This is a genomic window from Burkholderia plantarii, from assembly GCF_001411805.1.
Lineage (GTDB): Bacteria > Pseudomonadota > Gammaproteobacteria > Burkholderiales > Burkholderiaceae > Burkholderia > Burkholderia plantarii.
The window spans coordinates 859,477-974,819 of record NZ_CP007213.1; the positions used below are offsets into that span (position 1 = coordinate 859,477).

The 115,343-nt window shown below is 67.7% G+C and carries 91 protein-coding genes and 4 pseudogenes (2 of these 95 only partly in view); 71 read left to right on the forward strand and 24 right to left on the reverse strand.

Annotation, left to right across the window (positions count from 1 at the left end):
• From bpln_RS21155 to bpln_RS35885, 3 genes are all read left to right on the forward strand, one after another.
• On the forward strand, positions 1-70 hold the final stretch of the coding sequence (locus bpln_RS21155; protein WP_055139897.1) for a porin. The gene continues 1,013 nt to the left of window position 1, outside the view; only the last 70 of its 1,083 coding nucleotides appear in the window; its start codon lies off the left edge, out of view; the stop codon is at positions 68-70.
• A gap of 7 nt (positions 71-77) precedes the next feature.
• The gene (locus tag bpln_RS21160; RefSeq protein WP_148654115.1) at positions 78-1,307 is read left to right on the forward strand and encodes a porin; all 1,230 of its coding nucleotides are present in this window, start codon (positions 78-80) and stop codon (positions 1,305-1,307) included.
• 353 nt (positions 1,308-1,660) lie between these two features.
• Positions 1,661-1,975 carry a hypothetical protein gene (locus tag bpln_RS35885; RefSeq protein ID WP_148654116.1) on the forward strand — a complete coding sequence of 105 codons (315 nt, stop codon included), beginning with the start codon at positions 1,661-1,663 and terminating at the stop codon, positions 1,973-1,975.
• Positions 1,976-2,217: 242 nt separating this feature from the next.
• Here the strand turns inward: bpln_RS35885 and bpln_RS35890 are convergent, their stop codons facing one another.
• Positions 2,218-2,472, reverse strand: coding sequence for a hypothetical protein (locus bpln_RS35890; RefSeq protein WP_148654117.1), 255 nt, complete (start codon positions 2,470-2,472; stop codon positions 2,218-2,220).
• A gap of 504 nt (positions 2,473-2,976) precedes the next feature.
• Here bpln_RS35890 and bpln_RS21165 point away from each other — a divergent pair.
• The 13 genes from bpln_RS21165 to bpln_RS21225 all read left to right on the forward strand — a co-directional run bounded on the left by bpln_RS21165 (position 2,977) and on the right by bpln_RS21225 (position 20,167).
• Positions 2,977-3,945 (forward strand): helix-turn-helix domain-containing protein, encoded by a 969-nt coding sequence (locus bpln_RS21165; protein WP_055141162.1) that lies wholly within the window; start codon positions 2,977-2,979, stop codon positions 3,943-3,945.
• 1,106 nt (positions 3,946-5,051) lie between these two features.
• The gene (locus bpln_RS21170; protein WP_055139899.1) at positions 5,052-6,572 is read left to right on the forward strand and encodes a mannose-1-phosphate guanylyltransferase/mannose-6-phosphate isomerase; all 1,521 of its coding nucleotides are present in this window, start codon (positions 5,052-5,054) and stop codon (positions 6,570-6,572) included.
• Positions 6,573-6,618: 46 nt separating this feature from the next.
• Positions 6,619-7,998: an undecaprenyl-phosphate glucose phosphotransferase gene (locus tag bpln_RS21175; RefSeq protein ID WP_055139900.1), complete on the forward strand. Its 1,380-nt coding sequence runs from the start codon at positions 6,619-6,621 to the stop codon at positions 7,996-7,998.
• A 68-nt stretch (positions 7,999-8,066) separates the two neighbouring features.
• Positions 8,067-8,633: a hypothetical protein gene (locus tag bpln_RS21180; protein ID WP_148654118.1), complete on the forward strand. Its 567-nt coding sequence runs from the start codon at positions 8,067-8,069 to the stop codon at positions 8,631-8,633.
• 18 nt (positions 8,634-8,651) lie between these two features.
• Entirely contained in the window at positions 8,652-9,770 is a 1,119-nt protein-coding gene (locus bpln_RS21185) for a polysaccharide biosynthesis/export family protein (protein WP_063891311.1), read from the forward strand.
• Positions 9,771-9,775: 5 nt separating this feature from the next.
• The gene (locus bpln_RS21190; protein WP_055139903.1) at positions 9,776-10,210 is read left to right on the forward strand and encodes a low molecular weight protein-tyrosine-phosphatase; all 435 of its coding nucleotides are present in this window, start codon (positions 9,776-9,778) and stop codon (positions 10,208-10,210) included.
• Complete coding sequence (locus bpln_RS21195) at positions 10,211-12,463, forward strand: polysaccharide biosynthesis tyrosine autokinase (protein WP_055139904.1); 2,253 nt, start codon at positions 10,211-10,213, stop codon at positions 12,461-12,463. It begins immediately after the preceding gene.
• Positions 12,464-12,560: 97 nt separating this feature from the next.
• A complete protein-coding gene (locus bpln_RS21200) occupies positions 12,561-13,715 on the forward strand; it encodes a glycosyltransferase (RefSeq protein ID WP_063891313.1) in 1,155 nt (384 codons plus the stop codon).
• Complete coding sequence (locus tag bpln_RS21205; protein WP_055139905.1) at positions 13,712-14,887, forward strand: glycoside hydrolase 5 family protein; 1,176 nt, start codon at positions 13,712-13,714, stop codon at positions 14,885-14,887. Before bpln_RS21200 ends, bpln_RS21205 begins: the two co-directional genes overlap by 4 nt.
• 21 nt (positions 14,888-14,908) lie before the next feature.
• Entirely contained in the window at positions 14,909-16,342 is a 1,434-nt protein-coding gene (locus bpln_RS21210; RefSeq protein WP_055139906.1) for a lipopolysaccharide biosynthesis protein, read from the forward strand.
• Complete coding sequence (locus bpln_RS35895; RefSeq protein WP_209444939.1) at positions 16,339-17,568, forward strand: glycosyltransferase family 4 protein; 1,230 nt, start codon at positions 16,339-16,341, stop codon at positions 17,566-17,568. Before bpln_RS21210 ends, bpln_RS35895 begins: the two co-directional genes overlap by 4 nt.
• A complete protein-coding gene (locus bpln_RS21220) occupies positions 17,565-18,938 on the forward strand; it encodes a DUF6418 domain-containing protein (RefSeq protein ID WP_055139908.1) in 1,374 nt (457 codons plus the stop codon). The genes bpln_RS35895 and bpln_RS21220 overlap by 4 nt, the downstream gene beginning before the upstream one ends.
• The gene (locus bpln_RS21225) at positions 18,935-20,167 is read left to right on the forward strand and encodes a glycosyltransferase family protein (protein WP_055139909.1); all 1,233 of its coding nucleotides are present in this window, start codon (positions 18,935-18,937) and stop codon (positions 20,165-20,167) included. The genes bpln_RS21220 and bpln_RS21225 overlap by 4 nt, the downstream gene beginning before the upstream one ends.
• Before the next feature lie 88 nt (positions 20,168-20,255).
• On the opposite strand, the gene bpln_RS21230 is transcribed toward bpln_RS21225, so the two are convergent.
• Together bpln_RS21230 and galU are read right to left on the reverse strand one after the other, a co-directional pair.
• Entirely contained in the window at positions 20,256-21,665 is a 1,410-nt protein-coding gene (locus bpln_RS21230; protein WP_055139910.1) for a UDP-glucose dehydrogenase family protein, read from the reverse strand.
• Between the two features lie 569 nt (positions 21,666-22,234).
• The gene (galU, locus tag bpln_RS21235) at positions 22,235-23,119 is read right to left on the reverse strand and encodes a UTP--glucose-1-phosphate uridylyltransferase GalU (RefSeq protein ID WP_055139911.1); all 885 of its coding nucleotides are present in this window, start codon (positions 23,117-23,119) and stop codon (positions 22,235-22,237) included.
• 364 nt (positions 23,120-23,483) lie between these two features.
• On the opposite strand from galU, the gene bpln_RS21240 reads away from it, so the two are divergent.
• Positions 23,484-23,717 carry a flagellar transcriptional regulator FlhD gene (locus bpln_RS21240; RefSeq protein ID WP_055139912.1) on the forward strand — a complete coding sequence of 78 codons (234 nt, stop codon included), beginning with the start codon at positions 23,484-23,486 and terminating at the stop codon, positions 23,715-23,717.
• Between the two features lie 486 nt (positions 23,718-24,203).
• Here the strand turns inward: bpln_RS21240 and bpln_RS21245 are convergent, their stop codons facing one another.
• Positions 24,204-24,947 carry an SDR family NAD(P)-dependent oxidoreductase gene (locus bpln_RS21245; RefSeq protein WP_055139913.1) on the reverse strand — a complete coding sequence of 248 codons (744 nt, stop codon included), beginning with the start codon at positions 24,945-24,947 and terminating at the stop codon, positions 24,204-24,206.
• 78 nt (positions 24,948-25,025) lie between these two features.
• On the opposite strand from bpln_RS21245, the gene bpln_RS21250 reads away from it, so the two are divergent.
• The 9 genes and pseudogenes from bpln_RS21250 (at position 25,026) to bpln_RS21285 (ending at position 34,613) form a co-directional block, all read left to right on the forward strand.
• Positions 25,026-25,703, forward strand: a complete 678-nt coding sequence (locus bpln_RS21250) for a TetR/AcrR family transcriptional regulator (RefSeq protein ID WP_055139914.1) — start codon at positions 25,026-25,028, stop codon at positions 25,701-25,703.
• A 128-nt stretch (positions 25,704-25,831) separates the two neighbouring features.
• A complete protein-coding gene (locus tag bpln_RS37890) occupies positions 25,832-25,957 on the forward strand; it encodes a helix-turn-helix domain-containing protein (RefSeq protein WP_244132008.1) in 126 nt (41 codons plus the stop codon).
• A 38-nt stretch (positions 25,958-25,995) separates the two neighbouring features.
• Positions 25,996-26,286: pseudogene (locus tag bpln_RS37895) on the forward strand (LysR substrate-binding domain-containing protein); the annotation flags it as partial.
• A 207-nt stretch (positions 26,287-26,493) separates the two neighbouring features.
• Positions 26,494-27,624, forward strand: coding sequence for an HlyD family secretion protein (locus bpln_RS21260; protein ID WP_055139916.1), 1,131 nt, complete (start codon positions 26,494-26,496; stop codon positions 27,622-27,624).
• On the forward strand, positions 27,621-29,192 hold the full coding sequence (locus tag bpln_RS21265) for a DHA2 family efflux MFS transporter permease subunit (RefSeq protein WP_042627303.1): 1,572 nt from the start codon (positions 27,621-27,623) through the stop codon (positions 29,190-29,192). Before bpln_RS21260 ends, bpln_RS21265 begins: the two co-directional genes overlap by 4 nt.
• 14 nt (positions 29,193-29,206) lie before the next feature.
• Positions 29,207-30,745, forward strand: a complete 1,539-nt coding sequence (locus bpln_RS21270; protein ID WP_080937350.1) for an efflux transporter outer membrane subunit — start codon at positions 29,207-29,209, stop codon at positions 30,743-30,745.
• 120 nt (positions 30,746-30,865) lie between these two features.
• The gene (locus tag bpln_RS21275; protein ID WP_055139917.1) at positions 30,866-31,465 is read left to right on the forward strand and encodes a TetR/AcrR family transcriptional regulator; all 600 of its coding nucleotides are present in this window, start codon (positions 30,866-30,868) and stop codon (positions 31,463-31,465) included.
• A gap of 229 nt (positions 31,466-31,694) precedes the next feature.
• Positions 31,695-33,452, forward strand: coding sequence for a gamma-glutamyltransferase (ggt, locus tag bpln_RS21280; protein ID WP_055139918.1), 1,758 nt, complete (start codon positions 31,695-31,697; stop codon positions 33,450-33,452).
• Between the two features lie 561 nt (positions 33,453-34,013).
• A complete protein-coding gene (locus bpln_RS21285) occupies positions 34,014-34,613 on the forward strand; it encodes a hypothetical protein (RefSeq protein ID WP_055139919.1) in 600 nt (199 codons plus the stop codon).
• 271 nt (positions 34,614-34,884) lie between these two features.
• Here bpln_RS21285 and bpln_RS21290 read toward each other — a convergent pair whose 3' ends face one another.
• Positions 34,885-35,592 carry a GntR family transcriptional regulator gene (locus bpln_RS21290; protein WP_042627307.1) on the reverse strand — a complete coding sequence of 236 codons (708 nt, stop codon included), beginning with the start codon at positions 35,590-35,592 and terminating at the stop codon, positions 34,885-34,887.
• Positions 35,593-35,794: 202 nt separating this feature from the next.
• On the opposite strand from bpln_RS21290, the gene bpln_RS21295 reads away from it, so the two are divergent.
• Both bpln_RS21295 and bpln_RS21300 read left to right on the forward strand, forming a co-directional pair.
• Positions 35,795-36,832, forward strand: coding sequence for a proline racemase family protein (locus bpln_RS21295; RefSeq protein ID WP_226993749.1), 1,038 nt, complete (start codon positions 35,795-35,797; stop codon positions 36,830-36,832).
• A 113-nt stretch (positions 36,833-36,945) separates the two neighbouring features.
• Positions 36,946-38,061: a branched-chain amino acid ABC transporter substrate-binding protein gene (locus tag bpln_RS21300; RefSeq protein WP_042627309.1), complete on the forward strand. Its 1,116-nt coding sequence runs from the start codon at positions 36,946-36,948 to the stop codon at positions 38,059-38,061.
• Positions 38,062-38,107: 46 nt separating this feature from the next.
• On the opposite strand, the gene bpln_RS21305 is transcribed toward bpln_RS21300, so the two are convergent.
• A complete protein-coding gene (locus tag bpln_RS21305) occupies positions 38,108-39,229 on the reverse strand; it encodes a GlxA family transcriptional regulator (RefSeq protein ID WP_055139920.1) in 1,122 nt (373 codons plus the stop codon).
• 255 nt (positions 39,230-39,484) lie between these two features.
• Between bpln_RS21305 and bpln_RS21310 the strand changes: the two genes are divergently transcribed.
• From bpln_RS21310 to bpln_RS21335, 6 genes are read left to right on the forward strand one after another with little or no spacing between them, the layout of a single operon-like run.
• Positions 39,485-40,870, forward strand: a complete 1,386-nt coding sequence (locus bpln_RS21310) for an L-serine ammonia-lyase (protein WP_055139921.1) — start codon at positions 39,485-39,487, stop codon at positions 40,868-40,870.
• A gap of 16 nt (positions 40,871-40,886) precedes the next feature.
• Positions 40,887-42,131, forward strand: a complete 1,245-nt coding sequence (locus bpln_RS21315) for a sarcosine oxidase subunit beta family protein (RefSeq protein WP_042627312.1) — start codon at positions 40,887-40,889, stop codon at positions 42,129-42,131.
• A 23-nt stretch (positions 42,132-42,154) separates the two neighbouring features.
• The gene (locus bpln_RS21320; protein WP_055139922.1) at positions 42,155-42,457 is read left to right on the forward strand and encodes a sarcosine oxidase subunit delta; all 303 of its coding nucleotides are present in this window, start codon (positions 42,155-42,157) and stop codon (positions 42,455-42,457) included.
• Positions 42,454-45,465, forward strand: a complete 3,012-nt coding sequence (locus bpln_RS21325; RefSeq protein ID WP_055139923.1) for a sarcosine oxidase subunit alpha family protein — start codon at positions 42,454-42,456, stop codon at positions 45,463-45,465. Before bpln_RS21320 ends, bpln_RS21325 begins: the two co-directional genes overlap by 4 nt.
• Positions 45,455-46,090 (forward strand): sarcosine oxidase subunit gamma, encoded by a 636-nt coding sequence (locus bpln_RS21330; RefSeq protein ID WP_055139924.1) that lies wholly within the window; start codon positions 45,455-45,457, stop codon positions 46,088-46,090. Before bpln_RS21325 ends, bpln_RS21330 begins: the two co-directional genes overlap by 11 nt.
• Positions 46,087-46,581 (forward strand): dihydroneopterin aldolase, encoded by a 495-nt coding sequence (locus tag bpln_RS21335; RefSeq protein ID WP_055139925.1) that lies wholly within the window; start codon positions 46,087-46,089, stop codon positions 46,579-46,581. Before bpln_RS21330 ends, bpln_RS21335 begins: the two co-directional genes overlap by 4 nt.
• Positions 46,582-46,657: 76 nt before the next feature.
• Here the strand turns inward: bpln_RS21335 and bpln_RS21340 are convergent, their stop codons facing one another.
• The 4 genes from bpln_RS21340 to bpln_RS21355 all read right to left on the reverse strand — a co-directional run bounded on the left by bpln_RS21340 (position 46,658) and on the right by bpln_RS21355 (position 49,408).
• Positions 46,658-46,876, reverse strand: coding sequence for a hypothetical protein (locus bpln_RS21340; RefSeq protein WP_042627317.1), 219 nt, complete (start codon positions 46,874-46,876; stop codon positions 46,658-46,660).
• A 118-nt stretch (positions 46,877-46,994) separates the two neighbouring features.
• Positions 46,995-47,165 (reverse strand): CsbD family protein, encoded by a 171-nt coding sequence (locus bpln_RS21345; protein WP_042627318.1) that lies wholly within the window; start codon positions 47,163-47,165, stop codon positions 46,995-46,997.
• 177 nt (positions 47,166-47,342) lie between these two features.
• Positions 47,343-47,918, reverse strand: coding sequence for a ferritin-like domain-containing protein (locus bpln_RS21350; protein ID WP_042627319.1), 576 nt, complete (start codon positions 47,916-47,918; stop codon positions 47,343-47,345).
• A gap of 464 nt (positions 47,919-48,382) precedes the next feature.
• Positions 48,383-49,408 carry a helix-turn-helix domain-containing protein gene (locus bpln_RS21355; RefSeq protein WP_055139926.1) on the reverse strand — a complete coding sequence of 342 codons (1,026 nt, stop codon included), beginning with the start codon at positions 49,406-49,408 and terminating at the stop codon, positions 48,383-48,385.
• Between the two features lie 99 nt (positions 49,409-49,507).
• On the opposite strand from bpln_RS21355, the gene bpln_RS21360 reads away from it, so the two are divergent.
• A complete protein-coding gene (locus bpln_RS21360) occupies positions 49,508-50,761 on the forward strand; it encodes a DUF1479 domain-containing protein (protein ID WP_055139927.1) in 1,254 nt (417 codons plus the stop codon).
• A 75-nt stretch (positions 50,762-50,836) separates the two neighbouring features.
• On the opposite strand, the gene bpln_RS21365 is transcribed toward bpln_RS21360, so the two are convergent.
• The 3 genes from bpln_RS21365 to bpln_RS21380 form a co-directional block, all read right to left on the reverse strand.
• A complete protein-coding gene (locus bpln_RS21365; protein WP_055139928.1) occupies positions 50,837-51,460 on the reverse strand; it encodes a glutathione S-transferase family protein in 624 nt (207 codons plus the stop codon).
• 143 nt (positions 51,461-51,603) lie between these two features.
• Entirely contained in the window at positions 51,604-52,797 is a 1,194-nt protein-coding gene (locus tag bpln_RS21370; RefSeq protein ID WP_055139929.1) for a porin, read from the reverse strand.
• A 583-nt stretch (positions 52,798-53,380) separates the two neighbouring features.
• Positions 53,381-54,448 (reverse strand): acyltransferase family protein, encoded by a 1,068-nt coding sequence (locus bpln_RS21380; RefSeq protein ID WP_055139931.1) that lies wholly within the window; start codon positions 54,446-54,448, stop codon positions 53,381-53,383.
• Positions 54,449-54,882: 434 nt separating this feature from the next.
• Between bpln_RS21380 and bpln_RS21385 the strand changes: the two genes are divergently transcribed.
• From bpln_RS21385 to bpln_RS21415, 7 genes are all read left to right on the forward strand, one after another.
• The gene (locus tag bpln_RS21385; protein ID WP_055139932.1) at positions 54,883-55,488 is read left to right on the forward strand and encodes a TetR/AcrR family transcriptional regulator; all 606 of its coding nucleotides are present in this window, start codon (positions 54,883-54,885) and stop codon (positions 55,486-55,488) included.
• Between the two features lie 142 nt (positions 55,489-55,630).
• The gene (locus bpln_RS21390) at positions 55,631-56,320 is read left to right on the forward strand and encodes a type 1 glutamine amidotransferase domain-containing protein (protein ID WP_042627326.1); all 690 of its coding nucleotides are present in this window, start codon (positions 55,631-55,633) and stop codon (positions 56,318-56,320) included.
• Positions 56,321-56,373: 53 nt separating this feature from the next.
• Entirely contained in the window at positions 56,374-57,546 is a 1,173-nt protein-coding gene (locus bpln_RS21395; RefSeq protein WP_208459471.1) for an alkene reductase, read from the forward strand.
• Positions 57,543-58,283, forward strand: coding sequence for an SDR family oxidoreductase (locus tag bpln_RS21400; protein ID WP_042627327.1), 741 nt, complete (start codon positions 57,543-57,545; stop codon positions 58,281-58,283). The genes bpln_RS21395 and bpln_RS21400 overlap by 4 nt, the downstream gene beginning before the upstream one ends.
• Before the next feature lie 95 nt (positions 58,284-58,378).
• Complete coding sequence (locus tag bpln_RS21405; RefSeq protein ID WP_055139933.1) at positions 58,379-59,806, forward strand: DEAD/DEAH box helicase; 1,428 nt, start codon at positions 58,379-58,381, stop codon at positions 59,804-59,806.
• Between the two features lie 255 nt (positions 59,807-60,061).
• The gene (locus bpln_RS21410; RefSeq protein ID WP_042627329.1) at positions 60,062-60,871 is read left to right on the forward strand and encodes a helix-turn-helix transcriptional regulator; all 810 of its coding nucleotides are present in this window, start codon (positions 60,062-60,064) and stop codon (positions 60,869-60,871) included.
• Positions 60,872-60,964: 93 nt separating this feature from the next.
• Positions 60,965-62,368 (forward strand): NAD-dependent succinate-semialdehyde dehydrogenase, encoded by a 1,404-nt coding sequence (locus tag bpln_RS21415; RefSeq protein ID WP_055139934.1) that lies wholly within the window; start codon positions 60,965-60,967, stop codon positions 62,366-62,368.
• A 16-nt stretch (positions 62,369-62,384) separates the two neighbouring features.
• Here bpln_RS21415 and bpln_RS21420 read toward each other — a convergent pair whose 3' ends face one another.
• Positions 62,385-63,350: an IS110 family RNA-guided transposase gene (locus bpln_RS21420; protein ID WP_042624403.1), complete on the reverse strand. Its 966-nt coding sequence runs from the start codon at positions 63,348-63,350 to the stop codon at positions 62,385-62,387.
• Between the two features lie 254 nt (positions 63,351-63,604).
• On the opposite strand from bpln_RS21420, the gene bpln_RS21425 reads away from it, so the two are divergent.
• Positions 63,605-64,702: an alkene reductase gene (locus tag bpln_RS21425; RefSeq protein ID WP_055139935.1), complete on the forward strand. Its 1,098-nt coding sequence runs from the start codon at positions 63,605-63,607 to the stop codon at positions 64,700-64,702.
• Between the two features lie 139 nt (positions 64,703-64,841).
• A complete protein-coding gene (locus bpln_RS21430; protein ID WP_042629294.1) occupies positions 64,842-65,144 on the forward strand; it encodes a hypothetical protein in 303 nt (100 codons plus the stop codon).
• A gap of 85 nt (positions 65,145-65,229) precedes the next feature.
• Here the strand turns inward: bpln_RS21430 and bpln_RS21435 are convergent, their stop codons facing one another.
• Positions 65,230-65,979, reverse strand: coding sequence for a FadR/GntR family transcriptional regulator (locus tag bpln_RS21435; RefSeq protein ID WP_042627332.1), 750 nt, complete (start codon positions 65,977-65,979; stop codon positions 65,230-65,232).
• Between the two features lie 289 nt (positions 65,980-66,268).
• Here bpln_RS21435 and uxuA point away from each other — a divergent pair, with 289 nt between their 5' ends.
• The 4 genes from uxuA to bpln_RS21455 all read left to right on the forward strand — a co-directional run bounded on the left by uxuA (position 66,269) and on the right by bpln_RS21455 (position 71,102).
• Entirely contained in the window at positions 66,269-67,309 is a 1,041-nt protein-coding gene (gene uxuA, locus bpln_RS21440; RefSeq protein WP_171907290.1) for a mannonate dehydratase, read from the forward strand.
• Positions 67,310-67,441: 132 nt separating this feature from the next.
• Positions 67,442-68,755: an MFS transporter gene (locus tag bpln_RS21445; RefSeq protein WP_055139936.1), complete on the forward strand. Its 1,314-nt coding sequence runs from the start codon at positions 67,442-67,444 to the stop codon at positions 68,753-68,755.
• Positions 68,756-69,171: 416 nt separating this feature from the next.
• A complete protein-coding gene (locus tag bpln_RS21450; protein ID WP_042627334.1) occupies positions 69,172-69,435 on the forward strand; it encodes a GntR family transcriptional regulator in 264 nt (87 codons plus the stop codon).
• Positions 69,436-69,563: 128 nt separating this feature from the next.
• Positions 69,564-71,102, forward strand: coding sequence for a hypothetical protein (locus tag bpln_RS21455; protein WP_055139937.1), 1,539 nt, complete (start codon positions 69,564-69,566; stop codon positions 71,100-71,102).
• A 105-nt stretch (positions 71,103-71,207) separates the two neighbouring features.
• On the opposite strand, the pseudogene bpln_RS21460 reads toward bpln_RS21455, so the two are convergent.
• A pseudogene (locus bpln_RS21460) lies at positions 71,208-71,453 on the reverse strand (integrase core domain-containing protein); the annotation flags it as partial.
• 289 nt (positions 71,454-71,742) lie between these two features.
• Here bpln_RS21460 and bpln_RS21465 point away from each other — a divergent pair.
• The 9 genes and pseudogenes from bpln_RS21465 to bpln_RS21495 all read left to right on the forward strand — a co-directional run bounded on the left by bpln_RS21465 (position 71,743) and on the right by bpln_RS21495 (position 89,836).
• Positions 71,743-76,374, forward strand: coding sequence for an RHS repeat-associated core domain-containing protein (locus tag bpln_RS21465; protein WP_158512059.1), 4,632 nt, complete (start codon positions 71,743-71,745; stop codon positions 76,372-76,374).
• A gap of 1 nt (position 76,375) precedes the next feature.
• Positions 76,376-76,753: an Imm10 family immunity protein gene (locus tag bpln_RS34325; protein WP_082465386.1), complete on the forward strand. Its 378-nt coding sequence runs from the start codon at positions 76,376-76,378 to the stop codon at positions 76,751-76,753.
• Positions 76,754-76,911: 158 nt separating this feature from the next.
• On the forward strand, positions 76,912-77,193 hold the full coding sequence (locus bpln_RS35905; protein ID WP_338026001.1) for an SMI1/KNR4 family protein: 282 nt from the start codon (positions 76,912-76,914) through the stop codon (positions 77,191-77,193).
• 68 nt (positions 77,194-77,261) lie between these two features.
• A pseudogene (locus bpln_RS34330) lies at positions 77,262-78,067 on the forward strand (IS5 family transposase).
• A 210-nt stretch (positions 78,068-78,277) separates the two neighbouring features.
• Positions 78,278-79,387: pseudogene (locus bpln_RS21475) on the forward strand (IS3 family transposase).
• 668 nt (positions 79,388-80,055) lie between these two features.
• Positions 80,056-84,645 (forward strand): beta strand repeat-containing protein, encoded by a 4,590-nt coding sequence (locus bpln_RS21480; RefSeq protein ID WP_148654122.1) that lies wholly within the window; start codon positions 80,056-80,058, stop codon positions 84,643-84,645.
• A gap of 187 nt (positions 84,646-84,832) precedes the next feature.
• Entirely contained in the window at positions 84,833-86,971 is a 2,139-nt protein-coding gene (locus tag bpln_RS21485; RefSeq protein ID WP_082465518.1) for a type I secretion system permease/ATPase, read from the forward strand.
• Between the two features lie 5 nt (positions 86,972-86,976).
• Positions 86,977-88,395 carry an HlyD family type I secretion periplasmic adaptor subunit gene (locus bpln_RS21490; protein ID WP_055139940.1) on the forward strand — a complete coding sequence of 473 codons (1,419 nt, stop codon included), beginning with the start codon at positions 86,977-86,979 and terminating at the stop codon, positions 88,393-88,395.
• Positions 88,385-89,836 carry a TolC family protein gene (locus bpln_RS21495; protein WP_055139941.1) on the forward strand — a complete coding sequence of 484 codons (1,452 nt, stop codon included), beginning with the start codon at positions 88,385-88,387 and terminating at the stop codon, positions 89,834-89,836. Before bpln_RS21490 ends, bpln_RS21495 begins: the two co-directional genes overlap by 11 nt.
• 88 nt (positions 89,837-89,924) lie before the next feature.
• On the opposite strand, the gene bpln_RS21500 is transcribed toward bpln_RS21495, so the two are convergent.
• From bpln_RS21500 to bpln_RS21515, 4 genes are all read right to left on the reverse strand, one after another.
• Entirely contained in the window at positions 89,925-91,949 is a 2,025-nt protein-coding gene (locus bpln_RS21500; protein ID WP_063891314.1) for a sensor histidine kinase, read from the reverse strand.
• Positions 91,950-92,003: 54 nt separating this feature from the next.
• Positions 92,004-92,693 (reverse strand): response regulator transcription factor, encoded by a 690-nt coding sequence (locus tag bpln_RS21505; protein WP_055139942.1) that lies wholly within the window; start codon positions 92,691-92,693, stop codon positions 92,004-92,006.
• A gap of 322 nt (positions 92,694-93,015) precedes the next feature.
• A complete protein-coding gene (locus bpln_RS21510; RefSeq protein WP_055139943.1) occupies positions 93,016-94,521 on the reverse strand; it encodes an alkaline phosphatase family protein in 1,506 nt (501 codons plus the stop codon).
• Between the two features lie 231 nt (positions 94,522-94,752).
• Positions 94,753-95,676 (reverse strand): AraC family transcriptional regulator, encoded by a 924-nt coding sequence (locus bpln_RS21515; protein WP_042627339.1) that lies wholly within the window; start codon positions 95,674-95,676, stop codon positions 94,753-94,755.
• A gap of 669 nt (positions 95,677-96,345) precedes the next feature.
• Between bpln_RS21515 and bpln_RS21520 the strand changes: the two genes are divergently transcribed.
• On the forward strand, positions 96,346-99,267 hold the full coding sequence (locus bpln_RS21520; protein ID WP_055139944.1) for an ATP-binding protein: 2,922 nt from the start codon (positions 96,346-96,348) through the stop codon (positions 99,265-99,267).
• 304 nt (positions 99,268-99,571) lie between these two features.
• Here the strand turns inward: bpln_RS21520 and bpln_RS21525 are convergent, their stop codons facing one another.
• The 3 genes from bpln_RS21525 to bpln_RS21530 form a co-directional block, all read right to left on the reverse strand.
• Positions 99,572-100,153, reverse strand: coding sequence for a cytochrome b (locus bpln_RS21525; protein ID WP_082465387.1), 582 nt, complete (start codon positions 100,151-100,153; stop codon positions 99,572-99,574).
• Between the two features lie 238 nt (positions 100,154-100,391).
• Positions 100,392-100,559, reverse strand: a complete 168-nt coding sequence (locus tag bpln_RS36795) for a hypothetical protein (protein WP_158512060.1) — start codon at positions 100,557-100,559, stop codon at positions 100,392-100,394.
• Positions 100,560-100,636: 77 nt separating this feature from the next.
• Positions 100,637-101,593, reverse strand: coding sequence for a chemotaxis protein (locus tag bpln_RS21530; RefSeq protein WP_042627342.1), 957 nt, complete (start codon positions 101,591-101,593; stop codon positions 100,637-100,639).
• A gap of 510 nt (positions 101,594-102,103) precedes the next feature.
• Between bpln_RS21530 and bpln_RS38200 the strand changes: the two genes are divergently transcribed.
• The 13 genes from bpln_RS38200 (at position 102,104) to bpln_RS21590 (ending at position 114,614) form a co-directional block, all read left to right on the forward strand.
• On the forward strand, positions 102,104-103,843 hold the full coding sequence (locus tag bpln_RS38200) for a methyl-accepting chemotaxis protein (protein WP_055139946.1): 1,740 nt from the start codon (positions 102,104-102,106) through the stop codon (positions 103,841-103,843).
• 50 nt (positions 103,844-103,893) lie between these two features.
• On the forward strand, positions 103,894-104,406 hold the full coding sequence (locus tag bpln_RS35910; protein ID WP_148654123.1) for a hypothetical protein: 513 nt from the start codon (positions 103,894-103,896) through the stop codon (positions 104,404-104,406).
• A gap of 521 nt (positions 104,407-104,927) precedes the next feature.
• Entirely contained in the window at positions 104,928-105,137 is a 210-nt protein-coding gene (locus bpln_RS21540) for a hypothetical protein (RefSeq protein WP_042627344.1), read from the forward strand.
• A 304-nt stretch (positions 105,138-105,441) separates the two neighbouring features.
• Positions 105,442-106,434, forward strand: coding sequence for an alpha/beta fold hydrolase (locus bpln_RS21545; protein ID WP_055139947.1), 993 nt, complete (start codon positions 105,442-105,444; stop codon positions 106,432-106,434).
• Between the two features lie 282 nt (positions 106,435-106,716).
• Positions 106,717-107,352: a hydrolase gene (locus bpln_RS21550; protein WP_042629298.1), complete on the forward strand. Its 636-nt coding sequence runs from the start codon at positions 106,717-106,719 to the stop codon at positions 107,350-107,352.
• 145 nt (positions 107,353-107,497) lie between these two features.
• A complete protein-coding gene (locus tag bpln_RS21555) occupies positions 107,498-109,375 on the forward strand; it encodes an amidohydrolase (RefSeq protein WP_055139948.1) in 1,878 nt (625 codons plus the stop codon).
• A 13-nt stretch (positions 109,376-109,388) separates the two neighbouring features.
• Positions 109,389-109,847 carry a DoxX family protein gene (locus bpln_RS21560; protein ID WP_420807377.1) on the forward strand — a complete coding sequence of 153 codons (459 nt, stop codon included), beginning with the start codon at positions 109,389-109,391 and terminating at the stop codon, positions 109,845-109,847.
• 56 nt (positions 109,848-109,903) lie between these two features.
• On the forward strand, positions 109,904-110,566 hold the full coding sequence (locus tag bpln_RS21565; RefSeq protein ID WP_055139949.1) for an HD domain-containing protein: 663 nt from the start codon (positions 109,904-109,906) through the stop codon (positions 110,564-110,566).
• Between the two features lie 90 nt (positions 110,567-110,656).
• Positions 110,657-110,935, forward strand: a complete 279-nt coding sequence (locus tag bpln_RS21570; protein ID WP_055139950.1) for a DUF1427 family protein — start codon at positions 110,657-110,659, stop codon at positions 110,933-110,935.
• The gene (locus bpln_RS21575) at positions 110,932-111,678 is read left to right on the forward strand and encodes a YoaK family protein (RefSeq protein ID WP_042627349.1); all 747 of its coding nucleotides are present in this window, start codon (positions 110,932-110,934) and stop codon (positions 111,676-111,678) included. The genes bpln_RS21570 and bpln_RS21575 overlap by 4 nt, the downstream gene beginning before the upstream one ends.
• Positions 111,679-111,769: 91 nt before the next feature.
• Positions 111,770-112,720: a VOC family protein gene (locus bpln_RS21580; protein WP_042627350.1), complete on the forward strand. Its 951-nt coding sequence runs from the start codon at positions 111,770-111,772 to the stop codon at positions 112,718-112,720.
• A 28-nt stretch (positions 112,721-112,748) separates the two neighbouring features.
• On the forward strand, positions 112,749-114,254 hold the full coding sequence (locus tag bpln_RS21585; protein ID WP_080937541.1) for an alginate export family protein: 1,506 nt from the start codon (positions 112,749-112,751) through the stop codon (positions 114,252-114,254).
• Positions 114,255-114,278: 24 nt separating this feature from the next.
• The gene (locus bpln_RS21590) at positions 114,279-114,614 is read left to right on the forward strand and encodes a hypothetical protein (protein ID WP_055139951.1); all 336 of its coding nucleotides are present in this window, start codon (positions 114,279-114,281) and stop codon (positions 114,612-114,614) included.
• 54 nt (positions 114,615-114,668) lie between these two features.
• On the opposite strand, the gene bpln_RS21595 is transcribed toward bpln_RS21590, so the two are convergent.
• On the reverse strand, positions 114,669-115,343 hold the 3' end of the coding sequence (locus bpln_RS21595; RefSeq protein ID WP_055139952.1) for an ATP-binding protein. 2,235 nt of this gene lie beyond the right edge of the window; the window shows 675 of its 2,910 coding nt (coding positions 2,236-2,910); its start codon lies off the right edge, out of view — the gene reads right to left on this strand; it ends in the stop codon at positions 114,669-114,671.

Sequence of the window (115,343 nt, forward strand, 5' to 3'; positions counted from 1 at the left end):
CTATCGCGCCGACTACCCGGGCCGCAGCAACCAGACGGGCCTCGCCATCGGCCTGCGCAACGTGTTCTGAGCGCGCCATGGATACCTCGCCCTGTTCCCGGAGCCGCGCGCTCATCCTTACCCTCATGCTCGCCGCCGTGGCCGCGGCGCTGCTGGCCGGCACGCGGCCGGCGGCGGCGCAGAGCAGCGTCACGCTGTACGGCTCGGTCGACGCTGGCGTGATCTATTCGACCAATCAGCAAAGCCCCGCCGGCGGCGGCCACGGCGTGGAGATCGGCGGCGGCTACCTGATGCCCTCGCGCTGGGGCCTGATGGGCAGCGAGCCGCTGGGCGGCAGCCTGAAGGCCGTGTTCGCGCTGGAAAACCAGTTCCTCACCGGCAACGGCGCGATGCTGCAGGCCGGCTCGCTGTTCGACCGACAGGCCTGGGTGGGCTTGAGCGACAGCCGCTGGGGCACGCTTGGTTTCGGCCGCCAGTACGACTCGTATTCGGACTTCCTCGGCGTCTACGCCTCGAGCAACAGCTGGTCGACGCCGTATGGCTCGCACTTCGGCGACATCGACAACCTGAACGAGGCGTTCAACATGAACAACGCCGTCAAGTTCACGAGCGCGTCGCTGGGCGGCTTCACGTTCGGCGGCACCTTCGCGTTCGGCGGCCGGGCCGGACAGTTCGCGGCGGCGCGCGGCTATGCGGTGGCGGCCGCGTACACGCATGGTCCGTTCTCGATCGGCGCCGGCTACATGACGCAGAATGCCCCGCGCAACACGGTGCTGGGCGGCGAGAACGGCTACTTCGGCGACCTGGCCTGCTCGAATGCCGGCGCGATGTTCTGCCGGCTGCAGGACGCGGCGACCATCAAGGCCGCCGGCATCGGCGCCTCGCTCGCGATGGGCAAGGCCAACGTGGCGCTGGTCTACACCCACACGAAGCTGGAGGACAGCGCGTATTTCGCCAGCGCCGCGCGGCCCGACGGCCGGTCGGTGGCGTTCGACAGCGCGGAGCTGAACGCCACCTATGCGCTGTCGAGCGACTGGAGCGTGGGCGCGGCCTACATCTTCAATCGCGCGCAGGTGTCGGACGGCGGCACCACGCTGATCCACCAGATGAATCTCGGCACCACCTACGCACTGTCGAAACGCACCGCGCTGTACGGCGTGGCGATCGGGCAGGTCTCGGGCGGCGCGGGGCTCGGCTACGACGGCGCGACCGGACGCAGCGTCAACTACGCGCAGATCCCGAACCTGCAGAACAGCGGCTCGCGCCGGCAGCTGGCCGTGATGGGCGGGATTCGCGTGGTGTTCTGAGCGCGCCGTCGGTGGCAATTGGCTTATCGAGTCTCTCTCGAACGGCTCAAGGAAATGAGTGTTTCCGGCGCCGCCTGGCCAGTTTCGGGAAAGCGTCGTGAATCGACGCCGGGCACTCGAAACCGATCAGCATGCCGCGGCTCGCCGGGATCGCCCGAAGCCGGCGGGGCGAGCAACCGGACAGCAGGCGCAGCGGGTGCCGCCGATCGACGGCAGGAGCCGGTTGCGCTCGGAGCTTGCCGAACCGGGGCGGCCAGGCGGTGCCCGCGTGTCATCGAAGTCCCCCGGCCCACCGCAAATGAGCGGATCCTGGCAAGGCACCCCGAGCCACTACTCAGTGGTCCGAGCTATCGATGACCGCAGGCTCCGGACCGCGCGAAACAACCCGCGACTGCCGGGGCAAGCAGCGCTTCCCGAGAAGGCGGGATCAGGATGCCGAGCTCCTGGACCGGCGCCGAATGGTAGGTGGGCTCGCCGCGTTCCGCAGCCGTCCTCCAGGCTGGAAACTGTCTGAAGAAACGATGCAGGCTGGAAGAAATGCAGGAACTCCTCGTGAACTGCATTGGGATCTCCGCCTGAAAGCGATTGCGCTGGTGCGGCATCCAAAAGCCCGATTCCGTTTCACCAAACGGATTGTCGAAAGGTTCAATGTGGTTTTTGAGCTTTGATGCCTCTGCTGCGAGCCGCCCTCGCTGAACCATACCGGCTCATCCGAGCGAATGGTGGCTTCGATTGCCTGAACCGGGGGCTGCACCTGTCAGTAGGCGTTTGCGATGCATGTCGGCGTCGACGATTGATATGGGTGAATCAACTGATTATTGAATCTGATCCCCGCTGCTAAAGCTGGCGACTTGCCAACGATCGAACGCCTTCGTATGCCGGCCCTCTCCTAGTCTGGCTCGGCGAATCCTTACATAATGCCGAACCATCCAATACGGGAAATAATCCGGACCCGCTGCACCTGAATCGATCCTGGCGAAATTGCATCGGCATACATTAGTTCGCCGCCGAAAAAGATCAAGGCACGGTGATGACAAACAGCCGATCCCGCGTCGCTGGAAAACAAAAATGCATAGCAGGATCGACCTTGCGACATACGAGAAAAATTCGCTATTGCACCGCTATAAAACCGAATCATTTCAGGACAATGGCGTACGGCGCTCATTCGTGCTCCCGACGCGCTCCGGGGCGTGCCGACGCGCGCGAAAAAGCAGCGTGCTCAAGCATTTTGCACCGTTGATGCACGGTGACCTGTCGATTCGTATCGAGCGAAAAACTTCGGCGAGCCCTTAACCTATCCAGTCGGCATGCATCGTGCTTGCCGTGCCAGTCGATCATGATGCGCCGAGGTAACCCGCCGTAAGGAAATCCGTGACGACGATCAATGCGCTCGGCCCGCCAATCCTCGGATCGCATGCAATCACGCCCCGAATCCCGTCAATTGGTACCCCGCTACGCCCTTGACTAATTCCGTCAACAGCAAGGTGAAATCAGACGCCGACAACTTGAAGTGCAATTTAGACGAATATGATGCGCCAAAGAAAATGTAACAAATTGTCAAAAGGCAGCGATGATGCACTCAATGTCGGACATATCGAAAACGGGGTTGAACGTGAGCCGTGGTCGGGGGATAGAGGTCCGCCGCGAGCGAGAGAGCGTCATCATGCTGCTGCTCGACGGATTTTCCGTTATGCAAATGGGTAAGCTGGCTGCGTTGTTCGAATACGCAAACCAGTTGAGCCGCGCCAAGTTCGCATTCGCCGATCGTTACGAACTGAGCCTGTATTCGGCGCGTGGTGGCCCGGTCCGGTCGTCGTCGGGCGTGCAGATCTGGACCGACGCGCCGCATATGCCGGATACAGGCGTGATTCGCGCGATGTTCGTGCTCGGTGGAGAGGACACGACACCCCCCCATGACAGCGGCTTGGTGGCGTGGCTCCATAACGCGTATCGATGCGCGAGCGTGGTCAAGGGCGCGAGCGGCGGCTGCAGATTACTGGCGAGCATCCGGTTGCATGAGAAGGGGCTGGGAGCGGCACCGTTGGCATCGTGCATGCTGCGTGCCTTGCCGGGTGCGAACGCGCGTTCCGTCACGACCGCCGTGGACGAAGGCGTGCTGTCCACCGCGCTGTCGATCGTCGCGCACGACATGGGATACGAGATCGCGCAGAAGATCGTCACCAACCGGATGCCCGGCGTGGCGGGACAACTGACGGGTGCCGCGTTCGGACCACGCGAAGCACGGGCGAGCGAACTGATTCGCGCGGCCACGCATCATCTGCGTGTCAACAGCGCGAACCGAATTTCGATTGCGGACGCCGCTCAGGCCGCGGCCATGAGCGAACGGAATTTTCTCCGGCGCTTCAAGAACGAAATCGGCGTGACGCCGACTGAATTCGTGCTGCGGGTCCGACTCGAGAAGGCGTGCTGCATGCTGGTCGAGACGGATCTTCCTGCCGACAAGGTCGCGCGGCGCACCGGCCTGGGCAGCGGCGACCGGCTCGCGAAGGTGTTCCGCCAGCACTTGTCGATGTCACCGACGGAGTATCGGGCGGCTGCCCGCAGGGGGATGTACACGCCGCCGGACGACGAGATGGTTGCGGGCGTGGCGAACTGGATGAACGGCTCGATCTCGTAGTGGAACTGCCGGCCCGGCTGGCGCGGCACGACGTCGTGGTCCATGAGCGTCACCCTTCGCAAGCCGCTCTCGCCGCCAAGCAGGTTGCGGACACAACGAAAAATCGATGCGGCTCCTGACAATGACCTCGGATTCGGCGAGCGGCGTGCCTGGGAGCGTCGCCTCGTCGTCGGCTCGTCGGCCGGTGCGGTGCGTTTGGCATCGCATCCGGGTGCCGTCCGCGTTCATGTTCCACGGCGACACGTGCCCCGGCCATGAGCGCGGCCGCGACCGCCACGCATGCGCGACGACGTCTCGCGCAGCGCCGATCTCCTGACTGGTCTTTCGAGGAGCTGTACCCCCGATCTCCTCGGAACCTTGCCTGCGCGCAGTCATGCGCGCAGGCCTTTTTATTTCGTCGGCGCCGGTCATGAACGACGCTCCGGCACGAAGGGCATCGCGTGTCCCGCAGGAACGCGGCATCGCATGCGGCTCCTTCCGCCCGAGCGGCGGTCGCGCCGGATCCGCGGCCTGCGGGAGGCGGCGCGAGCCCGCAGAGCGGGACGGATGGCGCAGTCTCGAACCGTGGTGGTGTCGCCGGTGATCGCGTCGTTCATCCCGGGTACTGCATTGTCGCAACGGTGCCGTGCATGCGTCGGTTACGTGGGCGCTCGCGGTATGCCGGTGCGTGTTCTTTTCCGGCATTCGCGCTGTCGCGCGATGACCCGGACCGCGCGAGCGAGCGCAGGAAGGAACGTCGACTCGGGAAATCCCGCAGGCAAATCGGACGACAGCTAGTTCGAATCAGCCAGCCATATTTCTGCACGCAGCCGGCTGAGTATGATGCGACGGAACAGGAAGGGGCGGTCGTGAGTGCCGCGACGGTGTCGTCGGGATCGATGGATTCTCGCCACTCGGAGCAGGGGCCGCGATGGCGGCATTCAAGGTCGCGAGCGATCTCCGTGCGCGCGCCGGCACGATCCGACGCGCCGGAACGCGACGCCGAATGGCGGATGCGGGCGAGAGCGAAGGACGCGGTAGAGGACGCGCAGCGGGGATTCGGTTCCGGGTCGATCAGGCATTGCCGTGCGAGCGGATTCAAGTCGCTCTGACAAATAGGAGTCCAAATGACAGGTGATTCGATCGAAACGCTGCCTCCGGGCAGCGAGCATGCCGAACGGCGGCCGGGCGACCTCGTCGAGTCGCGTGTTCGCGTCGCCCCTGTCGTGCTGGCAGGGGGGGCGGGGTCGCGCCTGTGGCCGATGTCGCGCGAGCAGCACCCGAAGCAGTTGATCGGCGTGCTCGGCGCCGATTCGCTACTGCAGGAGACCGTTCAGCGCATGAAGGGATTCACGTCGGGGATCCATCAGTTGGCCGCGCCGATCGTCGTGTGCGGCGACGAGCATCGGTTCGTGACCGCGGAGCAACTGCGTGCGAGCGGCATCGATGCACGCATCGTGGTGGAGCCGGTCCGGCGCGACACGGCGCCGGCACTGACGCTGGCCGTGGCCGCCGCGTGCGCCGAAGGCGAGGACGCAGTGGTCATCGCGATGCCGGCGGATCACGCGATTGCCGATACCCGCGCGCTCCATCATGCGCTGCGGGTTGCGATCGCACATGCGGAGCGCGGTGCCGTCGTGATGCTCGGCATATCGCCCACGCGGCCCGAGGCCGGATATGGCTACATCAGGCTGGGCGACGGGCTCGGCGGGGGCGCGCGCCGTATCGAGCACTTCGTCGAGAAGCCCGCGGCCGAACTGGCCGGGCAATACCTGGAGTCCGGCTCGTACTGGTGGAACAGCGGCATTTTCGTCTTGCGCGCGAGTGTCTGGCTCGACACGTTGCGTGCGTTGTGCCCCGACATGCATGCGGCCTGTGTGGCCGCATACCGGAACGGCGCACAAGACGGTCCGTTCTATCGGCCCTGCGCGCAGGCATTCCGCGCGTCGCCGTCGGACTCGATCGATTACGCGGTGATGGAGCGGCTGAATTCCCGCGGCGACCTTGCCGAGGGCGTGGTGATACCGCTGAACGCGGGTTGGTCCGATCTCGGCTCATGGGATGCCGTGTGGGAAGCACTCGACAAGGACCCCGACGGAAACGTCGGGCGCGGCAAGGTCGTATTCGAAGGCGCCACGTCGAGCTTCGCCCATTCGGAGGGAAGGCTGGTCGCCTGTGTGGGCGTGACCGACGTGATCGTTGTCGAAACCGCCGACGCGGTGCTGGTCGCGGACCGATCGCGCGTGCAGTGCGTGAAGGGGCTCGTCACCCGGATTCGTGCGCAGCAGGCGCAGGAGGCGGACAGGCATCGGAAGGTGCGACGTCCGTGGGGATATTACGACTCGATCGACCACGGCGATCGCTTCCAGGTCAAGCGCATCGTCGTTCAGCCGGGCGGGCGCCTGTCGTTGCAGCTGCATCACCACCGCGCCGAACACTGGATCGTCGTGAGCGGGACTGCGCTCGTGACCCGCGGCGACGAGCAATTCATGCTCGCCGAAAACCAGTCGACCTTCATTCCGCTCGGCATCGCGCACCGGCTCGAAAACCCCGGAAAGTTGCCGCTCGAGATCATCGAAGTGCAATCGGGCTCGTATTTCGGCGAAGACGACATCGTACGGTTCGATGACATCTACGGGCGTCACTGAAAAGTCGGGACTTCATGTGTCGCGGATCGAGGCGGAGGACGGAAAAATGATCGGGCTGCAAGGATTACTGGCGCGACTGCTCGACGTCGGGCTCATCATCGCGGGTTCGCTCGTGGCTTCGCAGTTCCGGTTCTACCGGGCAACGGACAGCCATTTCGACAGCGCGGTCGTCACGTTCGGCATCGCGTTCTCCCTCGTGCTGTTTCCGGCCTTCGGCGTATATGAGTCGTGGCGCGGTCGTTCGATGCCCAGGCTGATCGGGAGGACCTCGCTTGCGTGGCTCGTCGTGCAGGCATGCGGAATCACCCTGATGTTCCTGTTGCATCGCGCGGACGCCATTTCACGGCTCTGGTTCGTCTACTGGAGCGCGATCACGGGCGGAGCGCTGATCGCATCGCGCGTCGCCACCCACCTCGCGCTGCGTGGCGTGCGACGCGCCGGCCTGAACCTGCGCAGCGTGGCCGTGGTCGGCCATGGGCCGCATTGCCGTCACGTCGTGCGCCGGCTCGACGAATCTTCCGCAAGCGGCTTCCGGGCGGCTGCGGTATACGAACTGCGCCCGGCGATGGAATCCGTGCATTCGGGCGTGCCGACGTTCCGCGATTTCGACCGATTCGCCGCCCATGTGCGCGAAACCGGCGTCCAGGAGATCTGGCTCGCCTTGCCGCTCTCGGAAGAGGCGACGATGCTGCGCGTCGTCCGCGAATTCAGCGAGGAACTGGTGAACATCCGCTTCATTCCAGACGTGCGCGGCGTTGCACTGTTCGACGGCGCGATGACCGACCTGGTCGGGGTTCCCGCGATCAACCTCGTCGCTTCGCCGCTGCCGAGCCGCGCGATGCTTCAGAAGGAAATATTCGACCGCCTGTTTGCCGCCCTGGCGCTCCTGGCACTGCTGCCGTTGATGGTGGTGATCGCGATCGCGGTGAAGCTGTCGTCACCGGGGCCCGTGTTCTTCAAGCAGTTCCGCAAGGGGGCGGACGGGCGCGAATTCAGGATCCTGAAGTTCCGCACGATGCGGGTGCATGTGGAGGCGGCGGGCGTGGTCACGCAGGCCACCAAAACCGATGCCCGCATTACGCGCGTCGGACGCTTTCTCCGGCGCACGAGCCTCGACGAACTGCCGCAATTCCTGAACGTGTTGCGCGGCGACATGTCGGTCGTCGGGCCGCGGCCTCACGCGATCGAGCACGACCGTCTTTACCAGAAGGTGGTCGATGGCTACATCCATCGCTATCGCATCAAGCCCGGCATTACAGGGTGGGCGCAGGTGAACGGGTATCGCGGCGAAACGGATCGCCTCGAGAAGATGCAGAAGCGCGTCGAGTACGACCTTTATTACCTGCGGAACTGGTCGTTCGCGCTGGACATGCGGATCGTCGTCGCGACGATCGTGAACGGCTTCGGCGGCCGCAACGCGTATTGAGCCGGCGGTTTCAAGGGCCGGCGAGTGCCGGCCACGACACAACAACATGTCATCGGGGTGAAACAGGCATGAATGCAGTCAGGATCAGCGTCGCATTGCTGACGCTATCGGTCGCGCCAGGGGCGCATGCACAGTTCCTGTCAGGCGACGCGCTCGCAACCGGCGCGCCGATGCTCGACAACGCCGCCACCACGACGGTGCCGTCGGTGATCCGGCCGATCGTCGGTTCCGGCACCCACCGCGTGCGGTTGGGCGTGAAGGTGGCGCGCAGCTACGAAACACGCCAGGTGACCGATCTGGAGAAGGCGTGGGGCAGCGCGGGGCCGGGGACGCTCGCCGGCACCGTCACGACGCGCGATTCGGGCGGCACGCCGGGCAATCTCGACGGGATCGCGGCCGCTCTCCCGACCCTCGGCCTCGCGCCCGGCCGCGCGCCCGGTTCGGCCGGCGCCGTTGGCGTCGCGGGTATATCCGGCTTCTCCGGCGGGATGGAGGCGATGGGGACGATGGGCGCGATCGGCATGACGAGCGCGACGGGCACGCCTCGATCACTGGATCCGGGGGCGCGGCTGCTTCCGTCCGGCAGCTCGCTCGCGGCACCGCTGCGGTCGTCCGTGTCCGGCGACCTGAACTAGTCCGGTCGAGGCCCATCAATGAGTTCATTACGTGTCGTATCGGTGTTGTCCATCGCGTGGTGCCTGAGCGCCTGCACGATCGCACCTGGGATGTCGTTCAGCGACGAGCCGAATGCGCGAGCCCACGCGCAGCCGGGTGTCCCGGTCGTGCCGATCACGAGTGCGCTGATCGATACGCAGGGGCGCGAGCACGCGGCCGACACGCGCCGCCTCGCGCTCGAGCCGTTCGTCGGCCGGCCGGCCGAGTACCGGATCGGGCCGTCGGACGTGCTGTCGATCATCGTCTGGGACCATCCCGAACTCGTGCTGCCGAGCCTGAGCTATTCGCTCGTCAGCGCGAATGCCGGCGCGACGCCGTCGGGGCTGCCGCAACAGACCCTGCCGGGCTACGTCGTCGACGGCGACGGCGACATCCAGTTTCCGTACGTGGGGCGCTTCCGCGTCGTGGGCATGACGGTCGGCGACGCACAGAAGCGGTTGTCCGCGGCGCTGGTGCCGTACATCTCGCGCCCGCAACTCACGCTGCGCGTGGTCGATTTCCGCAGCAAGCGCGTCTACGTCGACGGCGAAGTGCGTGATGCGGGCGTGAAGCCGATCACGGACGTGCCGATGACGCTGGCGGAGGCGCTCAGCCAGGCGGGCGGCATCGCGCCGTCCGGCGACGCGAGCAACGTCTTGCTGAACCGCGGCGGCGTGCAGTATCGGCTGGGCATTCCCCAGTTGCTCGCGGCCGGGCTGAATCCGTCGCAGGTCCTGCTGCGCGACGGCGACGCCGTCAGAGTCGTGTCGCGCGACGAATCGAAGGTGTTCGTCGTCGGCGAGGTGACGAAGCCGGTGTCGCTGACGATGCACGACTCCCGGTTGAGCCTGAACGAGGCGCTCGGCGAGGCGGGCGGTGTCAGCGTCGCGACGAGCGACGCGAAATCGGTTTTCGTGATCCGGGCGGGCCGCGACGGCGCGACCCCGTCGGTATTCCAGCTCGACGCCCGCTCCCCGGTGGCGCTGGCGCTGGCCGAGCAGTTCCAGCTCGAGCCGAAGGACGTGGTGTTCGTCGACGCGACCGGTTTCGCGCGCTTGAATCGGGTCGTCAGCCAGATCCTGACGGGTTCGGGCGTCGTCTACAACCTGACGCGCTGATTGTCATGATCCATTCGATTCTGGTCGTCTGCGCGGGCAATATCTGCCGCAGCCCGATGGCCGAGGGCATCCTGCGCGCACGGCGTCCGGACAAGACCGTCGCCTCCGCCGGCCTGTGCGCGGTCATCGGCCACGAGGCCGACACGCATGCGGTCGGCCTGCTGGGGTCGCGAGGCATCGACATCAGCGCGCACCGCTCGCGCCAGCTGGTGTGGCGGCAATGCCTTCACGCCGACCTGATCCTGACGATGGATCGCGAGCAGAAGGCCGCGATTCAGGGGCGGCTTCCGCATCTGCGGGGCAAGGTGTTTCGCGTGGGCGAATTGATCGACATCGACATCGACGATCCGTATCGCAAGGGCAGTCAAGCATTTGAACACGCACTCGAACGAATCGACATCGGCCTGAACGCCTGGCTCTCGAAACTGGAAACCCTCTAAATGAAATTCGACGCTGTGAACCGCGCACCGCAACGACCCGGCGGTGACTCGCCGCCGGAAGACGGGGCCGAGCTGGGCGCGCTGGTCGACATCCTCCTCGATAACCGCAGGATGATCGCGATCGTGACGGCGGTTTGCCTTGCCCTCGGTGGCCTGTACGCGCTGCTGCGGCCGCGGGTGTATGAGGGAAACCTGCTGATCCAGGTGGAAAACAGCATCGATTCCGCGGCGAACAGCCTGCTTGGCAGCGTGTCGTCGCTATTCGACGTCAAGTCGACGGCCGACGCGGAAATCGAGTTGATCCGCTCGCGCCTGGTCGTCACGCGCGCGGTGGACAGCACGCGGCTGTTCATCTATGCGAAGCCGCATTACGTGCCGCTGATCGGCCGTCGCATCGCGTCGTTCGGCAAGGGGCTGTCCGAGCCGGGCCTGTTCGGCTGGGGCGGATTCTGCTGGGGCACCGAGTCGATCCAGATCGACACGTTCGATGTGCCGGCCGACGACGAGGCCGACAAGTTCCGGATTACACGGCTCGACCGCGACCGCTACCGGCTGTCCGGTGAGGATCTCGCGCAGCCCGTGATCGGCCGGATCGGCGAATTGCTGTCGTTTTCGACGGTCGACGGCCCCGCCCGGCTGCAGGTTCGCGGGATCGATGCCCGGCCAGGCGCCGCATTCGACGTGATTCGCTACTCGCGACTGCAGACCATCGACGATCTGCAGGAGCGGATGAAGATCACCGAGCTCGGCAAGCAGTCGGGCGTGATCAGCGTGGTCTGGCAGAACAAGGATCCGGTGTTGGTCTCCGAGGTGATGAACGCGGTCGGACGGGAGTACGTTCGGCAAAACATCGGTCGCAAGTCGGAGGAGGCGGAGCGTTCCATCGCATTCCTGAACAGTCAGCTGCCGGTCATGAAGCACGACCTGGAGCAGGCCGAGGATCGCTTCAACGCGATGCGCACCAGACTCGGGACCGTCAACCTGGGCGACGAGGCAGGGTTGATGCTGCAGCAGTCGGTCGACATCGATACGCAGCTGATCGGGTTGAAGCAGCGTCGCGAGGAACTGATGTCGAGGTTCGGGCCGTCGCATCCGGCGATGGTCGCGCTGAACGACCAGATTCAGTCGCTGAACAGCCAGCTCGGCGTGCTGGACGCGAAGATCCGCAGCCGACCGATGGTCGAACAGGGCATCCTGCGCCTGACGCGCGACGTGCAGGTGAGTCAGGGGCTCTATGTCGCGATGCTCGACAACATCCAGCAACTCAAGCTGTTGAAGGCGGGCAAGGTCGGCACCGTGCGGCTCGTCGATACGGCGGTCGTGCCCGACGAGCCGGTCAAGCCGAAGGCGTGGATCGACCTGGCGGTATCGCTGGTGCTGGGGCTGTCGCTCGGCTGCGGCGGCGCTTGGCTGCGCTCGACGATGTTCGGCGGCGTCACCAATCCGGACGAGCTCGAGCAGCGGAGCGGGCTGAGCGTGTATTCCGTGGTGCCGTACAGCGCGCGACAGACGGCGCTGGTACGCAGGCCGCCCACCCGGGGGGCGGAAGCGCTGGTGCTGTCGAACGTCGAGCCGCGCGATCCGGCGGTCGAAAGTCTGCGCAGTCTGCGGACCGCGATGCAGTTCGCGATGCTCGACGCCGCGTCGAACGTGGTTGTCATCTCCGGGCCGACACCCGGCGTCGGCAAGTCGTTCGTGTCGTCGAACCTCGCGGCGGTGCTGGCGAACGCCGGGAGCCGGGTGTTGTTGATCGACTCGGACATGCGCAGGGGCCATCTTCACCGCTGCTTCGGCGTCGATCGCGGGCCGGGTTTCTCGGAACTGCTGGCCGGCCAGCGGCAGATCGGCGACGTCCGGCATTCGCAGGTGCTGCCGAATCTCGACTTCGTCGCGACCGGCACGCTGCCACCCAATCCGAACGAACTGTTGCTGACGACGCGCCTGCCGGCGCTGCTCGCCGAGTTCAGCCGCGACTACGACATGGTGGTGATCGACACCACGCCGGTGCTCGCGACGGCCGATACCGGGGTGCTCGCGCAACATGCCGGCGCGGTGTTTCTCGTCGCCAAGGCGGGCATGACGAACATCGCGGAGATTCGCGAATCGTCGAAGCGGCTCACGCAGGCGGGAGCCGTTCCGACGGGGATTGTGTTCAACGGCCTGAAGGCGCATCTCGGGAAGTACGGCTACGGCGCGAAGTACGGCGTATATCGCTACTCGGCCTACGAGTACGCGGATTCGGAGGCGGCATGATGCCCTGCACGGCACCACCACGGCGGCGGGAACCGGAAGTTGCCGGCCACCTCGTCCGCGCGGGTCACGATCCACGACGTTCCGGGGCGGAGGCGCCATGACGAGCAAGATCGTTCACGTCACGGAAGCGTTCGGCGGCGGCGTGCTGTCGTTTCTCGTCGACCTGTGCAACCGGAGCGTCGCTGCGGGATACGAGGTCGTCGTCGTCTATTCCGAACGGGACGAAACGCCGGAGAATGTCCGCGCGCTGTTCGACCCGGCGGTGCAGCTGGTCCGGATCCGGATGCACCGCGCGGTGCGGCCGCTGCACGACCTGGTCGGCGTGATCCGCCTCGCGCGGCGGCTGCGCGCGGAGCGGCCCGACGTCGTGCATCTGCACTCGTCGAAGGCCGGTGTGCTCGGACGCGTGGCGGCGCGGCTCACGGCGGGAGAGGCACGGGTGATCTACTCCCCCCACGGCCTGTCGTTCCTGCGCAGCGACGTACCGCGCTGGCAGCAGCGTCTGTACCTGACGTTCGAGAGGCTCGCGGACAGCCTCGGCGGCACCGTCGTCGCCTGCTCGCCCGGCGAACTCGACGAGCTGAGGCGACGCGTGCGCGCACGACATGCGCGGCTGATCGAGAACGGCGTGGACACCGCCCGGGTTCCCCGGCGCGAGAGGCGGGATGACGGACGCACCATCGTGGGCATGATGGGCCGCGCGTCGTACCAGAAGAATCACGAGTGGTTTCTTGCGATTGCCGCCCGGCTGGCGCGGCCGGGGCTCGAGTTCGTCTGGATCGGCGGCGAAGCCGGTGCGGCCGGCCGGGGCGCCGCGGTGCGCTGCACGGGCTGGCTGCCGCGCAGCGAGGCGCTGACGACGATGGCGGGCCTGGACCTGTACGTCCAGACGTCGCGCTGGGAGGGCATGCCGCTCGCGGTGATCGAGGCACAGGTTGCCGGTATTGCCGCCGTCGTCACGGATGTGATCGGCAATCGCGACATCGTCGTGCATGCAACGACCGGCTTCGTCGCGTCGTCGCTCGACGAGATGGCCGAATGCGTGGACCGCCTGAGTCGCGATCACGCGTTGCGCGAGACGATGGCCGATGCCGCGACGCGCATCGCGACCGCGCGATTCCGGGCCGAGTCGAAATTTCGGCAATGGACGTCGCTGTATGACGACTCGGTTTCCTACGCAACGGTATCCGAAAGCGCCGGGGCGGTGCATCTGGACCTGGCGATGCTGCCCGGCAAAGGCGAGGCGCCATGAACCTGCACGCGTGGGTGCTCGGGGCCGGGCGGGCCGTCGCGCTGGCGTGCTGCATGACGGTCCTGAACCCGCACGCGGCTGCGGCGGGCGATGACGGCATGTGGGGTGCCAACGTCGATATCGCGCAGCTGCTGCCGGGCGATCCGCTGCACCTGTCGACCGATCGCGGCGATGTGTTCGGGCTCGCGCGGCTCGCCGGATTCAACACGTTGCGCGTGACCTCGTTCGCGGAATGGGCGCCAGGCTCGCGTGGTACGTCCTACGGATCGTCGGATTGGCGGCAGGTGGGCGAGCAGGCGAGGCGCAGCGGCTTCACGATCATTCCGGTCGTCGGTCTGAGCCGCGCCGAGTCCGGACAGGTCAACGCGATACCGGACTCGCAGGCGCGCGCGCGTGCGCGCACGCTTGCCTATCGCGACAAGGTCGGACGGATCCTGGACGGCCTCGTGCCGACGGGCTGCAAGGTCGTGATCGATCTCGACAACGAGCGCGAGCTCGACGCGGACCGGCTCGCCCAGTTCCGGACGCTGGCGTCGTTCGTCCACCTCCGGTATCCCGGCGTGCCGGTCACGGTCGGCGGCTGGAAGCGCCGACGCGAGGCCCCCGACGCATCGCAGGCCGGCTACGTCGCGAACTATCCGGACGACGGGGCGCCGCTGGCGGACATCGTCGACATCGTATCGGTACACCTGTACGACGAGGCGCTGGCCGACCATCGAACCTATGGACTCTACGCGCGTTCCGCCGACCGCGTGCCGCCCGCGGTGGTCGCGTATTTGCGGCGCGTGCAGCGCTGGGCGCACGGAAAGCCGATCCTGATCGGCGAGTTCGGCGCGCCGAACGGCGTGCTGCCGACCCGCTATCGGCGCGATCTCGGTCAGATCGATCCGGCCGTGCAGGACGATACGGTCGAAGGCGTGCTGCAGGGTGTCGCGCAGGCGCGCGACCAGCAGGTACACGTCGTGGGCGCGCTCGCGTGGATCATGGTGCCGCGCGGTGGCCCGACTGCCATGCACGACGAGTCGAACGAATGGTCGCTCAGCCTGGACGATCCGGGCACCGGCATGCTGGAGATATTCCCCGCGATGTGGGCGTTCTGCCGGACGCATGCGGTGCCGTCGTCGTCCTGCTCGCAGGATTTCCCGTCCGAGGTGCGATTGCGCGCCCGCTGATTTCCGAGGATCCCCATACTGATGGCCACCTTGAGCCAAACGCAAAAGAGCCCGGGCCTGTCCGGGCACGTCTTCTGGTACCTGCTCGCGCGCGGCGGCCCGGCGCTCGTCAGTTTTGCGTCCGTGATCGTGTTCGCGCGCATGCTCGGGCCGCGGGAGTACGGAATGTACTCGCTGCTGATCGTCGCCATGACGACCGGCAACATCGTGCTGTTCCAGTGGCTGCGTCTGTCGCTGCTGCGCTTCTATCCGGCCTGTCGGGAAGCGCCCGAAACCGTCATCCGCTCGGTGCTGCGTTGTTTCGGGTGGTTGTCGGCGGGCGTGATCGTGGTCGCCGCCATCGCACTGCACGTATCGGGCGACGCATTCCACCGGATCGACTACCTGCTCGCGGTCCCGGCGACCGTGCTGATCGCCTGGATCGAGCTGTCGCTGGAACTGAAGCGCGCGAATCTCGAACCGAAGGTCTATGGCGCCGTCATGCTGTTGCGCGCGGGGCTGATCTTCGGGCTGGGTGTCGCGATGCTCGCCTGGCGGCGCTCGAGCGACGCGCTGCTCGAATCGACGTGTGTCGCGCTGCTCGCGACCGCCGCCGTCTGCGCGGGGTTCTGGCGACGGTTCGACCTGAGCAAGCCGACCCGGGACATCTGCCGTGAGCTGATTCGCTACGGGTTGCCGCTGACGCCGGCGTTCGCCTTCAATTTCTTCCTGAGCGGCTTCGACCGATTCTTTCTGGGCAAGGTGGCCGATGCTGGGGCGGTCGGACGGTATGCGGCCGGCGCGGACATCGCGATGCAGTCGCTCGGCGTGGTGCTGATGTCAATCAACCTGGCGTCGTATCCGCTGATCGTGCGCGCGCACGAGAGCGAGGATCGCAGCTCGGTGCGCCGCGGGCTCGAGCGCAACCTGCTGTTCTATTGCCTGCTCGCCACGCCGCTCCTGGTGGTGTTGCTGTGCCAGTCGGCGTCGATCATCCACGTCCTGTTCGGCGCGCGTTATTCCGGCACGACGGCGAACGTGCTATCGCTTGCCGCCCTGTCGGCGATCGTCTTCGGCCTCAAGAACGGGCACTTCGACATCGCGTTCAGTCTCGCACGCCGGACCGGGCTCAGCCTGTTTCCCAACGCACTCGGCGCGGCGGCGTGCGTGGCTGCGCATTTGATGCTGACGCGGCATTACGGTGCCATCGGCGCATCGTTGTCGTCGCTGACGGGCTACACGGTGGCGTTGATTGCATCGGCGGCGAGCGGGCGGCGGTTCATCGACATTCCGGTCGTGACGGTCGACTGCGTGCGCGTGCTGTCCTGTGCGATTCCGATGGCGGCCCTGCTGTTGTGGATCGGTCCCGTGGGGACGCCGGTCGCGCTGGCACTCGCGGCCGGTGCGGCCACGCTGCTGTTCTATGGCGCGTGCTACCTCACGCTCAGGACGACTCGCGTTTCGGAGGCGACGTGAGGGTGCTGATCGTCAACACGCTCTACTACCCGGACCGGACCGGCGGCGCCGAAGTGTCGGTGCAACTGCTCGCCGAAAGCCTGGTGGCACTGGGGCACGAGATATCGGTCGTCTGCATCGCGCGCAAGGGCGCGCCGTGCGTCGAGACGATCAACGGCGTGAATGTATACCGGGTCGGGCTGTTCAACGTCTACTGGCCCTTCGACGGCCGTGACAAGGGCGTCGCGGCGCGCATCGCATGGCACGGGCTGGAGATGTTCAATCCGGTGATGATCGCACGCCTGTCGGCGATCGTACGGGACGTGGCGCCGGACGTCGTCCATACCAACAACGTCCATGGCTTTTCGACGGCGATCTGGGCATGGCTCGGCCGCCGCGAGCTGCCGATCGTTCACACCATTCGCGACTACGCGCTGCTGTGTAGCCGTGGCTCGTTGTATCGAGCCGGGCGGCGCTGTGAAAGCCGCTGCGCGGACTGCCGCGTGCTGTGCATGAGGAAGCGCGTCGACTCGCGCCACGTTTCGACGGTCGTCGGAATCAGCAAACACGTGCTGGCCGAGCACCTGCTGCACGACTGGTTTGCCGAGCGCCGCGACAGCGCCGTCGTCTACAACAGCGTGCCGGCGGTGCCGCCCGAAGCGAAAACACACGCCCGCGAGGCGGGAGCGCCGATCGTGTTCGGTTACATCGGCCGGCTCGTTCCGGAAAAGGGCGCGCGCGAGTTGCTGCGCGCGTTCAACCTGCTGCGCGCGCGGCATCACGACGTGCGGCTGCTGATCGCCGGGAGCGGTCCCGATGGCTTCGTCGCCGAACTGGCCCGGCACGCGGGTCCGGATGTGAGCTTGCTGGGCCACGTGGATGCCGCGCGGCTGTACCGGGACGCCGATGTCGTCGTCGTGCCGTCGCGATGGGACGAACCGTTCGGCCGGACCGTCGCCGAGGCGCTGGTATTCGGGCGGACCGTGGTCTGCTCGAATCGCGGTGGGCTGCCGGAACTCGTCGCGGGCCGGTCGCGCTGCCGCGTGTTCGACGCGGGCCGCGAAGCCGCATTGCTCGACGCGCTCGAACAGGTCGCGGCCGAGCACCGCGTGAAGGCGTCCCGCGACGACGACGGAGACGACGAATCGATCGAGCGCCTGTTCGACCCCCATGCGATCGCCACGCGGTACGTCGAACTGTATTGGCGGGCGATCGAAATGAATGCGTCGCCGGCGGAGCGGGCATGAGCCGAAACACCATGGTGCTCGGCGGCATCGTCGTCGCGTCCTCGATCCTGCTGCTGTTGCTCGCGGACGCGGGGCTGGGACGCGAGTCGGCATGGCTCGCGGTCGGGGTGTACGCGTTGCTCCTGATCGTGTTCCTCCGCGCGAGCAGCCGCGCGGCGCTGCTGCTCGTGCCGTACGCGGTGCTGAAGCTGAGCGAGTTGTTGTCGGTGGTGATGATCGAGTTCGGCGCGACGATGTCCGAAATCGGCATGCTCGGTCGCGATATCGGTGCATCGTCGGGATTGTTGCTGCACGACGTCGCGTTCTTCGCGGGCGCGACCTGGATACTGAGAGCGCGGCGCGCCGGCCCGGGCGCCGGCCGTATCGTGCTGACGCGGCTGCAGGCGCGGCTCGCGTTTGCCATCGGCTGCGCGATCTGCGCGACGGGCATCGTGGCGGGGCTCGCGTACGGCTTTTCGCTGTTCAGCGGGATGGACCGCTTTTCGTTTCGGGCCAATTCCGGCAACGCCCCGTTGTCGTTCTTCCTCGCCAACCGGCTGATCGCCGTGTTCCTGTTCGGCGTGTTGGCCGGGGGGCCGCGCCGGTTCGGACGGCGCATCGCGTTGCTGGGCATGGTGCTGGTCATGCTGGTCAACGTGCTGCATGGCGAGCAGCTCATGTCGACGGTCTCGCTGGTCGTGTCGTTTTTCGGCGTCCGGACGATCGCGCAAGGCGAGGGCCGGGATCTTTCCGGAACGTTGCTGCGGGTGGGGCTGTTGGCGGCCGTCTTCGGGTTCGGCGCGGTCGCGATTTCCTACTCGAGCCAGAACAAGGACGTATTCGTATCGGTCGCGGCGCGCGCGGTGCTGCAGGGGCAGCTCTGGTATGCGGTGGCTTCGGACCAGGCCGGGCGCGACCAGGCGAAACCCGAGTCGATCGAACGCAATATCGGCAGCCTGGGCGCGGCGTCGGTCGACGACTACGTGAATCTATGGCCGCCCGTCGGCGTGCGCGAACTGATGTACAAGTTTGCCGATACGTCGTTGTACAACGCGTATACGGAGAACGGGGTGACCTTCACGATGGGGACCTCCGGCTATCTGTACTTCCTGTTCGGCTTCTGGCCGTCGCTGCTGATCGAGTGCCTGCTGGGCATGTTCGCGGCCGTGGTGGTGCGCGCGCTCACGGCGGCGATGAGCGGCGAAAATCTGCTGTTGCTCGTCGTCTCGGCGAAGCTGTATGCCTTGCTGATGCTCGGACTTCAGCAGGGCGACTTCTGGTATCTGTTCGGTATGCGTACGGTTGCGACGCTGATCATTTTCCGGTTTGCGATCTTTCTGTTCGGAAAGCGCCGCATGCGGTCTGGTGCCGTGTCGACGCGATTCGGATGACCGAAGACATGCAGTTCGACGTTGCCGGCTTCCGGCGCAAGGGGATGAATGTGGCGAACCTCGAGAAGATTGGCGGGCAGGTGCGCGTCGTCATGTTGGCCGGTTACGATGCGGCCTCGGACCGATGCGCGGTAGGTGAGTACGGAGAATGCCTCGCGGCCGAGCTGTCGAGGCGCGCGGGCGGCACGCAGCTCGACTTTACCCGGATCGTGTTCAAGCCGGGTTCGACGCTCGGCTGGTTCGCGCTGCCGGATGCGGTGCGGAACGCGTCGATCGTCCACGTGCAATATCCGTATGAAGGTTGGGGGCGCAGTCCGCTTGCGGGCCTGCTCGGCGCCGTCGCGAAACGCGGGCTCCCGTGGGCGCGTACCAAAGTGGCGACCACGTTCCATGAATGGCGCAGCATGCACTGGCTCCGGAAGCTGAGCATCCTGCCGCTCGCGTTCTCGTCCGACCTGTTGATCTTCGTATCGAAGCGGGAGCGCGACAGCTATCTGCGCAGCGCCGTCGGACGGCTGCGGGGCGCATGGCAGCGCATCGAGGTGATTCCGATCGGCGTCAATGTGAAGGTGCCGCCGATCGATCGAACGCGGGTGACGCGCGAGCGCGCTGCGATGCTCGGCGACGCCTCCGGCCGCCCGGGCGTGCTGCTCGGTTTTTTCGGCTTCATCTACGACTGGAAGCAGCCGGTGAAACTGCTGGACGCGCTGGCGGCGTTGATCCGGACCGGGGTGAATGCGCGGCTGCTGATCTGCGGCGACTTTCCGGACGGGCATGACGCGGCGCGCGAGCAATTCCGCGCCGACCTGCGTGCGCGAAACCTGCTCGACCACGTGATTCACGAGGGCTACGTCGAGGACGAGACCACGCTCGCACATTGGCTCGCGGCCTGTGACGCGCACCTGTATCTCTACAAGGATGGCGTGTCGTCACGACGTGGCAGTTTTTGGTATTCGCTCGAACTCGGCGCCACGGTCATCTGTACGCCGCCCGAGTATCCGGGCGAGTTCGACGGTTTGATCGATATCGACGGCTTGCAACATAGCGGTGCGATCCGGTTCGTCGGGCCGGATGTCGAGCCGGCGGTGCTGGCGCACGCGATCGCCGATTTGCCGGCGTTCGACGCGCCGCGTCGCGCGACGGCCCATGCGCCCAGCTGGGGTGCGATTGCCGATCGGCATCGGTCCGCTTATGCCGCATTGGTGAACGGCCGTGCGAGACCGGATTGAGACGGGGTGGCGGTACCGCCGCATGTCGCATGCGTCGGGCCACGCGGCCTCCGTGGCTGGCCGCACGCGCCCGACACCGGCGGGAGCGTTATTTTCGCATCACCTGTAGCGCCCCGGCCGGCGCGGTTTGCACGGGGACGTGCGGCCGGCCAATGCCGTAATACTCGATGCCGAGTGCCGCCATGGCGTCGGGTTCATAGAGATTCCGGCCGTCGAAGACCACCGGCGCATCCAGCAGCGCGATCAGCGCTGAAAAATTCGGGCTCTTGAACATCTTCCACTCGGTGACGATCACGAGTGCGTCGGCGCCGGCCGCGGCGTCTTCCGCCGTCGCCACGAAAGCGAGCCGGGAGTGGGCAGCCGGGGCGTGGCTCAGGTCGAGCGCGATCACGCGCCGCGCCTCGTTCGTCGCGACCGGATCGTAAGCGCGCACGATCGCGCCGCGCTTCAGGAGCCCGGCCACCAGCTCGCGGCTCGGCGCTTCACGCATGTCGTCGGTATTCGGCTTGAACGCCAGCCCCCAAAGGCCGAACGTCAGTCCCGACAGGTCTTCCCCGAAGCGTCCCGCGATCTTGTCGAGCAGCACCTTCTTCTGCGCATCGTTGACCGCTTCGACGGCCTCCAGGATCCGCAGGGATTCGCCGTACTCGGCCGCGGTTCGCACCAGGGCACGGACATCCTTGGGGAAACACGATCCGCCGTAGCCGACACCGGCATACAGGAAGTCGTGGCCGATGCGCGGATCCGAACCGATCCCGCGCCGGACGGCCTCGATGTCGGCACCGACGCGATCGGCCAGGTTCGCCAGCTCGTTCATGAACGAGATCCGCGTGGCCAGCATCGCGTTGGCCGCGTACTTGGTGAATTCGGCCGAACGCACGTCCATGTGCCGCGTGCGTTCGTGATTGCGGTTGAACGGCGCGTACAGTCGCTTCATCTGCTCGCGCGCCCGCTCGCCGGCGTCGTCCGCGTCGGTGCCGATGACGATGCGGTCGGGGCGCATGAAGTCGTCGACGGCCGCGCCTTCCTTCAGGAACTCGGGGTTCGACACGACCGAGAATTCGTGGCGCAGGCCACGCCGCGTCAGCTCCGTCGCGATGGCGTCGCGTACTTGCGACGCGGTGCCGACAGGCACGGTCGACTTGTCGACCACCACCTTGGGGGCCGTCATGTAACGCCCGATGTTGCGCGCGGCGGCGAGGACATACTGCAGGTCGGCGGAGCCGTCCTCGTCGGCAGGCGTGCCGACCGCGATGAACTGGATGTCGCCGTGCGCGACCCCGGCCTCGATGTCGGTCGAGAACTGTATTCGCCGGCTCGCGCGATTGCGATCGATCAGTTCCTTCAGGCCCGGCTCGTGAATCGGTACGCCGCCACCGTTCAGGATGTCGATCTTGCGCGGGTCGACGTCGAGGCAGAACACGTCGTTGCCGATTTCGGCAAGGCACGCGCCGGTGACGAGGCCGACGTAGCCGGTTCCTATGATGGTGATTTTCATGTCGGAGCAGGGAAACGGATCGATTGTGGTTGGAAAATTCCGGAGACCGGATGCCGGATCCGATGGCGCCGGAAGGATGGCGGCGCGATGCGTGTCCGGGCGACGAATGTGGATCGCGCCACGCCATGCGCCGGGCGTGCCTCGGGCCATGCGGATCCGCCCGGAGCGGAGCGCGAAGCGGTGCCGGCGGTGTCGCCTTGATCCGCCAACGTTCCCGCTCGGTCGACCACGTGCCTGCCGGTGCCGCAGCGATCGGGCGCGGGATCGACGCGGTAGACGAGGATCGGCATCGGTCCCGAACGGTGGCCGCAACGGTGCGTGGCGTGACAGACCCATGGTGGCTGATACCCGGCATGCGGGTCCGACAGAATGCTGGTCCGGGCCGCCATTCTCGATGGCGCTCGCGTGGCGCTCGCCGCTCGACCGCCTGCCTGCAAGGCGGTCGGGAGGAATGGCCGCGGCGCCGTGGTGAATCCCGCGCGACGACCGCCCGAAACCGTGCGCGGCGTCAGTGGGCGATGCCGCCGCGGGCCGGCACGCGAGGATCTTGCACGTCCCGCCGTCATGCATCAGGCGAGCAGCGATTCGGTCATGCGCGCGAGCAGATACTGCTGGAAGTCCGCCGCGACTTCCGGATGCCGCAACGCAAATTCCACTGTCGCCTTCAGATAGCCGAGCTTGCTGCCGCAATCGAAACGCGTGCCGTCGTACCGGTACGCGAGCACCTGCTCGTCGGCGAGCAGCGACTGAATCGCGTCGGTCAGCTGCAGTTCGCCGCCGGCGCCGGGCTTCAGGCGGCGAAGATGGTCGAAGATCTTCGGCTTCAGCACGTAGCGGCCCACGACGCCGAAGTTCGACGGCGCCAGCGCGGGCTCGGGCTTCTCGACGATGCCCGACAGCTTGAAGAGATCGTCTTCCCAGCGCCTGCCGTCGATCACGCCATACGATTTCGATTCTTCCGGGGCGATTTCCTCGACACCGATGACCGACGCATGATAGTGGTCGAATACGTTGATCATCTGGCGCAGCACCGGTGTCGGTCCGTCGAGCAGGTCGTCGGCGAGAATCACGGCGAACGGATTGTCCCCCACCAGTTTCTCGGCGCACATGACGGCATGGCCGAGGCCGAGGGCTTCGGCCTGACGGACATAAAAGCAGTCGACGTGACCCGGCTTGATACCGCGGACCAGCGCCAGCAGTTTTTCCTTGCCGCGTGCCTCGAGCTCGGCTTCAATTTCGTAGAACTTATCGAAATGATCCTCGATCGCGCGCTTGCTGCGCCCGGTGACGAAGATCATCTCGGTTATGCCTGCCTCGATGGCTTCCTCGACCGCGTACTGGATCAAGGGCTTGTCCACGACCGGCAGCATCTCCTTCGGACTCGCCTTGGTGGCGGGCAGGAAGCGGGTGCCGAGCCCGGCGACCGGGAATACGGCTTTGGTGACTTTCAACATGGTAGTGGTTCCATTGGGTCGAATGACGGGCGGACACCTCGGCATCTGGCGCCGCCGCCGGAGGAGGCCGGCGTGTTCGACGCGGCGCCGGCTCGTCCCGAAGGCCGGCGCGTACTGCTCGGTGAATCGTAAATCGAGTCGCCCGCCGGGCGGCGACTGAATCCTGGATGGATCCGACAGCTTTTCAGACCCGGCCCCCGCGATCCGGCGACACGAGCCTGCATGGCGGATTTCAGCTGGCTTTTGTCGGCCCGGGTGTCCTCGCCTGGCATAGGGTGAGCGTCGACAACCCGATATCCGGGCAGCGCGGGCGGCGCACACGCATCAGCCGATGTGCTCGGTGGCCGCGCAATCAGGAGAAGTCATGGCGGAACAGGACGATATCTTCGGCGCGATCAAGGCGCTCAACCTCGCTTACCTCGGCCTCATGCAGCAGATGTTGCTGATCGATCCGGAGGCGGCGACGCGCGAACTGGGCATCTCGGAGCGGACCGCCGCGTGGATCGCCGCGTTGACGCCCGACCAGATCGAGGAACTGGCCGGGCACGGCGAACCGCTTTGCGAGTTGCGCGAGGACATGATTCCGACCCGCACGTGAGCTGGTGCGGCGCCGGTCGCCGCGGCGCGGGCGGGCACCGGCACGGTCGACGAATGCGCGAGCGGCGCGACCTTGGGCAGTTCGCCGCCGAGTGCGCGCCGTGATCGGCATGCCTTGACGGCCGGGGGGACGAGCGGCGGCAAGCCTCGCCGTGTACGGCATACGGCACCCGGCGAATTCCGGGGCGCCCGCCCTGCACACGCCGTCGACCCCGGCGCGAGCCCCGCGAGCCCCGCGAGCCCGAATCGCGGCGCGGGGAGGCCACGCCCTCGCGCGATCGGGCAAGCTCCGGAGCCGCCCCGCTTTTCCGGTTCGGCCCGGATACGGCACGTCGCATCCGGGCGGCAACGGGCGCAGCGGGACTTGCGCGTGAACGGGGTCGGCGGGGTCGGCGGCTTTGCCGTGGCGCCGGTTCACCGGGGACTGTCGCGTGGCCGCGATCTCACGCGGCCGGCAGGGGGCGCCAGGTCCGCCCGATCGGCAACCTCAAGTCAATAAGCCCCCGTCCACCGTGATGATGGTGCCCGTGACGTGCCGGGCCGCCGGGCTTGCAAGGAACACGACGGCTGCCGCGATGTCTGCCGGCGCAGCGAAGCGTCCTAGCGGCGTGAGGCTGCGCTGGAAGTCCGCGCTCTCGCCATCCGCCGGATTCATCTCGGTATCGGTCGAGCCGGGTTGAACCAGATTGGCCGTCACGTCCTTCGGACCCAACTCTTGAGCGAGCCCCCGCGTAAACGACTGCAACGCCGACTTCGTCATGTAGTACACCGTTCCCTGTGCGCCAACGATGCGGTCCGCGCCGGCCGAGCCAATGGTGATCACGCGACCGCCTCCCTTGAGGTGAGGCATGGCTGCCTGCGTGGCCAGAACCGGGCCGCGGACGTTGACCGCGAGAAGCGCGTCGAGGTCCGCCGCATCGAAGTCTGCGATCGTGTTATAGCGCGCGATGGCGGCGTTGTTGACGAGGATCTCCAGGCCACCCAGCGCGCCGACCGCTGCTTCGACCGACTCCCGGATGGCGGCCGGGTCGGCCATGTCGGCCCGGATTGCCACGCCCCGGCGGCCGAGCTTCTCGATCGACGCCACGACTTCCTGCGCGCGGTCCGCTGCGTTCTGAAACGTCAGTGCGACGTCCGCGCCGTTGTCGGCGAGCGCCAGGGCGATGGCGGCTCCGATGCCTCGCGAGCCACCGGTTACGAGGGCGCGTTTTCCGGCCAGTGCGTCATTCATGATTCGCCTTTTGTGTAGTGATCGATGCATATATCGTAGAATTGGCATTTCGGTCAGTCAAGAATTATGTATCGATCGATGCAAAAAAAATCCGACGAAGTTTCGAAGACCCCCGAGCGCCCGAACCGCGGGCGTGGCAGACCACGCGCGTTCGATCGGGAGGCCGCCTTGGCGCGAGCCATGCGGCTTTTCTGGATCAAGGGCTACGAGGCGACCTCCATCACCGACCTGACGGATGCGCTCGGCATCGGTTCGACCAGCCTGTATGCCGCCTTTGGCTCGAAGGACGAGTTGTATGCCGAAGCGCTCCGGTTCTACGCCGTCACCTACGAGGATCTGGTGCTGGGAAGGTTTCGCAAGGCAGCCACCGCCCGCGAAGCGGCGTTCGCCTATCTGTGGGATTCGGCGGCGGCGATGACGGGGGCCGATTGCGATCTGCCGCATGGGTGCATGGTCACGCTGGGTACCGTCGGAAGCGACGGCCACGCCGAGCTCGGCGACTTGATGCGGGCGGCGCGGGGCGGGGCGTTCGAGGTGCTCGTGGCGCGCCTCGAAAAGGCCGTTGCGGACGGCGAGCTGCCGGGCACGCTCGATGTCGCGAAGCTGGCCAGATTTCTGCAAACCGTCCAGAGCGGCATGGCGATCCGGGCGCGGGACGGCGCCGAGCGAGCCGAACTCCAGGCCGTCGCCGAGATGGCGATGGCGGGATGGGAGGGTATCGTCGGCCGGCTGAGCGAAGGCGCGAAGCCAGTCTGACGGCCTGGCTCGGGTTCGCCCGCGCCGCCTGAAACGCTCCATCATGAGGAAAAGCGGCTTGCCCTGATGGGTCGATTAAAATTTTTCATGGTCACATTCGAAGCCGGCTTGCCTGCCGTCTGTCCGCCATGCTTGAACGCATCCATCTCGTCATCATTCGCGGAGTCGCCCGGCAGGGCTCGCTGACGGCCGCCGCCGACGCGCTGTTCCTGACCCAGTCGGCGCTGAGCCACGCCGTCAAGAAAATCGAGTAGCAGCTCGGCACGCCGATCCGGGATCGCGAGGGGCGCAGCCTGGGGCTCACGCAGGCCGGGCAATACCTGCTGGCGCTGGCTTCGACCACGCACTGGTGCTGGTGGTGGCCGACCGGCATCCGCCGGCCGGCGTGCGCTACGTGAAGCCCGCGCAACCGACGGACGAGGCGCTCATCACCTATCCCGTCGAGACCGACCGGCTCGACATCTACAACCCCTTCCTGCGCCCGGCCAACGTCGCGCCGCGCCGTCACAAGACCATCGAGACCACCGACATCATGTTGCAGATGGTGGCCAGCAATCGCGGCGTGGCCGCGCTGCCGCGCTGACTTGCCGAGGAATACGCGGACCGCATGCCGGTCACCGCCGTGAAGCATCGCGCTTGCTCATTGAATGATGTATGTCATATCATGTTGGATGATGGTCATCATGCAAAGGCGGCGCACGGCGTTCCACGCCTGCCGCTCGTCATCGGCCGGGGCCCGCCCGCGCGGCGCGCCCCGGCCCGCGGGCACCCCCGACAACAGGAGTCAACGATGCAAGACAACAACGCCGCCGCCGGCGAGGCCGCGGCAGGGCGCGGCACACCCGCCAGGCGGCGCCTCATTCCTTTCGTCATCCTGACGATCGTGGTGCTGGGCGCGGCGGGCTACGGCCTCTACTGGTGGCTGAGCGGGCGCTTCTACGAGTCGACCGACGACGCCTACGTGGGCGGCAACGTCACGGTGATCTCGCCGCGCGTGTCGGGCTACGTGGCGCGCGTGCTGGTGGCGGACAACGCGCTCGTCCACGCGGGGCAGCCGCTCGTCGAACTCGATCCGGCCGATTTCACGGCGCGGTTCGACGCGGCGCAGGCCGAGGTGGACGCCGCGAAGGCGGCGCTGGTGCGGCTCGCCGCGCAGCACGAACTGATCGGGGCGCAGATCGCGCAGGCCCGGGCGCAGGCCGACGTCGACCGGGCCGCGCAGCAGTTCGCGGATCGCGACGCGCAGCGCTACGAGAATCTCGCCGAATCGCATTCGGGCACGCAGCAGGATTCGCAGCGCGCCCGCACCACGCTCGACCAGGCCAGCGCCCGCGTGCGCGCCTCGCAGGCCGCCGTCGTCGCGCAACAGCGCCAGCTCGCGGTGATCGACGCGCAGAAGGACGAGGCGAACGCCCGCGTCGAGCAGGCCGAGGCGTCGCTGCGCAACGCGAAGCTCGACACCGGCTACACCACGCTCTACGCGCCGGTGGACGGCTACGTCGGCAACCGCTCCGCGCATCCGGGCACCTTCGTCGCGGCCGGCACGCAGCTGATGTCGCTGGTGCCGGCCAGGGGCCTGTGGATCGACGCGAACTTCAAGGAAGACCAGATCCGCCACATGCGCCAGGGGCAGGACGTCGAGATCGAGGCCGACGTCGACAGCGGCCTGACGATCCGCGGCCGCGTGGAAAGCCTCGCGCCCGCCACCGGCTCGGTGTTCAGCGTGATCCCGGCGCAGAACGCCACCGGCAACTTCACGAAGATCGTGCAGCGCGTGCCCGTGCGCATCGCGCTCGACCCGGCGGTGTCGGCGGTCGGCGCGCTGCGCGCCGGGCTGTCGGTGACCGCCACGGTCGATACGCGTTCGGCCGGCGGCGCGGGGAATGGAACCGGCCCCGGCAACGGCGCGGCGGCACGATGAACGCGGCCGCGAAGGGCGCCGCGCCCGCCCATCCGCCGGTCCTGCCGTTCGCGGTGATGTGCGTCGGCATGTTCGTGGCGCTGCTCGACATCCAGGTGGTGGCGGCCTCGCTGCAGGACATCGGCGGCGGGCTGTCGGCCGGGCAGGACCAGATCGGCTGGCTGCAGACCGCCTACCTGATCGCCGAGATCATCACGATCCCGCTGTCGGGCTGGCTCACGCGCGTGTTCTCCACGCGCTGGCTGTTCGTGGCCTCGGCGCTCGGCTTCACGGTCGCCAGCATGCTCTGCGGCCTGGCCTGGAGCATCGGCAGCATGATCGCGTTTCGCGCGCTGCAGGGCATGATCGGCGCCTCGATGATTCCCACCGTGTTCACCTCGTCGTTCCACTATTTCACGGGCAGGCGCCAGCAGATGTCGGCCGCCGTGATCGGCACCATCGCCTCGGTGGCGCCCGCGCTCGGGCCGGTGATCGGCGGCTGGATCACCGACACGATGTCGTGGCGCTGGATCTTCTACATCAACGTGGTGCCGGGCCTGCTGGTCGCGCTCGGCGTGGCGACCATGGTCGACATCGACGAGCCCGACCTCTCGCTGCTCAAGGACGCCGACTATCCCGGCATCGCGCTGCTGGCGGTGTTCCTCGGCCTGCTCGAATACGTGCTCGAGGAAGGCTCGCGCTGGAACTGGTTCGACGACGCCGACATCCGCCACGCGGCCTGGATCTCGGGCATCGCGGGCGTGCTGTTCGTCTGGCGCAGCCTCACGTTCGCGCGGCCGGTGGTCGATCTGCGCGCGTTCGCCAACCGCAACTTCACGGTCGGCTGCATCCTCTCGTTCATCACCGGCATCGGCATTTTCAGCACGATCTACCTGCTGCCGCTGTTCCTCGGCTACGTGCGCGGTTTCTCGGCGCTGCAGACCGGCACGGTGGTGTGCGCCACCGGGCTCGGTGGCTTCCTCGGCGTGCCGGCCTACATGATGCTCGCGCGCCGCTTCGACACGCGCTGGATCATGATGGGCGCGCTCGCGCTGTTCGGGCTGTCGATGCTGAGCTTCGCGCAGATCACGAGCGAGTGGGACGGCGACCAGCTGTTCTGGCCGCAGATCGTGCGCGGCTTTCCGCAGGTGCTGGCGGTGGCGCCCGCCGTCACGCTCGGGCTCGGCAGCCTGCCGATGGCGCGCGTGAAATACGCGAGCGGCCTCTTCAACATGATGCGCAACCTCGGCGGCGCGGTGGGCATCGCGATCTGCGGGGCGATCCTCAACAACCGCACCAACTTTCATTTCGAGCGGATCGCCAGCACGCTGACGAGCGCCAACGCCTCGATGCAGACGCTGATCGCCGGCTCGCAGGCGAACTTCGGGCAGGCGTTCGGCGACCTGGCCCACGCCGGCACGGCCACGTTGCTGCAACTGCGCGCGCTGGCCTACCGCGAGGCCTCGACGATGGCCTACGCGGACGCGTTTCTCGCGATCGGCGCCGCGTTCGCGATCGCCGTGGTGCTGGTGCCGCTGTTGCGCAAGGTCGCGCCGCCGCAACGGCCGGGCAGCGACGCAGGACATTGAACAGGACTACCCAGATGATCCGCTTCCTCCGCCCCGTTCGTTTCGGCTTCGGCCGCCGGTGCGCGCCGCATGCGGCCCGCGTGACGCGCGGGCTCGCGCCGGCGCTGCTCGCGGGCCTCGCGCTCGCCGGCTGCATGGTCGGCCCCGACTACCAGCGGCCCGAGCTGGCCACGGCCGATCGCTATCACGCGCAGGCCGCGCTCGGCGCCGTCGCGGGAGACGGCGCGGCCGACCTCGCGCGCTGGTGGACCGGCTTCGACGATCCGGCGCTCTCGCGCATCGTCGCGCGCGTGCTGGCGCAGAACCTCGATCTCGCCGCCGCGCAGGCGCGCGTCGTGCAGGCCCGCGCGGCGGCCGGCGAGGCGGACACGGCATGGCTGCCGCAAGGCAGCCTCGACGGCAGCGTCGAGCGCCTGCACCAGTCGCTGGTAAGCCCGTTCGGCAGCGTGGCGAGCGCGTTCCCCGGCTACCAGCGCAACGTCACGGTCGCGCAGATCGATGCCGGCGCGAGCTGGGAACTCGATCTCGCGGGCGGCCTGCACCGGCGCGCCGAGGCGCTGCGCGACGAGGCCGCCGCGGCCGAGGCGGCGCGGCTCGGCACGCGCGTATCGATCGTCGCCGAGGCGGCCGACGCGTATTTCCAGCTGCGCAGCGCGCAGGCGGCGCTGCTGCTGCTGAACCAGCAGGTCGAGACCGACGAGGCCGCGCTGCGCGTGGTGGACGATCGGGTTCGCCACGGCGTCGCGCTCGATCGCGAGCATGACGACGCCGACGCGCAGCTGGGCCAGGACCGCGCGCTGTTGCCGGCGTTGCGCACGCAGCTGGCGCGGCAGCGCAACCGGCTCGACGTGCTGATGGGCGACGCGCCCGGCACCAACGCGGCCGCGATCGACGACACGCCGCCCGACATGACGGTCTCGCCGGGCGTGCCGGCCGGGATCCGCCCGGCCGACCTGCTGCGCCGCCGGCCCGACGTGATCGCGGCCGAGCGGCATCTGGCGGCGTCCACGGCCGGCATCGGCGCGGCGCTCGCGCAGTATTACCCGGACGTCTCGCTGTCGGGCCTGCTCGGCTTCGACCGGATGAGCACGGGCGGCCTGTTTACCGCGAAGGCGTTCGAGCCGGCCGCGCTGGCGGGCATCCACTGGCGGCTGTTCGACTTCGGCCGCGTGGACGCCGAGGTCGCGCAGGCCAGGGGCGCGCGCGCAGAGGCGCTGGCGCAATACCGGCAGGCGATCCTGCGTGCCGGCGAGGACGTCGAGAACGCGCTCGTCGCGCTCGCCGAGGCCGACGAGAACACGCGGCAATGGCGCGCCGTGGTGGTCGCCGACGGCCGCGCCGAGCAGTCGGCGCAGCGCAGCTACGCGCAGGGCACCGCCGCGCAGGGCGACCTGTTGCGGCGCCGGCGCAGCCTGCTGGAGGCGCGCCGCGCGTGGGTGCTGGCGAGCGGCGATCGCGCGCGCGCGACGGTGGCCGCCTATCGCGCGCTCGGCGGCGGCTGGGCGCCCGATGGCGGGCCGCACGACACCGCTCTCGCGAGCGCGGCGCGGTGAGCGCGACGGCGCCTGGCGCGGGCGCCGCCGGGGCGTGAGGTGATGCCCGGCCCGCGCCGGGCGATCCGTCGGGCGGCGGCGCTGCATGTTATGTTGTTGGCTTACTTTCGAGGTGAACGGATGCGATACAGCCCCGAGCACAAACAGGAGAGCCGCAGGCGCGTGCTGGCCGCCGCCGCCCGGGCGATCCGCGAGCAAGGCCCGGAAGGGATCAGCGTGGCCGCCGTGATGGGCGAGGCCGGCCTCACGCACGGCGGCTTCTATGCGCATTTCGCGTCGAAGAACGCGCTGATCGCGGCCAGCATCGACTACATGTTCGACGAGGTGGTGGCGCGCTTCGACAAGCGCATCGAGGGCAAGCCCCCGCGCGAGGCGCTGGCCGCCTATATCGACTACTACCTCTCGCTCGCGCACTGCACCTCGCGCAACGGCGGCTGCCCGATCGCCGCGCTCGGCTCGGACATCCCGCGCCTCGAGGCGCAGGCGCGCGAGGCGTTCGTGCGCGGGATGGAGCGCCAGCAGCAGCGCATCACGGCGCTGCTGGAGCGGATGGGCTGCGAGGATGCCGCCGTGCTGGCGCGCTCGATGCGCTCCGAGCTGTTCGGCGCGCTGATCAGCGCGCGGCTCGCCGACGGCGAACTGCGCGAGTCGATCCTCGAAACCTCGCGTCTGGCGCTATTGAAGCGCCTTCATCTGGACGCCGACTCGCCGGCGGCCTGAGCGGCGCCGCCGCGTGCGCCGGCTCGCGCGAGCCCGGCGCGGTGGTATCGGATCGCCATGAGGGATGACCGCGGCGGGGGCCTACGGCCAGCGGCCATGCATGCTACGATCGCCCGGGCCGCGGCGTGCAGGAGGCCTGAAGCCAGGCCCGGCTTCATTCCGGCTCGCTTCAGGCGCGCCATCGGCCGCCGCGGATCTCCTTCACACCGCCGATCCAGGAGTTCGCGACATGAGGCGCTTCCTTCTCGCAGCAACCGTACTGACCGCCTGCCTTGCACCGCGCGCCCATGCGGCCTCCGCGCCCGCGGTGGAGGCGCGGCACGGCATGGTGGTGTCGTCGCAGCACCTGGCCTCCGAGATCGGCGTGCAGATCCTCGAGCAGGGCGGCAACGCCGTGGACGCGGCGGTGGCGGTCGGCTACGCGCAGGCCGTCACGAACCCGTGCTGCGGCAACATCGGCGGCGGCGGATTCATGACGCTGCATCTGGCCGACGGGCGCGACCGCTTCATCGATTTCCGCGAGAAGGCGCCGGCCGGCGCCTCGGCGAACATGTATCTCGACGAGGCCGGCAACGTGCGCAAGGGCGCGAGCCTGTACGGCTATCTGGCCGTCGGCGTGCCCGGCACGGTGGCCGGCATGAATCTCGCCGAACGCAAATACGGCAAGCTCACGCTGCGCCAGGTGATGGCGCCCGCGATCAAGCTCGCGCGCGACGGCTACGTGCTCACGCGCGGCGATACCGACATCCTCGACACCACCACCGGGCGCTTCCGCGACGATCCCGACGCGGCGCGCGTGTTCCTGCGCAAGGACGGCACGCCGCTGCAGCCCGGCGACCGGCTGGTGCAGAAGGATCTGGCCGCCACGCTCGAGAGCATCGCGCGGCACGGCGACGACGCGTTCTACCACGGCAGGATCCCGCAGGCCGTGGAGGCGGCCTCGAGGCGCGGCGGCGGCGTGATCACGGCGGCCGATTTCGCGGCCTACCGGGCCGAGGACACCGAGCCGCTCAAGTGCGACTACCGCGGCTACACGTTCATCTCGGCGCCGCCGCCGAGTTCCGGCGGCGTCACGCTCTGCGAGACGCTGAACATCCTCGAGGGCTACGACATGCGCGCGCTCGGCTATCACTCGGCCGCGGCGGTCCACTACATGACCGAGGCGATGCGCCATGCCTACCTCGACCGCAACACGCTGCTCGGCGATCCGGCATTCGTCGCCAACCCGGTCGAGCGGCTGACGAGCAAGGCCTACGCGGACGAGATCCGCAAGACCATCAGCGCCGACCGCGCCGCCTCGTCGAAGCAGGTGGTGCCGGGCTTCAGCGTCCACGAGAAGCCGGAGACGACGCATTACTCGATCATCGACGCCGACGGCAACGCGGTGTCCACCACCTACACGGTGAACGGCCGCTTCGGCGCCGTGGTGATCGCGCCGGGCACCGGCTTCTTCCTCAACGACGAGATGGACGACTTCACCACCAAGCTCGGCGCGCAGAACCTGTTCGGCCTCGTGCAGGGCTCGCGCAACGCGATCGCGCCGGGCAAGCGGCCGCTCTCGTCGATGGCGCCGACGGTGGTCACGAAGGACGGCAAGGTGTTCATGGTGATCGGCTCGCCGGGCGGCTCGCGGATCATCACGATCACGCTCGAGACCGCGCTGAACGTGATCGACTACGCGATGCCGCCGCAGGATGCCGTGGACGCGCCGCGCATCCATCACCAGTGGCTGCCCGACGAGGTCTATTACGAAACGCGCGGCCTGTCGCCCGACACGCTCGCGATCCTGCACGGGATGGGCTACCGGATGGTCGAGCAGACGCCGTGGGGCGCCGCCGAACTGGTGCTGGTCGGGCTGCCCGGCACCGAGGTGGCGAGCCGTGCCAGCTCGGGCAACGATTCGTCGGTGTCGGACATCGTGCGGCCCGGCTTCATTTATGGCGCGAACGATCCGCGCCGGCCGGCGGGCGCGGCGGTGGGGTACTGAGGCGGGTTCCGTAAGCCGTGCCGGCGCCGCAATGGCGCCGGGGGCCGGGGGCCGGGCGGGCCGCGTCGATCCATCGGGTCGCGCGGCCCGCGCGCATGACGGGCGGCGCGCGTCGATCGCGGGAGCCAGTGGCTCGGGCGGCGCCACGGCAGCGAGCGCTGCCACGGCTTCGAGCAGCAACGCGGCGGCCCGCGTCCGGGGCCAGCCACGGCGGCGCGCCAGCGCCGCATTGCGGCATCCACGACACGCCCGGGGGCCGCGCGCGACCCGATCGCCGACGCCGGCGGCAGCCCGCCGTCGCCTCCTTGCACGGTACGCGGCCGCGCCTGACGAACGGCTCAATTTTCCTTACAACTTGCCGTTAATGCATCGGGCAGGGTGGGGGTCGGGATGGCTTGCGCGTAGATGCGGCCATGAACGGCGTGAACGCGCGCGAAGCATCGGCATGCCGGCATGCATCGATTCGCCGGCCACCACGACACCCGGCACCGGTTGCGGGCATGTCCCGACCGTTGCGTCTCGTTCCTGCTCGCCGCTTCGCCTACCGTCAGGAGACATCGCATGAACATTTCGCCAGCCGCCGGCGCGCCGGGTTCCGCACCGGACGAGACGTCATCGGGCGCCGGCCGCGCCAATCGCGACAGGCAGCAGCGCGCTGCGCTCGATGCCTCGGGCGCGGCAGGCATCGCTCAGGCATCCTCCCGGACCCCCATCGGGGCTTCGCAGGCCCCGCTGGCGTCGATTGCATCGGCCAGCGGTGGCGTGGCGAGCACGGCTGCCGGCACGACGTCGGGCGCGAGCGCGGCGGGCGGCGCCGGCTCGGGTGGTGCGTCGTCGTCCGCGTCGAGCAGTGCCGACACGTTGGCCGCGATGGGGGCATCGATTATTTCGAGCGTGACGGGCGGCAGCGGGTCGGGGCAAAACTCGAGCCCCAGCGCGATGGATCTGCTCGAACAGACCATCAAGCGGCTGGAGCAGCAACTGGCGCAGGCCGAGAAGCAGCTGTCGCGGGCAGCGACCGACGAGGAGCGTGCGGCGGCGCTGCAGATAATCGAGACGCTGGTAGGGGCGCTACTGGAGGCGATCAGCGCACTCGACCAGATGATGACCAAAACGAGCGGATCGGGTAGCGTCGGCGCCAACGTCAACACCTTCGCATAAGCGCCGGTTGCGCCGGCCGTCAGTCCGGCTGCCTGCCGTCAGCCGCCTCGGGGCGAGTGAGCCTGGCCTGAAGCCGGCGGCCGCCCGCCTGCCTGGTTGAATCGCGCATCGCGGGCGTCGCGCGGCGGCCTTCGCGCACGCGGCCGATGGCGCTCGCACTCGCGCCGCGCGCCTGCCGCGCCACCGCGATTCGCATCCGCACCCGCCTCGACGCTTCGCGGCACGCCACCGCCATCGCCCTTCGCGTTCGCCATCGCGCCGCGCGGCCGCTTCAGCCCGCCCGCTGCGCCAGCAACTTCTCCGCGACCTCGACGATGTCCCGCATCGCGTGCTGCAGGTGCTCGCGCAGCAGCGCGGCGCCGCGCCGGACGTCGCGCGCGCGGCTCAGCTCGATCATCTCCAGGTGCTCGCGCCGCGTGTGCTCGCGAATCGGCACGTTCACCACCTGAAAGCGGAAGTAGCGCTCGTTGCGGTCGTTGAGCCGGCGCAGTGTCTCGATCGCGAGATCGAGGCCCGACGGCGCGTAGAGCGTTTCGTGGAAGCGCCAGTTCAACTGGCCCCAGCTGGTTTCGGCCGCCGTCTCCATCTGCTCGACGATGTCGGCCGCCGCCGCGAACGTCGCCTCGGTGGAGGCCGGCATCGCGCGGCCGTAGATCCACGGCTCGAGCCGCAGGCGGATCTCGAAGGTCTCGCGCACCTCGTCGGCCGAGATCGCGCAGACGTAGGCGCCCTTGTGCGGAATGATCGTGACGAAGCCCTCGCCCTGCAGGCGCGTGATCGCCTCGCGCACCGGCACGCGGCTCACGCCGAGTTCGTCGGCCAGCGCTTCCTGGCGCAGCGGCGCGCCGGGCGCCAGCTCGCCGCGCAGGATCTTGCCGCGAATCGCCTCCAGCGCGAGATCGACGGTGGTGGCGCGCACCAGCTTGCCGGACGGCGAGCGGACGGGATGGGACCCGGGCGGGTCGGTCAGGTCTTGCATCGTGTTCGTCTTGACTGAATCCAGACGTGATCATGCCAGACGCATTCATGCTTGACACCAAAAAACGCGTACAGCATATTGGATACAATCGACAGTGTTCAATCTTCCGGATAGTTCGATGTCGTGAACCGGCCCGCGGCGGCCGGTTCCTTTCATTCATTCGACGAGGTACGTGGCCATGCGCTGGAGCAGGACATTTACGGTGGTGAACTGCCACGCCGAGGGCGAGGTGGGCAACGTGGTGACGGGCGGGGTGTTCGACGTGCCCGGCGCCAGCATGTTCGAGAAGATGATGTATCTGGAGGAGCAGGCCGACGAACTGCGCCGCATCGCGATCTTCGAGCCGCGCGGCTCGGCCAACCAGAGCGTGAACTTCATCCTGCCGCCCACCGACCCGCGCGCGCAGATGGGCTACGTGATCGCCGAATCGACCGAATACCCGGCGATGTCGGGCTCCAACACCATGTGCGTGGCCACCGTGCTGCTCGAGACCGGCATCCTGCCGATGGTGGAGCCGGTCACGAACCTGCTGCTCGAATCGCCGGCCGGGCTGATCGCGATCCGCTGCGAATGCGCGAACGGCAAGGTCACGCGCGTCGAGTTCACCAACCAGCCCGCGTTCGCGAACCACCTGGACCGCATGATCGAGGTGGCCGGCGTGGGCACGCTGAAGGTGGACGTCGGCTACGGCGGCATGACCTACGTGATCGTCGACGCCGAGGCGCTCGGCTTCGGCATCACGCCCGACGAGGCGCGCGAGCTCTGCGAGCTGGGCCAGGTGATCAAGGCCGCGGCGGCCGAGCAGCTGCCGTCGCCGCATCCGCTCAACAAGCTGATCAAGGGCATCACGCAGACCGAGTTCGTGATGCCGCTGCGCCGCGAGAACGGCGTGCTGAGTTCGCGCAATACGGTGATCGTCTCGCCGGGCCGCTGCGATCGCTCGCCGTGCGGCACCGGCACCTCGGCGCGGCTCGCCGTGATGCATGCGAAGGGGCTGATCGAGGTGGGCGAGACCTTCGTCCACGAGTCGATCATCGGCTCGCGCTTCGAGAGCCGGATCGCCTCGACCACCACGCTCGGCGGCGTGCCGGCCGTGGTGCCGGTGGTGGCCGGGCAGGCCTGGATCAGCGCGATCTCGCAGGTCGGCGTCGATCCGACCGACCGTTTCCAGACCGGCTTCACGCTGTCCGACACGTGGCTGGAAGCCGTCGACGACAAGCTGATCAAGTCGCGCAAGTAGTCACGCACCGGCACGCCGCCGCATCGTGGTGCGGCGGGCAATCCGGACCGGCGCGGCCGGCGCCGGCCGCCCGCCCCGATTTTCCGTCGTTGAACCAACCCGTAGGACATGACATGAACCATCTGACCAAGGTAGTGGCAGCGTGCAGTCTTTGCGCGGCATCGGCGTTCGCAATGGCCGATACGACCGTGACCCTCGGCCTGTCCGGCCCGCTTACCGGCCCGCAGGCCGGCAGCGGCAAGGACAACGAGAACGGCGCGAAGCTCGCGATCGCCGACCTCGACAGGAACGGCCTGACCGTGGGCGGGCAGACGGTGAAGCTCGCGCTCGACTCGGAGGACGATCAGGGCGACCCGAAAGTCGGCGTGCAGATCGCGCAGAAGCTGGCCGACAGCTCCGCGCTGGCGATCCTCGGCCCGAACAACTCCGGCGTCGCGATCCCGGCCGCGCGGATCTTCCAGGGCGCCGGCGTGGCGGTGCTGCCGGTGGCCTCGAACCCGGCGCTGACGGCGCAGGGCTACGACACGATCTTCCGGATCGGCGCGAGCGACGCGCAGCTCGGCGGCTCGATGGCCGATTTCGCGCACGACGTGCTGAAGGCGAGGAAGGTGGCCGTGATCGACGATCGCACCGCCTACGGCCAGGGCATCGCGCAGGAATTCCTGAACGAGGCGCAAAAGCTCGGCCTGACCGTGGTGGGCCGCGAGTACACGAGTTCGAACGCGGTCGATTTTCGCGCGATCCTGACCAACCTGAAGGCCAAGGCGCCCGACGCGATCTTCTACGGCGGCTACTCGGCGCAGGCCGGCCCGATGCTCAAGCAGATGCACTCGGCCGCGATCCCCGCCAAGCTGCTCGGCGGCGACGGCATGTGCTCGGCGGAGCTGCCGCAGCTGGCCGGCGACGCCTCGGCCGACGCGTTCTGCGCGCAGGGCGGCTCGGCGCTCGACAAGACCGCGGCGGGGCGCGCGTTCATCCAGCGCTACCGGGCGGCCTATCACGTCGACATGCTGGTCTACGCGGCGAACTTCTATGACGGCGTGATGATGGTGGCGAAGGCGATGCAGGCCACCGGCACCACCACCGATCGCGCGAAGATCCGCGCCTACCTGGCCGGCATCAGCTACGACGGCATCGCCGGGCACTACGCGTTCGACGCGAACGGCAACCTGAAGGGCGCGCCCACCACGGTCTACACGTTCCGCAAGAACGTGCTGACGCCGTATTGAGCGGCGCGCGGGCCGGCCGCCGCGGCGGGCCGGCCCGTGGGCGGCATCAGATCAGCGGCGGCGCGTCGTAGGGCGCCCCGGCCGCTCCGGCCACCGCCTGGCCGGACGTCTCCTGCGCCGTGCCGGCTTCGGCGCCCTCCACCGGCGGCGCCGCCGCCCCTCCCTTTTCCCGATACGCGGCCGGCGTCGCCCCGAACTGCTTGCGGAACTCGCGCCCGAGGTGCGAGGCGTCGGCGAAGCCGCAGCTCGACGCGATGTCGGCCACCGTGCGGTCCGAACTCGTCAGCAGCCAGGCGGCGGTGCGCAGCCGCACCTGCTTGGCGTAGGCCTGCGGGCTCCTGCCCGTCTCGGCCTTGAACAGCCGCTCCAGCTGGCGCGCCGACAGGTCCAGCTTGCAGGCCAGCTCCTCGAGCGGCAGCGCGCGCCCGACGTGCTGCTCCATCAGCAGGATCGCGCGCTTGACCTTCGGATGCGTGGCGGGCTCGAGCCCCGGCGGATGCGGTTGCGGCGCGTTGCCCTTCTGCATCTCGCCCACCAGCAGGATCCGCAGCGCCTTCTGCACCGTGGCGTGATCGAAGTGGCGCAGCAGGATCGCGGCGGCCACGTCGATCGAGGCGCGCCCGCCCGAGCAGGTGATGCGGCGCCGGTCGATCACGAACAGGCGGTCGGCGATCAGCCGCTCCTGGTCGACGTTCGGAAAGCGCTCGATGAAATCCCAGTAGTGGAACCAGCTCACGCAGATCCGGTGCGCGTCGAGCACGCCGGCGCGCATCAGCGCGAACACGCCGGTGCAGATCCCCACCACGTTCGCGCCGTCCTGCGCCGCGCTGCGGATGAAGCGCAGCGTCTCGGGGCCGGCCTGCGGCCCCGAATGCAGCAGCCCGCCCACCACCACCACGTAGTCGAACGGCTCGGCCTCGTCGAAGGTCTGCCACGGCGTGATCTGGATCCCGCAGCTCGCGCGCACCGGCGCGAGCGTCTCGCCGATCACCGTCCAGGCGCAGCGCACCGGCTTGCTGTGGTCGCCGTCGTCGGCCGACAGCCGCAGCATGTCGACGAAACCGGAGAACGCGGTGAGCGTGAAATTCGGCAACAGCACGATGCCGAAGCGCAGCCGGGAGGGGGCGGCGTCGGGGGACAGCAGCGAGGCGGGCAGGTCTGGCGTCATTGCAGCGTGATCAGGGAAAACCGGGAGAGCGCCGGGCGGCGGCGCCCCACGTACCGAGCGTCGCCGATCGAGCGGGGGCGGACTTGCGTTTTTCCGTCGCCGATCATCGTCAAAACGCTGTTTTCGGGGCCGCCGCCGCCCCGGTGGCGGCGGCATCCCACTTCGATGCCGTTTTTGTTCTATCGGCGGATTTTACGCTTTGATGTACTGACGCCCAGTGTCCAACCGTTGCGTATCCACCGGAGAAGCAGTCAGATGAACGTCAGCGTTTTCGATCTGTTCAAGATCGGCATCGGTCCGTCGAGCTCGCACACGGTCGGTCCGATGATCGCGGCCTGCCGGTTCGCCTCGCACGTGGAGGACGCCAACCTGCTGGCGTTCGTGCGCCGCGTGCGGGTGGAGCTGTACGGCTCGCTCGGCGCGACGGGCAAGGGCCACGGCACCGACAAGGCGGTGCTGCTGGGGCTGGAGGGCCACCTGCCGGACCTGATCGATCCCGACCTGATCGAGCCGCGCCTGAAGGCGATCCGCGCCGAACGGACGCTCAACCTGCTCGGCCGCCACACGGTGCGCTTCGATGAGAAGGAAGACCTCGGCTTCTACCGCCGCATGATGGCCGGCACCGGCATCGTCCACCCGAACGGCATGCGTTTCCAGGCGTTCGACGAGCACGGCCAGCTGCTGGTGGAGAAGGAGTATTACTCGATCGGCGGCGGCTTCGTGGTGAACCGCGACGGCGACCGCGTGAACGGCGTGCGCGCGGCCACCGAGGTGCCTTACCCGTTCCGCACCGGCGACGACCTGCTGCGCACCTGCCGCGAGAGCGGCCTGTCGATCGCGGAGCTGACGTTTCGCAACGAATGCGCGCTGCGTCCGGCCGAGGAAGTGCGCGCCGGGCTGCTGGCGATCTGGCAGACCATGGCGGCCTGCGTCGAGCGCGGCTGCAAGGTGGAGGGCGAGCTGCCCGGGCCGATGCGCGTCAGGCGCCGCGCGGCCGAACTCTGCCACCGGCTGCGCAGCCGCTCCGAGGAATCGCTGCGCGACCCGCTGTCGATGCTCGACTGGGTCAACCTCTACGCGATGGCCGTCAACGAGGAGAACGCGGCGGGCGGCCGGGTCGTGACGGCGCCCACCAACGGCGCGGCCGGCGTGATCCCGGCGGTGCTGCACTACTACGTGAAGTTCGTGCCGGGCTCGAACGAGCAGGGCATCGTCGAGTTCCTGCTGACGGCTGCCGCGATCGGCATCATCTACAAGGAAACCGCCTCGATCTCGGGCGCCGAGGTGGGCTGCCAGGGCGAGGTGGGGGTGGCCTGCTCGATGGCCGCCGCCGCGCTCGCCGCCGTGATGGGCGGCAACCCCGACCAGGTCGAGAACGCCGCCGAGATCGGCATGGAGCACAACCTCGGCATGACCTGCGACCCGGTGGGCGGCCTCGTGCAGATCCCCTGCATCGAGCGCAACGCGATGGGGGCGATCAAGGCGCTGAACGCCTCGCGCATGGCGCTGAAGGGCGACGGCCAGCACTACGTGTCGCTCGACTCGGTGATCAAGACGATGCGCGAGACCGGCGCGGACATGAAGACGAAATACAAGGAAACGTCGCGCGGTGGCCTCGCCGTGAACGTCATCGAATGCTAAACCAAGGTAACTGCAAATGAGCCGCTACTCGATATTCAGCCTGTTCCGCAACGGCCTGTCGTACCACGAGAACTGGGAACGGCAGTGGAAGAGCCCCGAGCCGAAGAAGGAGTACGACGTCGTGATCGTCGGCGGCGGCGGGCACGGGCTGGCCACCGCCTACTATCTCGCGAAGGAGCACGGCATCACCAACGTGGCGATCCTCGAGAAGGGCTGGATCGGCGGCGGCAACACCGCGCGCAACACCACCATCGTGCGCTCGAACTACCTGTGGGACGAGTCGGCCGGGCTCTACGAGAAGGCGATGAAGCTGTGGGAAGGGCTCTCGCAGGACCTGAACTACAACGTGATGTTCAGCCAGCGCGGCGTGATGAACCTCGCGCACACGCTGCAGGACGTGCGCGACACGCAGCGCCGCGTCAACGCGAACCGCCTCAACGGGGTGGACGCCGAATTCCTCACGCCGGCGCAGATCAAGGAGATCGAGCCGACCATCAACCTCAACAGCCGCTACCCGGTGCTGGGCGCCTCGATCCAGCGGCGCGGCGGCGTGGCGCGCCACGACGCGGTGGCCTGGGGCTACGCGCGCGGCGCCGACCGCGCGGGCGTGGACATCATCCAGAACTGCCAGGTGATCGGCATCCGCCGCGACGGCAACGCCGTGACCGGCGTGGACACCGTGAAGGGCTTCATCAAGGCGAAGAAGGTGGCGGTGGTGGCGGCTGGCAACACCTCGACGCTGGCCGACATGGCCGGCGTGCGGCTGCCGATCGAGAGCCATCCGCTGCAGGCGCTGGTGTCGGAGCCGATCAAGCCGGTGGTCAACACGGTGGTGATGTCGAACGCAGTGCATGCCTACATCAGCCAGTCCGACAAGGGCGACCTCGTGATCGGCGCCGGCATCGACCAATACACGGGTTTCGGCCAGCGCGGCAGCTTCCAGATCATCGAAGGCACGCTGGAGGCGATCGTCGAGATGTTCCCGGTGTTCTCGCGCGTGCGCATGAACCGCCAGTGGGGCGGCATCGTCGACGTTTCGCCCGACGCCTGCCCGATCATCAGCAAGACCGACGTGAAGGGCCTGTACTTCAACTGCGGCTGGGGCACGGGTGGCTTCAAGGCCACGCCGGGCTCGGGCTGGACCTACGCGCACACCATCGCGCGCGACGAGCCGCATCCGCTGAACGCACCGTTCGCGCTCGACCGCTTCTACAGCGGCCACCTGATCGACGAGCACGGCGCCGCCGCCGTCGCCCACTGACCCACGCCACGAGGAACCACAACATGCTGCTGATCGAATGCCCGTGGTGCGGGCCGCGCGCCGAATCCGAATTCTCGTGCGGCGGGGAAGCCGACATCATGCGTCCGCTCGACACCGACGCGCTCTCCGACCGCGAGTGGGGCGACTACCTGTTCATGCGCAAGAACCCGCGCGGCGTGCATCGCGAGCAATGGCTGCACACCCAGGGCTGCCGCCGCTGGTTCAAGGCCACGCGCGACACGGTGAGCTACGACATCCAGGGCTACGAGACGTTCGGCGTGCCCGCACACGACGCACAAGACGCACACGAGGGCAACACGAAATGAGCCAGAAAGACCGCCTGAGCGCGGGTGGCCGGGTCAACCGCGCGATTCCGCTGACCTTCACGTTCAACGGCCGTACCTATCAGGGCTTCCAGGGCGACACGCTGGCCTCGGCGCTGCTCGCCAACGGCGTGCATTTCGTCGCGCGCAGCTTCAAGTACCACCGCCCGCGCGGCATCGTGACGGCCGACGTGGCCGAGCCGAACGCCGTCGTGCAGCTGGAGACGGGTGCCTACACGGTGCCGAACGCGCGCGCCACCGAGATCGAGCTGTACCAGGGGCTGGTGGCCAGCAGCGTGAACGCCGTGCCGTCGCTCGAGAACGACCGCATGGCGATCAACCAGAAGTTCGCGCGCTTCATGCCGGCCGGCTTCTACTACAAGACCTTCATGTGGCCGCGCAGGTTCTGGCCGAAGTACGAGGAGAAGATCCGCGAGGCGGCCGGCCTCGGCAAGGCGCCCGAGCAGCTCGACGCCGACCGCTACGACAAGCAGTTCGCGCATTGCGACGTGCTGGTGGTGGGCGGCGGGCCGACCGGGCTGGCGGCCGCGCACGCGGCGGCCGTGTCCGGCGCGCGCGTGATCCTGGTGGACGACCAGCGCGAACTCGGCGGCAGCCTGCTGTCGTGCCGCGCCGAGATCGACGGCCGGCCGGCGCTGCAATGGGTCGAGAAGATCGAGGCGGAACTCGCGCGCCTGCCCGACGTGAGGATCCTCACGCGCAGCACCGCGTTCGGCTACCAGGACCACAACCTCGTCACGGTCGCGCAGCGCCTGACCGAGCACCAGCCGGTGTCGATGCGCAAGGGCTCGCGCGAGCTGCTGTGGAAGATCCGCGCCAGGCACGTGGTCCTCGCCACCGGCGCGCAGGAGCGGCCGATCGTGTTCGGCAACAACGACCTGCCCGGCGTGATGCTGGCGGGCGCGGTGTCCACCTACATCCATCGCTACGGCGTGCTGCCGGGCCGCAACGCCGTGGTGTTCACCAACAACGACCGCGGCTACCAGACCGCGCTCGACCTGAAGGCGCACGGCGCCAAGGTGACCGTGGTCGATTCGCGCCAGGGCGCGGACGGCGCGCTGCCGGCCGCCGCGAAGAAGCACGGCGTGGCCGTGATGAGCGGCTCGGTGGTGGCCACCGCCAACGGCCGCCAGCACGTGCAGTCGGTGGAGATCGCGTCCTACGCGAACGGCAGGACGGGCGCCGCCACCGCCACGCTCGGCTGCGATCTGCTGGCGATGTCGGGTGGTTTCAGCCCGGTGCTGCACCTGTTCGCGCAGTCGGGCGGCAAGGCGCACTGGCACGACGAGAAGGCCTGTTTCGTGCCGGGCAAGGCGGTGCAGCGCGAGACCAGCGTGGGCGCGGCGGCCGGCGAGTTCTCGCTGGCGCGCGGCCTGCGGCTGGCCGTCGATGCCGGCGCGGAGGCCGCCAGGGCGGCCGGCTTCGACGGCGCGCAGCGCCCCGTCGCGCCGCAGGCGACCGATCTCGCCGAGGCCGCGCTCGAACCGCTCTGGCTGGTGGGCAGCGGCGAGCAGGTCACGCGCGGGCCGAAGCGCTTCGTCGATTTCCAGAACGACGTCGGCGCCGCCGACATCCTGCTGGCCGCGCGCGAGGGCTTCGAGTCGGTCGAGCACGTCAAGCGCTACACGGCGATGGGCTTCGGCACCGACCAGGGCAAGCTCGGCAACATCAACGGCATGGCGATCCTCGCGCAGGCGCTCGGCAAGACCATCCCCGAGACCGGCACCACCACCTATCGCCCGAACTACACGCCGGTCACGTTCGGCGCGTTCGCGGGCCGCGAGCTGGGCGACTTCCTCGACCCGGTCCGCAAGACCTGCGTCCACGAGTGGCACGTCGAGCACGGCGCGCTGTTCGAGGACGTCGGCAACTGGAAGCGCCCCTGGTACTTCCCGAGGCCCGGCGAGGACCTGCACGCGGCGGTGGCGCGCGAATGCCTGGCGGTGCGCAACAGCGTCGGCATCCTCGACGCCTCCACGCTCGGCAAGATCGACATCCAGGGCCCCGACGCGGTCAAGCTGCTGAACTGGGTCTACACGAACCCCTGGAACAAGCTGGAAGTGGGCAAGTGCCGCTACGGCCTGATGCTCGACGAGAACGGCATGGTGTTCGACGACGGCGTGACGGTGCGCCTCGCCGATCAGCACTACATGATGACCACCACCACCGGCGGCGCGGCGCGCGTGCTGACCTGGCTGGAGCGCTGGCTGCAGACCGAATGGCCCGACCTGAAGGTGCGCCTGTCGTCGGTCACCGACCACTGGGCGACGTTCGCCGTGGTCGGCCCGAACAGCCGCAAGGTGGTGCAGAAGGTCTGCCAGGACATCGACTTCGCGAACGGCGCGTTCCCGTTCATGAGCTATCGCGACGGCACCGTGGCCGGCGTGAAATCGCGCGTGATGCGGATCAGCTTCTCGGGCGAGCTGGCCTATGAAATCAACGTGCCGGCCAACGCGGGCCGCGCGGTCTGGGAAGCGATCATGGCGGCCGGCGCCGAGTACGACATCACGCCATACGGCACCGAGACGATGCACGTGCTGCGCGCCGAGAAGGGCTACATCATCGTCGGCCAGGACACCGACGGCTCGGTCACGCCGCACGATCTCGGCATGAGCGGCCTGGTGGCGAAGTCGAAGGACTTCCTCGGCCGGCGCTCGCTGTCGCGCTCGGACACCATGCGCGAGAACCGCAAGCAGTTCGTCGGCCTGCTGACCGAGGATCCGGCGATCGTGCTGGAGGAGGGCGGCCAGATCGTGGCGCCCGACGCGAGCGCGAACGCCGATGGCCTGACGCCGATGATCGGCCACGTCACGTCGAGCTACTACAGCCCGATCCTGAAGCGCTCGATCGCGCTCGCGGTGGTGAAGGGCGGCCTGAACAAGATGGGGCAGCCGGTGGCGATCTCGCTCGCGAACGGCAAGCGCGTGGTCGCGAAGATCACGAGCCCGGTTTTCTACGACACCGAAGGGGTACGTCAGCATGTGGAATGAAACGAGAAATCAGACTTCGGTGGCCGTGCAACCGGCGGGCCTGCGGCTCGAATCGCCGCTGGTGGGCGCGCAGGACGTGCTGAAGCCGCATCAGGGCCACGCCTCGCAGAAGTTCCAGCTGCGCGAGCGGCCGTTCCTCGATCTCGTCAACGTGCGCGGCGAGGCGGCCGATCCGGCCTTCGTCGCCGCGTTCGAGCAGGTGGTCGGCTGCCGGCCGCCCGTCAAGCCGAACACGGTGGCGCGTGGCGCCGACTACGACGTGCTGTGGCTCGGACCCGACGAATGGCTGGTGCGCTCGCACGGCCCGGTGGCGGCCGGACAGCTCGAGGGCCGGCTCGCGCCGGCGCTGGCCGGGCTCTACGCGGCGGCGGTGGACGTCGGCAGCGGCTACACCGTGCTCGAGATCAGCGGCGAGCGCGTGCGCGACGTGATCTCGCGCGGCTGCCCGCTCGACCTGCATCCGCGCGGCTTCGGCGTGGGCCAGTGCGCGCAGAGCCATTACTTCAAGGCCTCGCTGACGCTGGTGCCCACCGGCGAGCAAAGCTACGAACTGGTGATCCGCCGCAGCTTCGCCGACTATTTCGTGCGCATCATGCTCGACGCCGCGGCGCCGCTCCTGCCATGAAGCCGGTCGACGGCCCGTTCGCCCCGCTCGAACCGCCGCGCGGGCGCGGCTGGAGCGTGTTCATCGACGAACTGCGGGTGCCGGCGCGGATCGGCATCCATCCGCACGAGCACGAGGCGCCGCAGCCGGTCGTGATCGACGCGCGGCTCGGCTACCGGTGCGAGCCGGCCGAGCGCGGCGCGAGCGGCTACATCGACTACGACGGCTACTGCGCGCGCGTGGCGGCGTGGCTCGCGCACAAGCCGCACACGCGGCTGCTCGAAACGCTGGTGGCGGAGCTGGCCGCGCTGTCGTTCGACGAATGGCCGGCGCTCGAATCGATCACGCTCGCGCTGCACAAGCCTGAGATCCGTCCCGGGACGCGGCGCGTCGGCGTCGAGCTGGACTGGACCCGCGCCGATTACGCGGCGTGGCGCGCGGCCCTGGAGACGCGCGCACGCGGGCTCGCCACGGCGGCGATGGGCGGGTATGGGGAGATGGCCACGCATTGATGCGCGGCGCGTGCCGCGTCGTGTGCGACGCTGGCGGCGCTAGGTGGTCGAAGGCGAGCGCAGCGCCCGTTCGCGCTCAATGCGCGAGCAGTGCGCTGCGCTCGCCTTCGAGCGAAATGATGCGGGCGACGATACCGTGCAGTTGCGCGCGTTGCGCCGGCTGCAGGGCGTCGCTGGCCAGAATCGCCTCGAGGCGCGCGCGCCAGTGGGCGAGCGGCGCCGGTTCGCCGTTGGCGAGGCAGCCGACCAGCTGTTCGAGGGCCGACAGGTCGCCGTCGATGGACGTGAAACTCATCACACACACTCCTGATTTGACATCGAACGGCGCTGCGCGGCGAGCAGCAAGCCGGGCCGGAGCCGCCCCCGCCCACCGCGAGGCGGCGGGACGGGGGCGCTCCGGCGGTGCGCGCCGCTTACTTCTTCAGCGCATCCTTCGCGTCGCCGACGCCCTTGCGTGCCTCGCCGGCCGCCTGCTGGAGATCACCCTTGACCTCCTGCTTCGTGTTGCCGGTCGCCTTGCCGACGGCCTCGTTGATCTTGCCCTTCACTTGCTCGGCGGTGCCCTTCACGTGGTCCTTGTTCATGATCTTGCTCCTCTCGTAAGTCGTGCTCGTTGCAGACGGATCGAATCCCGCCGTCTCGGGAATGAATCGTCTCGCGGCGAACGCAGGCATCGCGCGTAACGGAATGCCTGCGGGCGCAACCAGACGACGCAGTGCGATGCATGTCGCGCGCGGGGCTGCCGCGCGCGACGGCGAGGCTCAGTTCAACTGGCCGTTCGCGCCTTGCTTCTTCAGCTCGGGCGGCAGGCCCTGCATCAGGTCGGACATGTCGTCGGCGTGTTCCTCTTCCACCGCGAGGATGGTTTCGAACAGGCGGCGCGTGGTCGGGTCCTTGTCGCCGAGGTACTGGATCGCGTCGCGGTAGCTGTCGATCGCGATCCGCTCCGCGACCAGGTTCTCGACGATCATGTCGACCAGCGACGAGCCCTCGACGTATTCCGCGTGGCTGCGCGCCGTGAGCCCGTCCGGCGCGAGGTCGGGGCTGCCGCCGAGCTGGACGATGCGCGCGGCGATCATGTCGGCGTGGCTCTGTTCCTCGTTCGAATGAGCGAGGAACTCGTCGGCGATCGCCGACGACTGAATGCCCTTGGCCATGTAGTGATGGCGCCGGTAGCGCAGCATGCAGACGATCTCGGTGGCGAGCGCCTCGTTGAGCAGCCGCAGGACGGTGTCGCGGTCGGCGCCGTAGCCGGCCGTCACGGCGCCGTCATCGACGTGCTTGCGGGCGCGCTCGCGCAGGGTCTGGACATCGGTCAGTTTCGTGCTGTCGGTCATCGCAATCCTCTTTGTTCGTTCGTCGAAGAAGCATCGGGCCGGCGTCCGGCGCGGCCGCGGCGGCATCGCGTGCCACCGGGCGCGGCGTCCGGGCGGCGCCCGATGCATTCGCCTCGATGCATTCGTGTCGATCTGGCGCCGGCCGGACGGAACGGGCCAGCGCGCCCTTCCTTTAAGCAGGTCCCGTGCCCGTTCGCGCGGGCTTGCCCGGCGCGCCGCCGCGAGGCTGGCCATGGCGGCTGGCCCGGCGCGCCCGGCGGCCATGCGGGGCGGGGCTCGGAGCGGGATCGAGAACACCCGGGAGAGGCGGGAGCGGACGGAGCAACGGCGCATGCGCGCGGACGCGCGAGGGCCGCGCGCGTGGCCGATATCACCCGCGATGCGAGCGCGCTTGTAATTCCTACACGGCGCATCGGGCATGCGAAAACGGCATGCGTTCGCGAGGCGGCTGCCCGCCCCGGCATTCAGCGGGGGCGGGCAGCTTTCGCGGGGCGCCGGTCGCGCAGCGACGGCGAACGCTCGGTCAGCGCGGGTGAGGCGGCGGGTGACGTGATGGACGAGGGGGCGGATGAGGCGGCGAGGGCGGCGTCCCGCGCAGCCGGCTGCGCCGCCCCGGCATTCCGCGCCTGCGCGAACTGCCGGCGCCAGGCCACCGGCGTCGTGCCGCGCGCGGCCTTGAACTGCCGGTTGAAATGCGCGGCGCTCGGAAAGCCGGAGCGCTCGGCGATCACCGATACCGGCAGCGTCGTGTCGGCGAGCAGCCGGCAGGCATGGCCGAGCCGCACGCGCGTGACGTAGCGGCCCACGCTCTCGCCGAGATGCCGCGCGAACTGGCGCGTGAGCGTCCGTTCCGACAGGCCGGCCGCCTTCGCGAGCGCGGCGAGCTGCAGCGGCCTGGCGTACTGCGTGTCGATCAGCGCGAGCACGCGCGCGAGCCGCTCGGGCTCGTGGCCGCCGAGCGTGCCGGTCGCGGCGCCGAACGCGCTCGGCGTGGCGAGCGGCTCGGCTGGCGTGGTGGCCAGCGCATGCAGCACCTCGAGCACCGCGGTGAGCCGCTCGCGCGGCGCGTCGGCCAGCAGCGCGTCGAGCCGCTCGCGCATGCGCGTGCCGGCGCCGTCCTCGAAGCGCAGCCCGCAGGCCGCGCGCCGCAGCAGGTCGCGCAGACCGTTGTGTTCGGGGCAGACGTCGGCGAGCCGGTGTATCCAGGCGCCGTCGAACCAGATCACGATCGCCACCTGCGGGGCGCCCGCCTCGATCGAGCGGTTCGACGCCCAGGTGTGCGGCAGATTGGGCGGCACCAGCACCAGATCGTCGGCGCCGTAGCTGGCCACCGAATCGCCGATATAGCGCCTGCCGCGGCTGTTCATCGTCAGCGTCAGCTCGTACTCGGGGTGGTGGTGCCACTCGAACGGGATCCGCGGCAGCCGCCGGTGATAAATCCGCACCGAACAGCCGGCGCCGAAATCGACATGCTCGTAGGCTGCCTTCATATGGCTGAATCCGCAGCGACAATGACCGGATCGTATCACTGACGCGGGCCGCGCCGGCATACGATGCGCAGCACCCCACCACAATCAGGAGACGACATCATGGCCCTGCACATCGACGATTTGCCCGCCGCCATCCGCGCGGCCAAGCGCGAACTGCGCGCGGCGCTGCCGAACCATCGCGAGGTGTTCGCCGAGGTCGAGGCGGCGATGCGCGAGATGGCGCGCGAGATCGCCGCGCTGCGCGAACGCGGCGCCGCCGTGATTCCCGAGATCCGCTTCGAGGACATCGACGCCGGGCGCGTCGAGGCCGGGACGATCGCGCTCGTGAAGCAGCGCGGCGCCTGCGTGATCCGCGGCGTGTTCGCGCGCGAGCAGGCCGAGCGCTGGGATCGCGAGATCGCCGATTACATCGCGCGCAACGATCTGGACGCGCGGCTCGCGCACCGCGCCGAGGACAACTATTTCGGCCAGCTCGCGTCGAGCCGGCCGCAGATCCACGGCGTCTACTGGTCGGCGCCGCAGGTGGCCGCGCGCCAGTCGCCGGCGCTGACCCGGGCGCGCGTGTTCCTGAACCGGCTGTGGCGCGCGACGGGCGAGGGCGGCGAGCGGCACTTCGATCCCGAGCGCGTGCCGGCCTATGCCGACCGCCTGCGCCGGCGCCCGCCCGGCTCGGCCTCGCTGGGGCTGTCCGCGCATTGCGACGGCGGCTCGGTGGAGCGCTGGATCGAGGCGAATTTCCGCCGCGTCTACCGGCACGTGTTCGCCGGCAACTGGCGCGACTACGATCCGTTCGACGCCGCGTGGCGCACCGAGGTGGAGGAGATCGCGTCGCCGGCCGTCTGCTCGATGTTCCGCACCTTCCAGGGCTGGACCGCGCTGACGCCGCAAGGCCCCGGCGACGGCACGCTGCAGTTGGTGCCGATCGCCAACGCGATGGCGTACATCCTGCTGCGCGCGCTGCAGGACGACGTGGCCGACGACGATCTGTGCGGCGCGATGCCGGGCCGCGCGCTGTCGATCCGGGCCGAGTACCACGCGCCGCTGTTCGACGCGCTGTCGTCGATCCCGCCGATGCAGCCGGGCGACACCGTGTTCTGGCACGGCGACGTGATCCACGCGGTCGAGGACGAGCACCGCGGCAGCGGCGACAGCAACGTGATGTACATCGCGTCGGCACCGGGCTGCGCGAAGAACGACGCGTACCTGCGGCGGCATTGGCCGCATTTCGTCGACGGTCGCAGCCCGCCCGATTTTCCCGCCGATCACTTCGAGGCCGACTTCATCGGCCGCGCGACGGCCGACGACCTGACGCCGGTCGGGCGCGAGCAGATGGGCGCCCCGCTGTCGCGCTGAGCGCGCGGGCGGCCGCGGGGCCGGCTCGGCTCGGCTCGGGTTCGGGACCGGTTCCGCAGCAGCGCGGGATTCGGCTCAGGGCTCCCCGGCGACGCAGTATTCGCTGAAGCCGGGGCGCGCCGTGAGGCGGCGATAGTAATCGGCGACAGCGTCGAGCGCGGGGCGCTCGAACGGCGTGTTGAACCAGCGATGCGCCGACAGGCCGATCGCGATGTCGGCGATCGAATACTGCGCGCCGGTCACGAACGCGCCGGTCTCTTGCAGCCGGCCGTCGAGCGTGCGCATCTGGCGCGTCCAGTTCGCGATCGAGGCGGCCACCGCCTGCGGGTCCTGATGCGCGGGCGAGCGCCGGCCGAGGCCCATGAACGCGTAGATCCACGCGCGGTTCAGGTCGGTGGCCTGCCAGTCGAGCCACTGGTCGACGCGGGCGCGCTCGCGCGGCGCGGCCGGGTAGAGCGCCTCGCCGCCGTGGCTCGATGCCAGGTAGCGCAGGATCGCGTTCGATTCCCACAGCACGAAGTCGCCGTCGCGGATCACCGGCACCAGGCCGTTCGGATTCAGCGCGAGGAACTCGGGCGTGTCGGTCGAGCGAAAGCCCGAGCCCCAGTCCTCCCGCTCGAACGGCAGTTGCAGCTCGGCGCAGAGCCACAGTACCTTGCGCACGTTGATGGACGGTGTCTTGCCGAGAATCTGCAGCATGGAGCCTCCGCTCGCGATCGATGTCGAGCGGGCAGTGTAAGCGACGGCGCGCGGCGCGGCCAATGGCGAAACGCACGGCGCCGGCCGGGCGCCTCGTACCGGCCGCGCGCGCGATGGCGTGAGGCCGGCGCGGCCCGCGTGGGTCAGAACAGCTGGCGCAGGCCGACGCTGACGAGGGTCTGCGAGCGGGTGGCCGCCGAATGGCCGTTCGCCTTGTCGGACGCCGACGCGGTGGCGGCGGTGGGCCGGCCGAACGCGTCGAGCGTCATGCCCGAGGCGTGCTGGTAGGCGCCGAGCAGGTAGACCGTGGTGCGCTTCGAGAGGTCGTAGAACGCGCCGAGCGAGGCGTCGTGGTACGTCGCGCTTTCGGCGAGGCCGTCCACGTCGCCGCGGCGCGTGTAGTTGTAGCCCGCGAACAGCCTCGTGTTGGCCGCCACCTTCCACTGCGTGAAGAGGCCCGCGATGTTGAACGTGGCGTGGCCGTGGTACAGCGAATTGCCGCCCGCGCGGTACTGCACGTTGCTGTAGTTGGCGCCCACCAGCACCGGGCCGAAATCCCAGGTCGCGCCGGTGGCGAGGATCTGCTGCGTTTGCGCGCTCGCGAAGCCCTCGCTGATCGACGAGCCGAAGGTGCCGTCGTCGCTGCCGTCCCAGCGGCCGCCGCCCGGCGCGAGCTGGCCGGCGCGGCCGTTGTCGGCGCGCTCGAAGCCGGCGCCGAGCTTGAGCGGCCCGTTCGCGTAGGCCGCGCCCACGCTCCAGGTGCTGCGCCGCTTCATGCTGCCGGCCTGGTTGCCGAAGCCGTACATCGCGCCGAACGTGAGGCCGTCGTAGTTGGCGCTGGTGTACTTGACCGCGTTGTCGACGCGCACGGTCTGGTCGAGATCGTCGATGTCGCCGGGGTGCGCGGCGTAGCCGCCCGAGAATTTCACCGGCGACACGCCGTTCACGAAATCGTCGAGCGAGGTGTACTGGCGCCCCATCGTCAGCGTGCCGTAGCGTTCGTTGCCGAGCCCGACGAAGGCTTGCCGGCCGAACAGGCGGTTGCCCTGCTGCGAGGTGCCGCTGGCGATCTCGAAGCCGTTCTCGAGCGCGAAGATCGCGCGCCAGCCGCCGCCGAGCGTCTCGGTGCCGCGGATGCCCCAGCGGCTGCCGGACAGCGCGCCGCCCGCGAGCGCGAGAGTCGAATGGCCGGCCGCGCCCGGCCCGGTGCCGGTTCGTTCGTTGCTGCGGTAGGTGAGGCCGGCATCGACGATGCCGTAGAGCGTGACCGAGCTTTGTGCCCAGGCGGCGGTGGCGAGTGGGAGCAGCAGCGAGGCCGCGGCGAAATGTTTTTTCATCGTCTGATCCGAGCATGGTTGTCGTGGTGGCGTCGAGCCGGGACGCGAGGTTGACCGGCGACGCGCGCGAGTACGGAGACGAGGCCGGCGGCGCGGGTGGGTGGTGCCGCGGGCCGGGTCCGGCCGGCGCGCGCGGGCGGCGGGTGAGCGGGTGGCGCGCCGGCGCGGGCCGTCTGGCCGTCGCCTCCGTGCGCGCATGGTAAGGAGCCGGCGCGGCGCGAATTAACGTGAACGATGCGAATAGATTGTTTCGGACGATGTCCCGGCGCGGGCTCGTGCGGATGCCGCGATCTGTGTGCGCGCCGCCCGGCGGGCACCCGCGCTCGACGGGCGGCGCATGCTCTCGAAGTGCTTCGAGCCGGCGGCGCGACAAAATACCCCGGCCGTCATGCGGTGGCGGCGCAACACGGGTGATTGCGATGCCGCATGCACGCCGCCTGCGGGCGCGCGATGAGGCACCGCGCAGGAGCGCCGCGTGACGAGTGGCGTGCGGCGTGCCGAGTGCCGAGTGCCGAGTGCCGAGTGGCGTGCGAAAGGCGGAAAGTCGAGTGCGGAGTGTTGGAAGGCGAGGTGCCGCGCGCGCCTACACGCGCGAGCGGATCGGCAGGTCGGCCGGGCGCGGCGTCCTGCGCGAGAGCCGCGCACGCACCGGCGTATCGACGTAGCGGTCGAGCAGCGCCACCAGCGCGAGCATCGCGATGACGAACACGGCGAGCGCGCCCTTGCCGTACTGGTGGCCGTGCGTGGCCGGCAGCCGCGCGAGCGCCAGGAGCATCGGCACGTGGAGGATGTAGAGGCCGTACGAGGTGCGGCCGAGGAAATCGAAGGCCGGCAGCAGCGCGGCCGGCGGCTCGAACGAGGTGGCGAGCCGCACGATCAGCGGCACCACCAGCAGCACTTCCACGATCACCGCCGGCCCGGTCCAGCGCGCGGGAATCTGCGCGCACAGCAGCAGCGCCGTGACGGCCAGCGCGAGCAGCGACCACGGCGCGCTGCTCGGGCGTCGCGCGCGGTCGCGCAGTCGGTGGAGCAGCACGCCGGCCGCGAACGAGAACGTCACGCGCGCCACCGCGATGACGGTGCCGGACAGATCCCAGCCGGCGTCGATATTGTGGTGCGTCCAGGCATGCGCGCCGATCACGAGCGCGGCCGGCACCATGCAGCCGAGCAGGACGCGCAGCCCGCCGTTCGCGAGCGCGCGCGCATAGGCGAGGTTGGCGAGGATCTCGTACAACAGCGACCAGGCCGGATTGTTGACCGGATAGAGCGGCGCGGCGCGCGACGGCAGCATCAGCAGCGACAGCGCGACGAAGGCCGCGGTGGCGGCCGTCGACGGAACCTGATGGCCGTGCGCGCGTGCGAGCGCGACGAAATAGCTCGTCAGGCCCACCGCGGTGGCGATCAGGTACAGCGGGAACAGGCGGATCAGCCGCCGCTTCGCGAACGCCGGGACGCTCAGGCTGCCCGAGCGCAGTCGCGCTTCATAGGCGTTGGCCACCACGAAGCCGCTGATCGCGAAGAACAGGTCCACGGCCAGATAGCTCTGCTGGAAGTGCGGCGACGCAAATACCAGCGGCGTATGGCGAAACACGATCAGGATCGCGGCGACGCCGCGTATCGCATCCAGGTTGGCGTACTTCGACGTCGTCATGTTCGATGGCGAGGGCAGCGGAAAGCGCGCGGTCAGGGCGGCCGGCCGGGATGGCCCAGCCGGGGCGGCCCGGCGCGAGTGGGCGTGATTGTAAGGCGTCGCGATGTCGCCGCGCGAACCGGGAACGGGCAGGGCGGGGATGAATTCGGGCAGGCTCGCGCGGGTCCGTCTCGCGCCGGCGGCAACGTGCTGCCGGCGGCATCCGTTTCCCGCCGGGCGCGCACGGCGGACGCCCGGGCCGCGCGGCCCGACCGTCGAAGTCGGGCCGGGTTCGGCGCCCGGCGGCAAGCCCCATGCCCGGCGCACCACGTCCGGCGCGCGCGAAAGCACGGCAAACATGGAAAACGACCAACCCGAAAACCACCCCCGCCGCGGCCTCGAATTTTTTTGATTTTCTTCTAGACGACTGGTCTATTCCTGCGTATAGTCCGTCCATGGCTAACGCACACCCATCTCAATCCAGCGACGTCCGCGACAACATCATTGCTGTCGGGCAGCGGCTGATCGGCGCCAAAGGCTTTGCCGGCGTCGGTTTGAACGAGTTGCTGTCGGAAGCCGGCGTGCCGAAGGGGTCGTTCTATCACTACTTCGGCTCGAAGGATGCGTTTGGCGTGGCGTTGCTGGAAAGCTATTTCGACGATTACCTGGCCGATCTCGACCGCACGCTGTCGCAGCCGGGACTGAACATGGCCGAACGGCTAATGGACTACTGGCGGGTCTGGCGCGAAACGCAGTCGTTCTACGACTGCCAGGGCAAGTGCCTCGCGGTCAAGCTCGGCGCCGAGGTGGCGGACATGTCGGAAACCATGCGCGCCACCCTGAACCGAGGCACGGCGGGCATCGTCAGCCGCCTGGCCCGGGCGATCGAGGCCGGCGTCGCCGAGGGGTCGCTGTCGATCGGGGGCGAAGCCCGCCAGGTCGCGCAGAGCCTGTACCAGCTGTGGCTCGGCGCCAGCATCATGGTCAAGATCGTTCGCAACGTCCAGCCCTTCGAGATGGCGTTGGGAACGACGCGGCAAATGCTTCACCTGGCGCCCTGACGTAGCGGGGCAGCCAGCGCACTTCCTGGGGAAGTGCTTTTTTTGGGGCTGTTTCTAGACGACTGGTCTACTAATGGCCGGTCACCCACCGACCGATTCATCGATTTACCGACTCACCCGCTCAACTCAACGGAGAAACGACATGAAAGTCCTGATGGTTCTGACCTCGCACGACGAACTCGGCAACACTGGCCGCAAGACGGGCTTCTGGCTCGAGGAACTGGCCGCTCCCTTCTACGCGTTCAAGGACGCCGGCGCGGAAATTGTGCTGGCGTCGCCCAAGGGCGGCCAGCCGCCGCTCGACCCGAAGAGCAACGAGCCGGCCAACCAGACCGACATGACGCGCCGCTTCGAGCAGGATGCGCAGGCCACCGCGCAGCTGGCCGCCACGGTGCGGCTGGACAGCGTCTCGCAGGCCGACTTCGACACGGTGTTCTACCCCGGCGGCCACGGCCCGCTGTGGGATCTCGCCGAGGACCGCGATTCGATCGCGCTGATCGAGGCGTTCATCGCGGCCGGCAAGCCCGTCGCGCTGGTCTGCCACGCGCCCGGCGTGCTGCGCCACGTCCGCACGCCGGCCGGCGCGCCGCTGGTCCAGGGCAGGCAGGTCACCGGCTTCACCAATTCCGAGGAGGCCGCGGTCGGGCTGACCCAGGTGGTGCCGTTCCTCGTCGAGGACGAACTGAAGGCCAAGGGCGGCGTGTATTCGAGCATCGGCGACTGGGCGCCGTATGTCGTCACCGACGGCCTGCTGATCACCGGGCAGAACCCGGCCTCGTCGGCGCCGGCCGCCGCCACGCTGATGCAGCACCCGGCGCTCGCCGCGCGCTGACCCATGCCGGCCCGGCCGCCGGCCGGGTCGCCTCCAATCGATCAGGATTCCTCATGAGCGAACCGACCTTGCAACATCCCGCCCTCTTCACGCCGGTCGAACTCGGCGGGCTCACGCTGCGCAACCGCATCGTGCTGCCGCCGCTGACGCGCCAGCGCAGCGCGCAGCCCGGCGACGTGCCGACCGAACTCGCCGCGCGCTACTACCGCCAGCGCGCGAGCGCCGGCTTCATGGTCAGCGAGGGCACGCAGATCGAGCCGCGCGGCCAGGGCTACGCCTGGACGCCGGGCATCTACAGCGACGCGCAGATCGACGGCTGGCGGCGCGTGACCGACGCGGTCCACGCCGAGGGCGGCGTGATCTTCGCGCAGCTGTGGCACGTGGGCCGCGTCTCGCACACGGCGCTGCAGCCGGGCGGCGCGGCGCCGCTCGCGCCGTCGGCGATTCCGGCCCGGCAGGCCAAGGCGTTCATCGCGACCGGTCCCGGCACCGGCACGCTGGTCGCGCCGTCCGAGCCGCGCGCGCTCACCGTGGCCGAGATCGGCGAACTGGTCGGGCTCTATGCGCGGGCGGCCCGCAACGCGCTGCGGGCCGGCTTCGACGGCGTCGAGATCCACGCGGCCAACGGCTATCTGGTGAACCAGTTCATTTCGGAGCACGCCAACACGCGTGACGACGCCTACGGCGGCACGCTGCACAACCGCCTGCGCTTCCTGCGCGAGATCGTCGAGGCGGTGGCCGCCGAGGTCGGGCCGCAGCGGCTCGGCGTGCGCTTCACGCCGCTGTTCACGAGTACCGACCAGGACCGCGTCTACATCGGCCTCGTCGAAGCGGACCCGCAGCGGACCTACGTCGAGGCGATCAAGGTGCTGGAGGCGGCCGGCGCCGCCTACGTGTCGATCGCCGAGGCCGACTGGGACAACGCGCCGGAGCTGCCGGAAGCGTTCCGCCGCGAAGTGCGGCGCAGCTTCAGCGGCCGCATCCTGTACGCGGGACGCTACACGGCCGAGCGCGGCGCCCGGCTGGTCGAGGCCGGCCTCGCGGACCTGATCGCGTTCGGCCGGCCGTTCATCGCGAACCCGGACCTGCCGGCGCGCATCGCGAACGGCTGGCCGCTCAACGCGCTGAACCCCGCCACGCTGTACGGCGGCGGCGAAGCCGGCTTCACCGACTATCCGGTGTACGCGCAATCCATTTTCCAGTCGTCGAACGAGGTGGCGTCATGAGCCAGGGAATCGAGAACAAGGTGGTCCTGATCACGGGCGGCAGCACCGGCATCGGCGCCGAGGCGGCACGCCATCTGGCGGCGCGCGGTGCCCGGGTGGCGGTCGCGGCGCGGCGCCGGGACAAGCTCGACGAGGTGGTGGCCGACATCGAGGCGGCGGGCGGCGAGGCGAGGGCCTACGCGCTCGACGTCACCGACAGGCATCGGGTGGAGGCGGTGGCCGCGGCGGTGGTGGCCGATTTCGGCCGGCTCGACGTGCTCGTCAACAACGCCGGGCTGATGCCGATCCGGCCGATGGCCGAGGTCAACACCGACGAGTGGGACGCGATGATCGACGTCAACCTGAAGGGCACGCTCTACGGCATCGCCGCCGCGCTGCCGCGCTTCCTGGCGCAGGGCGGCGGCCACATCATCAACCTGAGTTCGGTGGCCGGCATCAAGGTGTTCGCGCCGGGCGGCACGGTGTACTCCGGCACCAAGTACGCGGTGCGGGCGATCTCCGAGGGGCTGCGCCAGGAAGTGGGCGAGCGGATTCGCGTCACCTCGATCGAGCCCGGCGCGGTGGACAGCGACCTCAAGTTCAGCACCTCCGGCACCGCGCAGGAAACCGTGCTCGAGTTCTACCGGCAGGCGATTCCGGCCGCCTCGGTGGCGCGGGCCATCGCGTTCGCGATCGAGCAGCCCGACGACGTCGACATCAACGAGATCGTGCTGCGCCCGACCAGCCAGACGTTCTGACGGCGGCGCTGAGGGCGCCCGTCGCGCCGGCGCGCCGCAATCCGCGCGCCGACCGTTCAACCGTTAGAATCGCGGTTTTAGCCCGGAACACGTCCATGTCCTTTGCCTCGCTTGGCCTGATCGAACCGTTGCTGCGTAATCTGCGGGATCTCAATTACGCGGAGCCCACGCCGGTGCAGGCCAAGGCGATTCCTGCCGTGCTCGGCGGCAAGGACGTGATGGCCGGCGCACAGACCGGCACCGGCAAGACCGCCGGCTTCGCCTTGCCGCTGTTGCAGCGGCTGGTGCAGCAGGGCCCCGCGGTGTCGAGCAATCGCGCCCGCGTGCTGGTGCTGGTGCCCACCCGCGAGCTGGCCGAGCAGGTGCTGCAAAGCTTCGTCGATTACGGCCGCGGCCTCGACCTGCGCATGCTGGCCGCCTATGGCGGCGTCAGCATCAATCCGCAGATGATGAAGCTGCGCAAGGGCGTGGACGTGCTGGTTGCCACCCCGGGCCGGCTGCTCGATCTGAACCGGCAGAACGCGGTGCAGTTCGATCAGGTATGCACGCTGGTGCTGGACGAGGCCGACCGCATGCTGGATCTCGGCTTCGCGCGCGAACTCGATGCCGTGTTCGCCGCCTTGCCCGCGCGGCGCCAGACGCTGCTGTTCTCCGCGACGTTTTCCGACGACATCCGCGCGATGGCCGCGAAGCTGCTGCGCGAGCCCGTGCAGATCAGCGTCAGCGCGCCCAACGCCACGGCCAGCCGGGTCCGCCAGTGGGTGGTGACGGTCGACAAACGCAACAAGCCCGAGCTTTTCATGCACCTGCTGGCCGAGAACGGCTGGCAGCACGCGCTGGTGTTCGCCAAGACCCGGGTCGGCGTCGATTATCTGGCGGCCAGGCTGGAGGAGGCGGGCCACGCGGTCGATACGATCCATGGCGACAAGCCGCAGCCCGCGCGCTTGCGGGCGCTGGAGCGCTTCAAGCGCGGCGAGGTGCGAATGCTGGTGGCTACCGACGTGGCGGCGCGCGGGCTCGATATCGACGACCTGCCGCTCGTGATCAACGTCGATCTGCCGATCGTGGCGCAGGACTACGTGCATCGGATCGGCCGCACCGGCCGCGCGGGCGCGAGCGGCGTGGCGGTGTCGCTGGTGTGTGCCGACGAGGCGCCGCAACTGGCCGCGATCGAGGCGCTGATCCGGCAGACGCTGCGCCGCGAGGAGGAACCCGGTTTCGAGGCCGAGCACCGCGTGCCGCAAACCAGCACCACCGGCGAACTGATCAAGAAGCCGAAAAAGCCCAAGAAGCCGAAGGTGCCGCAAGCGGCGCCGGGTGGCGCGCAGGCGGCCGGCGCGAAACCGCGCGCGCAGGGGGCGCAGGGGGCGCAGGGGGCGCAGGGAGCAAAACGGGCGCAAGGCAAGCCCAAGGCGGCGCCGCCGCGTGCGGGCGCCGCCGGGGATGTCACCCATGGCAGCCCGTTCAGCAGTGTGCGCAAGCCGGCCGGCAAGGGCGCCGGCAAATCGCGCTCGCCACGCTGAAGCGCGCGCCACGGCGCTCGCCGTCGGGACCGGGGCGCCGTGGCTTCGGGCCACCATCGGGGCATCCGTTTGCGCCGTTGCGGACGGTGCGATCACCCGGGTAAGCCGAACGCGGCCCCCGCTCCGCAGGCATGCGGCGCTGCCGCCCGATCACGCCCCCCCGTTCCCGGTGCCGGTTTTCAAATTCGTCGCGCTACACTACGACACCGCCATCCGCCGTGGCGCGGATGCATCGTTTTCCTTCCCGGACATCGCATGTCGAAACGACCTTCCCCTGAACAACGGCGCGAGCTCGGCACGTTCCTGTCCAGCCGCCGCGCACGCCTGCAGCCCGCCGGGTTCGGCCTGCCCGAGGGCGCGCGGCGCACGCCGGGCCTGCGCCGCGAGGAAGTGGCGGTGCTCGCCGGCGTCAGCGTCAGCTGGTACACCTGGCTCGAACAGGGACGCGACATCCAGCCGTCGGCCGACGCGCTGCGCCGGATCGCCGGCGTGCTGCGGCTCGACGCGGTGGAGTCGGCGCATCTGTTCGCACTGTCCTCGCGCGAGGTGGCGCCAGCCGTCGCGGACGGCGGCGGCGTCAGCGAGGGGCTCGAACTGCTGGTGCGCTCGATCAACGTGCCGGCCTACGTGCGCAATGCGCGACTCGACATCCTGGCCTGGAACGACGCCATCGCGGACCTGTTCGTCGACTACGGCTCGCTGCAGCCGCACGAACGCAACACGCTGCGGCTGCTGTTCCTCTACAAGCCGTATCGCAGCCTGATCCTCGACTGGGAGCCGATGACGCGCGGCATGATCTCGGCGTTTCGCGCCGCGCGCGCCCAGGCGCAGGACCAGGCGCCGTTCGACAGCCTGATCGAGGAACTGACGGCGCTGAGTCCCGAGTTTCGCGACTGGTGGCAGGACGTCGACGTAAAGGGCTTCGACGAGGGCGACAAGCGGCTGCGCACCCCGTCGGGCGGCCTGATCGAGTTCACCTACGTGGCGCTCACGCCCATCGGCCGGCCCGACCTCTCGCTCGTGACCTACCTCCCCCGCCACACTGCCAGTGACTCCGGCTCATAGGATCACAAGACGCCTTCTTCACCCGGTTCGATGTGCCTAAAGTTGATCCCAGTGCAGCACTTTCCCACTGTTTTCAACCTCAGCGAGGCCAGCATGTCGAACCCGAACACCCCCCTCACGATCGGCGCCACGTCGCGCAATCCCGCCACCGGCGAGTTCATCGCCCACTATCCGTTCCAGACCGCCGACGAGGTCGAGCGCATGCTCGACGGCAACGCCGAGGCCTACCGGCTCTGGCGCGCCACGCCGATGGCGGTGCGCGTGACGACCTACCGGCGCCTGGCGGCCGTGCTGCGCGAGCGCGCCGATACGCTCGCGGCGCTGATCACGGCCGAGATGGGCAAGACCCTGGCCGCCGCGCACGCGGAAGTCGAGAAGTGCGCCGCGACGATCGACTGGATCGCCGAACACGGCCCGGCGATCCTCGCCGACGAGCCGGCGCCGGTGGACGGCGACGATCAGGTCCACGTGTCCTACCTGCCGATCGGCTCGATCCTCGCGGTGATGCCGTGGAATTTCCCGCTCTGGCAGGTGATTCGCGCCTCGGGGCCGATCATGCTGTCGGGCAACGGCTTCATCCTCAAGCACGCGGCCAACGTGATGGGTTCCGCCTACGCGCTGCAGGACGCCTACGAGGCGGCCGGCTTCCCGGCCGGGCTGTTCACGAACCTGAACGCCGACAACGATACGGTGGCGCGCGTGATCGAGGATCCGCGCGTGGCGGCCGTCACGCTGACGGGCAGCATGCGGGCCGGCTCGGCCGTGGCGGCCACCGCCGGCCGCGCGTTGAAGAAGAGCCTGTTGGAACTGGGCGGCGCCGACGCGTTCATCGTGCTGGCCGACGCGAACCTCGAGCTGGCCGTCGAGGCCGCCATCGAGGCGCGCTTCCAGAACGCCGGGCAGGTGTGCCTCGCGGCCAAGCGCTTCATCCTCGAACGGCCGATCGCCGAGGCGTTCATCGAGCGGTTCGTCGCCGCCGCGCGCCGTGTCAAGGCCGGCGATCCGCTCGATCCGGCCAGCACGATCGGGCCGATGGCGCGCGCCGACCTGCGCGACGAACTGCATCGCCAGGTGGAGCGCACCATCGAGGCTGGCGCGACGCTGCTGCTCGGCGGCCGGAAGGTGGAGGGCGCCGGCAACTACTACGAGCCGACCGTGCTCGCCGACGTCGCGCCCGGCATGGCCGCGTTCGACGAGGAAACCTTCGGGCCGGTCGCCGCGATCACCGTCGCCGACGATGCCGAGCACGCGATCGAGCTGGCCAACGCGAGCGACTACGGCCTCGGCGGCAGCCTCTGGACCCATGACGTGGCGCGCGCCCAGCGCATCGCGCGGCGCCTCGAGACGGGCGGCGTGTTCATCAACGGCTTCTCCGCCTCGAACCCGCGCATTCCGGTGGGCGGCGTGAAGAAGAGCGGCTACGGACGCGAGCTGTCGCATTTCGGCCTGCGCGAGTTCACCAACGCCCAGGCGGTCTGGGCCAAGACCGTCGACTGAGTAACCGTGTCTCGAGTCAAGCGAGATGAAGCGAATCGTCCCAGGGGGTGTTGGATTTGACCATGGCATTGAGCATGGTCAGGAGCTTGCGCATGCAGGCAACCAGCGCGACCTTGGGCAGTTTGCCGGCTGCTTTGAGACGTTGATGGAAGGCCTTGATAGCCGGGTTGTGGCGGGTTGCAGTGAGCGTCGCCATGTACAGCACGCGGCGAATTTCAAAGCGCCCGCCCTGCACACGTCGTCGTCCTTGGCGCGAGCCCGAATCGCAAGCGACAGGGGCAACGCCCACGAGTGCCGCAATCTGGCGACGATTGAGCTTGCCCAGTTCCGGCAGTTGAGCAATCAGGCAGGCACTGGATACCGGGCCGATGCCGCGAGTCGATTGCAGCAATCGGTCGAGTTCAGCAAAGTGTTCGCGAACGTGGCCGACCATTTGAGCATCGATGTCGTCGAGCTGGGCCTGAATGGCGGCGATGATGGCCTGCAAACTGGGATGCAAACGCTCGGGCGTGATTTGCAGCCGCTGCCGCTCGGATAAGAGCATGGTGATCAACTGGCGCCTGCGCGTCAGCAGAGCAGCAAGCCACTGCTGGCGCTCGTCGGAGACGGGGCGCAGCAAGCGGGACAGATCTTCACGACGCACCAGCACCGAGGCCATTTCGGCGAGCATGCGGGCGTCGATGGAATCGGTCTTGGCGAGCTTGCCCATGGCACGCGCGAAGTCACGAGCCTGGCGGGGATTGACGACGGCCACCGGCAAGCCAGCACCTTGCAGAGCGCAGGCCAATTCGGCTTCATAGCCACCGGTCGCTTCCATGACGACCAGATCGATGCCCAATGGCTGTAATGCCGTGGCCAGCGCCGTATGGCCGTCGGCGTCATTGTTGAAGCGTTGAGCGTCCAGACGGGCGCCCAGCAAGGCGACATCGACGTGGGCTTTGGCCACATCGATGCCAACCGTGACGAAGGAAGGAGCAGACATGATCTTCGGATCCCATGCTTGTACATGCGCACTCGGCGGTGCCGGGGCGCGTAACCGTTCGGGTTTCGGGAAGACCAGCACGGCGACCGTGCGCTCTTTACTCAGTCACGGGCTCGAACGCCCAAGCGGCGGACAAACTGCACGGTCTTGTCTGGCTACCGTCAGACTTTACCGTACTGGTCTGGTTTAAACATACAAGCGGCGGCCGCCTCGCTCGCCGTTCTCCATCATCGAATCAGAGAGGAATCCGAATCATGAATGCCCGTTTCGACAGTCCCGTCCTGCAACCGGTCACGCTCGGCCCGCTGCAGTTGAAGAATCGCATCGTGATGGCGCCGATGACGCGCAGCCGCGCCGACGATGCCGGCGTGCCGCCCGACTACGCGGCCGACTACTACGCGCAGCGCGCCGGCGCCGGCCTGATCATCACCGAGGCGACCAACATCTCCGCCCAGGCGCGCGGCTACCCGCGCACGCCCGGCATCTGGACCGAGGCGCAGGTCGCGGCATGGCAGCGGGTGACCGAGGCGGTCCACCGCCGCGAGGGCAGGATCTTCCTGCAGCTGTGGCACACCGGGCGCATGTCCCATCCCGACCTGCACGACGGCGCGCTGCCGGTGGCCCCTTCGGCGCTCAAGCCGCAAGGCCAGATTCGGGTCCACGACGGCATGAAGGATTTCGTCACGCCGCGCGCGCTCGACGCCGCCGAGATCCCGGGCATCGTCGAGGACTACCGCCGCGCCGCGCTCAATGCGAAGCGCGCGGGCTTCGACGGCGTGGAGGTGCATTCGGCCAACAACTACCTGCTCGAGCAGTTCGTGCGCGACAGCACCAACCAGCGCGACGACGAGTATGGCGGCTCGATCGGGAACCGGCTGCGCTTTCCGCTCGCGGTGGTCGAGGCCGTGATCGACGTGTGGTGCCGCGAGCGCGTCGGCATCCGCATCTCGCCCGCCACCACGGCGCCGGGCGAGACGCCGCTCGACAGCGACACGATGGCGACGTTCGGCGCCTATCTGGACGCGCTGTCGAAGCTCGGGCTGCTGTACGTGCATGACATCGAGGGCGTGACGCAGCTGAGCCGCGAGGCGGGCGGCGAAGTCAGCTTCGGTGCGCTGCGCCGGCGCTTCGGCGGCGCCTACATCGCGAACAACCAGTACACGCTGGAGCTGGCCGAGCAGACGCTGGCGGCCGGCGACGCGGACCTGTTCAGCATCGGGCGGCCGTTCATCGCCAATCCCGATCTGGTCGAGCGCCTGCGCGTGGGCGCGCCGCTCGCCGAGGCGCCGAAAGTCTACTGGTACGGCGGCGATGCGACCGGCTACTCGGACTGGCCCGAGCGGCGCGCGTGAGGATTGGGCCGCCGCCGCCGGGCACGACATGAGGCATGGCATGGAGGCCGGCGGCGCGCCTTTTCGCGGCGTGCGCGCCGAGCCGTGCGATACTCGCCCGGGGCCCGCCGTCGCGGAGCCAGTCACCGGAGGAGCCGCCGTGTTCGCGAGTTATGATCCGACCCATACGGGTTTCGTCGCCGAGATCGACGGCTGCCGCTGTTGCATCGAGGGCATCGCCTCGCCGATCGCCGATCAGATCGACTGGCGCTGGACCATCTCGATCGCGCAGCTCGACAACCTCGACGGGATGGATCCCGACAAGTTCGATGTACTCGCAACCGGTGAGACGGTCACGCCGCTGCAGGCGTCCCAGCAGATCGTCGCCTGGCTCGACGCGCATCCGCCCGAGGACGACGACCTGCCCGACGGCGCGGACGAGCCGCCCGCGCGCGCGGGCTGAGCCCGCGCCAGCCGCCTTCTCCGGTTCGGCTCGCCGCCATGGCATGACGAACCTACAGGCCTGATCCGGTAGACCCGGCGGACCGCTACCGCCACGCCTGCGTGAATTCCCCGATCACGCGCGCCAGATGCTGCTGCATCGCCTCGCGCGCGGCCTGCGCGTCGCGCGCCATGATGGCCGAGAAGATGCGCTGGTGCTCGTCCTGCGAGGCCTCGCGCAGCGCCGTGGTGTGGAAGTGTTCCTCGATCTTGCGCCAGAGCGGATCGGCGCGCGAGCTGTCCCACATCGCCGCCACCATGTGATGCAGCACGGCGTTGCCGGTCGCGGCCGCGATGCCGAGATGGAACTCGCGGTCGGCCGCTTCGTTCGCGGCCTTGTCGTCCATGTTCTCGCGCATCGTGCGCAGCGCCGCGAACAGCCGGTCGAGATCGGCGTCCTTGCGCTCGATGGCCGCGAGCGCGGCGATCTCCGACTCGATCAGCGCCCGCGCGCGCAGCGTCTCGATCGGCCCCGGCCCGCGCGGCAGCTCGAACGGCGCACCGCGTGCCTCGCGCGCCGCGGCGCCGTGCGTCTCCATCACGTAGATCCCCGACCCGACCCGCACCTCCACCACGCCGCGCACTTCGAGCGCGATGATCGCCTCGCGCACCTGCGTGCGGCTGACCGCGAAACGCTCGGCCAGCGTGCGCTCCGACGGCAGCCGCGCGCCCGGCCCGACGTCGCCCGCCGCGATCAGGTCGTAGATCTGCCTGGCCAGCCCGACATAGGAACGGTCGGCCGCGTCGGCATCGGCGGCGCGGCCGGCGGGGGTGGTCGGGGAAAAAGCTTCGGCCATGCGATGTGCTCGTGAAAATCGGTCGATCGGTCAATCCGCCGGCTCCGGCGGAGCCCGGCGACGAATCGCGAAAATGGTACACCAGTTTGCCGGCGCGGCCCGCCGCACCGCGTCGAAACGGCCGCAACACCGCTTGCCGGGGCCGCGCCGCGAGGTGGACAGGCTCGTCTCAACTGGTAAACCACTATTTCCCCTAACTGGTTGACCAGCAAGAATCTGGTCCAACCAGGCGGGGCTGGATGGTCCGGCCGTTCCGCCGTTGCGACGTGTTCCGGAAGGAGGATGGACGGTGAAGATGTCTTTTCGTTGGTATGGCGATACCGATCCGGTGCCGCTGCAATACATCCGGCAGATCCCGGGCGTGACGCAGATCGTCTCGGCCGTCTACGACGAGCCGGTGGGCGAGGTCTGGCCGCTCGCGAAGATCGAGGCGCTGAAGGCGAAGATCGAGGCGGCGGGGCTGCGTTTCGAGGTGGTCGAGTCGGTGCCGGTGCATGAGGACATCAAGCTCGGCAAGCCCACGCGCGACCGGCTGATCGCGAACTACCAGCAGACCCTGCGCCATCTGGCGGCGGCCGGCATCCAGGTGGTCTGCTACAACTTCATGCCGGTGTTCGACTGGACCCGCACCGAACTCGCGAAGACGCTCGAGGACGGCTCCACCTGCCTCGCGTTCAGCACCGAGGAAGTCGAGCGCATCGATCCGGGTCAGGGCATCTCGCTGCCGGGCTGGGATTCGAGCTACCGGCCCGAGGAGCTGAAGGCGCTGCTGGCCGAGTATCGCGAGATCGACGAGGCGCGCCTGTGGGCCAACCTCGAGACCTTCCTGAAGGCGATCGTGCCGGTGGCGGCCGAGTGCGGGATTCGCATGGCGATCCATCCCGACGATCCGCCGCGCCCGATCTTCGGCCTGCCGCGCATCGTCAAGAACCGCGACGACCTCGCGCGGATCCTGCAGGCGGTCGACCACCCGGCCAACGGCCTGACGCTGTGCTCGGGCTCGCTCGGAGCGGGGCCGCAGAACGACGTCGAGGCGCTGGTGCGCGAGTTCGGCGCGATGGGGCGGATCCATTTCGCGCACATCCGCAACGTCAAGATCACGCCCGAGGGCGACTTCGAGGAAGCGGCTCACCTGTCGAGCTGTGGCTCGCTCGACATCGCCGCGATCGTGAAGGCGTACCACGACACCGGCTTCACCGGTTACGCGCGGCCCGACCACGGCCGGATGATCTGGGGCGAAACCGGCAGGCCCGGCTACGGGCTCTACGACCGTGCGCTCGGCGCGGTCTACCTGAACGGGATCTGGGAAGCGCTCGAGAAGTTCGACTGACCAAAGCGGCCCGGGCGGCACGCTTCAAGCACGACAAGACCGATAACGACACCACCCGCACCCCGACGTGCGGCCGGCGACGCTCGCCCATTCCGGGCGGCGCGCGGCAATCCAGCGAAGCGGAGACCTTCGATGCCGAAAATCCGATGGGCGATGATCCTGATGTGCTTCCTCGCCAACGTCATCAACTTCGTCGATCGCGCCAATCTCGCGATCGCCGCGCCGAGCATCCGCGCCGACCTCGGCCTCGACGCCGTGGGCATGGGCCTCGTGCTCAGCGCGTTCTTCTGGACCTACGCGTTCCTGCAGCTGCCGGCCGGCTGGTTCATCGACAAGGTGGGCGTGCGCGTCGCGCTGGCCCTCGCGGTGGGCTGGTGGTCGGTGTTCACGGTCGCCACCGGCGCCGCGCGCGGGCTCGGGCAGCTGGTCGGCATGCGGCTGATGCTCGGCGCCGGCGAGGCCGCCGCGATCCCGTCGTTCGCCAAGGTCGCGTTCAACTGGTTCCCGCGCCGCGAGCGCGGGCTCGCCAGCAGCATCTTCGACAGCGGCTCGCGGGTGGGCTCGGCGCTCTCGCTGCCACTCGTCGCCTGGCTGATCTCGCTGCTCGGCTGGCGCGGCTCGTTCGCGGTGACGGGCTCGCTCGGCATCGTCTGGGCGCTCGCCTGGTGGTTCATCTATCGCGACCCGGAGCGCCATCGCGCGCTCGCGCCGGCCGCCGTCGAGGCGCTGCTGGCCGAGCGCGCGGCGCCGTCGCGGCCGGCCGCGGCGGGGCAGGCCGCGCCGCGCGTGTCGTGGCTCGACCTGTTCCGCTACCGCACCATCTGGGGGATGATGATCGGCCTGTTCTGCCTGAACTTCGCGATCTACTTTTTCATCACCTGGTTCCCGAGCTACCTGCTGCAGTCGCGCGGCTTCTCGCTCGCGTCGCTCGGCACGCTCGGCATGCTGCCCGCGCTGATCGCGATTCCGGGCGGCTGGCTCGGCGGCTACGTGTCCGACGCGCTGTTCCGGCGCGGCTGGAGCGCCACGGCCGCGCGCAAGACCTGCCTCGTGGGCGGCATGCTCGCGTCGTCGTCGATCGCGCTGTCGGCCTGCGTCGACAGCATCGGGCTCTGCCTCGCGCTGTTCTCGCTGTCGTATGCGGGGCTGTCGTTCGCCGGCGCGAACGTCTGGACGCTGGTGGGCGAGGTCGCGCCGACGCCGGCGCACGTCGCCTCGATCGGCGGCATCCAGAACTTCGCCGGCAATCTGGCCGGCATCTTCATCACCACGTTCACGGGGCTGATGCTGTCGATCACGCGCGGCTCGTTCGTCGTGCCGCTGGTGGTGGCCGGCGTGCTGTGCGTGGTGGGGGCGCTGTCCTACCTGCTCGTGGTCGGCAAGGTCGAGCCGCTGCCGCCACCGCGTTCGCGCCCGGCCGGCGCGCGGCGCGCCAGCGCGGCCTGATGCGGGCCGGCGACGCGCGCCCGGTTCGCCGTCGTCGTCATGGACGCGCGAGCGGGGCCTGCCGCTCGCCACCGCCCGCCGCCACCGCCCGCCGCCACCAAACGCCGCCGATCCGGGCGGCGTTTTTTGTTCTCGTCGCGGGCCGTTCGTGCCCGCCGCTTCCCTCCCGCGTCGCCCGCCAATCAGACTCCGCGCGAACGATATTCGGCCGCTGTTTCGCTGCAATCACGTCACGTCGCCAATCGATGAATCGTCGAAAAAGCGCGCTGAAACGATGGATTGTCGAAAGTATATTTTCGACGGGATGTTGATCGTTTCAGGATTGAAAAAATAGAACTATCGCTATTTCACGCAGGTGGTCGGCTTGTTATGTTTTCGCCTGAAAAACACTTCACTTCACGTTGTGATTAATTCCCATGGCGAAGGCCCGATATCACTGGCGTCCGGATTTTTCCCGCATCAACGGGCCTGTCGCGAAGGCGATTGCCGATCAAATCGAAGAAGCCATCGGCGGCGGCATATTCCGGCCGGGCGACAGGCTGCCCACGCAGCAGGCCATCGCCGATTCACTGGGTTTCCACCTGAACACGGTGTACGCCGCGTTTCGTGAGCTTGGCCTGCGTGGCCTCACGCAGGGAGCGGGCGGGCGCGGAACGATCGTGCTGAAGGCGCGGCGCTGACCGGTTCGCCGAGCGCGTGTCGCCGCCACGCCGGGGCTTGACGGACCAGGGAGGGTAGCGTTTGAAAAGATAAAGGTGTTCCGGTATCAAAACTTCGCAGTGCAAATCAACTTTCGGTCGAGATGAATATGGAAAAGAAACTTCGTCCTGTCGGGTCGGGCCTGTACCTTGCCGCCATCCTGTCGCTGACGGCCGCGTCGGCGGCGCATGCAATCGTGATCGATCAGGCCACGTTCAGGCAGAACGGCGGCGATCCGTCGAACGTGGCCGGCACCATCCAGGCAGCCAACAAGAAACTGAGCGCCATCAGCAACGACGAGGCGTGGCTCAGTGTCGGCAGGCTGGAGCTGACGCCGTCGCGCGGCTACCGGCCCGGCACCGCCTGCACCGCGACCTGGATCGGCAACCAGGGCCAGTGGTCGTACTTCATGACGGCCACCCATTGCCTGGATCTGCGCGGCGGCAGCGTCGAAGCGCCGGTCTCGGCCCGGTTCACGGACTGGCGCGGCCAGGTGGTCGCGGGCGGCAACGGCACGGCCTACGTGCCGGACGCGAAGCTGCGGGTGGGCATCCCGGTGATGCCGCAGGCGCTGGCGGACACCGCCTCGAGCCAGATGGCGATCGTCAAGCTGCCGCTGTATAACTACATCATGGGCAGCTCGCGACTGGCCCCGCTCGAGCCGCCGATCCTCAACGATATCGGCGACGAGGCGGGACGCGACACGATGATCATCGGCTACGGCACCTGGGGCGTCGGGCGCAACATGACCAGCTTCGTCAATCATCCCGCGTTGGGTGCCGGCCGGCTGTACGGGCGCACCCAGGTCGACAAGGTGTCCGCCGATGGAGGCGGGCTGAGCGCGATCCATCAGCCGGTCGGCCCGTCCTCGCACTGGGCGCAGGTCACCGGGGACGATGGCGGTGCGCCGTGGTGGCAGATCCACGGCACGCGGCCCACGCTCGTCGCGGTCACCGACGCCGGGCAGTTCGAGATGTCGGCGGCGGCGCGCGTGTCGAAGTTCGCGGGCTGGATCAAGTCGGTGTTCCCGCAGGCGCGCTTCCTCTCGCAGGTCAAGCCGCGGGCCTGCCTCGTCAACGTGCAGTTCGGCACGCAATACTGTCTCCCCGCGGGCCAGGAAAGCTACAACGGCGACCGCAAGTGGCCGGTCCTGTTCTCGGGCTGGGATGTGCGCGTGCAGGCCGACGACGGCGTGGCGGTGCGACTGTCGACGAACCCGCGGCTGGACGCGGCCGGCATCGGGAAGTCGGCGCAGTTCTTCGGCACGACCGACACCGACCGGCTCAGGCACGTCAAGGCGAACAACGGCGAGTATCTCAACTTCTCGCAGCCGAACGCGATGCGCGTGACGCTGGACAGTAAGCCGCTCGGCTGTATCGTGAGCCTCGATTCCGCGCAGAAGTACTGCCTGCCGGCCGGCCAGCCGGCGGTCGGGCAACTGCCGGCGTGGATCAAGGGGCAGGCCGTGTTCGTGCAGGCCGATCCTGGCGTGGCCGTGCGGCTGTCCGATCGCGCGAATTTCGCCTACAACCGCGTCGCCACGTTCAGCGGGACCGTCGATCACGACAAGCTGCTGAAGGTGCGCGCCGACAACGGCGAGGATCTCGATTTCTCGCGACCGGTGTCGATGGAAGTGATCCAGCACTGAGCTGACGCGCGCTGAAGCGCGAACGCGCCGGGGCGGGACGGGTTCCCGCCCCGGCTTTTTTGTCGTCGCGGGCCGGCTGACCTTGCCTCGTCTACGTACAGCAGATCATGCTGCGATCATCGCGGCCTTGTAGTCGACAGGGGGGCGAAAACCGATCGAGGTATGCAAGCGCTCGCGATGGTAATGGCCCTCGATCCAGTCCACGATATCCAGGCGAGCCGGTGCTCGCGTTTCGTAGCGGACCTCATGGATTCTCTCGACTTTCAGGGTCTTGAAGAGGCTTTCCATCGGGGCGTTGTCTCAAGCATTGGCACGACGACTCATGGAGATCGTTGCCTTGAATCCGGCGGATCAGCGTCGCCGGAACGGCCAAGCCGTGGGCATCCGCCGCCCATTTAAAATGCCTTGCAACGACGAGATATGTGAAAATAGCCCACTGATAAAACATATCTCGCTCCCATTCTGAATTGGGCCGTCTGAATGCCCGTCGATACGGTTCGACCGGGCGGTGTCTTTCGTGATGGCCCTCAGGGCAGTCGAGGCTCCGGTATAGCCTTGGTTATATTTTCGGCAAGCCAAGGCGACGGAGCGGTATGTTTGTTTTTGGCGCCGATTAATCGAGAGTAGATGTCATCTCGCCATGACCTCATCGACTCAGCTTCAACCGAAGCCCACCGACGTCTTCGTCTCGCCGCTCGACGACATTCATCCTGCTGACATCGATGCCAACCTGAAGGCGCTCGATCGATGGCTCGTGGATGTCAGCGGGGGCGTGCTCACGTTGGATCGCGTCGAAACCATCGCGCGTAACGCTCCCGTCCTCGCGAATATCTTCGCTGCGGTCGACCTGGTCGCCGACATCCGCGCGATGATCGACCACGGCGACCGGCGGATCGACCTGTTCGATTGGGTGAATCTCGGACTGGACCTGATCGGCGTGATCCCGATTCCGATGGGGACCGCTCAGGTCCGCATGGGCGCGCGGCCCATGCTCAAGCTGCTTCGCGAGGAAATCGCGAAGAACGGCAAGGCCATGGGCGACGCCGCGATGCAGATGGTGCGCGATGGCATCATCACCGCGATCGTCGCCAGCCTGCAGGCGCGCTACGCCGGTGAAATCGAGACGTTCCTGACCGCGCTGCGCGCCGAGTTGGCTTCCGTGCTGAATGCCGCCGCCGACTATGTCGGCGAGGTGATGAACGGCCTGGCCGACCTGTTCGCACACGCGGCCGGCGAACCCTTGGACTACGGCAAGGACATCGACCAGGCTGGCGAGCACCTGAGTGCGGCCGGGCGCAACGTCCTCTACAAACCGGGTGAAGCGTTCGACAACATCGGGGCGCTGTTTTACGACGCGGCCAGGGTGGTCGGGAAGGGGACGGTCAACACCGCGACGTCCGTAGCGAAGTACATCGACTCGGATGCAAGCGCGAAGCTCATGAGCGTCGCCAGTTCGCTGCGGCGGAAGGTGCCAACCGTGCAACAGGCGGTGCGTGGCCTCGATGGCAACGAAGTGGGCAAGATCGGTTGGCTGATCCTCGTGTGCGAGGAAGGCGTGATGCGCTGGCGCAAGGCCCATCCCACGCCGCAGGCGGTAGGCGTCCCGTCGAAGGGTACGACGAAAGCGGAGGAACGGCGCGGACAGGGGCCGACCGAGACGCTCGGCGCGACGGCGCCGGCGAAACATCCCGGGCCGAATTGCTGCAATTCGACCGGGCCGGTGCCCACGCCTGCCGCCAGTTCGCCGGGCTCGATCGGCTATGCCTTGGGCGACGAGCGGATCGACCACGACGATTTCGTGATCGACGGGCCGCTGCCGATTGCCTGGACACGAACCTACCGCTCGTTCTTCGATGCGAACGACGAGCAGGGCGAGATCGGGCCGCGGTGGGTCACGCCGTACACGGTGCGCTTCGACGTGCAGGCGACGAAGCTCGTCTATCACGACTCGGAAGGCCGCAGCCTCGATTACCCCTTGCTGGCAGTGGGCGGCGCCCACGATGACCGCGCCGAAAACCTGACGTTGCTGCGCGTCGATGAAACCTGGATAACGCTGACTCGTGGCCACGACGTGCTCGAGGCGTATGAGCGCCATGGCGACCGATATCGCCTCGCCTTCATCAAGGATCGGGCAGGCAATCAGGTCACGGCCGAATACGATGGGGCGGGGCGCCTCCACCGCCTGCTCGTGCCGCATCGACAGGTCGCGTTCAAACACGACGCTCGTGGGCGAATCGCCGAGGTATTCGAGCACGACGCGGATGGCGAGCGCGTCGGGCGGCTCGCGGCATACGAGTATGACGCCGCGGGCGATCTGGTTGCGGCCAGCGACCGGTACGGCAATCGACGTGACTATCGGTACCGTCACCACCTGCTGACGCGCTATACCGACCGCACCGGGCGCGGCATGAACCTGGAATGGGACGGGACGGATCCGAAAGCGCGCTGCGTGCGCGAGTACCGGGACGACGGCAGCGACGAGGTTCGGCTCGCCTGGCACCCGAGCTTCCGGATGGTCGCGATCACTGACGCGCTCGGGGAGGTCACCCGACACTACTACACCATCAAGGGCTATTCGTTCCGGGTCATTCACCCGGACGGCAGCGAGGAGTGGCTCTATCGCGACCGCAACGACAAGCTGGTGCAGTACATCCATCGCGACGGCGGCACCGAGTTCTTCGACTACGACGCTCGCGGCAACCTGACCCGTCATCAGCGCGTGGACGGCTCGGTAATCGAGATGGCCTACGATCAACAGGACCAGTTGGTCCAGACGATCGACCCGCACGGCCATGCCTGGGCTCAGGAATACGACGCCGCCGGCAATGTCGTTCTGGCGAGAGATCCGCTTGGGCACGAGACGAAGTACCAGTACAACGGCCAAGGGCTCCCGACAGCGGTGATCGACGCGAAGGGCGGGAAGAAGTCGCTCGAGTACGACGAGAGCGGCCGCCTGCTGTCGTTCCGGGACTGCTCGGGGAAGACGACGCACTGGACCTACGATGCGGCCGGCCGGCTCGTGGAGATGCGAGATCCGGCCGGCACTACGACAAGCTACCGGTACGGCGCAAACGGGCAGCTGGAGGAGATCGTGTCGCCCGCTGGCGCCGAGCGCATTCAGCACGACGCGGAGGGCCGGCTTCTCGCCGCCACCGATCCCCTGCAGCGCACGACCCGCTACGCCTATGACGCAGGCGGGCGTGTCATCACGCGCGTTGACGCGCTCGGCCAGCGCCTCGCCTACGGCTACGATCGCCTGGGCCGCCTGGTGCGGCTGACCGATGCGAACGATGCGCCCTACACGTTCCGCTACGATCCGGCCGGCCAGCTGGCCGAGGAGACGGAATTCGACGGGAAGACGCGCCTGTATCGGTACGACGAGGCGAGCGGCCGTATGGCGTCAATCGACGACGCGGGGCGCGTCACCGAACTCGGACAGGACCGCGGCGGGCGGATCTCGCGGCGCAGCTGCGGCGATGACACCGAACAGTACGCCTACGACGCGAGCGGCCGCTTGGTCGAGGCCAGCAACCGGTATAGCCGGATCCAGCGCTTCTTCGACCCGGTCGGCAACCTCGTTCGCGAGCATCACGCCTACGACGTGTTCGGCGTGAAGCGCAGCTTTGTGTGGCACCACGGCTACGACGAACTCGGTAACCGCATCAGAACGGTTCGGCCCGATGGTCACGTGGTGGACTGGCTGCGCTACGGTTCCGGGCACGTCCACGGGATGCTCGTCGACGGCGAGGAGCAACTGCAGCTCGAGCGCGATGATCTGCACCGGGAGGTGAAGCGCACGCTGTCGAGCCGAATCCAGCAGCTCACGGCCTACGATCCGGCCGGCCGCCTGGCGCGCCAGACGGTCCAGCGCCATCACGCCCCCTGGGCGCTGAGCGCGCGCCGGTACCGTTACGACGCCGCTGGCCTGCTCACCCAGATCGAGGACAACCGCCGCGGCGCGATCGACTACCGCTACGATCCGGTGGGCCGGCTGATCGAGGCGATTGGGCCTGGCCAGCGCGAGCGCTTCGCGTTCGACCCGGCCAGCAACATCGTCGATCCCGGCCGGCCGGACACCGCGCGCACGCCGGGAGGCAGCGTCGGCCGCCGCGAGACCACGCTGCCGGATTCGGTGCCCAAGGTGCTGGGCAACCTGCTCCGGGAGTATGCCGGGACGCATTTCGAGTATGACGTCCAGGGCAACCTGGTCGAGAAGCGCACGCCGGCCGGCGTTCAGCGGTTCGAATGGGATGGATTCGACCGGATGCGTGCCGCCCACGTGGCGGAGCAGTCACGGCAGGCCGTGGCCACCTATTGCTATGACGCCTTCGGCCGACGCATCGCGAAGGAGGTGAACGGCGCGAGAACCGTCTACGGATGGGATGGCGACACGCTTGCCTACGAGTCGGCCGACGAGCGTAGCACTCACTACCTGTACGAGCCCGAGACGTTTGTGCCGATGGCGCAGTACGCTGCCGCGCCGGTGAACGGAATCGAGACGCCGACCGCCTCGAGCGCCGACCGCTACACGCCGGAGGATGATCCGCTGCAGCGCGTGCCGACGGCCGAGGCGGCGGCACATCTGGTGTTCTATCACTGCGATCAGATCGGCACGCCGCTGATGATGACGGATGAGGCGGGCGAGCTGGTGTGGGAGGCGAGCTACCGGGCGTGGGGCGAGGCGCGGGAGGTGATCGAGCGGGCGTCGGCCGCGGCCGGCATCGACGTCGTGCGGAATCCGCTGCGGTTTCAGGGACAGCAGTTCGATGATGAGACGCAGCTACACTACAACCGGTATCGGTACTACGACCCGCAGGTCGGGCGCTTCATTAACAAAGACCCAATCGGTCTTGTAGGCGGTGCGAACAATTACCAGTACGCCCCGAACCCGACAGTCTGGATAGACCCACTAGGGCTCGCTCGCTTCGGGTCGGGAAAAGGAACGCATACCGCGACGGTGACGGTTCAAAGTCCAGGAGGGGCACACCGAAACTGTGGGCGCTTTGAGAGCGGTAATATGACGCCCGAAGAACGCGCGCTGGGATTTCCGAAAAGTAGTTTGGCGACTCACACGGAAGCACGCGCCGTCGCGCAAGTTCCACTTGAGCCTGGGGATCACATGGTAATTGATGGACAATACCCGCCATGCCCCTCCTGCAAAGGCAAGATGAACGCCCGCGCTCTGGAATCTGGCGCGACGATCCAATATAACTGGGAAGAGAACGGCATGCCGAAAACTTGGATAGCCAATCCTTCAAAGAGGTGCGAATAAAATGCGATTCGAATTTTCTGCAAGCGAAGTGAATTACACGTTCGAAGACACCGTTCATATCCTGGGATTCGCAGCCGACCCAGCAACCGACTATGTGATCTTGCAACGGCCTACTGAAGTAGACGAGCAAGACAAGAGCCTTGGACAGGACACTTATTACGTCGAGGTTTGCGCGGACGGTGTTTCTGGATACGGTGGAATTAAGTCCGTCTTGCTTAAAGATCGCACTCTAGACATTGATCTTAATGAAGGTGTGTCGTGGAGAGACGACCTTTCGGCAATACGTATCCATCTTAGCGGTGATCTGAGCCTTGGCGAATTAGAACGCTGGCTAACTTTCATCTTCGGCAACACCAGCACAACAGTCTCTATCGCATAGAGACTATCTGGCTCCCCGGAATGGGAGCCGGCCATCGCGTGTATGCGGCAAAATTACAAGTATTTTGGCTGTTTAGGAGCTTTCAATGCTAAATAAAGTCAACCTCAGCCAACTTTACGGACTGAGACCACCAGCGGCCCCCGCCGAGATCAGGCAAGCTGAGGCGCAAAGCGGGACTGACATTCCCGAGTGAGTACGTTGCCCTCCTCCAGGTTACCAACGGGCTGACCACTGCAGGATGTTTGGCGTTACACGAAATTTCGATTCTGCCAGAACAAAATAAAGAATGCGAAGTTCAAAAATATTTACCTGGCTTTTTCATGATGGGCGACGATAGTGGTGGCCAGGCAATCTTAATCAATCAAGCGGGAGAAGTATGTGAAGTGGGAATGGGCGTGATGAACATAAAAATTCCTGGAAAAATCGGCAGATTCCATTGAAGATCTGCTGATTAAGAATCGCTAACGCAACCTAGACATGACGTAACAGAAGTCGTATCGTCTGCGACATGGCAAGACGCAAAATCAGCAACGAGTTGTGGGTGGTGCTGGAACCTCTGATTCCGGAATTCACCCCATCGCCCAAGGGCGGACGGCGGCGCACAGTGGACGACCGAGCTGCGCTCAACGGCATCCTGTATGTGCTGCAAACTGGCATCCCGTGGGAAGACCTTCCGCAGGAACTGGGTTTTGGCAGAGGCATGACGTGCTGGCGACGTCTGCGAGACTGGCAAGCGGCCGGTGTATGGCATCGGCTGCATCTGGCGATGCTGCGTCGGCTGCGTGAGCACGACCAGATCGATTGGGAGCGCGCCAGCCTCGATGGAGCCAGCGTCTCCAGCCCCCGGGGGGCCAGGAAACCGGCCCCAACCCGACGGACCGCGGCAAGCTCGGATCGAAACGACACATCGTCGTAGATGCGCGTGGCATCCCGCTGGCTGTCACGATCACGGGAGCCAATCGGCACGATTCGATGGCATTCGAGTTCACGCTTGATGCCATCCCTGCCGTGGCTGGCCTGACTGGTCAGCCGCGCAAGCGGCCGGCCAAACTGCACGCTGACAAAGGGTATGACTTTGCGCGCTGTCGACATTATCTGAGACAGCGCGGCATCAAGGCACGTATCGCGCGTCGTGGCGTCGAAAGTCGCGATCGCCTTGGGCGGCATCGTTGGGTGGTCGAACGCACGCATGCCTGATTCGCCAGATTCGGAAAGCTCCGGATTCGCTTCGAGCGCCGCCTCGATATTCATACCGCTTTGCTCGTCCTGGCTGCCGCCATCATCTACTCGAGATTTGTGGATGACTTGTGTTAGCGACTCTTAGAGACGACAACGCACCTTCGGTAAATACTGATTCCCAAACCCTCCAGGGGTTACCTAGCTCTCCGAGCGGCGCAAGTCCGACTGGAGTTTGGAATATACCTGGCTCGGATGGTTCCTATCGAAATCTTGTTCAGTCGACGTCCCCTCGCCCTTGAGTAGCACGACGCTTTAGAGTCCAATCACGTAGTCAGGAGATTGGGGATGAAGAAACGATTCACCGAAGAGCAGATCATTGGTTTCCTGCGCGAGGCGGCGGCCGGCTTGCCGATCAAGGAGCTCTGTCGGCAGCATGGCTTTTCCGAGGTAAGCTACTACCTGTGGCGCAGCAAGTTCGGCGGCATGAGCGTGTCCGACGCGAAGCGCCTGAAAGAACTGGAGGCTGAAAACAACCGGCTGAAGAAGTTGCTCGCGGAATCGATGCTGGAGAACGAAGTCACTCGCGAGGCGCTGCGAAAAAAGTGGTGAGCGCACCGTCACGCCGAGACTTGGTGCGCCGGCGGCTTGAGCGAGCGACATGCACTGCGGGTGATCTGCATGAGCGCCAGCGCTTATCGCTATCAGCCCGCGCCGGACCGCAATCTCGCCTTGCGGGGGCAGATCGTCGCATTCGCGCAGCGGCACCGTCGCTATGGCTCGGGCATTATTTATCTGAAGCTGCGGCAGTCCGGCATGATCGTAAACCACAAGCGCGTGGAGCGGTTGTACGCGCAAGAGAAACTGCAGGTGCGCCGGCGCAAGCGTAAGAAGGTTCCGGTTGCGCAACGCCAGCCATTGGGCCGACCGTCGGTAGCCAATCAGGTGTGGTCAATGGATTTTGTGTTCGACCGCACGGCTGAAGGCCGCGTGATCAAGAATCTGACCGTGGTTGACGATGCCACGCACGAAGCCGTGGCCATTGTGCCGGAGCGGGCAATCAGTGGGCATGCATTGACGCGAATCCTCGATCGCGTTGCATTGCTTCGCGGCTTGCCGAAGGCAATTCGGACCGACAACGACAAGGAGTTCTGCGGTCGGGCGATGTTGACGTGGGCACATCGGCGAGGTGTAAAGCTGTTTCTGATTGAGCCCGGCAAGCCGAATCAGAATGCTTACATCTAATCGTTCAACGGTCGATTCCGCGACGAATGCCTGAACGTGTACTGGTTCACGAGCCTGTCTCATGCCAAGGTGCTGATCGAGGCGTGGCGACGAGAGTACAACGAAGAGCGGCCGAAGAGATCGCTGGGCGGGCTGACACCTGCGACCTACGCTCGCCAACTGGCAGCAAAAGCAAAGACATCAACCCCGGATTCTAAAGCCGGACGCTACTGACAACGGGGGACGTCAGCGCATTGCCTAGGCGCGCAAGGCTTCACAAGGCAGATCCTCAGATTCAGTCTGTTTATTTCAAATAACAAACAAAAAAATTTCATCACCCAAAAAATTGTATTCTGAAATATTATGTAACGCAGTGCTGTTAAGAATTACCGCACGCGCTACGGGGCCGCACTTAAAATGTAATCATTAACAAAAAGTATCGGGTCGTTGACATCTCAACCATGAGCTTTCGTCCATGAAGCCAGCAGGAAAATCAAAAATACTAGAATTAATCATCATACTAATAATTTACACCTGTCTATATGCATCAATCCAGTCGCTGAAATGCCCGCCAGTCCTTGACGCATTCCACTCGAGTCGCCTTGGGCCGATTTATGTCCTCTTCGCCGCATTGATTACCGGCTCCATCGTTGTACGAATGGTGTTTCTCATCCTGTCCATCACAAAATTATTTGCAAAAAACTCTCGAGCCGCATCGAGATTTTTTTTGGTGATCCTTTTCGCATTCCTGGTAGCCCCGATCATCATTTCGATTCTGATCTTCCCGGCAGCATGCAGATTTTTTTAAGAACCTCCACTCGACACAATTTCGTGGCCGTACCTTCGAAGAGCAAGACCAGCCGCGATTCATCGCCCACCCAAAGACTTTTACTTTATCCAATATGATATCGCTCAGCGTCGCAGGCTACACAGTTGGAAATCTTGATACCGTTGCGGGCGTTTCGGATGCTCTCTCGAAATATAACGGCAACCAAAGCGAATCGAATTACACGAACTACTTGACGGCAGTGGCAAATGCGGCCGCGGCTATCACGGCGCTCGAGCCAGGCGTCGGAGCCGTATTTGCCGGCAATGCGCTATCCGCGAACATTCAGAATTTGCTTGTCAATGGCCAATTCATGAGTGCCAACGACATACAAAGCACCTACGCGGCGATGGCTGGAGAAGTCGTGACTTTGGCCGGACAAGGCATAGAATTAGCGGGTCTGTCTGAATCAAACATCAATCCCTTCACCGGGGGGGCCACATTCACCGTAGGCCAATTAGTGAATTTTCTTGGCTACGTTGCGACTGCCACCTCGGTGGGCATCGATGCATCTACCATCAAAGCCTACATACAGGATTCTTTATCAAATTCTGGCGTGACTGCCGATGCCTCTGGAAACTATTTAACAACTATATCCTCGCTAAGTAGCTCAAATTACATTTGCGATGCCAGCAATGCATCCACGATGTTCGATATCGTTCAGGGAAACAACACCGATCAATTGAGCGGCGCCGGTCTCACTTCGGTCTCGATCTCAAGTGACAACGGCGTGGCGAATGTTATTGCCACCGCCAACAACAGCGACATTATCGTCTCCCCCGGAGTCGCGGATCCCACCTACAACCTGACGCTATCTGGCTCAAACACTACCGTCAGCGGAATCAATTCGACCGTACTCAACGGCGGGACTTATACACTCAACGGTAATCAATTGTCGGTCGGCGTGGCCAGTTCGACGATCAATGTCACTGACGGTTCGACTGGGTCTATTTCCGCCACAGCATCGCAAATCAATGTCTCGGCCAACACTAATCTTGCAGTGAGTGGCGACAACACGATTGCCGTCTCGGGCACCAATTCCTCGATCGATGCGGACAATAGCGTCGTCTCGACAATCTCCGGCATCACCGTCACGCTGTCGGGCTCCAACCTCACGGTTGATGCGCAATCGCAGGACAACTTCCAACTGAGCGGAGTCGGTTACAACGTCGATCTGGCTGCCAGCGGCGCGCCGTCAACGTTCACCTTCGAAGCCGGCTCCGGCGGAGTAGTAAACGGCTCCGCCGCGACGATAGGAGTGGTCGGCACTGGAAGCAATGTCGCCGCGGCAGGGAACGATAACAGCATCTCTAGCTCGCTTGCCGGCAACGCCTTCACGCTCGATGGCACCGATGATCAGGTGAATGCATCCGGAAGCGTGATCCAGATCGCATCGAACACGCTTACCGATGAGATCGCCGGGAATCAAAATGTCATCACCGACGTGACCGGAACCGGCACGGTGAGCGTCTCCGGCGCAGGCAATACCGTCAACGTGGACCAGACCGGCGGCAACGTCACGATCGGAGGCAACGGCCAGTCCGCCAGCGACGCCGACGTGAACTACGTCAATTTCACCAACGACGCGAGCGGCACCGTCAACGTCGAAAACAACTCGGACGTCACCGCGACCGGTAGCGGCCTGACCGTCAACGGCTCCGGCAACGACAGCATCGGCGTGGTCGCCTCCGGCAGTACCGTCAACCTGTCCGGTGCCAACAACGAAATCTGGGTCGGAGGCAACGGCCAGAGCAACGACAGCACCGGCCTCGACACCGTCGACTTCGCGAGCGGTGCGACCGGCGCCGTCCAGATGGGCGACGACGCCAGCGCCCAGGTCAACGGCAGCGACATCCTCGTCTATGCCGGCACGAACGAGACTCTCGACATCAACGGCGCCGGCAGCGCCGTCGATGCCTCCGGCAGCAACGACGACATCTCGCTGTCCGGCGCGAACGAAGGCGCCACCGTCTCCGGACAGAACGACGACGTCGGCGTCGGCGGCGCGGGCGGCTCCGTTACGATCGGCGGAAACGGCCAGTCCGCCAGCGACGCCGACGTGAATTACGTCAACTTCACCAACGGCGCGAGCGGCACCGTCAACGTCGAAAGCAACTCGGACGTCACCGCGACCGGCAGCGGCCTGACCATCAACGGCTCCGGCAGCGACAGCATCGGCGTGGTCGCCTCCGGCAGCACCGTCAACCTGTCCGGTGCCGGCAACGACGTCTGGGTCGGAGGCAATGGCCAAAGCAACGGCGACGCCAACCTGGACACCGTCAACTTCGCGAGCGGCGCGACGGGTGGCGTGCAGATGGGCAACGACGCCAGCGCCCAGGTCAATGGCAGCGACATCCTCGTCTATGCCGGCACGAACGAGACGCTGGGCCTCAACGGCGCCGGCAGTGCCGTCAATGCCTCTGGCGACAACGACTACATCTCCCTGTCCGGCGCGAACGAAGGCGCCACCGTCTCGGGGCAGAGCGACGCCATCGACATCGGCGGGGCAGGCGGCTCCGTCACTGTGGGCGGCAACGGCCAGTCGGCCAGCGACGCCGACGTGAACTACGTCAATTTCGTCAATGGCGCGAGCGGCACCGTCAACGTCGAAAGCAACTCGGACGTCACCGCGACCGGCAGCGGCCTGACCATCAACGGCTCCGGCAACGACAGCATCGGCGTGGTCGCCTCCGGCAGCACCGTCAACCTGTCCGGTGCCAGCGACAACGTCTGGGTCGGTGGCAACGGACAGAGCAACGACGGCGCCAGCCTCGACACCGTCAACTTCGTCAGCGGCGCGACCGGTGATGTGCAGATGGGCGACAATGCCAGCGCCCAGGTCAATGGCAGCGACATCCTCGTCTATGCCGGCACGAACGAGAACCTCGACATCAACGGCGCCGGCAGCGCCGTCAACGCCTCCGGCAATAACGACGACATCTCGCTGTCCGGCGTGAACGAAGGCGCCACCGTCTCCGGACAGAGCGACGCCATCAGCGTTGGAGGCGCGGGCGGCTCCGTCACCGTGGGCGGCAACGGACAGGACGCGTCGCTGGCCAACGACGACTACGTCACGTTCCTGAACGGCGCCACAGGTGCCGTCAACGAAGAGGCCGACACGCGCCTCGACGTGACCGGAAACGGTTTGACCGTCAACGCCAGCGACAACGACGACCTCGGCGTCGGTGGCACCGCAAACGTGATCACCGTGGCGTCGTCGGGCACCAACGTCTGGGTTTCAGGCAGCGGGCAAAACGTGTCGCAGGCGGACGACGACTACGTCTCATTCCTGGACGGCGCTACTGGCACTGTCAACGAAAACGCCGACACACGTCTCGACGTGACCGGCAACGGCCTGCTGGTCAACATCGCAAACCAGGACGATATCGGCCTCGGCGGCAACGGTGTTTCGCTGACGGCGGCGGGCGGCAACGACAGCATCTGGGTCTCGGGCACCAGTGACTCGATCGGCTTGGTGAGCAGCAGCAGTTCTGTGCTGAACTTCACAGCCGACTCGGAAGCGGCCGTCACTGGCATCGGCAACATCATCAACCTGATCGGCGACGACGTTACCGTCTACGCATCGGGCGACACCTTTGGCGACGACTCGGGCGGCTATTCAGGTGACATAGTCTTCGGCTCGGGCGACAGCGGCGACCTGTCCGGCGTCGACTACGTCAACGATGGCTCCGGCAATAATCTTGGCGGTAGTAGCGGCGGAGGCGATACCACTGGCGGAGGCGATACCACTGGCGGAGGCGACACCACTGGCGGAGGCGACACCACTGGCGGAGGCGATACCACTGGCGGAGGCGACACCACTGGCGGAGATGACCAAGATCCAGACGTGGGAGATTATAGTGCCTTTGGTTTTTCAGGCAATCGCGCCACGGTTACCACCATGCTTTCCAACGGTGTGGCGCCGGTTTTACAAGATAATTCGACACGGGGAAACAGTGCATCGATAACTGCTGCCAAAAACGCTTTTGCGCAGGCGGCCGAAATGTCGCAGGACGCACAAACCTCTGCTGGCGCTGGCCCGAACGTGCTCGAAGGCGCTCGCTGGGATTCCCCGACCATCACCTGGAGTTTCAGCGGCGCAAGCGATCCGCAAGAAGCCCAATACGAAAGCTCGATCGAACAGGCCTTCGCCACTTGGGCTGCCGCCTCCGGCCTCCAATTCCAGGAAGTCTCGAGCAGCGCATCGGCCGACATCTCCATCAACTGGGCCGACCTGAATACCGCTTCGACGGATGCCGTGGGCTATACCACCTTCAAGGCGGCTCACGGCGTCATCGCTGCAGGCGCCTCGATCAGTCTCGAATCGCCTACCGAGGATGCGCTTACGAGCAGTTCCGGCAGCGACCCAATCTATGCCGGCACTGAAGCCACTTTCTACCAGACCGTACTGCATGAAATTGGACACGCCCTTGGCTTGGCCGATAACGCCGACTCTGGCTCGATCATGAATTACGACCTGACCTCCAGCAACCGCACGCTCGATCAGACTGATATCAATGCGATTGAAGCCTTGTACGGTTCATCTGCACAAACGGCGGCCTTGATCCAGGCGATGGCTGGGGGAGCGGCCGGCTCTGCTGGTGCCAGTGTCACGCCGGTCGAGCACGCGTCAATGCAGACTCAGTTACTCGCTGGAACGCACTGAATTACGTGCCCGGGTCGGACTCCGCGGATGGAGATGACAGACCATCCGCAGAGTCCGAGCATGCTAGTGACGGATTCGCCTCGTGAATCGACAGCGGTTACACGCCAATCTAGTCAAATATCTTGCAAATCAATAGTCATTTGATTTTATAAATGCGAGAGACCAAAACGAAAACAAGGGATTGCAGTTGAACGCCCCCGACAACAACCCCGAGATCACGCGCATCCAGGACGACCCGGCACTCGCCTGTCTCGTCGTGATCGCCAGATTCCACGGTATCGCCACCGATACGGCCCAGCTACGTCACGCTGCAGCGCGAGGCGAACAGCCGTTCGATGGCGATGCACTCATCCTGACCGCCCGCTCCATCGGCTTGAAGGCTCGCCGTGTGCCGTTCCGCGTGGATCGTCTGGACCGCTCACCGCTTCCGGCACTTTGCATTGATCAAGAAGGCAGGCATTTCATCGTTGCTCGCAAGGACGGCGATGCCGTCGTAGCGTTCGAAGCGGGCTCGACACAGCCAGTCTTGCTGTCGAAGGACGATACCGCGCGTCGTTCGACTGGCTACATGATCGTCTTCGCTTCGCGCGCCTCGTTGACAGGGGAACTCGCGAAATTCGATTTCTCCTGGTTCATCCCCGCTGTCGTCAAATATCGGCGCCTGCTCCTGGAAGTGCTTGGCATCTCGCTGATCCTGCAAGTGTTCGGCCTCGTGACACCGTTGATGTTCCAGGTGATCATGGACAAGGTGCTGGTCAGCCGCACCTTCAATACCCTTGCTGTCGTCGGCGTGACGCTGTTCGTCTGCTCGACGTTCGAAGTGATACTCACGGCGCTGCGAAATTTCATCTTCTCGCACACCACCAACCGTATCGACGTCGAGCTCGGTGCGAGACTGTTCCGGCATCTGATCGCGCTTCCGCTGCCGTACTTCGGATCAAGGCGCGTCGGTGACACGATCGCTCGCGTCCGGGAACTCGAGAACATCCGCAATTTCCTGACTGGCCAGGCACTGACAGCCGTCATCGATCTGTTCTTTTCGATCGTCTTCATCGCCGTCATGTGCTTCTACAGCATTTGGCTCACGGTCGTGGTGGTGCTTTCGCTGCCGCTTTACGCCGGCGTGTCGGCCGCACTCGTGCCGGCCTTGCGGCAGCGCCTCAACGAGAAATTCGCGCGAGGCGCCGACAACCAGTCTTTCCTCGTCGAGGCCGTGTCCGGCGTCGAAACCGTCAAGGCCATGTCGGTCGAACCGCAATTCACGAAGAAGTGGGAAATGCAGCTCGCCGCCTATGTCGCGTCGGGCTTCCGGGTAACGCAACTGGGGAACATCGGCCAACAGCTGATCCAGTACATCGGCAAGCTCGTTTCCCTGGCAACCCTGATTCTCGGCGCGAAGTTCGTGATCGACGGCAAGTTGACGATCGGTGAACTGATCGCATTCAACATGATGTCGCAACGCGTAGCAGCACCGGTGCTGCGACTCGCTCAGCTCTGGCAGGATTTTCAGCAGGTCGGCATTTCGATGAGCCGGCTGGGCGACATCCTGAACACGCGAACCGAGATGCGCCAGAGTGCCCAGGCGATGCCACCGCTCAAGGGCGATATCCGATTCGAGCATGTCCGGTTCCGGTATCGCCCGGATGGCAAACCAGTCCTCGACGATGTCTCGCTCGACATTCGCGCCGGCCAGGTCATCGGCATCGTCGGGCGCTCCGGGTCGGGCAAGAGCACGCTCACCAAGCTCCTGCAGCGGCTCTACGTGCCCGAGCACGGCACGGTCCGCATCGACGGCATCGATCTGTCACTCGCCGATCCGGCGTGGCTCCGGCGGCATATCGGCGTCGTGCTCCAGGAGAACTACCTGTTCAACCGCTCGGTAAGGGAAAACATCGCGCTCTCGGATCCCGGTGCGCCGATGGCGGCTGTCATCCACGCAGCGAAGCTGGCCGGCGCACATGATTTCATCTGCGAACTGCCGCAAGCCTACGACACCGCCATCGAGGAGCACGGCGGCAACCTGTCAGGCGGGCAACGCCAACGCATTGCGATTGCCAGGGCGTTGCTGACGAATCCGCGCATCCTCATCTTCGACGAAGCCACCAGCGCCCTCGACTTCGAAACCGAACGCATCATTCAAAACAATATGCGGGCTATCAGTGCCGGCCGCACCGTGATCATCATCGCGCATCGGCTCAGCACCGTCCGCCATGCAGACCAGATATTCGCCATGGACCAGGGACGCATCATCGAACGCGGCACGCATGACCATTTGCAGGCCGCCGGCGGTTACTACGCGCATCTGCTTTCGCTGCAACACGGGTGAGCGCCATGTCATTCCGCTTGCATGCATTGGTCGACCTTACGCGTCGTTACCGGACAGTCTGGCGGGCCGCCTGGGACATCCGTCACCAGCTGGATGGCCCGGCCAAGCTCGAGTACGAGCTTGCGTTTCAGCCGGCACACCTCGAACTCGTCGAAACGCCCGTGCATCCCGCACCGCGCTGGGCGGCACGCGTCATCATCCTGCTGGTGATCATCGCCGTGCTGATCGCCTGCTTCGCCAAACTCGACATCGTGGCGACGGCTGCCGGAAAACTCGTGCCCGACGCACGCGTCAAGGTCATTCAGCCGGCCATCACCGGGGTGGTCAGGGAAATTACCGTGCGAGACGGGCAGCGCGTCAAAGCCGGCGATCTGCTCGTCAAGCTCGACACCACCCAGGCGGCGGCGGATGAAGAGAATGCCAGGTCGTCCCGACTCGACGCCGCGTTTGCCGCCGCGCGCTCCCGGGCCTTGCTCGACGCACTGCAAGGAGGGCATGCGCCTCGCGTCCCGACAATCGACGGTGCGTCCGCGGATCGACAGGCCGATGCACAACACCTCGTCGACGGCATGTACCGCGAGTATGAGGACAAGCTCGGTTCCGCCAGGGCAGAGCTGGTGAAGCGGGAGGCCGAACTCGACAACACGCGACAGGAGATCGCGAAGCTCGAAGCGACCGCACCGCTGGCCCGCACCCAGGCGAACGACTACAAGTCGCTGTCCGTCGATAAATATGTTGCCCAGAGCGACTATCTGGACAAGGAACAAGCCGCATTGAACCAGGAACATGAGCTGGCTGCACAACGCAGCCATGCCCGCGAACTGGCGGCCGGCATCGCCGAACAACAGTCCGATATCGCCCAGACGATTTCGCAGTTTCGGCGCGAGCGGCTCGACGACCTGGAAAAAGCCACGGAACAACTGACGCAGAGCAGCAACGACGAGACCAAGGCACACACCCGCAAGGAACTGCTCAGCCTGACGTCGCCCGTCAGCGGCACGGTCCAGCAACTCGCCACGCACACGCTCGGCGGCGTCGTCACGACCGCCCAATCCTTGATGGAGATCGTGCCGGACGACGCCGTGGAAGTCGAAGCCACGGTAGAAAACAGGGACGTGGGGTTCCTCAGGATCGGCCAGCATGCGGCGGTCAAACTCGATGCATTCCCGTACACCCGCTACGGAACACTCGATGGCACCGTGGTCGACCTGTCCAACGACGCGGTACAGGACAGGAAGCTCGGTCTCGCCTTCACGGTGCGCGTGCGCCTGCAATCGAATCGCATGTGGGTCGACAATCGATGGATATCGCTCACGCCCGGCATGACGGTGAAAGCCGAAATCAAGACCGGCAAGCAAAGCGTCGCCCACTATCTGCTCGGCCCGCTGGTCGAAGGCGTACAGGAGAGCATGCATGAGCGCTAAGCGGATGATGTACGCGCTCGCCTGGACGACCGCATCGGCCACGACCATGTCTTCGGCCCTGGCCTTCGATCCCTTGCTGACGCATGGATCGGTCACGCCGGCGGCCAGCGCGGAACTGCTTCCCGGCGTGACACCGTGCTCGTTCGGCGCCCCCGGGAATCCCCTGAAACTCGACGAGGCGGTCGAGCGAGCGCTGTGTCATAACCCAAAAACTCGCCAGGCATGGGCCGATGTCAAGGCGCAGGCGGCCGCCGTCGGCGCCGCGCGCGCGGCTTATCTGCCAACGCTTTCGGCGAGCTGGCAAGGCGTTCGCGACAATTCGGTTACCGACGTGAACGGCCATCCGGAGCTGAGTTCGCACTCGGACTCCACGGTTCGCTCGGAAAACATCCAGTTGAACTGGCTGCTGTTCGATTTCGGTGGGCGCTCGGCGGCCTTGCATAACGCTGCTGATCTGCTGGCCGCCGCGAGAGCAACGCAAAACGCCACATTGCAGGACGAGTTCGCGTCCGTCACGAAGGACTACTTTGCCGCTCAAGCCAGCATGGGCGCATTACAGGCGGCGCATGACATCGAGGTGCTGACGGGTGACAGCATGAAAGCGGCGCAACGACGTGTCGATCGCGGCGTCGCGCCGATTACCGACGCATTGCAGGCGCAAACCCAGCACGACGAAGCCGTGTTTAACGAAACCAAGGCGAAGGGCGACCTGCAGATCGCGCTCGGCACCTTATCGTCGGAAATGGGCCTGACGCCTGAGATGGCGATCGAGGTCCCGTCGGTGACAAGCACGGCATTACCGGACGAGGCCTGGCACGAGTCGATCGAGCAATTGATCGATGACGTTAAACATACGCATCCGGCCGTGATCGCCGCTCAGCAGACCTACGATGCTGCACTGGAAAAGATCTCGCAAACGCGTGCGCAGGGCCTGCCCAGTATCAGCCTGACCGGTAAATACAGTCGCAACAATCAGCCTGCCACGCTGGGATTGGGTATCCCAACCTTCCCGGCGACGGGCCACGACGCGTTCATCGGCGTACAGGTCAGCATTCCGCTCTTTGAAGGATTTCAGCGGCACTATCAGATCGAACAGGCCAAGGCGGAGGCCGAACATCAGGAAGATGCGCTCGACGAGACGATTCGACAGGTGGCACTGGATGTCTGGACCGCCTACCAGTCGCTGGAAACGGCAACGCAGAATGCCTCGCACAGCGAGACGCTCCTGGCGATTTCTCAGCAGGCATTCGACGCAGCGCAGCATCGCTATTTGAATGGTGTCGGCAACATCCTGGAACTGCTCAACACGCAAACGGCGCTGTCGAATGCCCGCCAGCGGAGGGTCCAGGCGCTGGCGGACTGGCATACGGCGAAGTTGCAGCTCGCGTCGAAGCTCGGAAGGCTGGACATGTCGTCTATCGCGTCGTCCGGAGCAGACTGAACAAATTTCCTGCCGTACGCGAAATCGAGGCAGGGTCAGGTCGCTTCGCCGTCGTCGCGCCGGCTGGCCGCCGCGGCGCGCGAGCCGTTCAGGCCGGCGCGCCAGCCGGTGCCGGCGGCGTCATGGCGACGCTTGTCGCGAGCGCGGCATCCGCTGGCGCCGCCCGCGCCGCGTGGCGTTCCAGCGGCAGCCACAGGACGAGGCGCGTGCCGTTCGGCCCGGTGATCCAGTCGACCGTGCCGTCGAGCGCCCGGGCCCGGCGCCGCTGGTTGTGCAGGCCGTGCCCGGCTCCGCGGCCGAGCGCCTTCTCGACGTCGAAGCCCTCGCCGTCGTCCTCGACGATGACCTGCACGCCGGTCTGATCGGCCGCCGTGCCGACGCGTATTTCGCCGGCCCGCGTGTGGGCCAGCACGTTGGCGATGCCTTCCTGCACGATGCGCAGGATATGCAGCGCGCTCGACGGATCCAACCAGTTCAGCGCGGGCAGCGCCTGCACGTCCCAGCGCAGCGCGATGCCCGCTTCCTCCAGCCGCGGTTCCAGCCGGAAACGCAGCGTGGCGAGCAGCATCAGCAAATCGGCCTCGACCGGCTCCATCGAGTCGATCGTCAGCTTCAGGTCGTCGAGGCAGCCCCTCAGGATTTGCGACACACGGGGGGCGCTGGCGGTGCCGTGCTCCACGGAGCGGATCGCGCTGATCAGCGCCGAGCCCAGGCCGTCGTGCATGTCCTGCATCAGCCGCCGCCGCTCGTCGCTGAGGGTCCGCCGCCGCTCGGCCTCGCGCAGCAGCCGGTGGCTCTGCTCGAGTTCGGCCTCGCGCTCGCCCAGGCGGCGCGCGAGGCTCACGTTCATCCGCTCGATCTCGACGATCGCGAGAACGTAGCGCCGATAGATCAGGATGCCGAACACGCAGAACGTGACGGCATTCATGTAGGCGCCGAGAAACCATCCCTCGAGGCTCACGACGTTGTTGTACATCAGCCAGTCCGCCACGCCGAGCAGCGTGCAGATGCCGACGCCGGCGGCCACGAACCTCGCCTCCCACGAGCGGCGCCAGGCGGCCAGGATGCCCACCAGGCCGACGACCGTGCCCATCACGATCCCGACGGCGTAAATCAACGGAATGATGACGGGGACGTTCGGCAGCACCGGCAGGATCGCCACCGGCGGCAGCGTCAGCACGCCGATCGTCGTGGTCGCCCCCACCACCGCGCGCGTCAGCCAGCGCAGCGGGCGGCCGTGCAGCTGGCACAGGAAGAAATGCACGACCGTGATCAGCCAGAACAGGCCGTTGAGCGTCAGCCACGCGAACCAGTCGTTGGTGATCGGCACGCCGACGTAGTAGTGCAGGTGCGCCACGAACGACGTGGCCGCCAGGTTGAAGAACAGCAGGTAGCCGGTTTCGTGGCGGCGCCGGAACCAGACGAAGAGGGCGAACACGCCCACCACCAGGAACGCGGCGCTGAGCGTGGCGGGCACTTCGCGCTGCAGCCACTGGCGCAGGTAATAGCGGCCGCGCAGCGCGTCGATGCCGCCGAGCCACAGCGAGCTCAGCGCCACCTCGTTGGCGGGCGTCTGTTCGAGACGGATCAGGATCTCGCGGATCGGGGCGCCGTCATGCCGTTCCAGCTCGACCCAGAGCGGCGTGAACAGGCTGTTCCACAACGGTCCCTGGCGCTGCGCGCGGTGGACCAGCCGGCCGTCGACATAGACGGCGATGGTGCCGTCGGTCTTGACGCGGCTGCCGTACAGCGCCAGCGGGCCGGCGGGCAGCGCCGCGCCGGTCACCGGCACCCGGATCCAGGCGGTCTTGCCGATCGTGTCGATCGCGTCGATCGCTTCGCGATGCGAGCCGGCGTGATCCGGCTGCCGCAAGGCGCGCGGCAGCGTGGCCGGCCGCCATGCGTCGGGCAGCGTGCGGCTGTCGAGCGTCGTGGCCGGCTCGGTCATCCCGTGCGCCGGTGTGACCTGCCACTGCGCCCGCGTGAGATGCTCGCAGGCCTCGCATTGCAGCGGCCCGTCGCCGAGCACGTACCACGCGCCGGCGCCCGCGAGCAGCGCGAGCGACACGGCGAACAGCAGGCCGGCCAGCAACGACGCGCGGCGGCGGCTCATGCGCGGGCCCACGCGCGGTTCGCGGCGCACGGCGCCCGGCCGGCCGCTGCCGCTTCAGTCGTCGCGCAGCAGGCCGAGCGATCTGGCTTCATAGATGGCTTCCGCCTTCGAGGTGACTTCCAGCTTGTGGTAGATGCGCCGCACGAAGCTGCGCACCGTGAAATGGGACAACACCATCAGCTTCGAGATTTCCAGCGTCGTGAAGCCCTTGGTGATGAAATCGAGCACCTCGGTTTCGCGGGCCGACAGCGGCGAAGGCGCCGCCGCTGCCGCCGCCCGGGGCGCGGGGCGGTTCTGCTGGAATCGCGTCAGGATCTGCCGCGCGATGATCGGGCTGATCGGGCTGCCGCCGCCGGCCAGGCTGCGGATTTCGTCGACCATGCGCGCCGGCGAGCTGTCCTTGAGCAGATAGCCGGCGGCGCCCGCCTCGATCGAGCGGATGACGTGGGCCTCGTCGCCGAACTGGGTGGCGACCATGATGTTGCAGCGGGGCCATCGCGCCGCGGTCGCGCCGATCAGCTCGATGCCGCTGCCGTCCGGCAGGCCGAGATCGACCAGCAGGACCTCGGCGGGCGGGCCCTGCAACAGCGCGAGAGCGTCGGCCAGCGTGCCGGCCACGCCGCGCAGCCGCAGGTCCGGCGCAGCCTCGACGGCGTGACACAGCGCGTCGCGGAACGCGAGGTCGTCCTCGACGACGATCACGTCGATCGCGCCGGGACCGGAATCGGGGTGGGCGGATTGCATCGCACGCTATGCAAAGGGAGGTTGGCCGCCGGCTCGGCGGTACGGTCTGGCGATGGGGGCAATTCGGTTTCCGGAAATATACCCGTCTCGACGCGGCGCGCGGTGCCGCCATCGAGGTTTATCTTTCCGGATCGAGTGCCGGGGGCCGGCCGAGGTGCCGGACCGGCCGGCCGGCGTGGTCCGGCCGTGCGGGCCCGCATTGAAACGCGCGGGCCGGGATCGCACGACGTCTCGCCGGGATGGCGGGATCGGGAAGGCCGGCGCCGTTGCCGGACGCGGTCACCGACGCCCGATGCCGGTGCCGCCGCCGATCGCCAGGCGCTTACGGCGAGGGCGCCGGCTTCGCCTTGCCCTCGATCTGGTCCTTGAGCGCCGTGAAGAACGTGACCGCGTGCGCGCGCGCGGTGACCTGGGCCGTGACCGCGCCGACGTCGAGATTGAAGCGGTGCGCGTTGCCCGACACGAGGCTCAGTTGCAGGTCGTTGATCGGCGCGTCCGGCGACGGGTGGATGAAATCGATGAGCGGCTCGCTGATCTCGGGCAGGTCCGTGCGCGGCTCGCTCAGCGTCAGCACCTGGTCGAAGGTGGGCGCCGCGGCGACGCGCTTGCTCGACAGCATGCTGTCGCTCGGGATCTCGAGCCAGTCGCGCAGCGTGGCGAGGATCGAGGTGTGGTCGTAGGGCGTGTCGACGGGCGAGCGGAACACGGTGCCCGGCGCGATGTACGGCGAGACCAGGATGGCCGGCACGCGCACGCCGAAGCGGTCGAAGCGGAAGTTCTCGTCGCCGGGGTCGCTCGCGGCGTCGGGCGGCACCGCGTTGGCGGGCGGCAGCACGTGGTCGAAGGTGCCGCCGTGCTCGTCGAACGTGATCAGCAGCAGCGTGTCGTTCCATGCGGGCGAGCGGCTGACCGCCTTCCAGATCCGGTGCAGGAAATGCTCGCCGGCCTTCACGTCGTGCGGCGGGTGCTGGTCGTTCGGCTCGATCACGAAGCTCGGCTCGATGAACGAGAACCTCGGCAGCGAGCCCGCCGCGCAGGCGTCCTCGAAGGCCGGGAAGTGCTGGAAATTCGGCGACAGCGCCTCGTCCCACAGCTTCGGGAACATGGTGCGCGTGAGCGGCGGCACCACCAGTGTGTCGTGGTAGACGGCCCAGCTTTCGCCGATGTCCTGCAGCACGTTGAAGATGGTCCGCACGTCCCACTGGAACGGATCGGGCAGGTTGACGCCGGTGCTGCCGGGCCTGGCCGTGGTGTTGTTGACGTTGCCGTTCGAGGTGCCGGCCTGGGCGAACGCGCGGTTCGGCCAGGTCTGGCTCGGCACCGAGGCGAACCAGGCGTCGCTGACGGCGTAGGCGCGCGCCAGCGCGAACATCACCGGCAGCTGCTGCTCGCTGTGGCACTGCATGACCTGGGTGCTGTCGTGCGTCGAGGTCGTCTCGTAGTTCAGGACGAAGCCGTGCATCGGCTCCCCCACCTCGCCGCCTTGCGGGCCGAGGATCTGCTCGGTGATGTTGATGAACGTCTCGTTCGGATCGGGGTCGGGGACGTAGCGGCTCGCGGCGGACTGCGTGACGAACACCGGCTTGCCCTCGCTTGGCCGGTCCTCGTGCGGCTGGTCCGGCGCGCCGGGCGCGCCCGGGCTCGCCCGGCGCGTCGACGGATTCGACATGCCCGGCTTCACGCCATCGAATTCGGGCGAACTGCCGGGCGGCAGCACGGTCCGCGGCGCGTCGCCCGCCGCATAGAGCCAGCCGAGCATCGTGTCCAGCGAACGATTCTCGAACATCACGACGACGACGTGTTTTACGTTGGGCAGGATGGTCGACACGATCGCTTTCCCCGTTCGGTGTTGGTGTGCGCATCGATGGCGCGTGGGCGTCGGCGTGGCCGCGCGTGACAGCTATCTTCGCCGAGAAAGCCGGCGGCGGGGCGCGCCGGTTGCGGCCGCTGTCGGGGAAATGCCGGACAGACGGGGCGGGAGTGAAGTGGCCACTTCGCCCGCTTCGGTTGCCCGGTCTGCCTGGTGCGGCTGCTTGAGGGGCGTCGGCCGCCGGCCGCGTCAGTTGCCGCCGCCGCGCCGCCATGCGCCCGGCGTCACGCCGAGCATCTTCGTGAACACGCGGCTCAGGTGGCTCTGGTCCGAGAACCCGCAGGCGATTGCGATGTCGGCCAGTGACAGCCGCGTGCTCTCGATCATGCCGCGCGCCTGCTCGGTGCGTTGTTCGAGCAGCCACTGATGCGGCGTGCGGCCGGTGGTGCGGGCGAATGCGCGGATGAAGTAGCCGCGCGACAGGTTGCATTCGCGCGCGATGTCGGCGAGCGACGAGCCGTGGTGATCGCGCAGCAGCAGCAGTTCCTTCGCGCGTGCCTCGTGCATGGCGCTGAGCCGGCCCTTGAGGCGCGCCTCGCGCGGCGCCAGGCTGCCGTAACGCTGCGCGAGGTGCAGGCCGATCGCGAGCCCGACCTGCTCGACGAAGCGCGTGCCGAGTTCGCCGGGCGTCTCGATGCCGGCCGCGACCGCGGCGCCGAGGTGGCCGAGCACCGGGTCGGCCTGCTCGGCCGCGCAGAGCAGGCCGTCGATCGCGGGAGCGTCGTGCTCGTCGCCGAGCCGAACCAGAAACCGCGACGACAATTCGAGCAGCAGGAAGTCGAAATTGCCGTAAAGATCGGCGACGTAATTCTCTGAAAAATCGCGAATGTAAATCGAATGCCGATCGAAATGGCAGTCCTCCGCGCGCGTGCCGCGGAAAATCCGGCGGTGATGCCCCGCGCGCAGCGAAATGCCGACCAGGAACCCGCGATCGCTGGCCGGCAGCGCCACGCGTTCGAGCTGCGGGGCATCCATGCATTTGCGATGGAACGTGAAATCGCCGCTCTGGAATTGCAGGTTCTTGCGCAGCCTGCTCGACATGCAGCCGAGCGTGTCCCTCGGCGCCGGCGCAGCGGCGGCGCTGGCGGTACCAGCATCGGCGACGGTCGACATCGGGCGGTTTCCTCCGGAGCAAGGGATGGTGCGGGGCGGCGCATGGCGGCCGCTCGGGCCGCGGCATGACGGGCGTGACAGGTACCGCGCGGCGCGAGGCCGGAGCATGGCGATCGTCGGCACGCGCCGCCATGGTGCGTTCGGTTTATACCATTGCGAAAACAGGGCGACAAGCCGGATGAAAGCCAGGCGTTGAACATGATGCAAAATCCGGAAAGCCAGCGATTCGAAAATCGGCATTTCATCAGTCGAAAGGCCTCCGTATCATTCACGGGAATTCAAATATGAATGGCCGAAAGCGTCGATGCGGTCGCGGGCCGGTTCGCTGGCGTTGGCGCGGCATTCGAGGGATGGTTCGATCCGTTTCTCGGTCGGCGTCATCGGGATGTCATCGACGCGGGGCAGGCACCGCGGCGGCCGGGGCAGGCGAAGCGGCAGGAGCCGCCGAAACAGCCGCGTCACCGGGGCGAACGCGCGGTGGCCTTTTGTTCAAAAGCCGCGCGGAAACCCGCTATCGCAGGCAGCACGAGCGCGCCGAGCGTATTTTTCTTCAAGACGCGATGTTACGGTTCGCTTACCATCCGCGCACTTCATCCATCGCCCCCCGCGCGTGCCAGGCCCGGGGCGCATCCATCCCGCGCCGCGGTCCGGCGTCATCTGGAGACGGTCATGGTCCAAATCGGCGAGCTGCACGTCGATTTCGAGCGACGTGAAGTCCGGCGGCGCGGCGAAGGGCTGCGCCTGAGCGCGCGTGCGTTCGACATCCTCGACGTGCTGTTCCGCGCGAACGGCGCGGTGGTGTCGAAGGACGCGCTGCTCGAGGCGGTCTGGCCGAACCAGATCGTCGAGGAAAACCGGCTGCAGGTTCACGTCGCGGCGCTGCGCAAGGCGCTGCATGCCGACCGCGAGCTGATCCGCACCATCACCGGGCGCGGCTACCGGCTGGCGGTGCCGGCCGGCCCGGCGAACCCGCCGGCGCCGTCGCTGCCCGCCGGGGCCGGCCGGCTGATCGGCCGCGACGGCGACGTCGACGAAGTGCTGGCGCGGCTCGCGCAGTCGTCCGTCGTCACGCTGGTGGGCGCGGGCGGCATCGGCAAGACGGCGCTCGCGCTGCGCATCGCGCAATGCCTGCGCGATTCAGGGTCTCGAGCAGGTTCGCAAGAAAGCGTGCGCGGCGTGGTGTTCGTCGAGCTGGCGTCGGCCGATTCGCGTGAGGCGGTGCTCGCCACGCTCGCGGTGGCGCTGAACCTGGCCGCCGAGCCGGTCCTGCACGATCCGCTGCAATTGCTCGCGGGCCTCGGCGACGGCACGCTGCTGGTGCTCGACAACGCCGAGCAGGTGGTCGGCGTGGTGGCCTGGCTGGTGGAGACGCTGGCGGGCGCGGTGGCCGGCCTGCGCATTCTCGTGACGAGCCGCGAGCCGCTGTCGATCCGCGCCGAGGCCGTGCATCGCGTCGAGCCGCTCGCCGTGCCGCCCGTCGACGCGAGCGCGGCCACGCTGACCGAATACGGCGCCGTGGCGCTGTTCGTGCAGCGCGCCCGCGCGATCTCGCCGGGCAGCGCGCCCGACAGCGCGGCGGCCTGCGCCGGCGACGCGGCGAGCCTGCGCCTCGTCGCCGACATCTGCCGCCGCCTCGACGGCCTGCCGCTCGCGATCGAGCTGGCCGCCGCGCGCGTCGCCACGCTCGGCGTGGACGGCGTGGCCGCGCGCCTCGACGACCGCCTCGATCTGTTGAGCGGTGGCCTGCGGCTCGCGCTGCCGCGCCATCAGACGCTGCGCGCGACCTTCGACTGGAGCTACGCGCTGCTCGATCACGACGCGCGCACGCTGTTTCGCCATCTCGCGTTCTTCGCCGGCAGCTTCACCTTCGACGCCGTGTGCGCGGTGGCGACCGAGCCCGGCATGCCGATCGCCACCGCGATCGAGGCGCTGGCCGAGCTGAGCGCGAAGTCGCTGATCGCCGTGGAGTTTCACGATGCGATCGCGCTCTACCGGCTCACCGAATCGACGCGCGCCTATGCGATGGAGAAGCTGCGCGACGAGGGCGAGGTGCAGCGCGCGGCGCGCCGGCACCTGCGGTACCTGCAGCGCCATATCGACGAATCGCGCTGCGGCCGGCGACGCTGCGACGACTCGGAGTGCCACGCGCCACACGCCGGCGCGTGTCCGGCCAGCCCGGCGCCGCTCGACGCCGCGCGCAGCGTCTGGGACTGGGCATTCTCGGCCGACGGCGATCCGGTGCTCGGCGTGTCGCTGGCGGGCTCGCTGGTCGGCACGCTGCTGGACGCGTCGCTGGTCGCCGAATGCCGCGAACGCGCGGCGCGCGCGCTCGCGACGCTCGACGCGCTGCCCGCGGACACCGTCGATCCGGGCTGCGAGATGCGCGTGTGCGCGGCCTATGCGGCGGCGCTGCTGCTCACGGGCGGCGCGGCCGGCGAGGCGGCCTCGCTCTGGCGCCGCGTGCTGGCCCGCGCCGAGGCGCAGGGCGACGAGGCGTTCGCCATGCGCGCGCTGTGGGGCCTCTGGAACGCGGCGATGGCGGTGGGCGACATCCACGCCTCGCTGCGCTACGCGACGCATTTCGAATCGCGCGCGCAGGCGGGCGGCTCGCGCTGGCAGGTGCTCTGCGCCGGCACCACGCTGTCCGCCACGCTGCATTGCTTCGGCGAACACCGGCAGGCGCGCGAGCGGCTCGAACGGCTGCTCGCGGCGCTCGACGCGCTGGGCGAGTCCGGGCGCGCCGAGGGCGAACTCGCCGTCGATCCGCGCATCTTCGGCACCGGCACGCTGGCGCGCATCGCGTGGCTGCAGGGCGAGACCGCGCTCGCGTGGCGGCTGGCCGAGCGCGCGCTGAATCTCGTGCGCGCCGATCTGCCCGAGCCTTCGCTCTGTCATCTGCTCGCGGTGGTGGTGGTGCCGCTCGCGCTCGCCTGCGGCGAAATCGAGGCGGCCACGCGCCATCTCGCGCTGCTGCGCTCGCAGGCGGCGCTGAACCGGTTCGACGGCTGGCGCGACTACGGCGAATGCCTGGCCGGCCTGCTCGAACTGCACACGGGCCAGCCGCACGAAGGGCTCGCGCGGCTGGAGGCGGGCCTGGGCCGGCTCGCGATGCGCGGCATGAAGCGGCTGATGGCGCCGCTCGTGGCGGCCTGCGCCGAGGCGCTCGCGGCGGCCGGCCGGTTCGAGGCGGCGCGCGAGTGGCTCGACCAGACGCAGCGCCACGGCGAGGCCCATGGCGACCAGGGGTTCGCGGCCGAACTGCTGCGCGCGCGCGGGCTGGTGGAGATCGCGCGCGCGCGCCGCCACGGCACGCCGGGCTCGGTGGCGGCGGGGCGGCGGCGCCTGCACGAGGCGCGCGTGCTGGCGCGCGAGCAGGGCGCGCATCTGTTCGAACTGCGCGCGGTGCTCGATCTTGGCGAGTCGCTGCGTGATGCGCCCGATTTCGACCGGCAGATGCGCGAGCTGCTGCTGCCGTTCCGCGCGCTGCTCGCGCGCACCGGCATGTCGGTGCGCGTGCCCGAGGCGGCGCGGCTGGCGGCGCTGTTCGAGGTGCTGCATGCGCGTGAGGCGCAGGCTGTCGAACCGGCCTGAACGGGCCTGGTCGGGAGACGCCCGATGGTGGAGGGCGCTCGACCGAACGCGGGGAGGCGGCGCGGTTCTCTCTCCCGGCCACGCACCGCCGGCTGTCCGTGACGCACCCGCTGGCAATTCATCAGGACATCCCGCAAACGCGACCCCTGACCAAGATCGGCCGCCGTCACCTGCTGCGCTGCGCGGTCCGATCCCAGCCGAAAATCTCTCTTTCCGCCAATTCCGGAACGTTCCTCGATTGCCTGTCGTTCACGACCCGGCGCCACGGCGGTGAGTCCCGCGCAGGCCATTCCGTGCTTCTCGTTCACAGCATTCTGCGCAGTACATCGCAACGGGCAATCAATTGGTGTTTGACGACAGCGAGGATATGCAGCAAGGCCAGTCCAGCCAGGACGGCGCAGCTGATTCGGTGAATCGTGAAAAGTCGGCGGGTGACTTCGCCTTCGGCAAAGGGGGTATCGATCCGCACCACGCCAAAGAAGACGTAGTGGTCCGGGACCATCAGGAACCCGCTCGACAAAACTACGAAGATCACCACGTAAAGCAGGTCGTGGACCCGATGTGCCAGCGCAAACTGCCAAGCTGGCAACCCTGATGGTTTGCGCGGATCAGTCCGCATGAACTTCCAGAGAAGGCGCATCGGGAACAGAACGATCAGGACGGAGGCGACCGACATATTCAGATGCGACAGGAAATCATGCACCGGGCCATTCCCCAGCAGGGTGGCCGTGTATCCCTCGATGCTGGCGTAGATGATGCCGATGCCGAATACCCAATGGAAGAAACGCGTGACACTATCGTACCGGTCAGATTCCGGCGCATGATCGTTCACGGTATCCGCGCCCAATGCGTGTACGGAACTTGGATGGGAGGTCACTGTTTCCATGAGGACAGAAATGGGGATGACTCGGGCGCGGGGAATCACCACCAGCTTATGGGGCACATGTTACGGCAGCATGGCCGTCGCAAATCGACCGCTTCCAACCGTGCTTCGGTGTATGTCGACCTGCGGCGCGCGAGCGCTTACTGGCTGCGCCACACGTTCGACAACCGACGGCAGGTTTGGGCGCTGACATACATGACACGCAATCGCTGCGAGTCCATGCGAGCCTGGCCACGACCACCTACCATACCAAGGGCGACGCCGCGCCGGCCACCACGCGTGAGGGGATCCGGATCTCGATGCCGGGCCGCCCTCGCGCGCGGTGCGCGTCGATCTCACGTTGCGCATCCAGCCAAAGCGGCCGGATGCGCGCGACAAGCGCGAACGGCTCGCCCGGTGCAAGCAGCATTTTGTCGAGGCTTCTGAAGCGTCAGGCGACTCAATGGCGGTGAGACGTCGCCGGCAGTACCCGCTGCCCGGCTGACTTCAGGCGGCCAGCGCCTTGCGGATCGCCGCCGACAGCTCGGCCGGCGCGAACTTCGCGATGTAGCCGTTGGCGCCGGCATTGCGCGCGTGCGCCTCGTTGGCGTTGCCAGTCAGCGACGAGTGGATGAGCACGGGAATATGGCGCAGGCGCTCGTCGGCCTTGATCTTGCGCGTGAGCATGAAGCCATCCATCTCCGGCATTTCCAGGTCGGTGATGACGAGCGAGACCTTGTCGCGCACCGGTACCTTTGCCTCGTCGGCTTCGTCGGCCAGCTTCAGCAGCATGTTCCAGGCCATTTCGCCGTTCGAGGCGATCACGTGCGGCGTCTCCAGCGCCGTGAGCGCCTGATCGATCAGCGCGCGCGCGAAGCCGGAATCGTCGGCGGCCAGGATGCAGCCGCCGGCCGTGCGTACCGCGTCGCCCACGTCCTCGCGCTTGACGTCCTCGTGTTGCTCGGGGAACACGTCGCGCATCACCTGCTCGACATCGAGCAGTTGGGCCAGTTGGGGCTTGCCGTCACCGACATCGATCCGCGCGATGCCGGTGACGTGGCCAGCCGTGCCGCTGGTTTCCGCGCTGAGCACTTGCTTCCATTCAAGCCGAATGATGTCCTCGACCTCTTCGACGGCAAACGCCTGCGTGCCCCGCGAGAACTCGGTGATCAGCAGGATCGCCGGCACCTTGTCGGAAGTCGAGCCGATCAGCGAGGCGAGGTCGATCACCGGAATGATCTGGCCGCGAATGTCTACCGCGCCAACTACATGCGCCGGCGAGCCTGCAATCGGCGTGACTTCGGGCATGGATACGATTTCGCGGATCTTGAACACGTTGATGCCGTACAGCGCGCGCGCGGTGCCCGGCCGTGGCTGCCCCAGACGAAACAGGAGCAATTCCAAACGGTTGTTGCTGGTCAGCGTGGTGCGTTCGTCAACGCTTCCTTGCATCGTCTTCGTCATAGGTATATCCCGAGATCTGAGCCGGCCTGGGAGACCGGAAACCTTTAATCCATCAACCCTTTACGTATTGATCGAGTGAGACGGATGGCGGCGTGTTTCCATAACCTGGACAACTTTCAGTTCGAATCTTGCGGTCAATTCGATCCGTCATATCAATAGAGCAGACGTCAACTTCTCCACCATGGAGTCCGCGTCTCACGATGCGATCCATGCTCGCGCAACAATCCTCGTGACTAAAACGGCTGCCTCACAGATGTATTGTCGGCGGCACGTCGTGTTGCTGAAGTGGCTGTCGCCGTCGTGAATGATCAGCGTTATCAGCCGTCGGTGTTCCTTTCCCGCTCATGTCCATCATCGGGTTCGCCCCGATGAGAATTTTCTTCAGCAACGTCCGGGTACCCCGTTAACTTTGGATGAAGGTGCTCGAAAGATCGCGAATTCAGATGCCCTTGGTAGATCGAATCGGCACACGAGCACCGAACATCAGGGACGACATCCAAGGATGAAGCTATGAATCTCAACAGACTGAACATCGGCGCGCGGCTTGGGATAGGTTTTGGCATCGTGCTGCTGTTGATGTGCGCGATGGCCGCGATGGGGGCGTACCAGATCTCGCGCGTTTTCTCCGGGACTAACGAACTCGCGGTGAACTGGCTGCCCAGCGTTGAAACGCTGGGGGAGATCCGGGCGAACGCCAACGCGGCGCGCCGCTTCACGCTGCGCCTGATCATTTCTACCGACCCGGCCGTGCGGTCGGGTGAACTGACGCGGCGCGAGGCGGCGATCGCGGCGATGAATCGCAATCTGCCGATCTACGGGAAGATGGTGTCGTCGCCTCATGAGCAGGATCTCTACAACGCCATCCAGCAGCGCTGGACGGATTACCTGACGCTGGACCAGCAGGTGATCGCGGCCAGCGGGAACGGCGCCGGCAGCCAGGACGAGGCGCGTGCGCTGGCCAACGGGAAAGCGTCTTCCACCTTCGCTTCCCTGCTGGATGTCATCGAGCAAGACATCCAACTGAATCACCAGGGGGCGATGGATGATGTCGCCACCGCGCGGAGCCATTACCACGAGGCCCTGCTTCTCGCGGGGGCGCTCGGTCTTGTCTCTCTACTGATGGGAGCCGCCGTGGCGATCGCGATCAGCCGCTCCATCACGGTCCCGCTGCGCCGTTCGATGGATATCGCGGAAAAGGTGGCCGGCGGGGAACTGGACGTCAGCATCGAAGTCCACGGCAACGACGAGGCGGCCAGGCTGCAGTTGGCGATGAAGCGCATGACCGAGAGCCTCGGCACGGTGGTGGCCCGCGTCATGGCCAGTGCGGACGGCGTGACGCTCGGCTCGTCGGAGATCGCGGCCGGCAATATTGATCTGAGCCAGCGAACCGAGGAACAGGCCGCGTCACTCGAAGAGACGGCGGCCAGCATGGACCAGATCACGGCGACGGTGAAGCAGAACACGGATAACGCGCGCCAGGGCAATGTGCTTGCCCGCAACGCGTCGGAGGTGGCGTGCAAGGGCGGCGAGGTGGTGGCGCGCGTGGTGGACACAATGCAAGGCATCACGACGAGTTCGCGGCAGGTGGCCGAGATCATCACGGTGATCGAGGGTATCGCGTTCCAGACCAACATCCTCGCACTGAATGCGGCGGTGGAAGCGGCGCGTGCCGGCGAACAGGGTCGCGGCTTCGCGGTCGTGGCTGGCGAGGTACGCACGCTGGCCCAGCGCAGCGCAGCGGCGGCCAAGGAAATCAAGCAACTGATCGGGGCGTCGGTCGAGCGCGTGGCGCAGGGTTCCGAGTTGGTGACTCAGGCAGGCGACACGATGCAGGAGGTGGTGCAGGCGGTGAGCAAGGTGACCGACCTGATGGGAGAAATCACGATTGCGTCGGAGGAGCAGCAAAAGGGCATCGAGCAGATCAATCAGGCCGTCGCGCAGATGGATCAGGTGACCCAGCAGAACGCGGCCTTGGTTGAGGAAGCGGCTGCTGCCGCCCAGTCGCTCGAGAGCCAAGGGCGTGAATTGCGCGAAGCGGTGTCGTTCTTCAAGTCGGGACGCACTGCGCAGCGCGGTGGCGGTGGCCTGGCCCTCGCATCGACGGTCAGTTCCAGCAATACGAGCGTCGCGAAGGACGCGTCGCGCCCAAACACGAGAATGGCGCCGGTGCGGACGACCCGCCCGCGGGCGGTTTCGCGTCCGGCTCTCGCGGCTGCCACACCGGATGGCGATAGCTGGGCCGCCTTCTGACGGTGGATGGGCTTTGGATCGCTCGCTGCTGCATGGCATGCTGGCAGCGGGTGAAAAGACTGATTTGGCTGCAACGTATTACCCGTGCGTATTTGAAAGGCCTTGGCATGTATCGCATCTCTCGTCTCTGGAGCGAAATTGAATTCGTGATTTGGCCAAGCGCTCGTCAAACTCCGTCTTGCAGGCTATACCGGATATTGTCACGACACCCTTGCCAGGATGCCGCCTGTGACGCCGTTTTATGGGCACAGCGTTGTCTCGACAATGCAGCGGTGCTGATCAGTTGTCCGTGCCGCAGCGGCGCTGCCGGCGCCGGCGATGCACAGGCAGTCAAGGCCTATGAATTGGCGTTGGCAGCCGGTTTTTATCAGATCGAGGCGCAAATGGATCCGACGCCGCTCCTACCTGCTCCAGGCTCGTGCTGGACTGCCGGTCAATTAGGTATCCTGCAATCGCTTGGCATGGAGCACGGACGTTATGTTCGCTTGAACGGCGCTTCGGGCTTCAGAGAGCGTGACACGGCGGCCGCCATTGCCTTGCGGCGGCATCCATGCACGGATTGAGACGCGGATGCCATCCGACACGGGCGCGCGCATGCGGGTGGCGTGGCTGCGCCAGCATGCCGAGAAGATCGATGATGCGCCCGACACCCTGTGCCGCTATCGGCGTGAGCTTGAACGTCTACTGTTCAGGTGCCGGGTCAAACGCGGTACCTCGCCGTCATCGCCGAGGGTGGAGGACCGCGAGGCCTACGAGGCGTTTCTCGCGAGCCCGTCGGCCGCCTTATACGAGCTCTGCGAGCCGCACGCGGCCTGCGCCGAGGGCGCCCGTTGGGCGACGAGCCGATGGCGTTCGACGACCAGCGGTACTCGATCCGCACGATTTGGGACGCGTTCGACTGGCCGGTGCGGATTTCATGTCTGGCCGGCGATGCTCGGGCGCGCGTTGCTGCAGACCCCGTCCGTCTTCATGACCGTCGGACGGTGCCGGCAATGCATCGACGCAGCGAAGTTGCACGCCGCACACCTGGGCGAGTGGTAGAGGGTCACCGTCGCCGACTCATCAATTTTCTCTTGATTTATCCATGGTTTCTTACTTCCTCTCGCGTCAAAGCGCCGTGGCCACGCTTCTCAAGCGCTTGCACTCGCTCTCTGCGGAGAGCGACAGCGTACCTGCGAGAACGCGCTCCCAAATCGCCGGCCTCGAGCATGTCCTGCGCGAAGTGCGCTTGGGCCGGCAGGACGAGTTCATCCTGCCTGGCGACCCTCCCATGCGCGTCGTCATCGTGAATTGAGTGGCGGGAAACGACGTGCATGGGAACGGCTAGCTGGATGCCGACGCCGCCGCTCGCTGCCGCCGATACGGGATTCCTGACTCGAGACTAGATAAGCTCACGCGCTGTCATGCCCCCCGCGCTTCAGAACTTTTCAGGTTTGCCACAGGACAGGCGTTTTCCTCCCCGATAGGCTGCGTTCGCGTCCCGGACCGGCGCGCGGCCGCCCAATACGGGCGGCGCGCCGGCCCGGTGGCGATCCCATCCAAGCACAACGCCAACCGCTCGCCCGGCCGATCCGCGGCGAGATATCGAAGGAGAAGAGATGACGACCCAGCAAAGCCTCATGACGCGCCGCTCGGCCGCGCGCCGCCGCCTGCTTTCGGCCGGCGCGGGCGTGGCGGGCGCGATGGCGGCGATGTCGAGCCTGCCCGCCGCCGCCGGCACGACCACGGCGTCCCACCCGCACCCGCATGCCAAGGGCCACCCGGACGGCGGCGGCTACGTGGCGGCCAGGGACGGCACGCCGATCTACTACAAGGACTGGGGCAGCGGCACGCCGGTGGTGTTCTCGCACGGCTGGCCGCTGTCGGCCGACGCCTGGGACGCGCAGATGCTGTTCCTCGTCAACCAGGGCTACCGCGTGATCGCGCACGACCGGCGCGGCCACGGCCGCTCGGGCCAGCCGTCCTCGGGCAACGACATGGACACCTATGCCGACGACCTGGCCGCCGTGCTCGACGCGCTCGACGTGCATGGCGCGATGCTGGTCGGCCATTCGACGGGCGGCGGCGAGGTGGCGCACTACATCGGCCGCCACGGCGAGGCGCGCGTCGCGAAGGCCGTGCTGATCGGCGCGGTGCCGCCGCAGATGGTGCAGTCGGCCGCCAATCCGCACGGGCTGCCGATGTCGGTGTTCGACGGCATCCGCGCCGGCGTGGCCGCGAACCGTTCGCAGTTCTACCTCGACCTCGCCACGCCGTTCTACGGCTTCAACCGGCCCAACGCGAAGGTCTCGCAGGGGCTCGTGCAGGACTTCTGGCGGCAGGGCATGGCCGGCTCGATCAAAGGCCAGTACGAGTGCATCAAGCAGTTCTCGGAAGTCGACTACACCGAGGACCTGAAGCAGATCAGCGTGCCCACGCTGATCCTGCACGGCGACGACGACCAGATCGTGCCGATCGACGACTCGGCGCGCCTGTCGGCGAAGCTGGTGCGCCATGCCACGCTGAAGGTCTATGCCGGCGCGCCGCACGGCATGTGCAGCACGCACGTGGACGAGGTCAACGCCGACCTGCTGGCGTTCCTGAAGGGCTGACGAGTCGACGGAGGCGGGCGCCAGGCATCGCCCGCGTCGCGTCCGCGGCGCCCCATGTTGCGCGAAGCCGCTCGGCCCCTCGGGGCCGGGCGGCTTTTTTTGTACTTCGCACGCCGGCTCGCGAGGCCCGGCGAAGCCGTTCAGCACGCTTCAGGCGAACGTCAGGACTTTCAGGTCGCGCCTGCGTAATCTGCAGGCAACCGCGAACACCGGGCGGAGCGCGAGATGCCCGCGCCTCGCGGATCGCGAATCGATTCTTCGCCACTCTCAATGGAGCTTCCGATGGCCTACGAACTGCTGACCCCCGACAACTGCGCGCTCGCGCTCATCGACCACCAGCCGCAGATGTTCTTCGGCACGCACTCGCACGAGCGCACCACGGTGCTGCACAACGTGCAGATCCTCGCCAAGACGGCGCGCCTGTTCAAGGTGCCCACCGTGCTGACGACGATCGCCTCGGAAACCTTCAGCGGCCACCTGCTGAGCGAAGTGCAGTCGGTGTTCCCGGACACGAAGCCGATCGACCGCACCTCGATGAACTCGTGGGAAGACGCGGGCTTTCGCGCGGCGATCCTGGCCACCGGCCGCAAGAAGATCGTGATCGCGGGCCTGTGGACGGAAGTCTGCGTCGCGTTCCCGACCGTGCAGATGCTGGCCGAAGGCTTCGAGATCTACGTGCCGACCGACGCCTGCGGCGACGTCACCGAAGAAGCGCACGAGCGCGCCGTGCAGCGCGTGATCCAGGCCGGCGCGGTGCCCACCACCTCGCTGCAGTTCATGTGCGAACTGCAACGCGACTGGGCACGCGGCGAGACCTACGACGGCTGCATGGAGATCTTCAAGGCGCACAGCGCCTACGGCATCGGCGTGCGCTACGCCAAGCAGATCCTCGGCGAGCACGCGAGCGAGGCGGGCTGAGCCCACGCGGCGCGCGCCTCGCGCGCGCCAGACCCGGCCGCGGCGGCGCCCCGACGGGCACGCGCCGCGCGGTCACCGAATCCGGCGGCGGCGCGCCCGCCGCACGCGAATTCCATCCAGTCTGAACAACCTGAAGGAGGCGACGATGAGCACTCCGGAGCAACCGGCACGCATCGCCGATCTGGTGATCTACAACGGCAAGATCGCCACGCAGGACGAGCGCCGCTCGTTCGTCACCGCGCTGGCCTCGGCCAGCGGCAGGATCGTCGCGACCGGCAGCGACCACGACGTGATGCAATGGGCCCGCGACGACGCGCGCCGCATCGACCTGAACGGCCGCACCGTGATCCCGGGTCTCAACGATTCGCACCTGCATGTGATCCGCGGCGGCCTGAACTTCAACATGGAGCTGCGCTGGGACGGCGTGCCCTCGCTGCGCGACGCGCTCGAGATGCTGCGCGCTCAGGTGGCGCGCACGCCGGCGCCGCAATGGGTGCGCGTGGTGGGCGGCTGGAACGAATTCCAGTTCGTCGAGAAGCGCGGCCCGACGCTCGACGAGATCAACGCGATCGCGCCCGACACGCCGGTGTTCCTCCTGCACCTCTACGACAGCGCGCTGCTCAACGCGGCGGCGCTGCGCGCGGTCGGCTACGACCGCGACACGCCGAATCCGCCGGGCGGCGAGATCCAGCGCGACCGGCGCGGCAACCCCACCGGCATGCTGATCGCGCGGCCGAACGCGGGCCTGCTCTACGCGACGCTCGCCAAGGGGCCGAAGCTCGCGATCGACGACCAGATGAACTCGACGCGCCAGTTCATGCGCGAGCTGAACCGGCTCGGCGTGACGAGCGCGATCGACGCGGGCGGCGGCTACCAGGCCTACCCCGACGACTACGCCGTGATCATGGAGCTGGCCAAGCGCGACCAGCTGTCGATCCGGATCGCCTACAACCTGTTCACGCAGAACGCGAAGCGCGAGATCGAGGATTTCGCGAAATGGGTGAAGGCCACCCGTCCCGGCGACGGTGACGACTTCCTCAAGGTCAACGGCGCGGGCGAGATGCTGGTGTTCTCGGCGGCCGACTTCGAGGACTTCCTCGAGCCGCGCCCCGACCTGCCCGACGAGATGGAGAAGGAGCTGGAAGGCGTGGTGCGCCTGCTGGCCGCGAACCGCTGGCCGTTCCGCCTGCACGCCACCTACGACGAATCGATCTCGCGCTTCCTCGACGTGTTCGAGCGCGTCGACGCCGACACGCCGTTCAACGGCCTGCGCTGGTTCTTCGACCACTGCGAGACGATCTCGGCGCGCAACATCGACCGGATCGCGGCGCTCGGCGGCGGCATCGCCGTGCAGCACCGCATGGCCTACCAGGGCGAATACTTCATCGCGCGCTACGGCGCCGAGGCGGCCGCGCAGACGCCGCCGGTGCGCAAGATGCTCGAAGCCGGGCTGCCGGTGGGCGCCGGCACCGACGCGACGCGCGTGGCGAGCTACAACCCGTTCGTCTCGCTGTACTGGCTGGTGTCCGGGCGCACCGTGGGCGGCACGCCGATGTACGCGGCGCGCGACCGGCTCGAACGGATGGAAGCGCTGCGCCGCTACACGGTGGGCAGCGCCTGGTTCTCGAACGACGAGACCCGCAAGGGCGCGCTGGTGCCGGGCCAGTACGCCGACTTCGCGGTGCTGACCGACGACTTCTTCACGATCGAGGAAGACGCGATCAAGCATCTGGAATCGGTGCTGACGGTGGTGAACGGCCGGGTGGTCTACGCCGACGGCGAGTTCGGCGCCTACGGGCCGCCCGCGCTGCCGGTCAGCCCGAGCTGGTCGCCGGTGGCGGAGTTCGGCGGCTACGCGCGCTATCGCCCCATGACCTCGCTCGAACGTGCCTGCGCGGACGGCTGCGCGAACCTGTGCGGCGTCCACCGGCATGCGCACGGGATGGCCTGGGGCCGCAACGCGCCGGCCGGCGACGCGAACGCGTTCTGGGGCGCGCTCGGTTGCAGCTGCTTCGCGTTCTGACGGAGGCGCCGCGATGAAGCCTGACGAGATGCGTGGCGCCCACGCTTCGCCCGCCGCGGCCGCCGGCGCGGCGGCCGGCCTCGATACCACCGCCGCGGCGCTGCTGTTCCTGCGGGTGGCCGCGAGCCTGCTGCTGCTGTTCGTGCATGGCCTGCCGAAAGCGCTGCACGTGAGCGCGCAGCTGGCCGTGATCGAGGATCCGCTGCATCTGGGCGCGCCGCTCACGCTCGGCTTCGCGATCTTCGCCGAGGTGGCGTGCCCGTTGCTGATGATCGCCGGCGTCCTCACGCGGCTCGCCGCCGTGCCGATCCTCGTGATCACGGTGGTCGCGCTGACGCTGGTCCATCCGGACTGGTCGCTCGAGCAGGGGCAGTTCGCCTGGATGCTGCTGATCCTGTTCGGCACGGTGGCGATCGGCGGGCCGGGGCGCTACCGCGTCGCGCTGCCGTGGGGCCCGCGCCGCGTGCGCTGAGGCCGGACGCACGGCAGGCGCGGCGCACACCATAACGATATCGCGGGGAGAGGGGCATGCGGGCAGCGTTGTCGGGCATGGGCGGCGAGGTGGCGGGCGTATGCATCCCGAGTACGCCGGTGGCCGTCGCCGCGGCCGAAAGCGCGCGCGGGGCGCTGCCGCCGGTGCTGCTCGGCCACGCATGCCGCGTGTTCGTGTTCGCGGCGCTGCACGCGCGCCGCGTCGGGCTGGCCTGCGAGGCCGGCGCGCTGTTCGTCGGCGCGCTGTACGCGAACATGGGGCTGAGCGCGGCCTACGCGCGCTCGATGGTGCGCTACGAACTGGACAGCGCCGATGCCGCGCGCGGGCTGCTGCGGCTGCACGGCGCGAGCGAGCAGCTGCGCGACGAGGTGTGGCTCGCGATCGCGCTGCACACCACGCCGGGCCTGCCGGCGCGCGTGTCGCCGCTGGCGCGGGTGCTGGCGCTGGCGGTCAGCACGGACCTGACCGGTTCGCATTACTACACGTACACGCACCACGAGCGTGCCGGCGTGCTCGCGAGCTACCCGCGCGGCGCGGGGTTCGGCGAGGCGGTGATCGGCGCGTTCGGCCGCGGCCTCGCGCATCGGCCGCGCACCACGGCCGGCACGGCCTGGGCCGACGTGCTCGACCGGATCGACCCGGACTACTGCCGCGAGAACTTCTGCGGCCGGATTCTGGGCTCGCCGTGGCGCGATTGAGGCGGTGCGCAACACAGGACAGGACGGCCGCGGGCCGGGCCGGGCGCATGAGGCGCGCGGCGGGATCGCGGCCAGACCAGGAGAATCGACATGTCGTATCTGATTTCGCTGGGCGCCGGCATCGTGGTCGGGCTGCTCTATTACTTCTCGCGCGTGCAGTCGCCGGCGCCGCCGCTGGTCGCGCTGGCCGGGCTGCTCGGCATCGTGATCGGCGAGCACGCGATCCCGTTCGTGCAGGCGCAGTGGGGGCAGCCGGCCCAGCATGCGCGGCGCGCGGAACCCGTCGCACCCGTGACGCCGGCCGCCGCGTCCACCCACGAGCCGGTGGCGTCGGCCGATGCGCCCGACCGCGCCGGGCGCCAGCCATGAGCGCGTCTGCCGGCGCGCGCTGGATGCGCATGGCGCTGCGCCACGAGAACGTGCTGCTCGCGTTCGTGGCCGGCTACGTCGATACGCTCGGCTTCGTCGCGCTGTTCGGCCTGTTCGTCGCCCACGTCACCGGCAACTTCATCCTGATCGGCTCGGGCATCGCGGGCGCGGGCGGCGGCGTGCTCGTCAAGCTGCTCGCGTTCCCGGCGTTCGTGGCCGGCATCGTCGGCGCCCGCCTCACGGCCGGCGCGGTGGCGGACCCGGCGGCGGGCGGCACGGCCGCCTGGCACGCGGGCGCGCTGTACGGCCTGCAGCTCGCGCTGCTCGCCGCGTTCATGCTGGCGGGGCTGGCCGCCGCGCCGATCGTCAGCATCGACGCGCCGCTCGCGATGGGCTGCGGGCTGCTCGGCGCGGCCGCGATGGGCGTGCAGAACGCGCACGCGAAGCTCGCCACGCGCGGCATCGCGGCCAACACCGTGATGACCGGCAACGTTACGCAGGCCGTGCTCGACGTCTGTGAGCTGGTCGCGCCGGGCAGCACGCCCGCGCAGCGCCGCGAGACGCGCGGCCGCCTCGCGCGGATGCTGCCGCCGATCGCCGCGTTCGCGCTTGGCGCGGGCGGCGGCGCGCTGGGCTGGCGCGCCGCCTCGTTCTGGGCGCTCGGCGCGCCGCTCGCGCTGCTGGCCGCGCTCGCGCTGGCCTCGGTGCGCGGCGCGGCGCCGGAAGCGGCGCCCGCCCGATGACGCGGCACGCCATGCCGCCGGCCCCGGCCGCCCGCCCGCGCGGCCGGCCGGCGATCCGTTTTCCTTCCCTTTCTTCAGACAGGAGCCTTACGTGAACTTCCCCGCCTTCTCGCGCCCGGCGCGCGTGCTCGCCGTCGCGCTCGCCGCCGTCGGCCTGATGCTGTCCACCCCGTCCTCGTTCGCGGACGAGGCGCGCTACGCGCCGCCGGCCGCCCACGCGCCGGTGGTGTCGGTCGGCCCGCAATACGACACCACCCATGTGTACGTCTCGAACGCCGACATCGACGCGTTCGTCGACAGCTTCGTCGCCACCTTCGGCGGCAAGGCCTCGCCGCGCGCCGTGTTCACGGTCACGCCGACGCCGAGCAAGACCGCCTCGCAATACGTGCAGACCCCGGTGGGGATGCTGTCGGTGTTCGCGTTCCAGACGCCGATCCCGCGTCCGTTCGGCAGCGAACGCACCGGCTACCTCGTCACCGACATCGACCGCGCCGTGCGGGCCGCGCGCGCGGCCGGCGCCGACGTGCTGGTCGAGCCGTTCGACGACCCGATCGGCAAGGACGCGGTGATCCAGTGGCCGGGCGGCCTGACGATGCAGCTTTACTGGCACACCAAGGCGCCGTCGTATGCGCCGCTCGCGCTGGTGCCGGACAACCGCGTCTACGTGTCGAAGTACGAAGCGTCGAACTTCATCAAGCGCTTCCTGCGCTTCTCGCACGGCCGGATCGTGTCGGACGCGCGCCATGCCGACGGCGCCGAGCTCGGCAAGCCGGGCGAATCGATCCGCCGCGTGCGCATCGAGTCGGGCTTCGGCAACATGCTGGTGTTCGTGACCGACGGCAAGCTGCCCTATCCCTATGGGCTGGAATCCACCGGCTATCGCGTGACCGATCTCGACGCGACGCTGGCCAAGGCGCGCGCCGCGAACGTCAAGGTGCTGGTCGAGCCGGCGGCGAACGCGGAAGGCCGCACGGCGATGGTCGAGTTCCCGGGCGGCTACGTGGCCGAGCTGCACCAGTTCGACGCCGCCGCGGCGAACTGAGCGCATGCGAGCCGAGACGATGCGCGGCATGCCGCGAGCAGGGCGCCGCCGCGCGCGTGCCGGCGGCGGCGCGCGCTGGGGGACGGGGCGCGTCGCGCTCGGCGCGGCGGCGTTCGCGCTGCTGCAGGGCGTGAGCGCCGCCGCCGAGACCGCGCCGGCCGGCGCCTCGGCTTCGGCCGCGGCGACCGGGGCCGCCGCATCGACGGCGCCGGCCTGCCAGGCGACGCGACCGGTTCCCTCGTTCAACCGCTGGCAGGAGAACTGGGGCGCGCTGGCCGATCCGTGCCTGCCGCGCCGGCCGCTGGACGGCCTCAAGTACCTGCCGCCCGGCAGCGACCCGAGCTGGTACCTGTCGCTCGGCGCGAACCTGCGCGAGCGTTTCGAACTGAACCACGCGCCGCTGTTCGGGCTCGGCGCCACGCGGCCCGACAGCTACCTGATCCAGCGCGCCGAGCTGCATCTCGACGCGCATCTCGGCGAGCACGTGCAGGCGTTCGCGCAGGTCGAGGACGCGCGCGTGTTCGGCAAGGACGCCGTGTCGCCCGTCGACCGCGATCCGCTCGATCTCGAGCAGGCGTTCGTCGCCTATGTCCACGCGCTCGGCCCCGGCACCTTCAAGGCGCGCGTCGGCCGGCAGGAGATGGCTTTCGACTTGCAGCGCTTCATCTCGGTACGCGACGGCCCGAACGTGCGCCAGGCGTTCGACGCGATCTGGGCCGACTATGAACTCGAGCGGTGGCGCTTCATCGGCTACGTCACGCGGCCCGTGCAGTATCGCGACGTGGACGATTTCGACGACACCTCGAACCGTCACCTGAAGTTCAGCGGCGTGCGCGTGGAGCGCTCCGGCGTGGGCCCCGGCGACCTGTCCGCCTACTGGTCGCGCTACGAGCGCGACGGCGCGCGCTTCGCCGACGCGAGCGGCACCGAGCGGCGCGACGTGTTCGACGCGCGCTATGCGGGCAAGCAGGCGCCGTTCGACTGGGACGTGGAAGCGATGGGGCAGACCGGCCGCGTCGGCAGCGCCACGGTGGGTGCCTGGGCGTTCGGTGCGCTGGCCGGCTATACATTCGCCGCGCTGCCGGGCACGCCGCGCGTGGGCCTGCAGGTGGACGGCGCCTCGGGCGACCGCCACCCCGGCGACGGCCACGTCGGCACCTTCAACCCGCTGTTCCCGAACGGCTACTACTTCACGCTGGCCGGCTACGCGGGCTACAGCAACCTGGTCCACGTGAAGCCGTCGGTGACGTTCCATGTCACGCCGACGCTGACGCTGACGACGGCGCTGGGCCTGCAGTGGCGCGCGACGACGGCCGACGCGGTGTACGGGCAGGGCATGGCGGCGGTGCCGGGCACGGCCGGCAACGGCAGCCGCTGGACCGGCATGTACGGGCAGCTGCGCGCCGACTGGATCGTGAACGACAATCTCGCGCTCGCGCTCGAGGCGGTCCACTTCGAGGTCGGCGATTCGTTGCGCGCGCTCGGCGCGCGCAACGGCGACTATCTCGGCGTCGAGGCGAAATTCGGCTGGTGAACGCAGGCATCGACGGGGAGCCACATGGGTACGCAACAGCAGGGTACGCAACAGCAGCTCGAACTGGTCCGGCTGGCCGCGGCGGTGCGCGCGAACCTGGACGACGCGCGCGTCTGGCGCTGGTATGCCGACCTGATGGAAGAGGATCGCATCGCCTGCACGCGCACGCGCGACGGGTGGCGGCTGACGATCGACGGCCACCATGTCGTCGAGGACGCCTCGTTCGATGCCGCCGTGCGCCGCGCGGCCGATATCTGGTGCGACCAGCCGCGCCTTTCCCCGGCGCTGGGCCGGCGCAACAAGCGCGCGCGGCTCCCCGGCGCGACGCCGCTGCCGGACTGGCACGCGCGCCGCGACTGATGCCGCGGCGGCGGCGCGATGGCGCCGCGATGCGGGCGAAGCCGCGGCGCGCGCTCACGCCCCCGCGGGCAGCCCCGCATGAAGTTCGCGGATCTCCGGCACGCTGCTGCGGCGATCGAAATGCGGCGCGAGCGCATGCAGCGCGTCGCGCGCGTCGGCCATCTCCGCGGGCGACCGTGGCAGGCGCGCGAGGCCGAGCGCGGCCCGCAGTTCCCACATGCGGGCGCCTTGCGAACGCGCCATGGCGATCGCGTCCGAGAAGCAGGCCAGGGCGCGTGCGGTGCCGCGCGCGCGCTCCGGGCTGTCGGCCGGCAGCGCGGCGGCCTGCGCCTGCGCCGCCACGCCGAGCGCGCGCAGCAGCTCGGGCATGAAGTACAGCTCGCCGTGCTTCTCGCACGAGGCCTGCGCGTCGTGCAGCCGGGCGAGCGCGTCGTCGACTCGGCCGGCGGCGATCAGCGCCAGTGCGCACTCGATCACGAGCGGCGTGGTCAGGCGGCGGAAGCCGCGCGCCTGCAGCGAGTCGAGCGAGCTTTCGAGCTGCGGCAGGCTCGCCTCGGGCCCGCTTTCGCGGATCGCGAGGATGCCGGCGAGGCAGTCGCCGAACTCGCGCCAGATGGCGAGCCGGTGCAGCGAGGCCTGCGATTTCATGATCGACAGGTAATGCGCGGCGCGCGCGCGATCGTCCGAGATCAGCGCGAGCGGCACCGCCACGACGCCGAGCACGTGCGT

Coding starts and splice junctions, on each gene's coding strand:
- bpln_RS38200 (WP_055139946.1), top strand. CDS start 102,104: ATGAATCTCAACAGACTGAACATCGGCGCGCGGCTTGGGATAGGTTTT.
- bpln_RS21565 (WP_055139949.1), top strand. CDS start 109,904: ATGCGGGCAGCGTTGTCGGGCATGGGCGGCGAGGTGGCGGGCGTATGC.
- bpln_RS21500 (WP_063891314.1), bottom strand. CDS start 91,949: ATGAGCCGCCGCCGCGCGTCGTTGCTGGCCGGCCTGCTGTTCGCCGTG.
- bpln_RS21560 (WP_420807377.1), top strand. CDS start 109,389: ATGAAGCCTGACGAGATGCGTGGCGCCCACGCTTCGCCCGCCGCGGCC.
- bpln_RS21400 (WP_042627327.1), top strand. CDS start 57,543: ATGAGCCAGGGAATCGAGAACAAGGTGGTCCTGATCACGGGCGGCAGC.
- bpln_RS21395 (WP_208459471.1), top strand. CDS start 56,374: ATGAGCGAACCGACCTTGCAACATCCCGCCCTCTTCACGCCGGTCGAA.
- bpln_RS21305 (WP_055139920.1), bottom strand. CDS start 39,229: ATGACGCCAGACCTGCCCGCCTCGCTGCTGTCCCCCGACGCCGCCCCC.
- bpln_RS21425 (WP_055139935.1), top strand. CDS start 63,605: ATGAATGCCCGTTTCGACAGTCCCGTCCTGCAACCGGTCACGCTCGGC.
- bpln_RS21180 (WP_148654118.1), top strand. CDS start 8,067: ATGAATGCAGTCAGGATCAGCGTCGCATTGCTGACGCTATCGGTCGCG.
- bpln_RS21570 (WP_055139950.1), top strand. CDS start 110,657: ATGTCGTATCTGATTTCGCTGGGCGCCGGCATCGTGGTCGGGCTGCTC.
- bpln_RS21240 (WP_055139912.1), top strand. CDS start 23,484: ATGGCGGAACAGGACGATATCTTCGGCGCGATCAAGGCGCTCAACCTC.
- bpln_RS21455 (WP_055139937.1), top strand. CDS start 69,564: ATGGAAAAGAAACTTCGTCCTGTCGGGTCGGGCCTGTACCTTGCCGCC.
- bpln_RS21360 (WP_055139927.1), top strand. CDS start 49,508: ATGGCCCTGCACATCGACGATTTGCCCGCCGCCATCCGCGCGGCCAAG.
- bpln_RS21160 (WP_148654115.1), top strand. CDS start 78: ATGGATACCTCGCCCTGTTCCCGGAGCCGCGCGCTCATCCTTACCCTC.
- bpln_RS21365 (WP_055139928.1), bottom strand. CDS start 51,460: ATGCTGCAGATTCTCGGCAAGACACCGTCCATCAACGTGCGCAAGGTA.
- bpln_RS21260 (WP_055139916.1), top strand. CDS start 26,494: ATGCAAGACAACAACGCCGCCGCCGGCGAGGCCGCGGCAGGGCGCGGC.
- bpln_RS21515 (WP_042627339.1), bottom strand. CDS start 95,676: ATGTCGACCGTCGCCGATGCTGGTACCGCCAGCGCCGCCGCTGCGCCG.
- bpln_RS21320 (WP_055139922.1), top strand. CDS start 42,155: ATGCTGCTGATCGAATGCCCGTGGTGCGGGCCGCGCGCCGAATCCGAA.
- bpln_RS21495 (WP_055139941.1), top strand. CDS start 88,385: ATGAGCGCTAAGCGGATGATGTACGCGCTCGCCTGGACGACCGCATCG.
- bpln_RS21490 (WP_055139940.1), top strand. CDS start 86,977: ATGTCATTCCGCTTGCATGCATTGGTCGACCTTACGCGTCGTTACCGG.
- bpln_RS21445 (WP_055139936.1), top strand. CDS start 67,442: ATGCCGAAAATCCGATGGGCGATGATCCTGATGTGCTTCCTCGCCAAC.
- bpln_RS21380 (WP_055139931.1), bottom strand. CDS start 54,448: ATGACGACGTCGAAGTACGCCAACCTGGATGCGATACGCGGCGTCGCC.
- bpln_RS21435 (WP_042627332.1), bottom strand. CDS start 65,979: ATGGCCGAAGCTTTTTCCCCGACCACCCCCGCCGGCCGCGCCGCCGAT.
- bpln_RS21575 (WP_042627349.1), top strand. CDS start 110,932: ATGAGCGCGTCTGCCGGCGCGCGCTGGATGCGCATGGCGCTGCGCCAC.
- bpln_RS21550 (WP_042629298.1), top strand. CDS start 106,717: ATGGCCTACGAACTGCTGACCCCCGACAACTGCGCGCTCGCGCTCATC.
- bpln_RS21330 (WP_055139924.1), top strand. CDS start 45,455: ATGTGGAATGAAACGAGAAATCAGACTTCGGTGGCCGTGCAACCGGCG.
- bpln_RS21555 (WP_055139948.1), top strand. CDS start 107,498: ATGAGCACTCCGGAGCAACCGGCACGCATCGCCGATCTGGTGATCTAC.
- ggt (WP_055139918.1), top strand. CDS start 31,695: ATGAGGCGCTTCCTTCTCGCAGCAACCGTACTGACCGCCTGCCTTGCA.
- bpln_RS34325 (WP_082465386.1), top strand. CDS start 76,376: ATGCGATTCGAATTTTCTGCAAGCGAAGTGAATTACACGTTCGAAGAC.
- bpln_RS21315 (WP_042627312.1), top strand. CDS start 40,887: ATGAGCCGCTACTCGATATTCAGCCTGTTCCGCAACGGCCTGTCGTAC.
- bpln_RS21505 (WP_055139942.1), bottom strand. CDS start 92,693: ATGCAATCCGCCCACCCCGATTCCGGTCCCGGCGCGATCGACGTGATC.
- bpln_RS21540 (WP_042627344.1), top strand. CDS start 104,928: ATGGTTTCTTACTTCCTCTCGCGTCAAAGCGCCGTGGCCACGCTTCTC.
- bpln_RS21520 (WP_055139944.1), top strand. CDS start 96,346: ATGGTCCAAATCGGCGAGCTGCACGTCGATTTCGAGCGACGTGAAGTC.
- bpln_RS21355 (WP_055139926.1), bottom strand. CDS start 49,408: ATGAAGGCAGCCTACGAGCATGTCGATTTCGGCGCCGGCTGTTCGGTG.
- bpln_RS21410 (WP_042627329.1), top strand. CDS start 60,062: ATGTCGAAACGACCTTCCCCTGAACAACGGCGCGAGCTCGGCACGTTC.
- bpln_RS21200 (WP_063891313.1), top strand. CDS start 12,561: ATGACGAGCAAGATCGTTCACGTCACGGAAGCGTTCGGCGGCGGCGTG.
- bpln_RS21340 (WP_042627317.1), bottom strand. CDS start 46,876: ATGAGTTTCACGTCCATCGACGGCGACCTGTCGGCCCTCGAACAGCTG.
- bpln_RS21530 (WP_042627342.1), bottom strand. CDS start 101,593: ATGACGAAGACGATGCAAGGAAGCGTTGACGAACGCACCACGCTGACC.
- bpln_RS21175 (WP_055139900.1), top strand. CDS start 6,619: ATGATCGGGCTGCAAGGATTACTGGCGCGACTGCTCGACGTCGGGCTC.
- bpln_RS21185 (WP_063891311.1), top strand. CDS start 8,652: ATGAGTTCATTACGTGTCGTATCGGTGTTGTCCATCGCGTGGTGCCTG.
- bpln_RS21225 (WP_055139909.1), top strand. CDS start 18,935: ATGACCGAAGACATGCAGTTCGACGTTGCCGGCTTCCGGCGCAAGGGG.
- bpln_RS21480 (WP_148654122.1), top strand. CDS start 80,056: ATGATATCGCTCAGCGTCGCAGGCTACACAGTTGGAAATCTTGATACC.
- bpln_RS21335 (WP_055139925.1), top strand. CDS start 46,087: ATGAAGCCGGTCGACGGCCCGTTCGCCCCGCTCGAACCGCCGCGCGGG.
- bpln_RS21285 (WP_055139919.1), top strand. CDS start 34,014: ATGAACATTTCGCCAGCCGCCGGCGCGCCGGGTTCCGCACCGGACGAG.
- bpln_RS21350 (WP_042627319.1), bottom strand. CDS start 47,918: ATGACCGACAGCACGAAACTGACCGATGTCCAGACCCTGCGCGAGCGC.
- bpln_RS21585 (WP_080937541.1), top strand. CDS start 112,749: ATGCCGCGAGCAGGGCGCCGCCGCGCGCGTGCCGGCGGCGGCGCGCGC.
- bpln_RS35885 (WP_148654116.1), top strand. CDS start 1,661: ATGACCGCAGGCTCCGGACCGCGCGAAACAACCCGCGACTGCCGGGGC.
- bpln_RS21210 (WP_055139906.1), top strand. CDS start 14,909: ATGGCCACCTTGAGCCAAACGCAAAAGAGCCCGGGCCTGTCCGGGCAC.
- bpln_RS21195 (WP_055139904.1), top strand. CDS start 10,211: ATGAAATTCGACGCTGTGAACCGCGCACCGCAACGACCCGGCGGTGAC.
- bpln_RS21590 (WP_055139951.1), top strand. CDS start 114,279: ATGGGTACGCAACAGCAGGGTACGCAACAGCAGCTCGAACTGGTCCGG.
- bpln_RS21385 (WP_055139932.1), top strand. CDS start 54,883: ATGGCTAACGCACACCCATCTCAATCCAGCGACGTCCGCGACAACATC.
- bpln_RS21230 (WP_055139910.1), bottom strand. CDS start 21,665: ATGAAAATCACCATCATAGGAACCGGCTACGTCGGCCTCGTCACCGGC.
- bpln_RS21170 (WP_055139899.1), top strand. CDS start 5,052: ATGACAGGTGATTCGATCGAAACGCTGCCTCCGGGCAGCGAGCATGCC.
- bpln_RS21465 (WP_158512059.1), top strand. CDS start 71,743: ATGACCTCATCGACTCAGCTTCAACCGAAGCCCACCGACGTCTTCGTC.
- bpln_RS21220 (WP_055139908.1), top strand. CDS start 17,565: ATGAGCCGAAACACCATGGTGCTCGGCGGCATCGTCGTCGCGTCCTCG.
- bpln_RS35890 (WP_148654117.1), bottom strand. CDS start 2,472: ATGAGCGCCGTACGCCATTGTCCTGAAATGATTCGGTTTTATAGCGGT.
- bpln_RS21190 (WP_055139903.1), top strand. CDS start 9,776: ATGATCCATTCGATTCTGGTCGTCTGCGCGGGCAATATCTGCCGCAGC.
- bpln_RS21420 (WP_042624403.1), bottom strand. CDS start 63,350: ATGTCTGCTCCTTCCTTCGTCACGGTTGGCATCGATGTGGCCAAAGCC.
- bpln_RS21300 (WP_042627309.1), top strand. CDS start 36,946: ATGAACCATCTGACCAAGGTAGTGGCAGCGTGCAGTCTTTGCGCGGCA.
- bpln_RS36795 (WP_158512060.1), bottom strand. CDS start 100,559: ATGCTGCTTGCACCGGGCGAGCCGTTCGCGCTTGTCGCGCGCATCCGG.
- bpln_RS21370 (WP_055139929.1), bottom strand. CDS start 52,797: ATGAAAAAACATTTCGCCGCGGCCTCGCTGCTGCTCCCACTCGCCACC.
- bpln_RS21290 (WP_042627307.1), bottom strand. CDS start 35,592: ATGCAAGACCTGACCGACCCGCCCGGGTCCCATCCCGTCCGCTCGCCG.
- bpln_RS21390 (WP_042627326.1), top strand. CDS start 55,631: ATGAAAGTCCTGATGGTTCTGACCTCGCACGACGAACTCGGCAACACT.
- bpln_RS21450 (WP_042627334.1), top strand. CDS start 69,172: ATGGCGAAGGCCCGATATCACTGGCGTCCGGATTTTTCCCGCATCAAC.
- bpln_RS21415 (WP_055139934.1), top strand. CDS start 60,965: ATGTCGAACCCGAACACCCCCCTCACGATCGGCGCCACGTCGCGCAAT.
- bpln_RS21525 (WP_082465387.1), bottom strand. CDS start 100,153: ATGGAAACAGTGACCTCCCATCCAAGTTCCGTACACGCATTGGGCGCG.
- bpln_RS21250 (WP_055139914.1), top strand. CDS start 25,026: ATGCAAAAAAAATCCGACGAAGTTTCGAAGACCCCCGAGCGCCCGAAC.
- bpln_RS21265 (WP_042627303.1), top strand. CDS start 27,621: ATGAACGCGGCCGCGAAGGGCGCCGCGCCCGCCCATCCGCCGGTCCTG.
- bpln_RS21310 (WP_055139921.1), top strand. CDS start 39,485: ATGAACGTCAGCGTTTTCGATCTGTTCAAGATCGGCATCGGTCCGTCG.
- bpln_RS21405 (WP_055139933.1), top strand. CDS start 58,379: ATGTCCTTTGCCTCGCTTGGCCTGATCGAACCGTTGCTGCGTAATCTG.
- bpln_RS21325 (WP_055139923.1), top strand. CDS start 42,454: ATGAGCCAGAAAGACCGCCTGAGCGCGGGTGGCCGGGTCAACCGCGCG.
- bpln_RS21205 (WP_055139905.1), top strand. CDS start 13,712: ATGAACCTGCACGCGTGGGTGCTCGGGGCCGGGCGGGCCGTCGCGCTG.
- bpln_RS21545 (WP_055139947.1), top strand. CDS start 105,442: ATGACGACCCAGCAAAGCCTCATGACGCGCCGCTCGGCCGCGCGCCGC.
- galU (WP_055139911.1), bottom strand. CDS start 23,119: ATGTTGAAAGTCACCAAAGCCGTATTCCCGGTCGCCGGGCTCGGCACC.
- bpln_RS37890 (WP_244132008.1), top strand. CDS start 25,832: ATGCTTGAACGCATCCATCTCGTCATCATTCGCGGAGTCGCCCGGCAG.
- bpln_RS21275 (WP_055139917.1), top strand. CDS start 30,866: ATGCGATACAGCCCCGAGCACAAACAGGAGAGCCGCAGGCGCGTGCTG.
- bpln_RS21345 (WP_042627318.1), bottom strand. CDS start 47,165: ATGAACAAGGACCACGTGAAGGGCACCGCCGAGCAAGTGAAGGGCAAG.
- bpln_RS21245 (WP_055139913.1), bottom strand. CDS start 24,947: ATGAATGACGCACTGGCCGGAAAACGCGCCCTCGTAACCGGTGGCTCG.
- bpln_RS21270 (WP_080937350.1), top strand. CDS start 29,207: ATGATCCGCTTCCTCCGCCCCGTTCGTTTCGGCTTCGGCCGCCGGTGC.